General features: G+C 73.8%; 105 protein-coding genes, 1 tRNA gene and 2 pseudogenes (1 of these 108 cut by a window edge). 49 read left to right on the plus strand and 59 right to left on the minus strand.

Translation table 11 applies throughout. From position 1 onward, the window contains the following. Positions 1-494, minus strand: the 5' end (the start) of a protein-coding gene (gene thrS / locus Q3W71_RS06020) for a threonine--tRNA ligase (RefSeq protein ID WP_302918731.1). It extends 820 nt beyond the left edge of the window; the window shows 494 of its 1,314 coding nt (coding positions 1-494); the start codon lies at positions 492-494; the stop codon falls past the left edge of the window. A 409-nt stretch (positions 495-903) separates the two neighbouring features. On the opposite strand from thrS, the gene Q3W71_RS06025 reads away from it, so the two are divergent. From Q3W71_RS06025 to Q3W71_RS06040, 4 genes are all read left to right on the plus strand, one after another. Further along, the gene (locus Q3W71_RS06025; RefSeq protein ID WP_302918269.1) at positions 904-1,521 is read left to right on the plus strand and encodes a DedA family protein; all 618 of its coding nucleotides are present in this window, start codon (positions 904-906) and stop codon (positions 1,519-1,521) included. A gap of 45 nt (positions 1,522-1,566) precedes the next feature. After that, the gene (locus Q3W71_RS06030; protein WP_302918270.1) at positions 1,567-1,935 is read left to right on the plus strand and encodes a type II toxin-antitoxin system RelE/ParE family toxin; all 369 of its coding nucleotides are present in this window, start codon (positions 1,567-1,569) and stop codon (positions 1,933-1,935) included. Continuing rightward, the gene (locus Q3W71_RS06035) at positions 1,932-2,264 is read left to right on the plus strand and encodes a helix-turn-helix transcriptional regulator (RefSeq protein ID WP_302918271.1); all 333 of its coding nucleotides are present in this window, start codon (positions 1,932-1,934) and stop codon (positions 2,262-2,264) included. The genes Q3W71_RS06030 and Q3W71_RS06035 overlap by 4 nt, the downstream gene beginning before the upstream one ends. Positions 2,265-2,343: 79 nt before the next feature. Then, complete coding sequence (locus tag Q3W71_RS06040) at positions 2,344-3,051, plus strand: DUF998 domain-containing protein (RefSeq protein WP_302918272.1); 708 nt, start codon at positions 2,344-2,346, stop codon at positions 3,049-3,051. Positions 3,052-3,058: 7 nt separating this feature from the next. Here the strand turns inward: Q3W71_RS06040 and Q3W71_RS06045 are convergent, their stop codons facing one another. Next, complete coding sequence (locus tag Q3W71_RS06045; protein WP_302918273.1) at positions 3,059-4,462, minus strand: NAD(P)H-quinone dehydrogenase; 1,404 nt, start codon at positions 4,460-4,462, stop codon at positions 3,059-3,061. A 106-nt stretch (positions 4,463-4,568) separates the two neighbouring features. Here Q3W71_RS06045 and Q3W71_RS06050 point away from each other — a divergent pair, with 106 nt between their 5' ends. Beyond that, positions 4,569-5,024 (plus strand): gamma-glutamylcyclotransferase, encoded by a 456-nt coding sequence (locus Q3W71_RS06050; RefSeq protein ID WP_302918274.1) that lies wholly within the window; start codon positions 4,569-4,571, stop codon positions 5,022-5,024. Positions 5,025-5,100: 76 nt separating this feature from the next. Here the strand turns inward: Q3W71_RS06050 and Q3W71_RS06055 are convergent, their stop codons facing one another. The 4 genes from Q3W71_RS06055 to Q3W71_RS06070 all read right to left on the minus strand — a co-directional run bounded on the left by Q3W71_RS06055 (position 5,101) and on the right by Q3W71_RS06070 (position 8,477). Further along, complete coding sequence (locus Q3W71_RS06055; protein ID WP_302918275.1) at positions 5,101-6,063, minus strand: GNAT family N-acetyltransferase; 963 nt, start codon at positions 6,061-6,063, stop codon at positions 5,101-5,103. Between the two features lie 68 nt (positions 6,064-6,131). Next, a complete protein-coding gene (locus Q3W71_RS06060; protein WP_302918276.1) occupies positions 6,132-6,872 on the minus strand; it encodes a hypothetical protein in 741 nt (246 codons plus the stop codon). A 59-nt stretch (positions 6,873-6,931) separates the two neighbouring features. After that, a complete protein-coding gene (locus Q3W71_RS06065) occupies positions 6,932-7,843 on the minus strand; it encodes a hypothetical protein (RefSeq protein ID WP_302918277.1) in 912 nt (303 codons plus the stop codon). 4 nt (positions 7,844-7,847) lie between these two features. Continuing rightward, positions 7,848-8,477 carry an MBL fold metallo-hydrolase gene (locus Q3W71_RS06070; RefSeq protein ID WP_302918278.1) on the minus strand — a complete coding sequence of 210 codons (630 nt, stop codon included), beginning with the start codon at positions 8,475-8,477 and terminating at the stop codon, positions 7,848-7,850. A 117-nt stretch (positions 8,478-8,594) separates the two neighbouring features. On the opposite strand from Q3W71_RS06070, the gene Q3W71_RS06075 reads away from it, so the two are divergent. Next, the gene (locus Q3W71_RS06075; protein WP_302918279.1) at positions 8,595-9,536 is read left to right on the plus strand and encodes a DUF4349 domain-containing protein; all 942 of its coding nucleotides are present in this window, start codon (positions 8,595-8,597) and stop codon (positions 9,534-9,536) included. Here the strand turns inward: Q3W71_RS06075 and Q3W71_RS06080 are convergent. Both Q3W71_RS06080 and Q3W71_RS06085 read right to left on the minus strand, forming a co-directional pair. Continuing rightward, on the minus strand, positions 9,493-10,752 hold the full coding sequence (locus Q3W71_RS06080; protein WP_302918280.1) for an amidohydrolase: 1,260 nt from the start codon (positions 10,750-10,752) through the stop codon (positions 9,493-9,495). The genes Q3W71_RS06075 and Q3W71_RS06080 overlap by 44 nt on opposite strands. A 604-nt stretch (positions 10,753-11,356) precedes the next feature. After that, positions 11,357-12,940 (minus strand): methylmalonyl-CoA mutase, encoded by a 1,584-nt coding sequence (locus Q3W71_RS06085; protein WP_302918281.1) that lies wholly within the window; start codon positions 12,938-12,940, stop codon positions 11,357-11,359. Positions 12,941-13,145: 205 nt separating this feature from the next. Here Q3W71_RS06085 and Q3W71_RS06090 point away from each other — a divergent pair, with 205 nt between their 5' ends. Both Q3W71_RS06090 and Q3W71_RS06095 read left to right on the plus strand, forming a co-directional pair. Then, the gene (locus Q3W71_RS06090) at positions 13,146-15,209 is read left to right on the plus strand and encodes a protein kinase (protein WP_302918282.1); all 2,064 of its coding nucleotides are present in this window, start codon (positions 13,146-13,148) and stop codon (positions 15,207-15,209) included. A gap of 47 nt (positions 15,210-15,256) precedes the next feature. Then, positions 15,257-16,924: a phospho-sugar mutase gene (locus Q3W71_RS06095; RefSeq protein ID WP_302918283.1), complete on the plus strand. Its 1,668-nt coding sequence runs from the start codon at positions 15,257-15,259 to the stop codon at positions 16,922-16,924. A 134-nt stretch (positions 16,925-17,058) separates the two neighbouring features. Here the strand turns inward: Q3W71_RS06095 and Q3W71_RS06100 are convergent, their stop codons facing one another. Next, entirely contained in the window at positions 17,059-17,736 is a 678-nt protein-coding gene (locus tag Q3W71_RS06100) for a GPP34 family phosphoprotein (protein WP_302918284.1), read from the minus strand. Between the two features lie 66 nt (positions 17,737-17,802). Then, positions 17,803-18,435 (minus strand): uracil phosphoribosyltransferase, encoded by a 633-nt coding sequence (upp, locus tag Q3W71_RS06105; protein ID WP_302918285.1) that lies wholly within the window; start codon positions 18,433-18,435, stop codon positions 17,803-17,805. 122 nt (positions 18,436-18,557) lie between these two features. On the opposite strand from upp, the gene deoC reads away from it, so the two are divergent. The 10 genes and pseudogenes from deoC (at position 18,558) to Q3W71_RS06155 (ending at position 29,983) form a co-directional block, all read left to right on the plus strand. Beyond that, a complete protein-coding gene (gene deoC, locus Q3W71_RS06110; protein ID WP_302918286.1) occupies positions 18,558-19,517 on the plus strand; it encodes a deoxyribose-phosphate aldolase in 960 nt (319 codons plus the stop codon). 5 nt (positions 19,518-19,522) lie between these two features. After that, on the plus strand, positions 19,523-20,953 hold the full coding sequence (locus Q3W71_RS06115; protein ID WP_302918287.1) for an aldehyde dehydrogenase family protein: 1,431 nt from the start codon (positions 19,523-19,525) through the stop codon (positions 20,951-20,953). Further along, on the plus strand, positions 20,946-21,770 hold the full coding sequence (locus Q3W71_RS06120) for an aldehyde dehydrogenase family protein (protein WP_302918288.1): 825 nt from the start codon (positions 20,946-20,948) through the stop codon (positions 21,768-21,770). Before Q3W71_RS06115 ends, Q3W71_RS06120 begins: the two co-directional genes overlap by 8 nt. A gap of 213 nt (positions 21,771-21,983) precedes the next feature. Further along, complete coding sequence (locus Q3W71_RS06125; RefSeq protein ID WP_302918289.1) at positions 21,984-22,445, plus strand: BlaI/MecI/CopY family transcriptional regulator; 462 nt, start codon at positions 21,984-21,986, stop codon at positions 22,443-22,445. Between the two features lie 10 nt (positions 22,446-22,455). Continuing rightward, positions 22,456-23,358 carry a M56 family metallopeptidase gene (locus Q3W71_RS06130; protein WP_302918290.1) on the plus strand — a complete coding sequence of 301 codons (903 nt, stop codon included), beginning with the start codon at positions 22,456-22,458 and terminating at the stop codon, positions 23,356-23,358. A 138-nt stretch (positions 23,359-23,496) separates the two neighbouring features. Then, positions 23,497-24,747, plus strand: coding sequence for a cytochrome ubiquinol oxidase subunit I (locus Q3W71_RS06135; protein ID WP_302918291.1), 1,251 nt, complete (start codon positions 23,497-23,499; stop codon positions 24,745-24,747). 10 nt (positions 24,748-24,757) lie between these two features. Continuing rightward, positions 24,758-25,765, plus strand: a complete 1,008-nt coding sequence (locus tag Q3W71_RS06140) for a cytochrome d ubiquinol oxidase subunit II (protein WP_302918292.1) — start codon at positions 24,758-24,760, stop codon at positions 25,763-25,765. Next, a complete protein-coding gene (gene cydD, locus Q3W71_RS06145) occupies positions 25,762-27,435 on the plus strand; it encodes a thiol reductant ABC exporter subunit CydD (protein ID WP_302918293.1) in 1,674 nt (557 codons plus the stop codon). Before Q3W71_RS06140 ends, cydD begins: the two co-directional genes overlap by 4 nt. A gap of 26 nt (positions 27,436-27,461) precedes the next feature. Next, a pseudogene (gene cydC, locus Q3W71_RS06150) lies at positions 27,462-29,231 on the plus strand (thiol reductant ABC exporter subunit CydC); the annotation flags it as partial. A gap of 68 nt (positions 29,232-29,299) precedes the next feature. Continuing rightward, on the plus strand, positions 29,300-29,983 hold the full coding sequence (locus Q3W71_RS06155; protein WP_302918294.1) for a permease prefix domain 1-containing protein: 684 nt from the start codon (positions 29,300-29,302) through the stop codon (positions 29,981-29,983). 30 nt (positions 29,984-30,013) lie between these two features. Here Q3W71_RS06155 and Q3W71_RS06160 read toward each other — a convergent pair whose 3' ends face one another. Further along, positions 30,014-30,355, minus strand: a complete 342-nt coding sequence (locus Q3W71_RS06160; RefSeq protein WP_109906395.1) for a PadR family transcriptional regulator — start codon at positions 30,353-30,355, stop codon at positions 30,014-30,016. Positions 30,356-30,473: 118 nt separating this feature from the next. Between Q3W71_RS06160 and Q3W71_RS06165 the strand changes: the two genes are divergently transcribed. Beyond that, on the plus strand, positions 30,474-31,448 hold the full coding sequence (locus Q3W71_RS06165; RefSeq protein ID WP_302918295.1) for a DNA primase: 975 nt from the start codon (positions 30,474-30,476) through the stop codon (positions 31,446-31,448). A gap of 40 nt (positions 31,449-31,488) precedes the next feature. Beyond that, complete coding sequence (locus Q3W71_RS06170; protein ID WP_302918296.1) at positions 31,489-33,849, plus strand: transposase; 2,361 nt, start codon at positions 31,489-31,491, stop codon at positions 33,847-33,849. A gap of 600 nt (positions 33,850-34,449) precedes the next feature. Here Q3W71_RS06170 and Q3W71_RS06175 read toward each other — a convergent pair. The 4 genes from Q3W71_RS06175 to Q3W71_RS06190 form a co-directional block, all read right to left on the minus strand. Further along, on the minus strand, positions 34,450-35,043 hold the full coding sequence (locus tag Q3W71_RS06175) for an ATP/GTP-binding protein (protein WP_302918297.1): 594 nt from the start codon (positions 35,041-35,043) through the stop codon (positions 34,450-34,452). Position 35,044: 1 nt separating this feature from the next. Continuing rightward, a complete protein-coding gene (locus tag Q3W71_RS06180) occupies positions 35,045-35,422 on the minus strand; it encodes a DUF742 domain-containing protein (RefSeq protein ID WP_302918732.1) in 378 nt (125 codons plus the stop codon). 98 nt (positions 35,423-35,520) lie between these two features. Next, positions 35,521-35,925 carry a roadblock/LC7 domain-containing protein gene (locus Q3W71_RS06185; protein WP_109901346.1) on the minus strand — a complete coding sequence of 135 codons (405 nt, stop codon included), beginning with the start codon at positions 35,923-35,925 and terminating at the stop codon, positions 35,521-35,523. Beyond that, positions 35,922-39,464 carry a nitrate- and nitrite sensing domain-containing protein gene (locus Q3W71_RS06190; RefSeq protein ID WP_302918298.1) on the minus strand — a complete coding sequence of 1,181 codons (3,543 nt, stop codon included), beginning with the start codon at positions 39,462-39,464 and terminating at the stop codon, positions 35,922-35,924. The genes Q3W71_RS06185 and Q3W71_RS06190 overlap by 4 nt, the downstream gene beginning before the upstream one ends. 342 nt (positions 39,465-39,806) lie before the next feature. On the opposite strand from Q3W71_RS06190, the gene Q3W71_RS06195 reads away from it, so the two are divergent. Continuing rightward, positions 39,807-40,262: an ATP-binding protein gene (locus tag Q3W71_RS06195; RefSeq protein ID WP_302918299.1), complete on the plus strand. Its 456-nt coding sequence runs from the start codon at positions 39,807-39,809 to the stop codon at positions 40,260-40,262. On the opposite strand, the gene Q3W71_RS06200 is transcribed toward Q3W71_RS06195, so the two are convergent. Genes Q3W71_RS06200 through Q3W71_RS06215 form a run of 4 tightly spaced genes read right to left on the minus strand, consistent with a single transcriptional unit; the run spans position 40,263 to position 42,986 of the window. After that, positions 40,263-41,342: an adenosine deaminase gene (locus Q3W71_RS06200; protein ID WP_302918300.1), complete on the minus strand. Its 1,080-nt coding sequence runs from the start codon at positions 41,340-41,342 to the stop codon at positions 40,263-40,265. It lies immediately after the preceding gene. Between the two features lie 47 nt (positions 41,343-41,389). Then, positions 41,390-41,803 (minus strand): PPOX class F420-dependent oxidoreductase, encoded by a 414-nt coding sequence (locus tag Q3W71_RS06205; RefSeq protein ID WP_302918301.1) that lies wholly within the window; start codon positions 41,801-41,803, stop codon positions 41,390-41,392. Continuing rightward, the gene (locus Q3W71_RS06210; protein ID WP_302918302.1) at positions 41,800-42,369 is read right to left on the minus strand and encodes an NADPH-dependent FMN reductase; all 570 of its coding nucleotides are present in this window, start codon (positions 42,367-42,369) and stop codon (positions 41,800-41,802) included. The genes Q3W71_RS06205 and Q3W71_RS06210 overlap by 4 nt, the downstream gene beginning before the upstream one ends. Then, entirely contained in the window at positions 42,357-42,986 is a 630-nt protein-coding gene (locus Q3W71_RS06215) for a YitT family protein (RefSeq protein ID WP_302918303.1), read from the minus strand. Before Q3W71_RS06215 ends, Q3W71_RS06210 begins: the two co-directional genes overlap by 13 nt. 57 nt (positions 42,987-43,043) lie before the next feature. On the opposite strand from Q3W71_RS06215, the gene Q3W71_RS06220 reads away from it, so the two are divergent. The 5 genes from Q3W71_RS06220 (at position 43,044) to Q3W71_RS06240 (ending at position 48,526) form a co-directional block, all read left to right on the plus strand. After that, positions 43,044-43,517 (plus strand): MarR family winged helix-turn-helix transcriptional regulator, encoded by a 474-nt coding sequence (locus Q3W71_RS06220; RefSeq protein ID WP_302918304.1) that lies wholly within the window; start codon positions 43,044-43,046, stop codon positions 43,515-43,517. A gap of 115 nt (positions 43,518-43,632) precedes the next feature. After that, positions 43,633-45,798, plus strand: coding sequence for an MMPL family transporter (locus tag Q3W71_RS06225; RefSeq protein WP_302918305.1), 2,166 nt, complete (start codon positions 43,633-43,635; stop codon positions 45,796-45,798). Beyond that, a complete protein-coding gene (locus Q3W71_RS06230; RefSeq protein ID WP_302918306.1) occupies positions 45,795-47,012 on the plus strand; it encodes a sensor histidine kinase in 1,218 nt (405 codons plus the stop codon). The genes Q3W71_RS06225 and Q3W71_RS06230 overlap by 4 nt, the downstream gene beginning before the upstream one ends. Next, a complete protein-coding gene (locus Q3W71_RS06235; RefSeq protein ID WP_109901355.1) occupies positions 47,000-47,644 on the plus strand; it encodes a response regulator transcription factor in 645 nt (214 codons plus the stop codon). Before Q3W71_RS06230 ends, Q3W71_RS06235 begins: the two co-directional genes overlap by 13 nt. Further along, complete coding sequence (locus Q3W71_RS06240) at positions 47,645-48,526, plus strand: putative RNA methyltransferase (RefSeq protein WP_302918307.1); 882 nt, start codon at positions 47,645-47,647, stop codon at positions 48,524-48,526. 24 nt (positions 48,527-48,550) lie between these two features. On the opposite strand, the gene Q3W71_RS06245 is transcribed toward Q3W71_RS06240, so the two are convergent. The 9 genes from Q3W71_RS06245 to Q3W71_RS06285 all read right to left on the minus strand — a co-directional run bounded on the left by Q3W71_RS06245 (position 48,551) and on the right by Q3W71_RS06285 (position 58,763). Next, on the minus strand, positions 48,551-49,231 hold the full coding sequence (locus Q3W71_RS06245; protein ID WP_302918308.1) for a DUF4272 domain-containing protein: 681 nt from the start codon (positions 49,229-49,231) through the stop codon (positions 48,551-48,553). A 106-nt stretch (positions 49,232-49,337) separates the two neighbouring features. Further along, positions 49,338-50,618, minus strand: a complete 1,281-nt coding sequence (locus Q3W71_RS06250) for a thymidine phosphorylase (protein WP_302918309.1) — start codon at positions 50,616-50,618, stop codon at positions 49,338-49,340. Positions 50,619-50,860: 242 nt separating this feature from the next. Continuing rightward, positions 50,861-51,568, minus strand: a complete 708-nt coding sequence (locus Q3W71_RS06255) for a cytidine deaminase (protein WP_302918310.1) — start codon at positions 51,566-51,568, stop codon at positions 50,861-50,863. Positions 51,569-51,580: 12 nt separating this feature from the next. After that, positions 51,581-52,861, minus strand: coding sequence for an ABC transporter permease (locus tag Q3W71_RS06260; RefSeq protein ID WP_302918311.1), 1,281 nt, complete (start codon positions 52,859-52,861; stop codon positions 51,581-51,583). A 3-nt stretch (positions 52,862-52,864) separates the two neighbouring features. Beyond that, positions 52,865-54,220: an ABC transporter permease gene (locus tag Q3W71_RS06265; RefSeq protein WP_302918312.1), complete on the minus strand. Its 1,356-nt coding sequence runs from the start codon at positions 54,218-54,220 to the stop codon at positions 52,865-52,867. Continuing rightward, the gene (locus tag Q3W71_RS06270) at positions 54,217-55,848 is read right to left on the minus strand and encodes an ABC transporter ATP-binding protein (protein WP_368050384.1); all 1,632 of its coding nucleotides are present in this window, start codon (positions 55,846-55,848) and stop codon (positions 54,217-54,219) included. Before Q3W71_RS06270 ends, Q3W71_RS06265 begins: the two co-directional genes overlap by 4 nt. 168 nt (positions 55,849-56,016) lie before the next feature. After that, positions 56,017-57,081 carry a BMP family protein gene (locus Q3W71_RS06275; protein ID WP_302918733.1) on the minus strand — a complete coding sequence of 355 codons (1,065 nt, stop codon included), beginning with the start codon at positions 57,079-57,081 and terminating at the stop codon, positions 56,017-56,019. Between the two features lie 276 nt (positions 57,082-57,357). Next, a complete protein-coding gene (locus Q3W71_RS06280) occupies positions 57,358-57,699 on the minus strand; it encodes a hypothetical protein (protein ID WP_302918314.1) in 342 nt (113 codons plus the stop codon). A gap of 65 nt (positions 57,700-57,764) precedes the next feature. After that, positions 57,765-58,763, minus strand: coding sequence for a hypothetical protein (locus Q3W71_RS06285; protein WP_302918315.1), 999 nt, complete (start codon positions 58,761-58,763; stop codon positions 57,765-57,767). A gap of 101 nt (positions 58,764-58,864) precedes the next feature. On the opposite strand from Q3W71_RS06285, the gene Q3W71_RS06290 reads away from it, so the two are divergent. Beyond that, positions 58,865-59,467, plus strand: coding sequence for a TetR/AcrR family transcriptional regulator (locus tag Q3W71_RS06290; protein ID WP_302918316.1), 603 nt, complete (start codon positions 58,865-58,867; stop codon positions 59,465-59,467). A 105-nt stretch (positions 59,468-59,572) separates the two neighbouring features. Here the strand turns inward: Q3W71_RS06290 and Q3W71_RS06295 are convergent, their stop codons facing one another. The 4 genes from Q3W71_RS06295 to Q3W71_RS06310 form a co-directional block, all read right to left on the minus strand. Continuing rightward, positions 59,573-61,384: a glycoside hydrolase family 13 protein gene (locus tag Q3W71_RS06295; protein WP_302918317.1), complete on the minus strand. Its 1,812-nt coding sequence runs from the start codon at positions 61,382-61,384 to the stop codon at positions 59,573-59,575. 233 nt (positions 61,385-61,617) lie between these two features. Further along, positions 61,618-62,430, minus strand: coding sequence for a sugar ABC transporter permease (locus Q3W71_RS06300; protein ID WP_302918734.1), 813 nt, complete (start codon positions 62,428-62,430; stop codon positions 61,618-61,620). A 346-nt stretch (positions 62,431-62,776) separates the two neighbouring features. Continuing rightward, a complete protein-coding gene (locus Q3W71_RS06305) occupies positions 62,777-64,417 on the minus strand; it encodes an ABC transporter permease subunit (protein ID WP_302918318.1) in 1,641 nt (546 codons plus the stop codon). After that, a complete protein-coding gene (locus Q3W71_RS06310) occupies positions 64,417-65,664 on the minus strand; it encodes a maltose ABC transporter substrate-binding protein (RefSeq protein ID WP_302918319.1) in 1,248 nt (415 codons plus the stop codon). The genes Q3W71_RS06305 and Q3W71_RS06310 overlap by 1 nt, the downstream gene beginning before the upstream one ends. Before the next feature lie 198 nt (positions 65,665-65,862). Here Q3W71_RS06310 and Q3W71_RS06315 point away from each other — a divergent pair, with 198 nt between their 5' ends. From Q3W71_RS06315 to Q3W71_RS06325, 3 genes are all read left to right on the plus strand, one after another. Further along, positions 65,863-66,951: a LacI family DNA-binding transcriptional regulator gene (locus Q3W71_RS06315; protein WP_302918320.1), complete on the plus strand. Its 1,089-nt coding sequence runs from the start codon at positions 65,863-65,865 to the stop codon at positions 66,949-66,951. Positions 66,952-67,088: 137 nt separating this feature from the next. Continuing rightward, positions 67,089-68,723 (plus strand): glycoside hydrolase family 13 protein, encoded by a 1,635-nt coding sequence (locus tag Q3W71_RS06320; protein WP_302918321.1) that lies wholly within the window; start codon positions 67,089-67,091, stop codon positions 68,721-68,723. Between the two features lie 203 nt (positions 68,724-68,926). Then, a complete protein-coding gene (locus Q3W71_RS06325) occupies positions 68,927-69,295 on the plus strand; it encodes a VOC family protein (RefSeq protein ID WP_302918322.1) in 369 nt (122 codons plus the stop codon). Between the two features lie 34 nt (positions 69,296-69,329). Here Q3W71_RS06325 and Q3W71_RS06330 read toward each other — a convergent pair whose 3' ends face one another. The 6 genes from Q3W71_RS06330 to Q3W71_RS06355 form a co-directional block, all read right to left on the minus strand. Then, complete coding sequence (locus Q3W71_RS06330) at positions 69,330-69,773, minus strand: hypothetical protein (RefSeq protein WP_302918323.1); 444 nt, start codon at positions 69,771-69,773, stop codon at positions 69,330-69,332. Between the two features lie 157 nt (positions 69,774-69,930). Next, positions 69,931-70,320 (minus strand): GntR family transcriptional regulator, encoded by a 390-nt coding sequence (locus Q3W71_RS06335; protein ID WP_302918324.1) that lies wholly within the window; start codon positions 70,318-70,320, stop codon positions 69,931-69,933. Next, the gene (locus Q3W71_RS06340; RefSeq protein ID WP_302918325.1) at positions 70,317-71,243 is read right to left on the minus strand and encodes a YihY/virulence factor BrkB family protein; all 927 of its coding nucleotides are present in this window, start codon (positions 71,241-71,243) and stop codon (positions 70,317-70,319) included. Before Q3W71_RS06340 ends, Q3W71_RS06335 begins: the two co-directional genes overlap by 4 nt. Before the next feature lie 76 nt (positions 71,244-71,319). Then, entirely contained in the window at positions 71,320-71,883 is a 564-nt protein-coding gene (locus Q3W71_RS06345) for a 2'-5' RNA ligase family protein (RefSeq protein WP_088996107.1), read from the minus strand. Between the two features lie 46 nt (positions 71,884-71,929). Further along, positions 71,930-72,955 (minus strand): tryptophan--tRNA ligase, encoded by a 1,026-nt coding sequence (gene trpS, locus Q3W71_RS06350; RefSeq protein ID WP_302918326.1) that lies wholly within the window; start codon positions 72,953-72,955, stop codon positions 71,930-71,932. A gap of 33 nt (positions 72,956-72,988) precedes the next feature. Beyond that, positions 72,989-74,011 carry a hemolysin family protein gene (locus Q3W71_RS06355; protein WP_302918327.1) on the minus strand — a complete coding sequence of 341 codons (1,023 nt, stop codon included), beginning with the start codon at positions 74,009-74,011 and terminating at the stop codon, positions 72,989-72,991. A gap of 142 nt (positions 74,012-74,153) precedes the next feature. Between Q3W71_RS06355 and galE the strand changes: the two genes are divergently transcribed. The 3 genes from galE to Q3W71_RS06370 all read left to right on the plus strand — a co-directional run bounded on the left by galE (position 74,154) and on the right by Q3W71_RS06370 (position 77,555). Beyond that, on the plus strand, positions 74,154-75,176 hold the full coding sequence (gene galE / locus Q3W71_RS06360; protein ID WP_302918328.1) for a UDP-glucose 4-epimerase GalE: 1,023 nt from the start codon (positions 74,154-74,156) through the stop codon (positions 75,174-75,176). Then, positions 75,173-76,333: a galactokinase gene (gene galK, locus Q3W71_RS06365; RefSeq protein ID WP_302918329.1), complete on the plus strand. Its 1,161-nt coding sequence runs from the start codon at positions 75,173-75,175 to the stop codon at positions 76,331-76,333. The genes galE and galK overlap by 4 nt, the downstream gene beginning before the upstream one ends. Before the next feature lie 91 nt (positions 76,334-76,424). Beyond that, positions 76,425-77,555, plus strand: a complete 1,131-nt coding sequence (locus Q3W71_RS06370) for a tetratricopeptide repeat protein (RefSeq protein ID WP_302918330.1) — start codon at positions 76,425-76,427, stop codon at positions 77,553-77,555. A 19-nt stretch (positions 77,556-77,574) separates the two neighbouring features. Here the strand turns inward: Q3W71_RS06370 and Q3W71_RS06375 are convergent, their stop codons facing one another. The 9 genes from Q3W71_RS06375 to Q3W71_RS06415 all read right to left on the minus strand — a co-directional run bounded on the left by Q3W71_RS06375 (position 77,575) and on the right by Q3W71_RS06415 (position 86,248). Next, the gene (locus tag Q3W71_RS06375) at positions 77,575-78,879 is read right to left on the minus strand and encodes a sulfate adenylyltransferase subunit 1 (protein WP_302918331.1); all 1,305 of its coding nucleotides are present in this window, start codon (positions 78,877-78,879) and stop codon (positions 77,575-77,577) included. Beyond that, the gene (gene cysD, locus Q3W71_RS06380) at positions 78,879-79,787 is read right to left on the minus strand and encodes a sulfate adenylyltransferase subunit CysD (RefSeq protein ID WP_302918332.1); all 909 of its coding nucleotides are present in this window, start codon (positions 79,785-79,787) and stop codon (positions 78,879-78,881) included. Before cysD ends, Q3W71_RS06375 begins: the two co-directional genes overlap by 1 nt. 72 nt (positions 79,788-79,859) lie before the next feature. Then, positions 79,860-80,693 carry an inositol monophosphatase family protein gene (locus Q3W71_RS06385; RefSeq protein ID WP_302918333.1) on the minus strand — a complete coding sequence of 278 codons (834 nt, stop codon included), beginning with the start codon at positions 80,691-80,693 and terminating at the stop codon, positions 79,860-79,862. 139 nt (positions 80,694-80,832) lie between these two features. Continuing rightward, positions 80,833-81,423: an aminoacyl-tRNA hydrolase gene (pth, locus tag Q3W71_RS06390; RefSeq protein WP_302918334.1), complete on the minus strand. Its 591-nt coding sequence runs from the start codon at positions 81,421-81,423 to the stop codon at positions 80,833-80,835. 94 nt (positions 81,424-81,517) lie between these two features. Beyond that, on the minus strand, positions 81,518-82,207 hold the full coding sequence (locus Q3W71_RS06395; RefSeq protein WP_302918335.1) for a 50S ribosomal protein L25/general stress protein Ctc: 690 nt from the start codon (positions 82,205-82,207) through the stop codon (positions 81,518-81,520). Positions 82,208-82,633: 426 nt separating this feature from the next. Next, positions 82,634-83,614 (minus strand): ribose-phosphate diphosphokinase, encoded by a 981-nt coding sequence (locus Q3W71_RS06400; RefSeq protein WP_302918336.1) that lies wholly within the window; start codon positions 83,612-83,614, stop codon positions 82,634-82,636. Positions 83,615-83,674: 60 nt separating this feature from the next. Then, a complete protein-coding gene (gene glmU, locus Q3W71_RS06405) occupies positions 83,675-85,210 on the minus strand; it encodes a bifunctional UDP-N-acetylglucosamine diphosphorylase/glucosamine-1-phosphate N-acetyltransferase GlmU (RefSeq protein WP_368050286.1) in 1,536 nt (511 codons plus the stop codon). Positions 85,211-85,302: 92 nt separating this feature from the next. Beyond that, positions 85,303-85,374, minus strand: a tRNA-Gln gene (locus Q3W71_RS06410). A 25-nt stretch (positions 85,375-85,399) separates the two neighbouring features. Further along, complete coding sequence (locus Q3W71_RS06415) at positions 85,400-86,248, minus strand: helix-turn-helix domain-containing protein (RefSeq protein ID WP_302918337.1); 849 nt, start codon at positions 86,246-86,248, stop codon at positions 85,400-85,402. Between the two features lie 136 nt (positions 86,249-86,384). On the opposite strand from Q3W71_RS06415, the gene Q3W71_RS06420 reads away from it, so the two are divergent. Together Q3W71_RS06420 and Q3W71_RS06425 are read left to right on the plus strand one after the other, a co-directional pair. After that, positions 86,385-87,347, plus strand: a complete 963-nt coding sequence (locus Q3W71_RS06420; RefSeq protein WP_302918338.1) for an acyl-CoA desaturase — start codon at positions 86,385-86,387, stop codon at positions 87,345-87,347. A 107-nt stretch (positions 87,348-87,454) separates the two neighbouring features. Beyond that, complete coding sequence (locus tag Q3W71_RS06425; RefSeq protein ID WP_302918339.1) at positions 87,455-88,144, plus strand: TetR/AcrR family transcriptional regulator; 690 nt, start codon at positions 87,455-87,457, stop codon at positions 88,142-88,144. A 7-nt stretch (positions 88,145-88,151) separates the two neighbouring features. Here Q3W71_RS06425 and Q3W71_RS06430 read toward each other — a convergent pair whose 3' ends face one another. The 6 genes from Q3W71_RS06430 to Q3W71_RS06455 all read right to left on the minus strand — a co-directional run bounded on the left by Q3W71_RS06430 (position 88,152) and on the right by Q3W71_RS06455 (position 94,285). Beyond that, positions 88,152-88,634 (minus strand): DUF4383 domain-containing protein, encoded by a 483-nt coding sequence (locus tag Q3W71_RS06430; protein WP_302918340.1) that lies wholly within the window; start codon positions 88,632-88,634, stop codon positions 88,152-88,154. 198 nt (positions 88,635-88,832) lie between these two features. Then, entirely contained in the window at positions 88,833-89,288 is a 456-nt protein-coding gene (locus Q3W71_RS06435) for a DUF4383 domain-containing protein (RefSeq protein WP_302918341.1), read from the minus strand. 114 nt (positions 89,289-89,402) lie between these two features. Next, a complete protein-coding gene (locus Q3W71_RS06440; RefSeq protein ID WP_302918342.1) occupies positions 89,403-91,202 on the minus strand; it encodes an ABC-F family ATP-binding cassette domain-containing protein in 1,800 nt (599 codons plus the stop codon). A 182-nt stretch (positions 91,203-91,384) separates the two neighbouring features. Next, a complete protein-coding gene (locus Q3W71_RS06445) occupies positions 91,385-92,338 on the minus strand; it encodes a 4-(cytidine 5'-diphospho)-2-C-methyl-D-erythritol kinase (RefSeq protein WP_302918343.1) in 954 nt (317 codons plus the stop codon). A 142-nt stretch (positions 92,339-92,480) separates the two neighbouring features. Beyond that, complete coding sequence (rsmA, locus tag Q3W71_RS06450; RefSeq protein WP_302918736.1) at positions 92,481-93,383, minus strand: 16S rRNA (adenine(1518)-N(6)/adenine(1519)-N(6))-dimethyltransferase RsmA; 903 nt, start codon at positions 93,381-93,383, stop codon at positions 92,481-92,483. Beyond that, positions 93,380-94,285: a TatD family hydrolase gene (locus tag Q3W71_RS06455; protein WP_302918344.1), complete on the minus strand. Its 906-nt coding sequence runs from the start codon at positions 94,283-94,285 to the stop codon at positions 93,380-93,382. Before Q3W71_RS06455 ends, rsmA begins: the two co-directional genes overlap by 4 nt. A 201-nt stretch (positions 94,286-94,486) precedes the next feature. Here Q3W71_RS06455 and Q3W71_RS06460 point away from each other — a divergent pair, with 201 nt between their 5' ends. Both Q3W71_RS06460 and Q3W71_RS06465 read left to right on the plus strand, forming a co-directional pair. Beyond that, complete coding sequence (locus Q3W71_RS06460) at positions 94,487-95,728, plus strand: hypothetical protein (protein ID WP_302918345.1); 1,242 nt, start codon at positions 94,487-94,489, stop codon at positions 95,726-95,728. A 70-nt stretch (positions 95,729-95,798) separates the two neighbouring features. Beyond that, the gene (locus Q3W71_RS06465; RefSeq protein WP_302918346.1) at positions 95,799-96,650 is read left to right on the plus strand and encodes an alpha/beta fold hydrolase; all 852 of its coding nucleotides are present in this window, start codon (positions 95,799-95,801) and stop codon (positions 96,648-96,650) included. Between the two features lie 59 nt (positions 96,651-96,709). On the opposite strand, the gene metG is transcribed toward Q3W71_RS06465, so the two are convergent. Continuing rightward, positions 96,710-98,512: a methionine--tRNA ligase gene (metG, locus tag Q3W71_RS06470; protein WP_302918347.1), complete on the minus strand. Its 1,803-nt coding sequence runs from the start codon at positions 98,510-98,512 to the stop codon at positions 96,710-96,712. A 150-nt stretch (positions 98,513-98,662) separates the two neighbouring features. Here metG and Q3W71_RS06475 point away from each other — a divergent pair, with 150 nt between their 5' ends. Beyond that, on the plus strand, positions 98,663-99,589 hold the full coding sequence (locus tag Q3W71_RS06475) for a hypothetical protein (protein ID WP_302918348.1): 927 nt from the start codon (positions 98,663-98,665) through the stop codon (positions 99,587-99,589). A gap of 105 nt (positions 99,590-99,694) precedes the next feature. On the opposite strand, the gene rsmI is transcribed toward Q3W71_RS06475, so the two are convergent. Next, entirely contained in the window at positions 99,695-100,543 is an 849-nt protein-coding gene (rsmI, locus tag Q3W71_RS06480) for a 16S rRNA (cytidine(1402)-2'-O)-methyltransferase (protein ID WP_302918349.1), read from the minus strand. Positions 100,544-100,737: 194 nt separating this feature from the next. Between rsmI and Q3W71_RS06485 the strand changes: the two genes are divergently transcribed. Beyond that, positions 100,738-102,315, plus strand: coding sequence for a dolichyl-phosphate-mannose--protein mannosyltransferase (locus tag Q3W71_RS06485; RefSeq protein ID WP_302918737.1), 1,578 nt, complete (start codon positions 100,738-100,740; stop codon positions 102,313-102,315). Between the two features lie 389 nt (positions 102,316-102,704). On the opposite strand, the gene Q3W71_RS06490 is transcribed toward Q3W71_RS06485, so the two are convergent. After that, positions 102,705-102,965 (minus strand): hypothetical protein, encoded by a 261-nt coding sequence (locus Q3W71_RS06490; RefSeq protein WP_302918350.1) that lies wholly within the window; start codon positions 102,963-102,965, stop codon positions 102,705-102,707. 226 nt (positions 102,966-103,191) lie between these two features. On the opposite strand from Q3W71_RS06490, the gene Q3W71_RS06495 reads away from it, so the two are divergent. The 5 genes from Q3W71_RS06495 to Q3W71_RS06515 all read left to right on the plus strand — a co-directional run bounded on the left by Q3W71_RS06495 (position 103,192) and on the right by Q3W71_RS06515 (position 107,139). Then, the gene (locus tag Q3W71_RS06495) at positions 103,192-103,842 is read left to right on the plus strand and encodes a 4'-phosphopantetheinyl transferase (protein ID WP_302918351.1); all 651 of its coding nucleotides are present in this window, start codon (positions 103,192-103,194) and stop codon (positions 103,840-103,842) included. A gap of 188 nt (positions 103,843-104,030) precedes the next feature. Further along, positions 104,031-105,128: a DUF4352 domain-containing protein gene (locus Q3W71_RS06500; protein ID WP_302918352.1), complete on the plus strand. Its 1,098-nt coding sequence runs from the start codon at positions 104,031-104,033 to the stop codon at positions 105,126-105,128. 178 nt (positions 105,129-105,306) lie between these two features. Then, the gene (locus Q3W71_RS06505) at positions 105,307-105,891 is read left to right on the plus strand and encodes a hypothetical protein (protein ID WP_302918353.1); all 585 of its coding nucleotides are present in this window, start codon (positions 105,307-105,309) and stop codon (positions 105,889-105,891) included. An 86-nt stretch (positions 105,892-105,977) separates the two neighbouring features. After that, the gene (locus Q3W71_RS06510) at positions 105,978-106,823 is read left to right on the plus strand and encodes a hypothetical protein (protein ID WP_302918354.1); all 846 of its coding nucleotides are present in this window, start codon (positions 105,978-105,980) and stop codon (positions 106,821-106,823) included. A gap of 124 nt (positions 106,824-106,947) precedes the next feature. Further along, a complete protein-coding gene (locus Q3W71_RS06515) occupies positions 106,948-107,139 on the plus strand; it encodes a general stress protein CsbD (protein ID WP_302918355.1) in 192 nt (63 codons plus the stop codon). Positions 107,140-107,227: 88 nt separating this feature from the next. On the opposite strand, the gene Q3W71_RS06520 is transcribed toward Q3W71_RS06515, so the two are convergent. After that, positions 107,228-108,088, minus strand: a complete 861-nt coding sequence (locus tag Q3W71_RS06520; RefSeq protein ID WP_302918356.1) for a sigma-70 family RNA polymerase sigma factor — start codon at positions 108,086-108,088, stop codon at positions 107,228-107,230. A 148-nt stretch (positions 108,089-108,236) separates the two neighbouring features. Here Q3W71_RS06520 and Q3W71_RS06525 point away from each other — a divergent pair, with 148 nt between their 5' ends. Both Q3W71_RS06525 and Q3W71_RS06530 read left to right on the plus strand, forming a co-directional pair. Continuing rightward, complete coding sequence (locus tag Q3W71_RS06525) at positions 108,237-108,701, plus strand: carboxymuconolactone decarboxylase family protein (RefSeq protein ID WP_302918357.1); 465 nt, start codon at positions 108,237-108,239, stop codon at positions 108,699-108,701. A 141-nt stretch (positions 108,702-108,842) separates the two neighbouring features. Further along, positions 108,843-110,042 carry a low temperature requirement protein A gene (locus tag Q3W71_RS06530; protein WP_302918358.1) on the plus strand — a complete coding sequence of 400 codons (1,200 nt, stop codon included), beginning with the start codon at positions 108,843-108,845 and terminating at the stop codon, positions 110,040-110,042. Positions 110,043-110,159: 117 nt separating this feature from the next. Here the strand turns inward: Q3W71_RS06530 and Q3W71_RS06535 are convergent, their stop codons facing one another. After that, on the minus strand, positions 110,160-110,546 hold the full coding sequence (locus Q3W71_RS06535; RefSeq protein WP_302918359.1) for a nuclear transport factor 2 family protein: 387 nt from the start codon (positions 110,544-110,546) through the stop codon (positions 110,160-110,162). A gap of 160 nt (positions 110,547-110,706) precedes the next feature. Between Q3W71_RS06535 and Q3W71_RS06540 the strand changes: the two genes are divergently transcribed. The 3 genes and pseudogenes from Q3W71_RS06540 to Q3W71_RS06550 all read left to right on the plus strand — a co-directional run. Further along, a complete protein-coding gene (locus tag Q3W71_RS06540) occupies positions 110,707-111,078 on the plus strand; it encodes a hypothetical protein (protein WP_302918360.1) in 372 nt (123 codons plus the stop codon). A 39-nt stretch (positions 111,079-111,117) separates the two neighbouring features. After that, the gene (locus Q3W71_RS06545; RefSeq protein ID WP_302918361.1) at positions 111,118-111,693 is read left to right on the plus strand and encodes a DinB family protein; all 576 of its coding nucleotides are present in this window, start codon (positions 111,118-111,120) and stop codon (positions 111,691-111,693) included. Positions 111,694-111,968: 275 nt separating this feature from the next. Next, positions 111,969-112,431: pseudogene (locus Q3W71_RS06550) on the plus strand (transposase); the annotation flags it as partial. 40 nt (positions 112,432-112,471) lie between these two features. Here Q3W71_RS06550 and Q3W71_RS06555 read toward each other — a convergent pair. Beyond that, positions 112,472-113,134, minus strand: a complete 663-nt coding sequence (locus Q3W71_RS06555; protein WP_302918362.1) for an HAD family phosphatase — start codon at positions 113,132-113,134, stop codon at positions 112,472-112,474.

Consider the following 113,134-nt stretch of genomic DNA (forward strand, 5'->3'; position numbering starts at 1 on the left):
AGCACCCCCGAGCGCTCGGCCCGGTACATCCCGCCCAGTTCGGCGATGCGCAGCGGCAGTTCCCGGTAGGAGCGGCCCCGGGCCCGGTAGACCAGGGCGTGGTGCGGGCAGAGCGCCGGCCGGAGCACGAACTCGTCGTCGGCGCTGAGCCGCATCGGCGGGAACATGTCGTCGGCGAAGTAGTCGAGGTGGCCGGAGATCTCGAAGAGCTGCCGTTTGCCCAGCGGCGGGGAGTAGACGTGCCGGTAGCCGGCCCGGCGCTCCAGCTCCCGCACGTACTCCTCGACGGCGTGCCGGGCGGCGGCGCCGGCCGGCAGCCAGATCGGCAGCCCGGCGCCGGCCAGCGGGTCGGAGACGAACAGGTCCAGCTCCCGGCCGAGCCTGCGGTGATCGATCATGTCGCGCTCCTGGTTCGGGTACGCCCCACGGGCGAGCCGGTCCGGAACGCCACGAGGCCCCGGGGCGGATCGCCCCGGGGCCTCGTCGACGGTCAGGTCAGTACGGCGCGCCGGGGTCTCCCGGCGTCGTGGTCAGCACCGCACTGCGCATGCGGCGACGGTACGCCGGCCGCGGCGCGGAGCGCACCCGCATTTCCCGGAGCGCGGCCGGGCGGACGGGAGGCGGTGGTGGGCCGCCCGCACGGGACCTGCCGGCGGCCCACGGCGACCCGCCGTCGGAAACGGGGGACCCGACGGTCCTGGGCCGCGCGCCGACAACGGTACGCCGACGGCGGCCGATCCGCCGACCGCCGGCGCACGCGTCACGGCCCGGGCGTCCGGTCGTTGAACCCGGGGTGGCGCAGCCGTGTCGGCGGTCACCACCGGCCAGGGCCGTTCCCGACGACGCCGGCGGAGGCGTCAGGCTCGGTACACCCATTCGGCCCCGTCCGGCGAGGTGGCAGTCGTGCCCGAACTACTCACTGAGGTCGCGTCACCGACCTGGGCGTACCTCGTGCTGCTCGGGCTGCTGGTCGCGGACGCCTTCGTGCCGGTGATCCCCACCCAGGTCGTCATGATCACCAGCGGCGCGCTGACCGTGTACGGCGGGCTGAACCTGCCGCTGACCATCGCCGTCGGCGCGCTCGGCGTCTTCGCCGGCGACCTGGTCTGCTACCTGCTCGGCCGGAGCGCGCCCGACCACCGACCGCCCCGTCCCGGCCGACCGGGCCGGGCCCGGCGGGTCGCCGGCCGGGTCACCCGGGGACTGCGCCGCCCCGGCCCGCTGGTGATCCTGCTCTGCCGGTTCGTGCCCGGCGGGCGGATGGCGGCCTGCTTCTCCGCCGGGCGCAGCCGGTACCCGTACCGCCTCTTCCTGCTCTACGAGACGCTGGCCGCACTGGCCTGGGCGTCGTACGGGGCGCTGGTCGGGCACCTGGGCGGCACCGCGCTGACCGGGTCGGCCTGGCGGCTGGCCGTGGTCGCCGGGGTGGCGGCGCTCGGGTTCGCCGCCGCCGGTTGGGCGATGACCCTGCTCAGCGCCCGCCAGCAGTCCCCCACCCCGGCTGAGGCGACCGCCGACTGAGCGTGTCTCGGGCCGCACCGGTATAAGCTGGGCTTATATTGCCGGGTGTGGGACGTCAGGCTGCATCCCGAGGTGGAAGCGTGGTTCCTTGAGCCGTGCAGGAACGATCCGGCCAGCGCCGACCTCATCAGCGAGGCCATCGATCTCCCCGCCGAGCACGGGCCGGCTCTGGGGCGGCCCCTGGTCGACCGGCTGAAAGGGAGTTCGTTCCACCACATGAAGGAACTGCGGCCGGGCTCGGCCGGCTCGACGGAGGTTCGGATGATCTTCGCTTTCGACCCGCTGCGGGAGGCGGTGTTCCTGGTCGCCGGCGACAAGTCGGGACAATGGCAGAGCTGGTACCGCGTCGCCGTGCCACTGGCGGACGCGCGGTTCCAGGAGCACCTGATCGCACTGAAGGAAGCGGAGCGATGACCAGCGGATCGGACTGGCGGGACGTCAAGGCCCGGGCACGCGAGCTGGACCCGACCTGGGAGCAGCCCGACCGGGTGGCCCGGCGCGGCCGGATGCGCGAGCAGATGCTGGCCTCGGTGAGCGGCGCCCAGCTGGCAGAGATCCGCCGCCAACTGGGCATGACCCAGAGCCAGTTGGCCGAGGCGGCAGGTCTCTCCCAGGCACGGATCAGCCAGATCGAGAACGGGGAACACACCAACCTCGACACGTTGCGGGCGTACGTCACGGGCCTCGGTGGTCACCTCGACGTGGTCGCCAGGATCGGGAACATCCACCTCAACGTGGCGTGACCTCTAGGGGTCGCCCCCGGGATCGATCTCGGTGGTCGTCCCGGATCCGCCTGAGGCGCCCACGGCGGCAGGCTGAGGCATGCCTGGAACCCGGAACAGCGGCCTGCTGGCCCTCGGCGGCATCGCCCTGGCGGCGCTGCTCGCCGTGATCGGTCATCTCGAGGTCAACGAGGACCTGGATCCCTGGTCGCTGACCGTCAGCGACTACGCCGTCTCCGACCGGGGCGGCGTGATCGACGTGGCCATGGTGGTGCTGGCGGCGGCCACCGCCGCACTCCTGCCCGCCCTGCGACGCGCCGTCACACCCGCCGACAACCGCCGGCCCCGGCCGGGTCGGATCGCGGGCGGGCGGCTGGGAGAGATCCTGCTGGCCGCCTGGGTCGGCGGGCTGCTGCTCGCGGCGATCGTCCCGACCAACGAGCCCGGGCTCCCCATGGACACCGCCGCCTACGTGCACCGGTACGCCTCGGTGGTCGCCTTCCTGGCGCTGCCGGTCGGCGGCTGGCTGCTCGCCCGGCGGCTGCCGGCGGCCACCGGCCGCTGGGTACGCGGGTTCGCCCTGGCCAGCCTGGCCCTGGCGGCGGTGATGGTCTGGTCGGCCTACCCCGGCGACCGGGTCCTGCTCGGCCTGATCGAGCGCCTGCTCATCCTCGCCGAGGTGGCCCTGCTCGCCACCGTGGCGCTCTGGTTCGGCACGCGGCGGCAGCGCCCTGCCCGACCCGAGCGGCTGCCGCTGCGGCCCGCGTCGCACGATCGCGGCCTCGTCGGCCTGGAGTGCCGGGACTGACCGCCGGTCACTCCAGCTCGTGCAGCATGAGCTGGCGGGCCGCCTCGGTGATCGAGCCGGACAGCGACGGGTAGATCGTGATGGTCTGGGCCAGCTCGTTGACGGTGAGGTTGTTCTCCACCGCCATGGTGATCGGCAGGATCAGCTCGCTGGCCTTCGGGGCGACCACCACGCCGCCGATCACCTGGCCGCTGGCCGGCCGGCAGAAGAGCTTCACGAAGCCGTCGGCCAGGTCGGCCATCTTCGCCCGCGCGTTGCCGGAGAGCGGCAGCATCACCTGCCGGGCCGGGATCTTGCCGGCGTCCACCTCGTCCTGGGAGACGCCGACGGTGGCCAGCTCCGGGTCGGTGAAGACGTTCGCCGCGACGGTACGCAGCCGCAGCGGCCGGACCGCCTCGCCGAGCGCGTGCCACATCGCGATCCGGCCCTGCATGGCCGCGACGCTGGCCAGCGGCAGCACGCCGGTGCAGTCGCCCGCGGCGTAGATGCCGGGGACGTTGGTGCGGGAGACCCGGTCGACCGTGACGTAGCCGCCCTTGGCCAGCTCGACGCCGTACTCGGCCAGGCCCAGGTTGGCGGTGTTCGGGATGGAACCGACGGCGATCAGCGCGTGCGAGCCGTACACCTTGCGGCCGTCGGAGAGCTCGACCTCGACGCCGTCGTCGGTCCGGCGGACCGCGTCGGCGCGGGAGTTGTTCAGGATGCTCATGCCCCGGTTGCGGAAGACCCGCTCGATGGCCATCGCCGCGTCGGCGTCTTCGTGCGGCATCACCCGGTCGCGGCTGGAGACCAGGGTCACCTCGACGCCCATCGCCAGGTAGGCGCTGGCGAACTCGGCGCCGGTGACGCCGGAGCCGACCACGATCAGGTGCTCGGGCAGCTCGGGCAGGTCGTAGACCTGGCGCCAGGTCAGGATGCGCTCGCCGTCCGGTACGGCGGTGGGCAGCTGGCGCGGCGTGGCGCCGGTGGCGACCAGCACCGTGGACGCGTCGATCGAGTACTCGGCGCCGCCCCCGGCCGGCGTGACGACCACCCGGTGGGTGTGACCGAGCGTGTCCTCGCCGAGCCGGGCACTGCCGGCGACGAAGGTCACCCCGGCCTTGAGCAGCTTGGCGTGGATGTCGGCGGACTGGGCCAGGGCGAGCCGCTTGACGCGCTCGTGCACCGCCCGGGCGTCGACGGTGACCGCCTCCAGCCCGTCGGAGTGCACGCCGAACTCCTCGGTGTCCCGGTAGCCGGTCACCACCTCGGAGCTGGCGATGAAGGTCTTCGACGGGACGCAGTCGGACAGCACGCACGCCCCGCCGGCGCCCTCGGCCTCCACCACGGTGACATCAGCGTCCAGCTGGGCGGCGACCAGCGCCGCCTCGTACCCGGCCGGCCCACCGCCGATGATCACGATCCGGCTCACAGCGCTCGCCCTTCGTCGATGCTCACAGTGACTTTCTTCTCCCGAACGCGCTCGACACGCACCGTCGTATTCTCCCCCACCCGCCGGCCGGGCTATCGTCATCGCCGTGCGTCATTACGCCGCCTACGGCTCAAACCTCGACCCCGCCCGGATGCGCGCCTACTGTCCGCATTCGCCGATGGTGGGCACCGGCTGGCTGGAGGGCTGGCGGCTCACCTTCGCGGGCGAGGACGTGATCGGCTGGGAGGGCGCGGTCAGCACCGTCGTCGAGTCCCCCGGCGACCGGGTGTTCGTGGCGCTCTACGACATCCACCCGTACGACGCCGCCCAGCTCGACGAGATCGAGGGGGTGACCGCCGGCACGTACCGCAAGCTGCACGTGCGGGTCTCCACCCTCGACGGGGACGTCACCGCGTGGATCTACGTCTTCGACGGCTACGAGGGCGGCCTGCCCACCTCGTGGTACCTCTCGGAGATCGCGAACGCCGCCGAGAAGGCGGGCGCCCCGGACGACTACGTCACCGAGCTGCGGTCCCGCCCCACCGGCACCGCTTCGGCCTAGCCGCGCGTATCCCACGACCCACAGTCTGCTCCCAGCCGGGACCGCCCGGCCAGGCGGCCCCGGCCAGGGTCGTCAATCACACACCGGTGGCGGGTACGACCCGCTGGTACATGTCCGTCCAGCGCACCTCGCGCAGCCCGACCGACCGGTAGAGCGTCACCGGGGCGGTCGGGTTGGTCAGGTCCACGCCCAGCCCGGCGTACTTGCGCCCCTTCTCGGCGTACGTCGTGAAGGCCCGCCACAGCAGCGCCGCGCCCACCCCGCGCCGCCGGTACGCGGGCAGCACCGACAGCGTCCGCACGAAGCCCTCGTCCTGCTCCAGCGCCTGGTCGGAGGACTGCAACGCCCCCGCAGGCACCCCGTCGACCTCGGCGAAGAACCACTCGTCCCAGAGCGTCCCGTGCGCGCGGAGCGCCTCGCGCCAGCGGTCGAAGCCGGCCGGTTCGTAGTCCAGGGTGTCCCGGAACGCGGTGTCGTAGATCTGGTGGAACAGCCGCAGGTCGGCCTCGTCGCCGGCGCGCAGCGGCCGGACCGTCACGCCCGGCGGCAGCGGCGGCTCGGCGGGCAGGTCGGCCAGCTCCCGGCGCATCCGCACGTACCGCTTGGCGCGACGGAACCCGGCCTCGGCCAGCTCGGCCGCCCAGCGCGTCTCCGGCGCGAACACCGCGGTGCGCACGGTCAGCTCCGGCCGGCCCCGCTCGGCGGCCCGTTCGGCGATCCGGTCGAGCTGCCGGGCGAGCAGCGGGGCGCGCACCTCCTCGCCGCGCTCCGGGTCGACGTAGACCTCGACGAACTCGCGGCCCACGCCGGTCGGGTTCGACAGGATCGCCCAGCCGACCACCGCGCCCTCGGGGTCGGTGACCAGCCAGGAGTCGCGCTGCGGGTCGACGAAGGGTGCGGTGAGCGCGTCCCGCACGTCGTCGGCGTCGAAGTCGGGGTAGCCGACGGCGAAGGTGTCGGCGGCGTGCACCACGGCCAGGATCGCGGGGATGTCGTCGAGGGTGGGTCGGCGGGCGGTCCATCCGGCGGGGAGATTCACGGGGGTGATCCTGGCAGGCCGGCCGGGGGAGCGCCGCCGAATTACCGGGGGCCCGGCCGGGCCCGGTCTCACCGGGGGCTCAGGTGGGCCCGGGTGGCGGTGAGCAGTTCCAGCAGCTCGGTGCCGTCGGCCGGGCCGAGCGCCGCGAACGCGGCGGTGGTCAGCCGGTCGGTCACCGCCTCGGCCCAGAGCCGCCGCCGCACCAGCGGCCCCACCGGCGGGTACGGCGGCGGCCAGCCGCAGGCCACCGCGCCGGCCTCCCCCTCCGGCCCGGCCAGCACCGCCTCCAGCGGGCTCATCCCGCTGGCCCGTACGGCGAGCAGGTGCGCACCGGCGAAGTGCTCCCGGAGCAGGCGCAGCCCGGCGGCGGCGCGGGCGCCCGGGGTCCCCCCGGGCATGGTCACCGCGCGCCAGGCGGCGAAGAGCGGCATGCCGCTGGCGTCGGCGGCGAGGACGGCCCGTTCGAGCAGGTCGGCGAGACGCTCCACGCCGGGGGACGTGGCCAGCCGCTCGTCGCCCCAGCGGCAGCACTCGACCAGGCTGGCGAGGGCCACCTCGAAGGGCCGGATGGTCCGGGCCGCACCGTCCCAGCCGTCGGCCACCGCGCCGGGCTCGATGAAACCGAGCGCGGCGGCCACCGTCTCGGCCCGGACGTCGCCGAGCGCGCCGGCCCGACCGGTGATGTAGAACGCCCAGCCGGAGATGCCGAGCAGCCGGGCCCGGCGCAGCGTGGTCGGGCACCGGGTGTACGCGTCGCCGAGTTCGAGCACGATCGGCTTGCTGGCCGCGGCGACCTGTTCCGGCGTCATCCGCCCGCTCCCCGCCGTCCGCTCATCGGGGACCAGTCTGCCGTGCCCCGTCCGCGTCGTCAGCCCCCCTCTTCGGCGTCCAGCGCCTCCACCGCCGCCTCCACCTCGCCGGTGCGGCGGCGGGCGGCGGTGAGCGACCGTTCGGCCGCGCGGCGGGCCAGCTTGGACCGGCTCAGCTCCTGCTCGACCACCGCCCGCCGGCGTTCCAGCTCGGCCAGTTCCGCCTCCACGGCGTCCAGGGCGGCGGCGCCGTCGCGCTCGGCCGCCGCCGCGTCGGCCAGCTCCGCCTCCGCCCGCTCCTGCTCGGTACGCGCCTTCGCCAGCTCCTTCTCCAGCGCCCGGCGCTGCCGCGCCCGCTCCGCCCGGGCGGCCCGCTCGGCCTGCTCCGCCCGGAGGGCGGCCCGGTCCGGACGGCCGCGTTCCGGGCGCGGCGGCTCCGGTTCCGCCTCCTCCCCGCCGGTGACCAGGCGCAGTTGCGGGCGGGGCACCTCGCCGAAGCCGGCGTAGCTGGCCGCCCGCAGCAGCCGGCCGGCGCGGACCTGCTCGGCCACCTCGGTGTCGGAGAGCGCGGCGTTCAACGTCGCCTCCACCTCGGCCAGCGGCAGCTTCCCGGCCGGCGGCGCCCCGTCGGTCTGTGCCGCCAGCTTGCGGACCTCGCCGACCAGCGCGCCGACCACCGCCCGGCGCTGGGCGGAGAGTTCGCGCAGCCGGGAGCCGCGCAGCTCCCGCTGGGCGGAACGGAGCGCCTCGGCCAGCTGGGCCAGGTCGGCGACCAGTTCGGGACGGCGGTGGGCGAGCAGGTTGACCAGCCAGGCGGCCACGGTGGGGCGGCGCAGCTTGGCGATCTCCCGGGCGGTCTTCGGGTCGCCGGCCTGACGCGCCTCGGCGGCGGCCGCGTCGCGGGCCGCGACGAACCGGTCGGGCGGCGTGCTGTAGAGCTGCTGGACGAGGTCGCGGGAGGGGCCGGCCATCGCCTCAGCCGTCGATCTTGGTACCCGGCTCCAACCGCTGGTACTCGCAGTTGGACAGCGCGGTGTACTGCCGGTCGAGTACGCCGTAGCCGTTGTCGTTGAGCAGCGCGTCGTGCAGGGCGAAGGCGCGTCGCGGGGCGACCGCCCGGATGAAGTCGACCACTTCGGAGAACTTCGACCAGGGCGCGTGGATCGGCGCGAAGAGCGTGTCGACCTGCACGTCGTCGGGGACGACCAGCGAGTCGCCGGGATGGTAGACCACGTCGTTGACCAGGTACCCCAGGTTGTCCACCACCGGGATGTCGGGGTGGATCACGGCGTGCCGCCCACCGTAGGCGCGGACCGCCACGCCGGCGGCGGTGAACGACTGGCCCGCCTCGACCGGTTCGAGCGCCTCGGCCGCCTCGCCGAGGGTGCGGGCCAGCGAGGACGGCCCGTACACGGGCACCGGCCGCCGGTCGAGCTGGCGGACCAGCGCCTCCACGTTGACGTGGTCGGGGTGCTCGTGGGTGATCAGCACCGCGTCCGCCCCGTCCAGCGCCACCGGCTCGCTGAACCCGCCCGGGTCGATGACCAGCACTCCCCCGTCGTGCTCGAGCCGTACGCAGGAGTGGGCGTACTTGGTGAGCTGCATCGTGACTCCTCGATTATCGAATCGTGACGTCCTGAGCGCAGTCTGCCGGAACCGACGTGCCGACGCGTCGCGTCTGAGGTATCGCCCCGGAGCGGGGCGGTGACGGAAGGGACGGGGATGGACGGACGAGAAGCACGTCGCCGCGGGACGGCGCTGGTCGCGGCGGGTCTCGTCGCGCTGCTGGCGCTCGCGGGTTGCGGGAGCGGCGATTCGGGCAGCGCCCGGGACTCGGCGGCCGGCGCGCCGGCCGGCCAGGAGGGGGGTGCCCCGGCGGACCAGAAGCAGGCCGGTCCGGGGGCGCCGGAGCAGGCCGGCGCCGGCGCGCCGGACCTGCGGATCGACCAGCGGGCGATCATCTACACCGGAACGATGCGGGTGCAGGTGGACGATGTGGACGCCGCCGCGCGGGAGGCGGTGGCCGCGGCCACCCGGGCCGGCGGTTTCGTCGGCGGTGACGAGCGGCGCAGCTCGGCGGCCGACGCGGTGGCGGAGCTGGAGCTGCGGGTGCCGGCGGCGAAGTTCACCGAGGTCGTCGACGAGATCGCGAAGCTGGGCCGCCAGCAGCGCCGGGACATCAAGACCGAGGACGTCACCGAGGAGACGATCGACCTCGACGCCCGGATCACCAGCCAGCGCGCCCGGGTGGAGAACGCCCGCCGCCTGCTCGCCCGGGCCACCTCGATCACCGACCTGGTGTCGCTGGAGAACGAGCTGGCCCGCCGGGAGGCCGATCTCGCCTCGCTGGAGGCGAAGAAGCGCCGGCTCGCCGACCTCACCGCGCTGTCCACCATCACCGTGTCGCTGGTCGGCCCGGACGCGACCACCGCGGAGGAGGAGCCGGAGGCCGGTTTCCTGGTCGGGCTGGAGGGCGGCTGGAAGGTCTTCCTCGTCTCGATGACGCTGCTGCTGACCGTGCTGGGCGCGCTGCTGCCCTGGCTGATCGCGCTCGGCGTACCGCTGACGGTGCTGCTGGTGGTGCTGCGCCGGCGGCGCCGTCGCAAGCCGGCGCCGCCGATCAGCGCGCCGCCGCCAGTGCCCGCAGCGCGGTCTGCACCATGACGCGTACGCCGACCGGGATGGCCCGCTCGTCCACGTCGAACGAGGCGCGGTGCAGGTCCACGTTCGGGCCGGAGCGGCCGACGCCGAGCCGGGCCAGCGCGCCCGGCACGTACTCCAGGTACCAGGAGAAGTCCTCGCCGCCCATGCTCTGCGGGGTCTCGGCGACGCCCTCCGGGCCGAGCGCGGCGGCGGTGGCGGCGGTCAGCACTCCGATGGCCCGGGAGTCGTTGCTCACCGGCGGGCGTCCGCGCAGGTACTCCAGGTCGACGGTGGCGCCGGTCGGCGCGATGACGTCCCGGATCACCTGACCCACGATCTTGGGGGCGAGTTCCCAGGTGTCGCGGTCCATCACCCGCAGGGTGCCGGCCGCGCACGCCTCGGACGGGATGACGTTGTACCGGGTGCCGGCCGAGGCGTGGCCGAACACCAGCAGCAACCCGCTGTTGGCCGGCACCCGGCGGCTCACCAGCGCGGGCACCTCGGTGATCAGCCGGCCGAGCGCGTCGACCAGGTCGACGGTCAGGTGCGGCCGCGCGGTGTGGCCGCCCGGCCCGGTCAGCCGGACGGTGACGTTGTCGGCGGCCGCGGTGATCGGGCCGACCCGCAGGCCGATCTGCCCGACCGGCAGGTTCGGGTCGCAGTGCAGCGCGAAGATCTGCACCACGTCGTCCAGGCCGCCGGCCTCGATGACCTCGAGCGAGCCGCAGGGCAGGATCTCCTCGGCCGGCTGGAAGATCAGCCGGACCCGCCCGGGCAGCTCGCCGAGGTCGGCGAGCTGGGCCAGCAGCATGCCCACGCCGAGCATGATCGAGGTGTGCACGTCGTGCCCGCAGGCGTGGCAGACCCCGTCCACGGTGGAGCGGTACGGCACGTCCTTGACGTCGGTCAGCGGCAGCGCGTCGATGTCGGCGCGCAGCGCGACCACCGGACCGTCCGGGCGGCCGTCGATGTCGCAGATGACCCCGTTGCCCTTGGGCAGCAGCCGCGGGTTCAGCCCGGCCAGGGAGAGTTCCCGGGCGATCAGCGCGGCGGTCTCGAACTCCTCGCCGGAGAGCTCGGGGTGCGAGTGGATGTGACGGCGGGTGGCGATCAGCCCGGGTACCCGGAGGGCGAGAAGGTGGTCCAGCTCGAACGGCAGGGGTTGGGACCCGGTGGGCGCCTCCGGCCAGGACGACGCCAGCTGGCCGCCCGTGGGCAGCGTCAACGCACTCGTCACGTCGAATTCTCGATCACTAGAAATGGATGGATCATCGGGAACAGCAGACAGCCTAGACCTCCGGCGGTGACGCTGCGCAACCTCGTTACGGTAGTGATCGGACCGCACAGCGTCACGAATGCCCTGCTGAGAGCGCTCGTAGATCTGCGGGACAGCAGGTAGATCGCGGTTGAACGCCGTCATCTGCCCCACACCTCCTACAACGCGTAACCGTTTCGCGGGTCACGAAGTCGAGCGCCGACCTCGGGCCGTTGTTCCGAATTGTCGCATTAGTCGGTTCGATGAACTGACACTCCGACAATTACCTGACCACTCTCCGCAACGAGGCATCCGCCGACGTTCACACGTCCGGGCGCCATCCGACCGCACAGGGTGTGCGTTCCCGATCACCCGGCCGGGTTACCCGTAAACCTCCCCGGCACACGCCGCGGCCGGTGGGCCGCGCCGCCCCGGGGGACGCGGGGATCCCGGCGGCGTCGCCGGGCCCGCTCCACGCCTGCGCCGCCGATCGGCGGCGGGGTACCTGCACAAACTGTAGCGCCGCGCGGACCGGCACCGAGGTCCACCGGCGAGGGACCCGGCCGGGACACGCCGGCGGTCGGGTTCAGAACCGGTCGGAGGGGCGGTACAGCCCCCAGACCTCCCGCAGCGTCCCGCAGACCTCGCCGACGGTGGCGCGCGCCCGCAGCGCCTCCTTCATCGGGTAGAGCACGTTCTCGGTGCCGGAGGCGGCGGCCCGCAGGTCGGCGAGCGCCCGCTCCACGGCTGCCCCGTCCCGCGAGCGGCGCAGCTCGGCGAGCCGCTCGGCCTGCGCCTTCTCGATCGCCGGGTCGACCCGCAGCGGCTCGTATGGCTCCTCCTCGTCGATCGCGAACCGGTTGAGCCCGACCACCACCCGCTCGCCCGAGTCGATCTCCTGGGCGATCCGGTACGCGGACTGCTCGATCTCCCGCTTCTGGAAGCCGGCCTCGATGGCGTCCACCGCCGAACCGTGGTCGAAGACCCGGTCCATCAGCTCGTTCGCCGCCGCCTCCAGCTCGGCGGTCATCGCCTCCACCACGTACGAACCGGCGAACGGGTCGACGGTGGCGGTCAGGTCCGTCTCGTACGCCAGCACCTGCTGGGTCCGCAGCGCCAGCCGGGCGGCCTTCTCGGTGGGCAGCGCGATCGCCTCGTCGAAGCTGTTGGTGTGCAGCGACTGGGTGCCGCCGAGCACCGCGGCCAGCCCCTGCACCGCCACCCGGACCAGGTTCACCTCGGGCTGCTGGGCGGTGAGCTGCACGCCGGCGGTCTGGGTGTGGAAGCGCAGCATCATCGACTTCGGGTCCTTGGCGCCGAAGTCGTCGCGCATCAGCCGGGCCCAGATCCGCCGGGCGGCCCGGAACTTGGCCACCTCCTCCAGCAGCGTGGTGCGGGCCACGAAGAAGAACGACAGCCGGGGCGCGAAGTCGTCCACCGCCAGCCCGGCCGCCAGCGCGGCCCGGACGTACTCGACGCCGTTGGCCAGGGTGAACGCGATCTCCTGCGCGGGCGTCGCGCCGGCCTCGGCCATGTGGTAGCCGGAGATGGAGATGGTGTTCCACTTCGGCACCTCCTTACGGCAGTAGCCGAACGTGTCGGCGACCAGCCGCAGCGAGGGCTTCGGCGGGAAGATGTACGTCCCGCGGGCGATGTACTCCTTGAGGATGTCGTTCTGGATGGTGCCGTTGAGCGCCGAGCCGGGCACCCCGTTCTCCTCGGCGACCAGCTGGTAGAGCAGCAGCAGCACCGAGCCGGGCGCGTTGATGGTCATCGAGGTGGAGACCTTGTCCAGCGGGATGCCGTCGAAGAGCAGCCGCATGTCCTCGATGGAGTCGATGGCCACCCCGACCTTGCCCACCTCGCCGTGCGCGATCGGGTCGTCGGAGTCGTAGCCCATCTGGGTCGGCAGGTCGAAGGCGACCGAGAGGCCCATCGTGCCGGCGCGCAACAACTGGTGGTAGCGCGCGTTGGACTCGGTGGCGGTGCCGAAGCCGGCGTACTGGCGCATGGTCCACGGGCGGGAGGTGTACATCGTGGGATAGACGCCACGGGTGTACGGGTACTCGCCGGGGCCGCCCAGCCGGGAGTCGAGGTCCCCGGGGAGGTCGGCCGCCGTGTAGACGCCCTTGATCGGGAAACCGGACTCGCTTGACCGCCGTTCGCTCATTACCGGATGGTAGGACGCGGGGCGGTCCCGGTGGGTGAGGGATACCGCACACCGGGTCGGCACGCATCGACGAAAGGTGAACGTCCGGGCACGTACTGTCGAGTTAGGTAAACGTCCGTCGCGTCGGCTTTCGCATCGGGCGTCGGAACCAGCAAGATAGGGGGGTTGTGTCCCAGCCCCCTCGATTTCCCCCGGTGGCTTTTCTGTGACTCAGATCCCGACGTGGAGCGGCGGACCAGTCAGTCCCCCGACCGGACGCGCGGCACCCGGCACCACCATCGGTGGGCGCTACTCGCTGCGGTCGGCGGTGGGCAACGGCGGCATGGGCACGGTCTGGCGTGCCACAGACACACTCCTGCGCCGGGACGTGGCGGTGAAGGAGGTCGTGCTCCCGCCGGGGCTGGCGCCCAGCGACCGCGACGCCATGTACGAGCGCACCCTGCGCGAGGCCCGGGCCGCCGCGGCCATCCAGCACCCCGCCGTGGTGCAGGTCTACGACGTGGTCACCGAGGGCGGCCGGCCGTGGATCGTGATGGAGCTGCTGGACGCGCGCAGCCTCGCCGACATGGTGATCGAGGACGGGCCGGTCGCGCCCCGGGTGGTCGCCAAGATCGGTATCGCGCTGCTCGGCGCGCTCGAGGTGGCCCACGCGATCGGCGTGCTGCACCGTGACGTGAAGCCGGCCAACGTGCTGATCTGCTCCGACGGGCGGTGCGTGCTGACCGACTTCGGGGTGGCCCGGATGCCCACCGACGTGCAGCTCACCACACCCGGGATGGTGCTCGGCTCGCCGCACTTCATCTCCCCCGAGCGCGCCATGGGCCAGGAGTTCGGCCCGCCGAGCGACCTCTTCTCGCTGGGCGTGACGCTCTACACGGCGGTGGAGGGGCGGCCCCCGTTCGACAAGGGCGACCCGATCGAGACCATGCACGCGGTGGTCGAGGACCCGCCCGCCACCCCGCAGCGCAGCGGGCCGCTGACCCGGGTGCTGATGGGCCTGCTGGAGAAGGACCCGAGCCGCCGGCTGGACGTGCACACCGCCCGGGCCATGCTGCGCGAGCTGCTCGCCGGCCCGCTGACCAGCACCGCGGCCGCGGTGAACTCGGTGACCGACCCGTACTCGGTGGTGCCGGTCCAGCGGCCGGTGCCGACCCCGCCGCCGGCCCAGCCGGAGCCGAAGCCCACCGGGCAGATCGGCGGCCGGGCGATGCTCGCGCCCGGCGAGTCGCTGACCGACCGGCTGGCCGCGCTGCGCCGGGGCGAGCGCCCCGGCCAGGCCGCCACGCCGAGCGCCGCCGCGTTGGACGAGACCAGCGCCGACGCGCTGGCCGGTCCGCTGCACACGCCGACCGGCGCGATGTCGCCGCCGGCCGCGCCGCGTACCGGGCGCACCTACGGCGGCGCCGACACCACCCAGCGGGTGGGCGGCCCGGAGCAGCCCGACGCGACCCAGCGGGTCGTCTGGGGCGCCCGACCGGACGCCACCCAGGCGGTTCCCTACGCCGCCGCGCCGGACGCCACCCAGCGGGTGGGCGGCACCTACGGCGGCGGCCAGTGGTCGGTGCCGGGCACCGGCCAGCCGTGGACCACGCCGGCCGCCGCGCCCGCCGCCGCCGGCAGCCCGGTCGACCGCGCCCGGCGGGTCGGCGGTGAACTCGTCAGCACCGTCAAGGGCTGGCCCCGCAAGGTGCAGCTGGCCGCAGCCGGCGGGTTGGCCGTGGTGCTGCTGATCGGGGCGGTCGTCCTGTTCAGCGGCGGCGACGACCCCGCGCCGCCGCCGACCCAGGCCCAGCCCACCACCGCTACCCCGGCCGGGCCCGGCATGGAGATGCAGGAGCACTCCGGCAAGGGCGTCCGGGTGATGGTGCCGAAGGGCTGGGAGAAGGCGACCGGCGGCGTGTACATCGACTACCTGGACCCGGAGGACGACGGCCGCAAGGTCCGGGTGCTGAGCGAGAAGTTCGGCGGCAGCAGCTCGATGCGCTGGGCCGAGGTGGCCGAAGGCGTCCTGAAGGGCTCGAAGAGCTCCTGCGTCAAGCCGTACAACCAGATCGCGATGACCGAGCAGACGCTGGCCGGCAAGCCGGCGGCCGAGCTGGAGTACACCTGCGGCGAGGGCGACACCATGCGGCACGGCGTGTGGCGCGGCGTGGTGCACGACGGCCGGGTCTACTCGTTCTATCTGACCTCCACGGACGCCAAGTTCGAGGAGAGCAAGCCGATCTTCGACGAGATGGTGCGGACCTTCCAGCTCACCGACGCCGGCTGAGGCAGGGGAAGCGGACGGGGTGATCCGCCGGCGTGCTATCAAGAGGCATGCCGGCGGACACCACTGACATCGACGACATTCGCGAGCAAGCCCGGCGCTGGCTCGACGACGACCCGGACCCGGCCAGCCGGGCGGAACTCCAGGCGGTGCTCGACCGGCTGCCGACCAGCGCCCCGGAGCTGGCCGACCGGTTCGCCGGGCCGCTCACCTTCGGCACCGCCGGGCTGCGCGGGCCGCTGCGCGCCGGCCCGAACGGGATGAACCTCGCGGTGGTCACCCAGGCCGCCGCGGGGTTGGTCAACTGGCTCGCCGCCCAGGGCAGCACCGGCCCGCTGGTGATCGGGTACGACGCCCGGCACGGCTCCCGCCAGTTCGCCGAGCGGACCGCGCAGGTGGCCACCGGCGCCGGCCGGCCCGCGCTGCTGCTGCCCCGACCGCTGCCCACTCCGGTGCTGGCGTACGCGGTGCGCCACCTGGGGGCGGTCGCCGGGGTGATGGTCACCGCCAGCCACAATCCGCCGCAGGACAACGGCTACAAGGTCTACCTCGGTGCCGACCTGGGCGGCGAACTGGGCGCCGGGGCGCAGATCGTGCCCCCGGCCGACGCCGGGATCGAGGCGGCGATCCGGGCCGTCGGCCCGCTGGCCGAGGTGCCGCTCGGCCCGCCCGGCCAGGTGCTCGGCGACGACCTGGTGGCGTCCTACGTGGAGCGGGCCGCCGCGGTGATCGCACCGGAGGGGCCGCGGGACCTCGCCGTGGCGTACACCCCGCTGCACGGGGTGGGGGCGGCGGTGCTCACCGCGGCCTTCGCGCGGGCCGGCTTCCCGGTGCCCGGGGTGGTGCCCGAGCAGGCCGAGCCGGACCCGGCGTTCCCGACCGTCTCCTTCCCCAACCCGGAGGAGCCGGGGGCGGTGGACCGGCTGGTCGCGCTCGCCGAGTCGACCGGCGCCGACCTCGCCATCGCCAACGACCCGGACGCGGACCGCTGCGCGGTGGCCGTCCGGGACGCGGCGACCGGGTGGCGGATGCTGCGCGGCGACGAGGTGGGCGTGCTCCTCGCCGACCACCTGATGCGGCGCGGGGTGACCGGCCTCTACGCCACCACCATCGTGTCGTCGTCGCTGCTGCGGGCGATGTGCGCCGCCCGGGACGTGCCCTACGACGAGACGCTGACCGGGTTCAAGTGGATCGTCCGGGCCGGCGGCGGGAGCGCCCCGCTGGTCTTCGGCTACGAGGAGGCGCTGGGCTACTGCGTGGCCCCGGAACACGTACGCGACAAGGACGGGATCACCGCCGCGCTGACCGTGGCCGAACTGGCCGCCGGGCTCAAGGCGGAGGGCCGGACGCTGACCGACCGGCTGGACGAGCTGGCCGCCGAGTTCGGTGTGCACCACACCGACCAGCTCTCGGTGCGGGTGGCGGACCTGCGGGAGATCACCGCCGCGATGACCCGGATCCGGGCCGCCACCCCGACCGAACTGCTCGGCCACCCAGTCACCTCGGCGCAGGACCTGCTCCCCGAGGCCGACGTGGTGATCCTGCGCACCGGGGCCGCGCGGGTGGTGATCCGGCCGTCGGGCACGGAGCCGAAGCTCAAGGCGTACCTCGAGGTGGTCGAACCGGTCGCGGACGGCGACGTGGCCGCGGCCCGGACCCGCGCGACCGACTCCGTCGCCGCCCTCCGCGCCGAGATCGCCGCCGCGCTCGGGCTCTAGCGAGGTACACCGGCGGCGCGGTCACCGTCGCGGGCGCACCTCGGGGGCCGGGCGACGGCGCACGACGGGACCGGGTGACGGCACGCGGCACCGGGGTCGGGTGGCCGCGGCGCCGGGCGGGCGCGCCGGGAGGGTCAGCGGCGGGGGCCGAGGGCGGCGTCGACGGCCTGGCCGAGAGCGGCGACGACCAGCCCGACGGACGGGCGGACCACCGAGTCCTCCAGGCTGACCTCGCCGGAGAAGCCGGCGCCGCTGGCGATCTCCGCCAGCCGGCGGCGGGCGTCCGCTGTCGCCTCCGCGCTGATCCCGAGCGCTGGTTCCATCCGGAGCACGGCGACCAGGGTGGCCAGCGCGGCGGTCCGCTCGTCGGGTACGGCCGCCCCGGTGAGCGCCGCGGCGAGCCGGCGCCGGGTGTCCGCCTCCACCGAGGGATCCACCACCGGGTACCGGTGCACGTGGATGAAGCCCAGCTCGGTCTCGTCCACGTCCCGCACCACGCCCTGGCGGCACAGGTCGCCGAGGATGCGGTCGCGCAGGCCGTGACGCAGCCGCTGCACCCAGGACGACGGGGAGTGCGGGGTGTCCGCGACCATCCGCTCGAGGACGGCGTCGGTGACCGGCTCGCCGGTGGGCGTCGGGTCGACCACCGTCAGGGCACCCTCGGAGTACGCGATCCGGCTGGCGAGGGCCAGTTCGATCAGCACGGCCGCGGCCATCCCCAGGTCGAGGCTGATCCGCGGCATGGTCGCCTTGCCGGTCTCGTCGTCGTAGGCGAGGAGGAGCAGCTCTTCGGCGAGCGCAACACCAGTCATGGCCCGTGACGCTAGCCGCTGCGCGCACCCCACGCACGAACTCGGCGTGGGGCGCGCCCGGCGGGTTCAGAAGCGGGGCATGCCGCCGAACTGGCGGTCCCCGGCGTCACCGAGGCCCGGCACGATGAACATCCGGTCGTTGAGACCCTCGTCGATCGAGGCGGTGACCAGCCGCAGCGGCAGGCCGGAGCGCTCCAGCCGTGCGATGCCGACGGGGGCGGCGAGCACGCAGAGCACGGTGATGTCGGTGCAGCCCCGGTCGGCCAGCAGCCGGCAGCAGTGCTCCAGCGAGCCGCCGGTGGCCAGCATCGGGTCGAGCACCAGCACCGGCAGCCCGGCCAGGTCCCGGGGCAGCGACTCCATGTAGGCGCGGGGCTCGTAGGTCTCCTCGTCGCGGGCCAGCCCGACGAAGCCCATCGAGGACTCCGGCAGCAGCCCGAGCGCCGCGTCGGCCATGCCGAGGCCGGCCCGCAGCACCGGCACCAGCAGCGGCGGGTTGGCCAGCCGGGTGCCCTCGGTGCCGGTGACCGGGGTCTGCACCGGGTACCGCTCGACCGGGAAGGACCGGGCCGCCTCGTACACCAGCATGGTGGTGAGTTCGTGCAGCGCCGCCCGGAAGTTGGCGGAATCGGTGCGTGCGTCCCGCATGGCGGTCAGCCGCGACTGGGCGAGCGGGTGGTCAATGACGAGTACGTCCACGGTCGCTCAACCTACCGAACCGGTGGCCCGGGCACTGCCGGTGCGGGCGGACCAGCGACGCCGCTCACCGACCGGCGCCGTGACCAAGATCACTGAGTGGCCGGATGCGTAGACTTCCAGGCATGACGGCGACAGCGACGTCGGCCCGGTCGGATCTCTCCGAGCTGGGACGATCCGAGACCGCTCTGCGGACCTTCCTGCACGGCCTGCCGGGCGTGGACCAGGTCGGCGCGGAGCAGCGGGCGGCACAGCTCGGCACCCGCTCCATCAAGACCACCGCCAAGGCCCAGGCGATCGACCTGGCGATCCGGATGGTCGACCTGACCACCCTCGAGGGCGCGGACACCCCGGGCAAGGTGCGGGCGCTGGCCGCCAAGGCGCTGCGCCCCGACCCGGCCGACCCGTCCTGCCCGCACGTCGGCGCCGTCTGCGTCTACCCGGCGATGGTCCCGCACGTAGCCGAGGTGCTCCGCGGCTCCGGCGTGCACCTGGCCAGCGTGGCGACCGCCTTCCCGTCCGGGCAGGCGCCGCTGGAGGTCAAGCTCGCCGACACCCGGGCCGCCGTCGAGGCGGGCGCCGACGAGATCGACATGGTGATCAACCGGGGCGCGTTCCTGGCCGGCCGCTACAAGGAGGTCTACGACGAGATCGTGGCCACCAAGGAGGCCTGCGGTGACGCCCACCTCAAGGTGATCCTGGAGACCGGCGAGCTGGCCACCTACGACAACGTCCGGCGCGCCTCGTGGCTGGCCATGCTGGCCGGCGGTGACTTCATCAAGACCTCCACCGGCAAGGTCCCGGTGGCGGCCACGCCCCCGGTGACCCTGGTGATGCTGGAGGCGGTGCGCGACTTCCGGGCGGCCACCGGACGCCAGGTCGGCGTGAAGCCGGCCGGCGGCATCCGGACCACCAAGGACGCGATCAAGTACCTGGTGATGGTCAACGAGACCGTCGGCCCGGACTGGCTGGACCCGGACTGGTTCCGCTTCGGCGCCTCCAGCCTCCTCAACGACCTGCTGATGCAGCGCACCAAGCTGACGACCGGCGTCTACGCCGGTCCCGACTACTTCACCCTGGACTGAGCGCCATGTTCGAATACGCCCCCGCCCCCGAGTCCCGCTCGGTGGTGGACATCAAGCCCTCGTACGGGCTCTTCATCGACGGGAAGTTCGTCGACCCCACCGACGGCGGCTCGTTCAAGTCGATCAACCCGGCCTCGGAGGAGGTGCTGGCCGAGGTCGCCGAGGGCGGCGCCGGCGACGTCGACCGCGCGGTCCGCGCCGCCCGGGCGGCGTACGAGAAGGTCTGGGGTCCGATGCCGGGCCGGGACCGGGCCAAGTACCTGTTCCGGATCGCCCGGATCATCCAGGAGCGCTCCCGCGAGCTGGCGGTGCTGGAGTCGCTGGACAACGGCAAGCCGATCAAGGAGTCCAGGGACGTCGACCTCCCCCTGGTCGCCGCCCACTTCTTCTACTACGCCGGTTGGGCCGACAAGCTGGAGCACGCCGGCTTCGGCCCCAACCCCCGGCCGCTCGGGGTGGCCGCGCAGGTCATCCCGTGGAACTTCCCGCTGCTGATGCTGGCCTGGAAGATCGCCCCGGCGCTGGCGGCCGGCAACACGGTGGTGCTGAAGCCGGCCGAGACCACCCCGCTGACCGCGCTGCTCTTCGCCGAGATCTGCCAGCAGGCCGACCTGCCGGCCGGCGTGGTCAACATCGTCACCGGCGCCGGCGAGACCGGCCGGGCCCTGGTCGAGCACCCGGGCGTGGACAAGGTCGCCTTCACCGGCTCGACCGAGGTGGGCCGGGCGATCGCCCGCGCGGTGGCCGGCACCCGCAAGAAGCTCACCCTGGAGCTGGGCGGCAAGGCCGCCAACATCGTCTTCGACGACGCGCCCATCGACCAGGCGGTCGAGGGCATCGTCAACGGCATCTTCTTCAACCAGGGCCACGTCTGCTGCGCCGGTTCCCGGCTGCTGATCCAGGAGTCGGTCGCCGACCGGGTGCTGGAGTCGCTGAAGCGGCGGATGGCCCAGCTGCGGGTCGGCGACCCGCTGGACAAGAACACCGACATCGGCGCGATCAACTCGGCCGCCCAGCTGGCCCGGATCCGGGAACTCTCCGAGGCCGGGTCCGCCGAGGGCGCCGAGCGCTGGTCGCCGCCGTGCGAGCTGCCCGAGCGGGGCTTCTGGTTCGCGCCGACCATCTTCACCGGGGTCACCCAGGCGCACCGGATCGCCCGCGAGGAGATCTTCGGCCCGGTGCTGTCCGTGCTGACCTTCCGCACCCCGGCGGAGGCGGTCGAGAAGGCCAACAACACGCCGTACGGGCTGTCGGCCGGGATCTGGACCGACAAGGGCTCCCGGATCCTGTGGATGGCCGACCGGCTGCGCGCCGGCGTGGTCTGGGCCAACACGTTCAACAAGTTCGACCCCACCTCGCCGTTCGGCGGCTACAAGGAGTCGGGCTACGGTCGCGAGGGCGGCCGGCACGGGCTGGAGGGCTACCTCAATGTCTGAGCGGGTCGCGGTACGCAAGACGTACAAGCTCTTCATCGGCGGGAAGTTCCCACGCAGCGAGTCGGGGCGGTCGTATCTCGTGCAGGACGCGAATGTCTCCCTGGCCTCCCGCAAGGACGCGCGGGACGCCGTCGTCGCCGCCCGCGCCGCGGTCAAGGGCTGGGCCGGCGCCACGGCGTACAACCGGGGGCAGATCCTCTACCGGGCGGCCGAGATGCTGGAGGGCCGGCGCGAGCAGTTCGTCGCGCTCGGCGTGCCCGGCGACGAGGTGGACGCGGCGGTCGACCGCTGGGTCTGGTACGCCGGCTGGTCGGACAAGCTCCCCCAGGTGTACGGGGGCGCCAACCCGGTCGCCGGGCCGTACTTCAACCTCTCCTCGCCGGAACCGACCGGCGTGGTGGCCGTGGTCGCCCCCGCGGCGCCGGCGCTGCTCGGCCTGGTCAGCGTGATCGCCCCGGCGATCGTCACCGGCAACACCGTCGTGGTGGCCGCCTCGCCGGCGGCACCCCTGGCGGCGGTGACCCTGGCCGAGGTGCTCGCCACCTCCGACCTGCCCGGCGGCGTGGTGAACATCCTCACCGGCCGGCTGTCGGAGACCGTGCCGACGCTGGCCAGCCACATGGACGTCAACGCGATCGACCTGACCGGGGTGGCCGACGCCGACCTGGCGGCCGACCTGGAGGTCAAGGCGGCGGAGAACCTCAAGCGGGTGCTCCGGCCGGCGCCGGTCGACCACGACTGGTTCGCCGACCCCGGCATCACCCGGATGACCGCCCTCCTGGAGACCAAGACCGTCTGGCACCCCAAGGGGGTGTGAGCCGGCTCGGGCGCACGGTTTCCGGGGAGCCCCGCCGGCTCCGGGCGGTCAGGCTTGATCCCTCCGCGGCGGGGCTCCCCGGAAACCTCGTCGTGAGCACGGTCCGTCCGGGGGTTCCGGCTTGCGGCCGCTGCCCACCGTTGGCGGACCGTCGGCGGGGGGCGGTTCCGTACCGCCCTGGGAGGGATCTACTACCGGGAGTAGGATTGCCCTGTGACTCGGCTTGGTGATCTCGAACGTGCGGTGATGGACGTGCTGTGGGACTCGGTCCCCGCCACGTCGGACGGCGTCACCGTGCGGGAGGTCGCGGACGCACTGCCCGGGCGCGAGCTGGCCTACACCACGGTGATGACAGTGCTGGACCGGCTGGCCGGCAAGGGCATGGTGCAGCGCGAGCGGGAGGGCCGGGCCTGGCGCTACCGGGCCGCGGCCAGCCGCGAGGCGTACATCGCCCAGCTCATGCTCGACGCGCTGGACCTCGGCGGCAGCCGGGACGCCGCGCTGGTGCGCTTCGCCCGCTCGGTGACCGGCACCGAGGCCGAGGTGCTGCGCGCCGCGCTGGCCGCCGACGCCAGCGGCCTGCCGGCCGCCGCGGGTGAGCTGACCGACCGGGTCGAGGCGCCGACCGACCGGGTGGTCCGGCCGCCCGTCGCCGACGAGGCCGTGGACCGGTAGGGCGGCGGCCGTGGCGTACGCTCTGCACTTCGCCGCGTCGATGGCGGCCTGCCTGCTGACCGCGCAGGTGCTGGCCCGCTCCACCTGGACGTGGCGCAGCCCCCGGGTGGCGATCATCTGCTGGCAGGCGGTCGGGCTGGCGCTCGGCCTCTCCGAGATGGGCCTGCCGATCGCGGTGGGGCTGGCGCCGTACAACAAGCCGACCGGCAGCGCGCTGCTCGCCCTGGCTGACGACCTGGTGCACGGCACCCTGCCGCCCGGCCTGGGGGCCGTCCAGCTGAGCCTGGTCGCCCTCGGCTTCGGCATCGGCGGGGTGCTGCTCACCACGACCGTACGCACCCTGCTGCACACCGTGCGGGCCCAGCGCCGGCACCGGGAGCTGCTCGCCCTGGTGGCCCGGAACGACCCGGCGGCGCCCGGCGCGCTGGTGCTCGACCACCCGAGCGCGGCGGCGTACTGCCTGCCGGGGGTGAAGCCGCAGGTGGTGGTGAGCGCCGGGACGCTCAGCCTGCTGGACCGCGCCGAGCTGGCGGCGGTGCTCAGCCACGAGCGGGCGCACGCCCAGGAGCGGCACGACCTGGTGCTGCTGCCGTTCACCGCGCTCTGCCGGGCGCTGCCCTGGTTCGGCTGGGTCCGCGGGATCCACGAGCGGGTCGCCCTGCTGGTCGAGATGCGCGCGGACGACAAGGCCCGGGAGGCGCACCCCGAGGCGCTGGGCCGTGCGCTGCGCCGGTTCGCCGCGGCCGGCGACCGGATCACCCCGGCCGGCGCCCTCGGCCTCGGCGACCGTGACCTGGACGTCCGGGTGCGGCGGCTGCAGGTGCCCGACCGGCCGCCGCGGGTGCTCGGCGCGCTCGCCCTGTCGGTGGCCACCACGCTGGCCGCCCTGCCGATCTCCCTTTTCCTCAGCTGATTCCGGCGCGCCGGATGCGCCCCCCGAACTACTACGCTTTGTCGTACGCTCTCCTACGACGTAGCGTAGTAGTTATAAGTAGGGAATCTACGTGTAGGCTCACTACGACAAGTGAGCCGACAGTACGGAGAGCCGGCCATGGACACCCTCCTCCTCGCCCGACTGCAGTTCGCCACCACCACCTCGATCCACTTCCTGTTCGTGGTGGTCACCCTCGGCCTGGTCACCCTGCTGGTGGGGTTGCAGACCACCGCGGTGCTGACCGGCAAACCGGTCTACTGGCGGCTGACCCGGTTCTGGGGTCAGCTCTACGTGATCAACTACGTGCTGGGCATCGCCACCGGCATCGTGATGGAGTTCCAGTTCGGGCTGAACTGGAGCGGGCTGTCGCGCTACGTGGGCAACGTCTTCGGCGCCCCGCTGGCGATCGAGACGCTGGTGGCGTTCTTCCTCGAGTCGACCTTCCTGGGCATGTGGATCTTCGGCTGGCACCGGCTGCGCAAGGGCCTCCACCTCGCGCTGCTCTGGGGGGTCGCGCTCACCGCGTACGCCTCGGCGTTCTGGATCATGGTGGCCAACTCCTGGCTGCAGAACCCGGTCGGCTACGAAGTGCGCGACGGGATCGCCCACCTCACCGACTTCACCGCCCTGCTCACCAACCCCAGCCTCGGCATGGCCTTCGGGCACGTGGTCTTCGCGGCGCTGCTGGTCGGCGGGATGCTGATGGCCGCGGTCAGTGCCTGGCACCTGATCCGGCGCACCCCGGACTTCGTGCTGTTCCGCACCTCGCTGCGGATCGGCCTGGTCACCGCGGCACTGTCGATCACCATGGTGCAGGGCTTCGGCTTCGCCCAGTTCGGGCCGGTCGGGCAGGTGCAGCCCACCAAGTTCGGCGGCGGCCCGGAGGCGGACGCCCTGGTGGCCGAGTGGACCGCCCGGTTCGGCCAGGGCGACTACACCCCGCCCGTGCTGGCCAGCGTCGGGCTCGGCTTCATGATCCTGATCGGCTTCGCCCTCGGCACCCTCTGGCTGCTGCTCCCCCTGCTCTGGCGGGACTGGGCCATCCGGCTGCGCTTCCCGCTCTGGCTGATCCTGCTCGCCCTGCCGCTGCCGTTCGTCGCGGTGATCCTCGGCTGGATCGCCCGCGAGGTCGGCCGGCAGCCCTGGGTGGCGTACGGCCTGCTCCCCACCGACCAGGCCGTCTCCGGCGTCGCCCCCGGCGTGATGCTGGCCTCGCTGATCGGCTTCAGCCTGCTGCTCGGCGCCCTGGCGGTGGCCAACTGGGTGCTGCTGGCCCGGCACGCCGCCCGGGGCGCCGCCGATCCGGCGCTGGGCCGGCCGCCCACCCAGCCGCCCGCCGACACCCGTCCCGTGCCCGCCTTCGCCTGAGGGAGACACCGTGGAACTCGCCTGGTACGCCCTGCTCGGCCTCTTCTTCGCCGCCTACCTGGTGCTCGGCGGCTACGACTACGGCGTGGGCCTGCTGCTCGCCCGGGGCACCGACCCGGCCCGCCGCCGGGCGGCGCTCAACGCCGTCGGCCCGTTCTTCCTCGGCAACGAGGTGTGGCTGGTCGCCGCCGTCGGCATCCTGTTCGGCGCCTTCCCGATGCTGGAGGGGGAACTGCTCTCCGGCTTCTACCCGGCCGTGGTCGGCGCGCTGGTCGGGGTGATCCTGGTGACCGCCGGGGTGCAGCTGCGCAGCCGCCCGGCCGGCGAGCGGTCCCGGGCCGGATGGGACCGGGTGGTGGTGATCGGCAGCCTGCTCGCCGCGCTCGGCTGGGGCGCCCTGCTCGCCGGCCTGCTCCAGGGCGTACCGCTGCGCGCCGGTGGGCACGTCGCCGGGGTCACCCACCTGTTCACGCCGTTCGTGGCCGCCGCCGGGCTCGCCGTGCTGGCGCTGGTCGCGGCGCACGGTGCGACCTTCCTCACCCTGCGGCTGCCGGCCGCCGACGCCGAGGCGACCGGCCGGCTGGCCCGCCGGCTGGTCCCGGTCGCGCTCGCCGCGGTCGGCGTGGCCACCGTCCTCGGCCTGCTCTCCGAGCGGGTCCGCGACACCGTGCAGCAGCCGGTCGCCGGCCTGCTCGCGCCGGTGCTGCTGGCCGGGGCGTTGCTGCTGGCCAGGGCGGCGCTCGCCCGCCGGCGGCCGGGGCTGGCCTTCGCCGCCACCGGCACCGCCCTGGCCGCGCTGGTGGCGCTGGTCGGCGCGGCCCTCTGGCCGTACGCGCTGGTCTCCACGATCGACCCCGGCGCGTCGCTGACCGTTGCCGACGCGGCGGCGAGCGGCCCCACGCTGCGGCTGCTGGGCTGGCTGACGGTGCCGCTCCTGCCGGCCCTACTAGGCTTTCAGCTGATGTGCTGGTGGGTTTTCCGGGGACGGACTGACGGCAGGGCACCGGTGTACTGGTGAACCGCCGTCCCTTCGACCCGCGTCTGCTGCGCCGGGTCCCCGCGGCCCGGCGCGACCTCGCCGTGCTCGCCCTGCTCGGCGTGGTCGCCGCAGGGCTGGTCGTGGCCCAGGCCACCGCGCTGGCGGCGCTGCTGGCGACCGCGTTCGACGGGCGGCTGGACCGGCCGGCGCTGGCCGGCCTGGTCGCCGCGGTCGCCGCGCGGTCGCTGCTGGTCTGGGCGCAGGGCACGGTGTCGGCGCGGGTCGCCGCGACGGTCAAGGCGGCGCTGCGGGTGGAACTGCTCGGCGCGGTCGGTCGGCACGGCCCCGGCTGGGTCGCCGGCCAGCGCGCCGGGCAGTTGGCCACCCTGGCCGGGCGCGGACTGGACGCGCTGGACGCCTACTTCACCGGCTACCTGCCCCAGCTCGTGCTCAGCGTCACCGTGCCGGTGGCGGTGCTGGGCCGGATCTTCCTCGCGGACTGGAGCTCCGCGCTGATCATCGCGGTCACCCTGCCGCTGATCCCGATCTTCGGAGCGCTGCTCGGCTGGCAGGCCCAGGCCGCCACCGAACGCCAGTGGCGGCGGTTGTCGCTGCTCGGCGGGCACTTCCTCGACATGGTCGCCGGGCTGCCCACGCTGCGCGCCTTCGGCCGGGCCCGGGCACAGGTGGACGTGGTCCGCCGGATGGCCGACGGGCACCGGGTGGCGACCATGAAGACGCTGCGCATCGCCTTCCTCTCCGCCCTGGTGCTGGAACTGGTGGCCACCCTCTCGGTGGCGCTGGTCGCGGTGCCGGTGGGCCTGCGGCTGCTCGGCGGCGGGCTGACCCTGCAGACCGCGCTGCTGGTGCTGCTGCTCACCCCCGAGGCGTACCTGCCGCTGCGGGCGGCCGGGGCCCGGTTCCACGCCAGCATGGAGGGGCTCACCGCGCTGGACGAGGCGCTCACCGTCTCGGCCACGCCACCGGCGCCGGCCGAGCGGGGCGGTCCCGCCCCGGACGGGCGGGCGGAGATCCGGTTCGAGTCGGTGACCGTCGAGTACGAGCGCACCACCGCGCTGCGGGACGTCACGTTGACCATCCGGCCGGGCGAGCGGATCGCCATCGTCGGGCCCAGCGGCGCCGGCAAGAGCACCCTGCTCGGGCTGCTGCTGGGCTTCGTCACGCCGACCAGCGGCCGGGTCACCGTCGGCGGGGTCGACCTGGCCGGCGCGGATCCGCAGGTGTGGCGCCGGCAACTGGCCTGGGTGCCGCAGCGCGCCCACCTCTTCGCCGCCTCGCTGGCCGACAACATCCGGCTCGGCGCCCCCGACACCCCCGACGCCGCGCTCGCCGCCGCGGTGCGCGACGCCGCGCTGGACGACGTGGTCGCCGGGCTGCCGGACGGGCTGGCCACCGTGCTCGGTGAGCGCGGGCACGGCCTCTCCAGCGGCCAGCGGCAGCGGGTCGCGCTGGCCCGCGCGTTCCTGCGGGACGCCCCGCTGGTGCTGCTCGACGAACCGACCGCCCGGCTGGACAGCGCCTCCGAGGCGGTCGTGCTGGCCGCCACCCGCCGGCTGGTCGCCGGCCGCACGGCGCTGCTGGTGGCGCACCGCCCCGCGTTGCTCTCCGACGCCGACCGGGTGCTGCGGATCGAGGAGGGCCGGGTCACCGAGCTGACCCCGGTGCCGACCGCGGAGGTGATCCGGTGATCGCGGCGACCCGTCCCGAGCGGGCGGTGCTGCGCCTGGCCCGGCCGTACCTGAACCGGCTGCTCGGCGCCGGGCTGCTCGCCGCGGTGACCGAGTTCGCCGGGCTGGCCCTGATGGCCACCGCCACCTGGCTGCTGATGAGCGCGGCCGGGCGGCCGCCGCTGGACCGGCTCACGGTGGCGATCGTCGCGGTCCGGGCCCTGGCCGTCAGCCGCGGCGTGTTCCGCTACACCGAGCGGCTCGCCGGGCACGACGCGGTGCTCCGGCTGGTCACCGACGTCCGGACCCGGGTGTTCGCCGCCCTCGCCGCCCGCCGGGCCCCCGAGCAGCGCACCGGCGACGCGCTGAGCCGGCTGGTCTCCGACGTGGAGGCGGTGCAGGACCTGCTCCTGCGGGTGCTCGTGCCGGCCTCGGCGGCGGCGCTGGTCAGCGTCGTGGCGGTGGGCGCGGCGGCGCTGATCTCCCCGGCCGCCGCCGGCACGCTCGCCGTGGGGCTGCTGGTCGCCGGCGTGGCGCTGCCCGCGCTGGCCACCGCGCTGACCCGGCGGGCCGCCGCCGAGGTGGCACCGCTGCGCGGGGCGCTGGCCGCCGACGCGGTCGACCTCACCCACGGCGCCGCCGACCTGGCCGCGTTCGGCGCCACCGGGTCCGCGCTGGCGGCCGCCGGCCAGCGCACCGCACGGCTGGCCCGGCTGGAACGGCGGCTCGCCGCCACCGGGTTCGCGGTGGACGCGGCCGGCGTGCTGGTCGCCGGGCTGAGCGCCGCCGCCGTGGTGTTCGTCGCGCTGGCCCGGGACGTGGACGGGGTGCTGGTCGGGGTGCTCGCGGTGGGCACGCTCGCCGCCGTGGAGGTGGCGCTGGCGCTGGTCGGCGCCGCCCGGCAGCGGACCCAGCTGAGCGCCGGCCTGACCCGGGTCGCCGCCCTGCTCGACGCCGCCCCGACCGACACCACACCGACCGCCGGCCCGACCGAAGCCACGGCCGCCGGCGCTGCCCCGGGAGGCGAGGAGACGCCGGCCGCGGTGAGCACGGCGCCGCATCACGTGCGGTTCAGCGACGTGACGGTGCGCTACCGGGAAGGCGCCGCGCCCGCCCTGGTCGGGTTCGACCTCGACCTGCCGGCCGGGCGCCGGGTGGCCGTGGTCGGGCCGAGCGGGGCTGGCAAGAGCACCATCGCCGCCGTCCTCACCGGGTCGGTACGGCCCGAGGCGGGCCGGGTCACGCTGGACGGGCGGGACCTGTCGGCGTACTCCGCACAGGAGCTGCCGCGGGCGGTCGGCGGCCTGCTCGCCGAGGCGTACGTCTTCCACGCCTCGGTCCGGGACAACCTGCTGCTCGGCAGGGCCGGGGCGAGCGACGACGAGGTGGCCGCGGCCACCGCCGCCGCCGGCCTGCTGGACTGGGTACGCGAGCAGCCGGACGGCTGGGACACGGTGGTCGGCGAGGAGGGCGGGCAGCTCTCCGGCGGCCAACGGCAGCGGCTCGCGCTGGCCCGGGCGCTGCTCGCCGCCCCGGGCGTGCTGGTGCTCGACGAGCCGACCGAGGGGCTCGATCCGGCCGCCGCCGACGCGGTGCTCGCCTCGACGCTGGCCGCCACCCCGCCCGGGCACTCGGTGCTGCTGATCAGCCACCGGCTCAGCGGGCTGGCCGGGCTGGACGAGATAGTGGTGCTCGACGCCGGGCGGGTGGTGCAGCGCGGCCGGCACGCCGACCTGGTCGCGACTCCGGGCTGGTACCGGGACCAGTGGCGGCTCCAGGAGGCGGCCGAACGCGGGTACTTCGCGCTGACCCCCTGACCTGGCCTCCGGGTCGGCCCAGGGATGTCCCCGACGACGCCCGGCCGCGATCGTGGCAGGGTGGTGCCATGGCCGGCGGTGACGAGGTGATGGTGGAGGAGCGCCTGCGCGAGCTGGGTGACCGGCTGCGCGGGCCGGTACGGCTCAAGTCCGACCTGCTGACCGAGGCCCGGCACGGGCTGTTGGACGCCGTGGAGGCGTACCGGGAGGGCGGGCTGTCGGCGGCGGAGGCGCAGCGCCGCGCGGTGACCGAGTTCGGCAGCCCGGCGCAGCTGGCCCCGGCGTACCAGGCCGAGCTGGCGGTCGGCGCGCTGCGTGGGCTGTCGCTGCGGGTCGTCCTGGTGGCCGCCGTCGCGATCGTCGCCGGCGACCTGACCTGGCAGGGGGCGAGCTGGAGCGAGGGGCCCCGGCCGCCGGCCGGCTACCTGCTGCTCTCCGCCTCGATGGACTGGCTGTGGATCAGCGCGTTCGTCCTGGCGGCGGCCGGACTGCTGGTCGCCACCGGCGCGGGCCGGTGGGGCGTGCCGGGCGGGGCCGTGCTCAACCGGGCGGTCGGCGCCAGCCTGACCGGCGTCCTCGTCCTCGCCGCGGCCGCCGGCGGCGGGCTGTTCGCCTGGTCGATGGGGCTCTGGGAGGCGGCCCTCACCTGGCCGCCGATGATCATCGGCGCGGTCCTGGTCGGCGCCGCCCTGTTCTGGATCGGCCGCGCGGCCCGCTACTGGCTGTCCGCCGCCCTGACCCCGGCCCGCTGACGCCCGTCCGGCGCGGCCGGTCGCGGCGGGTCAGGTCGGGGTGACCGGCGGGGCCGCGGGGTCGAGGAAGCGTCCGACGGTCGAGCTGAACTCGCGCCAGCCGGAACGTTCCCCGGCCAGCGCCCGCCGGCCGGCGTCGGTGAGCTCGTACGTCCGGCGCTCCCGCCCGTTGACGGTGCTCCAGCTACTGGCCACGTGCCCGGCCCGCTCGAGCCGGCGCAGCGCCGGATAGATGGTGCCGGTGGGCAGGTCCAGGTGGCCGTCGCTGCGGATGCGCAGCGCCTCGATGATCGCGTAACCGTGCAGGGCGCCCCGCTCCAGCACCGCCAGCAGCAGCGCGTCGAGGTGGCCGTGCAGCGCCTGGGCCTTCATGTGTAGCTACGCTACTTGTCTGCGGGCCGGATCGCCACCGGGGTGCGGGCACCGGCCTCCCGGAGCCGCCCACTAGGGTATGTGCCCAGAGTCACTCGCCGGCACGGGACGCCGACGGGTGGGCAACCCGAAGCACACGGAGGTCAGCGTGGCCCGTCAGTCGCCCCAACGGCCCGACGCCGACGAGCCGGAACTCGACGAGACCGAGGGCAGCGTCGAGTCCGACAACGCGTCCGCGTCGGCCGAGGCCGCCCGCGCGCTCTGGGACGAGCTGCGGATCGACCCGGTGGAGATCGCCCTGCCCGCCGGCACCGGCTACACGCTGCGGGCGTACCGGCCGGCCCGGGAGCTGACCCCCACCGACGTCGCCGAGCGCGACCAGGACGACCCGTTCCTGGCCCGTCGCCAGGTCGTCGAGGAGGACGAGGACGACGAGACCGTCGTGATCCTCGACGAGGAGGTCGCCCAGGAGTTCGCCGAGAGCGACGAGGAGGAGGCCAAGGCCCGGCGCCGCGCCAAGGGCGCGAAGGACGCCGACGACGCCGACGACGCCGAGGCGGACGAGGCGGCCGAGGCCGAGGCCGAGGCCGAGGACGAGGCGGGCGACGAGGAGGTCCCGGTCTTCCTCAGCCACCGGGGCCGGCTGCTGCTCTTCAAGACCCCGGAGTCGCTGGTCAGCTTCGTCCGCTCGGGCGCACCCAACGATCTGTCCCAACTGGACAGTTGGAATGAATTGTCCGAACGGGTGGAGCCGGCCGACATCGCTCCGCTGGACGAGGACATCTACGAGCTGGACCTGGTGGTCGAGAACCTGCGCGGCGGGCACGACGCCTGGGACACCACGCTGCTGATCGAGGCCGGCGAGATCGCCCGCGACCTGGCGTACGCGCTGCGCCTGCCGGCCGTGCTCGACATGCTCTCCGCCGGCTCCAGCCTCGACGACCTGGACGAGGCGCTGCGGGCCACGGTCAGCGGCGGCATCGGCGGTTTCCTCGGCCGGCGCCGGCTCAAGAAAATCGGGGCACAAACCGCAAGTCTGGGTTGGCGCACCATTGTCGGCAAGATCTCTGCGGTCGTGGACTGGCGCGACTGACCCTTAACGGGGAGCATCAGTCTCTGGCAGAGAAAGACCTGTGTCCCGGGAGGAGGACGACGCCGTGGCGCTCGTGCGCGTGTACTGCGGTCTGGCCTCGGCGGATCCGGCCGACCGACCGGCTTCGGCCGGTTCGACGCTGACGTCCGCTGTGGTCGACGACGCAGGCCGTCTGCTGCATGTCTGCGAGATCGGCGACGACGCGGCGGGCTACGCCCGGCTGGTCGCGCTGCTCGTGGAGCGGTCGGGCGGGCCGAGCGGTGCGGCGATCGCCGCCGACAGCGACGACCACACGGTCACCTCGCTGCTCAGCGCCGCGGGTCGTCCCCTGGCGATCGCCGACGACGACTCGGTCGACGACTTCGCCGAGCGGTTCGCCGACGACGACTCGCTGGAGGAGATGCAGTCCCCGCCCGCCGAGCGGCGCGCGGTCGGCCTGGCCCGCGCACTCCAGGCCGGCGCGCTCTCCGCGATCACCCTGCCGGCGCACCGCGACCTCGCCGGCTACAAGCAGGTGCTCGCCGCGCACGCCGCGCTGGCCAGTGGCCGGCACTCGGCCGCCGTGGCGCTGCGCGAGGTGCTCCGCGAGCTCTACCCGGCGGCGCTGCGCGCCTACCCGGACCCGGCCGAGCCAATCCCGCTGGCCGTCCTCGACGCCCTGCCGGAGCCCGGCATGCTGGCCGGCACCGTCGCCCGGGGGCGGGAGGTCTCGGTCGCCGCCGACGCGGTCGCGGCCCACCTGGCCGCCGACGGGGTTGCCGAGGCCGAGGAGATCGAGGAGGCGGTCACCGCGCTGCGCGTGGCCATCTCCGAGACGCCCCGGCGGGCGACGGTGAACCGCGCCCTCACCGCCGCCGTCGCCGAGACCGTACGCCAGGCCGTCGCCTCGGTCCGGGCCTGCGACGCCGGCTGCGAGGCGCTGGTCGGCGCGCTCAGCGCCCGGGTCAGCACGCCCGCGCCGGCGGCACCCGGCCGCCGCGCCGCCGGCCGCCGGGCCGAGCCGGTCGGCGACCGGCCCGGCCTGAACACCAGCACCGCCGGGCTGCGCACCATCCGGCCGGCCGAGCAGCCGACCCCGTCCGGCGGGCGGCGCAGCCGTCCGGAGCCGGTCTCCGGCACCACCGCGCCGCCGTCGCCCCGCCCGCTCGCCCCGCCGCCGGTAGCGCCGGCCCCGGTCACCCCGCCGCCGGTCGCGCCGCCGCCGGTCGCGCCGGCCGCGTCGGCCGGCACCCCGGTCTCCGGCGGGCCGAGCCACCCCGAGCCCACCCCGCGCCGGGTGGACGGCCCGACCAACCGGCCGATCTCGGCACCGCCACCGCCGCCGCCGGGGATCACGCCGATCGCACCGGCGCAGCGCGGCACGGTGCCTCCGGCGGAGGCCGGGGAGCCGTTCCGGCCCACGCTGACCACCGCGGCGATCAACAGCGCCCGGGCCGAGCGGCAGCGCACGGTCATCCCGCCGCGGCCGAAGACCAACGGCGAGGCGCCCACCGGCGGGTTCAGCGCCACCGACCTGAGCATCCCGGTGCCCACGCCCCGACCGGGCAAGGAGTCCGCCCCACCGGGCTCCCGGGCCAACTGGCCGCTGGTCAACAACCCGGACGACCCGGCCGACAGCTCCGCCAAGAACCCGGTGGTCGGCTCGTACGGCGATCGGGGCGGGCGGGGCGTGGACGCGCCAACCGATCCCGGTGCGGAGCGTCGGGTCACCCCGCCGTGGCTCGCCGACGACCTGCCCCAGGAGCCGCCGATGCTGCGGCTCGTGGAGCCCCCGCCGATGGCCGACCGGGCGCTGCGCGACGGGCCGAACCCGCCGGCCGACCCGCAACTGGAGAACCCGCCGCTGCGGCTGGTCGACCGGGAGAACGCCCCCCGCAACGGCCGACCTGTCCCCCCGCGTGCCGAGCACCCGGCGCCCGAGCACCGGCCGGCGCCGCCGGTGGAGCGGCGTCCCCCGCCCGTCTCCGACGAGGGCGACGGTGACCTGCTGATCTTCGCCCAGGCGAAGTCCGCCTGGTTCGTCGGGCACGGCGAGTCGGCCGACCTGGACTGGTCCACCACCGCCGACACCGGCTGGCAGGCGGCCGAGCAGGCCGCGCGGCCGTCGGTGGGCGCCGAGACCAAGGCCGGGCTGCCCAAGCGGGTGCCGCAGGCCAACCTCGTCCCCGGTTCCCCGCTGCGCGAGGAGCGTCCACTGCGGATCGTCCGCGACGCGGCGAGCCTTGCCGAGAACACCACCGGCTACTTCCGGGGCTGGCGTCGCGGCCAGGAGATCGGCGGGTTCGCGGTCGGCGGCCGGCCGGGCCGCGAGGCCGCCGGCGGCTGGGACTTCACCCGCGACACCGGCGACCGCGACGACGACCGGGAATACGAGTACCGCTCCGCCGGCTACCGCTCCTGACCGGCGGTACGCCGCACCGGACAGCGCGCCCCCGGTCACTGTGGACGTCCACAGTGACCGGGGGCGCTGCCGTGCGGCGACCGGACCGGCGTGGGCACCCGCGCGGCGGTTCCTCCAGCACCCCCACGGCCGGCGGCACCGGCACTACCGCGCCGGCAGTAGCCAACGTCCTCACGCCCTCGCCAGTGGCGGCCCCGCGCCGCCGTCGGTGCCGCCCTCACGCCGCCGTCGGTAACGCCCGCACGTCGTCGGCCGCAGCGCCCTCACGCCGCCGTCAGTGGCGCCGGGACGAGTCGGGCACCCTGAGGGCGCCGCCATGGCACGTCCGCGCGCCAGCGGGCACCACACGGGGCTGGACGGCCCAGCCGGGCGGGAGCCGTCGCCACCGCCACGGGAACCGGCCACAGTGGCCGACGACTGCGCGACGCGCGGCAGGACCGCACTCCGCCCGCCGAGGCCGGGTACGCCCGCCCCCGACCCGGACGGCAGAGCGTGCCCGACGGCGGCGTGGCGGTCGGGCGCTGGACGGCGACGGCGCCGGACCCCGGGCAGCACGCAGCGCCCGCTGGCGGAAGAGCCACCGGGCGCTGGGCGGGACGATCAGGCCGGCGCGACCGCGCGCGAGCGGCGCATGGTGAGCACGTACTCGACCAGCGAGATCAGCACGTGCTTCGTCGACTCCCGGTTACGGGCGTCGCAGGCCACCACCGGCACGTCGTTCGAGATCGCCAGCGCGTCCCGGACGTCCTGCGGGTCGTGGTACTGCATCCCGTCGAAGCAGTTGATGGCCACCAGGTACGGCAGCCGCCGGTGCTCGAAGAAGTCGATCGCCGCGAAGCAGTCGGCCAGTCGGCGGGTGTCCACCAGCACGACCGCGCCGATCGCCCCGCGCACCAGTTCGTCCCACATGAACCAGAAGCGGGTCTGACCCGGCGTACCGAACAGGTACAGGATCAGGTCACGGTCGATCGAGATACGGCCGAAGTCCATCGCCACCGTGGTCGTCGTCTTGCCCGGCACCTGCCGGTTGTCGTCGACGCCCACGCCGGCGGAGGTCATGATGGCCTCGGTGGTCAGCGGCGTGATCTCCGAGACCGAGCCGACCAGCGTCGTCTTGCCGACGCCGAAGCCACCGGCGATAACGATCTTCGCCGACGTCACGCGCCCGCTCGGGGTCGGCGGCCGGTGCGACATGTCAGAGCCTGCGAAGTCCACTCAGCACCCTCTCCAGCAGTTCAGTGCCCACCGCGTCGTCCGAGTCGTCCAGGATGGTCGGCTCGTGGACCGCGACCAGGCCGTCCGTCGCCATGTCGGCGATGAGCACCCGGGCCACACCGAGCGGGAGCTGCATTCGCGCCGCGATCTCGGCTAGCGACTGCACGCGTCCGTCACACAGCGCGGCGATGTACTGGTGCTCGCGGCCCTGCCCGCCACTGCCGTTGGCAGTGGCCCGGCCGCGCACCGTCGTCTCGACGAGCGCCTCCAGCGCGATGTCGAGTCGGGGGCGGGTACGACCACGGGTCACGGCGTACGGACGGACCAATGCTCCGGTCGGTTCGTCACGATCGACCATGTCGCCGCTCACCTCCTTCGTACCCGGCACCGGCTCCATCCGTTGGAGCCCGTCTCTCTCGTCGTTGCTGCGCCGCCGACCTCGGGGTCAGCAGGACGTCAGCCCAACATGCCCGCGGCCGCGCGCGGCTGCGGGGTCAACGCGTCGCCCACCCGGTCGACCAGCAACGCCATCTCGTAACCGACCTGCCCGACGTCACAGCTGCGGGCGGCGAGCACGGCGAACGACGAGCCGTCGGAGATGGACATCAGGAACAGGAAGCCATTGTCCATCTCCACCACCGTCTGCAGCACCGCGCCTCCCTCGAAGCAGCGGGCCGCACCCTGGGTCAGGCTGACCAGGCCGGACGCGATGGCGGCCAGCTGGTCGGCCCGGTCACGCGGGAGATCCCGTGACGCAGCGAGGAGCAGGCCGTCCGCGGAGACGGCGACCGCGTGCGCGACACCGGGAACCCGATCGGCGAAGTTGGCCAGCAGCCAACCGAGATCCTGCGTAGTAGTCATCCTTCTTGCTCCTTCTGCCCGCTCCCGGCCACCGGGCCTGAGCCAGACTGCGAGGATTGCTGCCCTCCCGGAGTCGCCTCCGGGCTGGTCGGGTTGCTGTCGGACGGGTTGCTACGCCCTCGCTGGACGCCGCGGTGGTAGGCGGAGAGCAGACCGCGTACGGACTCCGGCGTCCGCCGCTGCACCGAGGTGGTCGGCTTCTCCACCGCGCCGGGCACCAACTGCGCCATTGGGGTGCGCTTCGGCAGACCCGTGGGCGTGGTGGCCGCCACCGGCACCGCGCTGGCGGCCGACGCCGCCCGCCAGCCCTCGTCGGCCGCGGTCGCCCAGCCGTTGCCCTCGCTGGGCTGCGGGCGACGGTTGGGCAGGCTCTCGGCGGACGCGGGGCGGGGACCGCCGTTCGCTGTGGCCCCGTTCTCGCGCGGCGCTCCTCCGGCCGTCGGTGTCTGTGCCATCGGTGCGTTACCTGTCGTTGCGGGTGGTGTCTGCTGCACGGCGCGACCCGCCGCGTCGACCTTGCTGAACTGCTGGGTCGCGGCGGAGCCGTTGCTCGCCGGCTGGCGGGTGCCGGCCGCCTCCTCCGGCCCCGGTCGCCGGGTACGGAACCAGGCGGACTCGAGCTCCCGGAAGATCGGCAGCTCCATCGTCTCGTCCGCGTACCGCTGCCGGTTCTGCGGCTGCGGCGTCGTCGGCCGGGCCGGTGCGGGCGGAGCGGCCGGCGTGGGGGCCGGGCGGGCCGCCGGGGCCGGGTTAGCGGGCGCAGCCGGGTTCGGGGTCGGCGCGGCCGGCTGGTCCGTACGCGGCATCCGCGGCAGCTCGGTGGTCATGTCCAGCGCGGCGGCCAGCCGCTCGGGTACCGGCGGGGTGGCCGGGTCCACCCCGGCGACCGGCGGCCAGGCCGGCGGCGCCGAGGTGTGCGGCGGCGTCACCGGGCGCTGCGGCAGCGGGCCACCGGGCGGCGACGAGATCGGCTGGCCGGAGACCGGCATGCCCGACACCGGCGACGCGGAGACCGGCATCCCGGAGACCGGGGACGACGAGACCGGCATCCCGGAGACCGGCGGGGAGGAGACCGGCGGCCCGGAGTACGGCGGCGCCGAGTGCGGCGGCACCGGCGGAGCCGACACCGGCGGCGGGAAGTACGGCTGCGCCTCCGGGCTGCTCGGCAGCTGCCGCGGGATGCCGGGCTGCTGGCCGGTGCCGGCCGGGTCGCCGTCGGCCGACCGGCGCTGCGGCAGCGGGTCGATCGGCTGGCCGTTGGACGTGCGCGGGGTGAACGCGTCGCCGCCGCTGTTGGCCGCGGTCGCGCCGGTGAGATCCGACCAGGCCGGCATACCCCGGCCGGCGCCGGCCGGGGTCGGGCCGCCGGTGCCGTTGCGGGGCGGCGCCGGCTCGAACGGGCGGCCGCCCAGGGTGACCTGGTTGCCGGAGCCGCTCGGGCGCGGGCTGTTGGGCAGGTTGCCGAGGGCCGGCAGCGCGCCGAAGGCGGGCGCCGGGCCGGACGACGGGGCGTTGCCGGCGGGCAGCGCCGGGGCCGGCTGGGCCCGGCCGGCGAGCGCCCGGGGCACCAGCACCGACGGCGGCAGCGTGACGTCGGCGACGGTGCCCCGGTCGGCGCCGGGACGCAGCTCGACCTTCACGCCGTGCCGGGACGCCAGGCGGGCGACCACGACCAGACCCATCATCCGGGAGACGGCCACGTCCACCTGCGGCGGCGTGGCGAGCCGCTCGTTGAGCTCGTGCAGCTGGTCGGGGCTGATGCCGATGCCGCGGTCCTCGACGTAGAGCGAGGCGCGGTCGCCGACCCGGCGGGCCTCGATCAGCACCTGCGAATCCGGCGGCGAGAACGCGGTGGCGTTGTCGAACAGCTCGGCGACCAGGTGGACCAGGTCGTTGACCGCGTGCGCGGCGACCTCGATGTCCCGGTCGATGACCCCGAACTCGATCCGGGTGTAGTGCTCGACCTCGGACTGCGCGGCCCGGAGCACGTCGATCAGCGCGGCCGGTTCCCGCTGCACACGGGTCGAGTCGGCGCCGGCGAGGACCAGCAGGTTCTCGTCGTTACGGCGCATCCGGGTGGCCAGGTGGTCCAGCTGGAACAGCTCGGCCAGCCGGTCCGGGTCCTCCTCGCCGCGCTCCAGCCGGTCGAGGTGACCGATCAGCCGGTCGACCAGGATCTGCGACCGGCGGGCCAGGTTGACGAACATCGTCGCGACGGAGGCGCGCAGCGCGGCCTGCTCGGCGGCGGTCCGGACGGCCTCCAGGTGGACGGCGTTGAACGCCTCGGTCACCTGGCCGAACTCGTCCTTGCTGCGCACCGGCAGCGGCTCGGCGATCTGGTTGGCCAGCTGGGTCGGGGTGAGCTGCCCGGTGACCTGCGGGTCGCGCAGCCGGGCCACCGCCTGCGGCAGGCCGTACTGGGCGACCGAGAGGGCGCCCTGGCGCAGGTCGCGCAGCGAGCGGGCCATCGAGCGGGCGACCAGGTAGGCGAAGAGGATGGCCAGCAGCAGCATGCTCAGCAGCAGGCCGGACTCGAGGAAGACCTGACGCTGCACGTCCGAGCGGAGGTCGTCGGCCAGGACGACCACGTCGCGGTCGAACTTCGACTCCGCGGTGCGGTGCAGGTCGGAGTAGGCGACCATGGCCGCGTCCCACTGGTTGGCGTCGAACGGCGCGCCGGTCAGCGTGTTGCTGGTGTTGATGCCGGTCACCCAGCTGCTGTACTGGAGCGCCTCGCGGCGGTCGGGACCGGCGATGGTGCGCGAGTAGAAGTCGGTCTCGGCCTGGTTGGCGACCACGTCGAAGCTCTGCTTCGCCTGGGTCTGGCCGGTGACGCTAGCGATGTAGTCGTTACGCAGGGTCGGCGTGAGTTCCTTGCGGATCAACGCCAGGTGCACCACGTTCCGCTGCTGGGAGAGGAACTCCTTGGCGCGGGCGGTGGCGGTGGCGGCACGCATCCGGTCGCTGAGGTTGTTGTCACCGGCGAGCTGGGTGGCCGAGTCGCGGATGGCGAGGATGTTGCCGATCAGCTCGTCGTAGCTCCGCTGCGCGTCGACGATGCCCTGCTTGCCGTTGAGTACCTGGCTGCGGGTGGCGGGCAGGTCCCTGAGGAGCTGGTCGATCTCGTCCAGGTGCCCGTCGAGGCTCGACGGCAGGTCGTCGAGCTCGCTCCGCTGCGAGGAGTAGGGCGCCCGGGCCTGGTCCACCCGGCCGTTCGCCTGGTTGTACGCGTCCTTGAACGGGTCGGCCTGGGCCGGCGGCGCGCCGAGCAGCCGCAGCGCGGCCGTCCGCTCGTCCTGGAGGGTGTCGACCAGCTCTCCCGAGTAGCCGACCAGGCTGGCCAGCTCGCCGGCCCGGTTGGCGTTGTTGAGCGTCTGCAGGTGGTCGACGAGACCACTGGTACCCACGACGACAGTGGCGATGGTCGGCACGATCATGATGAGACCGAGCTTGGACCAGATCGGCATGTCGCGGAGCCGACCGGCCGGCCGGCGCAGCCGCGACAGGAAGGAGCCCGCCGTCTTTGGCCGTTTGCTCACGTCACCGCCCTCGCGATTCAGCGTCCGCGTTGCCCTTGGGCAACGCCCAGCGGCCGACCCGGCGGGTCGGACCATCCGAGATTCCATCACGCCGCCCGGCAAAGAGAAAGCCCAGGTTGGCCGTCGCCGACGGTGTGATGAGATGTTGATGCGATTTGATAGCAATCCGTCTGGCCGGAGTCACTGAAGGTAATGGATCACCCCCACCGCGTCGTGCTGCTCGCGGGCCCCTCCGGGTCCGGAAAGTCGTACATAGCACAGCGAACCGGGCTTCCGGTGCTGTGCCTGGACGACTTCTACAAGGACGGTGATGACCCTACGTTGCCGCGACGAAACGGCCAGGTGGACTGGGAGTCCCCGCTGTCGTGGGACGCCGAGGCCGCCGTGGAGGCCATTTCCCGGCTGGCCCGGGAGGGCCGGGCCGAGGTACCGGTCTATGCCATCGAGGCGGATCGACGGGTGGCCACCCGGTCATTTGATGTGGCCGGTTCGCCACTTTTCATCGCCGAAGGGATTTTCGCCGCCGACATCGTCGAGGAGTGCCGCCGGCGGGGGCTGCTCGCCGGGGCGTACGCCCTGCGGCGCCCGCGCGGCGCGACCTTCGTCCGGCGGCTGGCCCGCGACCTCGCCGAGCAGCGCAAGGCCCCGCGGGTGCTGATCCGGCGCGGGGTGGCGCTGCTGCGGGCCGAGCCGGCGGTGCTGCGCCGGCAGACCGGCCTGGGGGCGGAGGCGGCCCGGGCCCGCCAGGTGCTGCGCGGGGTGGCCGGCCTGCTCGCCGGCCACCCGCACCGCCGGTGATCAGGTCAGCAGCTTGGCGTACGCCGGCTTGATCACCTCGTCGATGATCCGCAGCCGCTGGTCGAACGGGATGAACGCGCTCTTCATCGCGTTGATGGTGAACCACTGCAGTTCGCGCCAGCCGTAGCCGAACGCCTCCACCAGCAGGGCCATCTCGCGGGACATCGAGGTGCCGCTCATCAGCCGGTTGTCGGTGTTCACGGTGACCCGGAAGCGCAGGTCCCGCAGCAGCCCGATGGGGTGCTCGGCGATCGACGGGGCGGCCCCGGTCTGCACGTTCGAGGACGGGCACAGCTCCAGCGGGATCCGCTTGTCCCGCACGTACGCGGCCAGCCGGCCTAGCGTGGGCTCCGGCCCCGGGGTGATGTCGTCCACGATCCGCACCCCGTGGCCGAGCCGGTCCGCACCGCACCACTGGATCGCCTGCCAGATCGACGGCAGCCCGAACGCCTCCCCGGCATGGATGGTGAAGTGGAAGTTCTCCCGCTGGAGGTACTCGAAGGCGTCCAGGTGCCGGGTGGGCGGGAAGCCCGCCTCGGCGCCGGCGATGTCGAAGCCGACCACCCCGGCGTCCCGGTGCCGCACGGAGAGCTCGGCGATCTCCTGCGAGCGGGCGGCGTGCCGCATCGCGGTGAGCAGCGTGCCGACCCGGATCGGGGTGCCCGCCTCGGCGGCCAGCGCGCTGCCCTCGGCGAAGCCGGCCAGCACCGCCTCGACCACCTCGTCCAGGGTCAGGTCCCGCTCCAGGTGCTGCTCCGGGGCGAACCGCACCTCGGCGTAGACCACCCCGTCGGCCGCCAGGTCGAGCGCGCACTCCCGGGCCACCCGGCGCAGCGCCGGGGCGGTCTGCATCACGGCGACGGTGTGCGCGAACGTCTCCAGGTAGCGCTCCAGCGAGCCCGAGTCGGCCGCCTCGACGAACCAGCGGCCGAGCGCCGCCGGATCGGTGGTGGGCAGCTCGTGGCCGACCTCGGCGGCCAGCTCGACGACCGTCGCCGGACGCAGGCCGCCGTCGAGGTGGTCGTGCAGCAGCGCCTTGGGAACCTTGACGATGTCCTCGTAGCGGATCGTTGCGACCATGCTCAGACCCTAGTCGGCGGCGGGCCGGCCGCCGAGCCGACCGGCCCTCACGGACGCCAGCCGTAGACCCGGTCGACCGTGAGCCGGAGCACCAGGCGGCCGTCGGCGACCATCGCCGCGCGGTAGTCGGCCCAGTCCGGGTGCTCGCCACGGATCTCCCGGTAGACCTCGACCAGTTCCTCGACGGTGGCGTCGTCCTCGGCGGCGGCCGGTGGGCTGAAGGTGACCGTCCCCTCGGCCACGGCGTACGCCCCGCCGTCGGGGGTGGTGACATGGAAGCTGGCCCGCGGATCGCGCAGCAGGTTGCGCACCTTGGCCCGGCCGGCGGTGGTCGAAGATCGGATCAGGCCGGGTTCGGCGAGGTAGTCCACGTTGGAGAGCTGGGGTCGGCCGTCCCGGCGCAGGGTGACCAGGACGCCCCGGCCGCGCCGCCCGAACAGCTCCCAGAGCCGGGCGCTCACGCGGGCACCCGCAGCGGCGCCAGGGCGTCGGCCAGCCGGGCCACCTCGGCGAGCATGACCTCGGCGGCGGCGTCCCGCCCGGCGTCCGGCACCAGCGCGCCGGTCTCGTCCAGCGCCTCCCGCAGGAACACGACGACCGCCTCGTTCGCCGGCACCATCTTGAGCGTGGTCACCACCTGCTTGATCATCTGGACCGCGCGCAGGCCGCCGGAGGTCATGCCGTAGCTGACGAAGCCGACCGGCTTGTACTGCCACTCGGTGTAGAGGTAGTCGATGGCGTTCTTCAACGGAGCGCTGAAGCCGTAGTTGTACTCCGGCATGACGAAGACGAAGGCGTCGCCGGCGTCGACGGTGGCGCTCCACTCGCGGGTGTGCTGGTGCAGGTAGCGCCCCTCGGACGGGTGGTGCGGCTCGTCGTGGAAGGGAAGGGCGATCTCGGCGAGGTCGACCAGGCGCACCTCGTCGAAGGCGCCGTGGCGGGTGGCGAGCTCGGTGAACCAGTCGCCGATCCGGCGGCCCACCCGGCCGGGCCGGGTGCTGGCGACGATGACGTTCAGGCGGGGCATGGCGGGGTCACTCCAGTGGGGACGGGCCGGCCGGCGGCCGGGACGGTGAACTTCGGGATGAGGCTCTGCGCGAGCGGGCCGATGCTGACCGCGTAGAGCAGGGTGCCGGGCCCGACGGTGCCGCCGAGCGCCCAGCCGAGGGCGAGCACGCCCAGTTCGATGGCGGTGCGCACCCGGCCGATCGGCAGGCCCCGGGCGGCCAGCCCGGTCATCAGGCCGTCGCGCGGCCCGGGCCCGAGGCGGGCACCGAGGTAGAGGGCGGTGGCCAGCGCGTTGAGCAGGATGCCGGCGACCAGCAGGCCCGAGCGGGCGACGACCGGCCCGACCGGCGGCAGGACGGCGAGCACGACGTCGGCGGTCACGCCCACCACCACCGCGTTCGCCACCGTGCCGAAGCCGGGACGCTGCCGCAGCGGGATCCAGAGCAGCAGCACGGCGACCGCGACCAGGTTGACCACCTGGCCGAGCGGCAGCCCGGTCCGCTCGGCCAGGCCCTGGTGCAGCACGTCCCACGACGCGAGGCCGAGGTCGGCCCGGACCATCAGGGCCACGCTGACGCCGAAGAGCGCGAGACCGGCGAAGAGCCGGACCAGTCGCCCCGGAAGTTTGGTTGACATGTCATACACCCTAGGAGCTTGTTGATGACATGTCAACCAGATGGCTACCATTGCCGCATGGAGCAACCACGCTGGCTCACCGAGCAGGAACAGCGCGCCTGGCGGGGCTACAACCGGATGCGCCGCCTGCTCACCCTCGAACTGGCCCGCGAGCTGATGCGCGACGCGGGGCTCTCCGAGCCCGACTACGACGTCCTCTCCGACCTCTCCGAGACGCCCGACCAGCGCCTGCGGCTCAGCGAGCTGGCCGACCGGATGCTCTGGTCGCGCAGCCGGCTCTCCCACCACCTGTCCCGGATGCAGCAGCGCGGCCTGGTCACCCGCGAGGAGTGCGCGACGGACGGGCGGGGGGCGGTCGTCGTCCTCACCGCCGAGGGCCGGCGGGCGATCGAGGCCGCCGCGCCCGGCCACGTGGCGGCCGTCCGGCGGCACCTGGTGGATCTGCTGACCCCCGACGAGATCGCCGCGTTGGACGCGCTCACCCACCGCGTCGTCGACCACCTGACCAGCCTCGACCGGCCACGCGGCTGAGCCGGTGGTGGTGCGTGCACCACCACCGGACCGGCATGCGCACACCATCGAACCGGCCCGTCCGGCTGCCTAGCGTCGGCAGTGGAACCCAACAGCCGACGCGGGGAGTGTGCAGGTGTTCACGACATTGGCCACGGCGGTGGTCCGGCGCCCCGGGCGGGTGATCGCGGGCTGGCTGCTCGCCATCGCGGCGCTCAGCGCCGCCACCTTCGCCGTCTACGGGCTCGACGGACCGCGGGGCGGCAGCACCCAGGCCGACTTCCTGCCCGACCGGTACGAGTCGGCGCAGGCCGCCCGGATCGAGGCGCGGGTCTTCCCCGCGCCCGCGGGCAGCAGCGCGGTGCTGGTCGTCCGCCGCACCGACCGGGCACCGCTGACCGCCGCGGACAACGCCCGGATCGACCGGCTGCCGCGGGAGCTGCGGGTGGCCGGCGTCAGCGCGGTGACCGCCGGCCCGCTCGCACCCGACGGCCGGGTACGACTGGCCGACGCCCGCTTCCCCGGCGACCCGGACGCGGAGGCGACCATCCAGGCGGTCGAGCGGCTGCGGCAGGCCACGGACGCCGCGCTGGCCGGCACCGGACTGGTGGCCGGCTGGACCGGCGAGGCCGCCGGGGCGGCCGACGCCTTCCTGCTCGACCTGATCGTCAACGGCGGCATGATGCTGGTGATCCTGCTCCTGCTGCTGGTCATCTTCCGCAGCCCGGCCATCGCGCTGCTGAACCTGTTCCTGGTGCTGCTGGTCGCCCAGGCCGCCACCGCCCTGCTCGCGCTGGGCGGGAAGGTCTTCGGGTACGCCCTGGACGCCTCCACCACCGGCCTGCTCCCGGTCGTGCTGCTCGGCATCGGCACCGACTACGCGGTCTTCCTGCTCTTCCGCTACCGGGAACGGCTGCGGACCGGCGACGACCGGCGGGCCGCGATGGTGCACGCGGTCGGCCGGATCGGCGGGGCGATCACCGTTTCCGCGCTGGTCGTGGCGGTGGCGTTCGGCGCCCTGGTGCTCTCCCGGCTCGCCTCGTTCCGGGTGCTCGGCCCGGCCCTGGCGGTCGCCGTGCTGCTCATGGTGGCGGCCGCGCTGACCCTCTTCCCCGCTGTCTACTCGCTGCTCGGCCGGCGGGCCTACTGGCCGGCCAAGCTGCTCGCACCGCCCACCATCTCAGCGCCGGCCACCAGCGCAGCGCCGGCGGTGGAGCGTGCCGGGGCGGCCGGGCTGCCCGACCGGGCCGGGCGGCTGGTCGCCCGCCGGCCGGGCCGGGTCGTGCTGGCCACGGTCACCGCGCTGGTGCTGCTCGGCCTCGGCGCGCTGCTCCACCGGCCGAGCTACGACGTCGACGTGCTGCCGCCGGGCTCCGAGTCGGCCCGCGCCCTGGCGACGCTCCGCTCGGGCTTCCCGGCCGGGACGCTCACCCCGACCGTGGTCTACCTGACCGGCGCCGGGGTGGACGCGGCCGCCGCCCAGCGGTTCGCCGACCGGCTCGCCGAGGTGCCCGTCGTGGCGGCCCCGGCCGGGGTGGAGGTCGAGCGGGACGTGGCCCGGGTGCGGCTGCTGCTCGCCGAGCCGCCGTACTCGCAGCGGGCGATCGACGGGGTGGCGGCGCAACTGCGACCGGCCGCGCGCGCCGCCGCGCCGCCGGGCACCCGGGCGTACGTCGGCGGTGAGACCGCCACCTTCGCCGACATCCGCAGCGTGCTCGACCGGGACCTCCGGCTGGTCTTCCCGGTGGCCGCCGGCCTGATCGGGCTGCTCCTGCTGCTGATGCTGCGCGGCCTGCTCGCCGCGCTGGGGTTGCTCGCCGCCGTCGCCCTCGGCTTCGCCGCCACCCTCGGCACGAGCGTGCTGGCGTTCCAGGTCGTCGGGGGTCAGCCCGGGCTGAACTTCCAGTTGCCGCTGGTCGTGTTCCTCTTCGTCACCGCGATCGGGACCGACTACAACATCCTGATGATCGCCCGGCTCCGCGAGGAGCTGCGCGCGGGACGGTCCCCCCGCCAGGCCGCGCGGGAGGCGGTACGCCGCGCCGGCCCGGCGGTGGCCGCGGCCGGTGTCATCCTGGCCGGCAGCTTCGGGGTGCTCGTGGCGTCCCCGGTGCTGGCGCAGGTCGGTCTCGCCGTCGCGGTGGGCATCCTGATCGCCACGTTCGGGCTCTCCTGGCTGCTGGTGCCGGCGCTGGCCGCACTCGCCGGGCGGGCCACGTTCTGGCCGGCCCGCCCCCGCCCGGTACGCACACCCGCTGCCGAGCGGCCGGCCACCGCCCCGACGGCTGGAACAATGGTCCGATGAGCTGGGCGCGGCGGGCGGTGCGGGAGCTGGGCCAGCTGGCCGTCGGGCTGGGCATGGCCGTCGCGGGCGTGGCGCTCGCGATGGCCACGCTGACCGCCGCCGCCCTCGGCCTGATCGGCGTCGGCCTGCCGTTGCTGGACCGCGCCCTCGGCGGCACCCGGGCGCTGCTCGACCGGCAGCGCCGGCGGGTGCCCGGGCCGCCGGTGCGGTCCCCGTACCAGCCGGTGCGCGGTGGGTTGACCGCCCGGCTGATGGCCATGGCCGGCGACCCGGCCACCTACCGGGACCTCGCGTTCCAGTTCGTCCACTTCGCCTACGCCCCCTCGGCCGCGCTGTTCGCCGTCGCGATCTGGCTCGGCGCCGCGCAGGGCCTGGCCATGCCGCTGATCCACGCGGTACGGCCGAGCGCGATCGGCAACTACCTCGGCCTCCCGATCGACTCCCCCGGCAACGCCGGGCTGGCCACCGTGGCCGGACTGCTGGTGGCGGTCGGCGCGTACTGGCTGCCCCGGGGGTTGCTGCACCTGGAGGGGCGGTTGACCCGGGCGCTGCTCGGGCCGACCGCCCGGGCGACGCTGACCGAGCGGGTCGAGGAGCTGACCGACACCCGCGCGCAGACCGTCGACGCCCAGGCCGCCGAGCTGCGCCGGATCGAGCGGGACCTGCACGACGGCGCCCAGGCGCGGCTGGTGGCGATGGCGATGAACCTGGGCCTGGCCGAGGAACTGCTGGCCCGCGACCCGGAGGCGGCGCGCGGGCTGGTCACCGAGGCCCGGTCGGCCGCCGGCACCGCGCTGGCCGAGCTGCGCGACGTGGTCCGCGGCATCCACCCGCCGGTGCTCGCCGACCGGGGGCTGGCCGGGGGCCTCGCCGCGCTCGCCCTCGGCGCCGCCCTCCCGGTCGACCTGGACGTCGACCTGCCCGACCGGCTGGCGCCACCGCTGGAGTCGGCGCTCTACTTCACCGCCGCCGAACTGGTCACCAACGCCGCCCGGCACAGCGGGGCCGGCCGGGTGGCGGTGCGGCTGTGGCGGACCGAGGACCGGGTCCGGCTGACCGTCTCCGACGACGGGCGCGGCGGCGCCGACCCGGAGCGGGGCAGCGGGCTGGCCGGGATCCGGCGGCGGCTCGCCGCCTTCGACGGGCGGGTCCGGATCGACTCGCCGTCCGGAGGGCCTACCGTGATCGACGTGGAGCTGCCGTGCGCATCGTGATCGCCGAAGACCTCGTGCTGCTGCGCGACGGGCTGATCCGGCTGCTCACCGCGTACGGCGACGAGGTGGTGGCCGCCGTGGAGACCGGCGACGAACTGCTCGCCGCGCTGCTGGAGCACCGCCCCGACGTGGCGGTGGTGGACGTACGCCTGCCGCCCACCCACACCGACGAGGGGCTGCGCGCCGCGCTCGCCGCCCGGGCCCGGGTGCCCGGCCTGCCGGTGCTGGTGCTGTCCCAGTACGTCGAGCAGCTCTACGCCCGGGAGCTGCTCTCCGACGGCGCCGGCGCGGTGGGCTACCTGCTCAAGGACCGGGTCGCCGACGTGGCGCAGTTCGTCGCCGCGGTGCACCGGGTGGCCGGTGGCGGGATGGCCATGGACCCCGAGGTGATCTCGCAGCTGCTGGCCCGGCCGGCCCGGGCGGAGCCGCTGCGCCGGCTCACCCCGCGCGAGCACGAGGTGCTGGCGCTGATGGCCGAGGGGCGTTCGAACGGCGCGATCGCCCAGCGGCTGGTGGTCACCGAGAAGGCGGTCAGCAAGCACATCAACTCGATCTTCGCCAAGCTCGACCTGCGCGAGTGCGACGACGACCACCGCCGGGTCCGCGCGGTGCTGACCTACCTGGACGCCTGAGTGGACGCCCGCATCGTCGACCGGTTGCGCTGCCCGGTCTGCGGCCAACCGCTGGCCGAGGCGACCGCCGGCACCACCCGCGCGCTGCGCTGCCCGCGCCGGCACAGCTTCGACGTCGCCCGCCAGGGCTACGTGAACCTGCTCGCCGGGCGCGCCCCGCACGCCGGGGACACCGCCGAGATGGTGGCCGCCCGGGCCGACTTCCTGGCCGCCGGGCACTACGACGTCATCGCCGCCGCCCTCACCGGGGCGGCGACCGAGGCGGTGGCCCAGGTCGCGGCGGCGGCGCCGGCCGCCGGGGCGTACCCCCTGGTGGTGGACGCGGGGGCGGGCACCGGCAGCTACCTCGCCGCGGTGCTGGCGGCGCTGCCGGACGCCGTCGGCCTGGCCCTGGACGTCTCGAAACCGGCGCTGCGCCGGGCGGCCCGGACCCACCCGCGCGCCGCCGCGGCGCTCGCCGACACCTGGCAGCGGCTGCCGCTGGCCGACGCCTCGACCGCGGTGCTGCTCAACGTCTTCGCGCCACGCAACGGCGCGGAGTTCCACCGGGTCCTCGACCCGGCCGGGGCACTGCTGGTGGTCACCCCGGCCGCCGACCACCTCGCCGAACTGGTCGGCGCGCTCGACCTGCTCCGGGTCGACCCGGCCAAGGCGGACCGGGTCGCGGAGAGCCTCGGCGGCCGGTTCACCCCGGACGGCGAGATTCCGCTGCGCCGGGAGCTGGCGCTGACCGGCCCGGAGGTGGCCACGCTGGTCGGCATGGGGCCGAGCGCCTGGCACACCGACCCGGCCGGGCTCGCCGCCCGGGTGACCGCCCTGGCCGAGCCGGTCCGGGTGACCGTGTCGGTCCGGCTCACCACCTGGCGTCCGATCCCAGGGTGACCCCGCCCCGGGCGGGCGGACCGGTCAGGTGGAGAGGTCGACCTCTTCCCAGCCCGGGGGCTCGTCGTGGTAGGGCCCGCGCAGGATCACCGCCCACTCCAGCGCCCAGCGCCGCTGCCCGATCGCGTTGGCGTCCACCAGTCCCGGCGGTTTCCGGCCGGCCCGCTGCACGTCCAGGTACGCCCAGTCCAGGCAGTAGTGCAGGTCGAGCAGGGCCGCCGCGTCGGCGGGGTGCTGCGGCGCGGCCAGGATCCGCGAGCGCCACTGCCCGAAGGTCTCCCCACCGGCGATGTACGGCATCCGCTCCACCAGCCGCTCGTCCACCGGCACTGTCGGGTCGAGCTGCTTGGTCAGCCCGAGCACCCAGGCCAGCGCGAAGAGCGCGTCGTGGTGCAGCACGAAGGACCGGTGGTCACCCCGACCGCCGGTGACGAACTGCCACTCCGGCGGAGTGACCATCTCGACCAGGTGCGAGGTGAGCAGCCAGCTCATCGCCGCCTGCGGCGGCATCCCGAAGCAGCGGGCCAGGATCAGGTGCAGCACCGCGATGCGCGCCTCGATCTCGGCCGTCGGGCGTAGCTCGATCTGGTCGCCCGGCTCCCAGACCAGCGGGAACTGCGGCGGAGGCAGCGGCAGGCGCAGCCGGGACAGCTCGTCCAGGCTGGCTTCGCGCACCTCTCGGGGGTCGGGGGCAGCAACGATCACGGCCGAAATTCCTGTCTGCTCGCGACGGCTCAGCGCCGGTCTTCCCCCCTGGCCTGGGAGAATAACGCTCCCAGGTAACCAGCACCATGCCGACCGGCGCGCCCGCTCAGCCGATCCGTTCGAGCACCAGCGGAGTCGCTGCCGGGGCGGTCGGCGAGATGGCCACCGCCCGCTCCGCCTCGGCCAGCGCCGCCGGGATCCGCCCGGCGTGCTCGGCGCGCAGCTCGTAGAGCGGCTCGCCGGCCCGCACCGGGTCACCCGGGCGCTTGTGCAGCAGCACCCCGGCCGGCACGCTGACCGGGTCCTCCTTGCGGGCCCGGCCGGCGCCGAGCCGCCAGGCGGCCACCCCCATGGCGTACGCGTCGACCGCCGCGACGAAGCCGTCCGCGTCCGCGCGGACCACCTCGACCTCGTTGGCGGTCGGCAGCGGTGCGTCCGGGTCGCCGCCCTGGGCGCGGATCATCGCCCGCCAGGCGTCCATCGCCCGGCCGTCGCGCAGCGCGGCCGCCGGGTCGGCGTCGGGCAGGCCGGCCGCGTCGAGCATCTCCCGGGCCAGCGCCAGGGTCAGCTCCACCACGTCGGCGGGACCGCCACCGGCCAGCACCTCGACCGACTCGGTCACCTCCAGCGCGTTGCCGATGGCCAGGCCGAGCGGGGTGGACATGTCGGTGAGCAGGGCGACGGTCCGCACCCCGTGCGCGCCGCCCAGCTCCACCATGGTCCGGGCCAGCTCGCGCGCGTCGTCGACCGACTTCATGAACGCGCCGGAGCCGACCTTGACGTCGAGCACCAGCGCGCCGGTGCCCTCGGCGATCTTCTTGCTCATGATCGAGCTGGCGATCAGCGGGATCGCCTCGACGGTGCCGGTGACGTCGCGCAGCGCGTACAGCTTGCGGTCGGCCGGGGCGAGCCCATCGCCCGCCGCGCAGATCACCGCGCCGACGTCGCGCAACTGGGCGATGAACTCGTCGTTGCTCAGCGCGGCCCGCCAGCCCGGGATCGACTCCAGCTTGTCCAGCGTGCCGCCGGTGTGCCCGAGGCCGCGCCCGCTGAGCTGCGGCACGGCCGCGCCGCACGCCGCGACCAGCGGGGTGAGCGGAAGGGTGATCTTGTCACCGACGCCGCCGGTGGAGTGCTTGTCGACGGTGGGGCGCCGCACCGCGGAGAGGTCCAGCCGCTCCCCGCTGGCGATCATCGCGGCCGTCCACCGGGCGATCTCCGCCGGGGTCATGCCGCGCAGCAGGATCGCCATGGCCAGCGCCGACATCTGCTCGTCGGCGACCAGCCCCCGGGTGTACGCGTCCACCACCCAGTCGATCTGCCCGTCCGACAGCACCCCGCCATCCCGCTTGGCCCGAATGACGTCAACCGCCGTGAAAGCACTCACCTTGAAGTTCCTATCAGTCGTTACGCGACCGGCCGGCGTACCCCAGCCGATGAGGGCGGACGTTCCACCGCGCGCGGTCCGCAGCGGATGAGCACGACGGGCCGGGGTCGACCGCGCCCGGCGGAGGGATCAAGCCTGACCGCCCGGAGCCGGGCGTGGTCGGCCCCGGCCCTGAAGCCCGGCCGGCCCCGAGAGCCGGCCCGATCCCCTAGCGCGACCACCCCGGACCGCAAGGCCCAGGCTCAGGCACCGGACCAACGAACCGGGATCTCCATCGGCGGCTCCCCCTCGCCCGCCCAGAAGATGGTGCCCGACGCGTCGACCACCACCACCCGCGGCGTACGGGCCAGCCCCCAGGTGATCGCCTCGGCCGGGTCGTCCCAGCTCGGGCCCTCCTCCAGCACCCCGGTCTCGGCGCCCGCGTCGTCCCCGGCGGACCGCTCCCAGTACGCCGTCCAGACCTGCTGGCCGGCGGAGAGATCCGGGTGGACGAAGACGGTGCCCCGACCGCGCCAGGCGGCCAGCCGCTCCGGCACCACCGGCACCGGCGTCTCGCCGGTGACGGCCTCCAGGTCCTCAACGCCGAAGGCGTGCGGCAGCAGCTCGGCCATCCGCAGCGGCCGGTCCTTCGCCTCGATCAGGCACTCCGGGCCGCCGTTCTCCCAGAGCAGCTGCCGGCACCGGCCGCACGGCATGAGCGGCTCGCCGGTGGCGTCGACGCAGGACAGCGCGACGATCCGGCCGCCGCCGGTGGCGTGCAGGGAGGAGACCACCCCGCACTCGGCGCAGAGCACCACCCCGTACGCGGCGTTCTCCACGTTGCAGCCGACCACCACCCGGCCGTCGTCGACCAGGGCGGCCGCCCCGACCGGGAACTTCGAGTACGGGACGTACGCGTGCCGCATCACCTCGGTGGCGGCGGTCCGCAGCCGTTCCCAGTCGATCTCCATGGTGTGCTCCCGTCAGCCCTTGATGTACGGCTTGCCGTCCGCGGCCGGCGCCCGGACCCGGCCGACCAGGCCGGCCACCGCCAGGATCGTCGCCAGGTAGGGCAGCATGGCCAGGAACTGGCTCGGGATCACGCTGTTGATCGCGCCGAGATAGGTGCCGAGCTGGTCGGCGAAGCCGAAGAAGAGCGCCGCGAGCAGCGCACCGGTCGGGCTCCACCGGCCGAAGATCAGCGCGGCCAGGGCGATGAAGCCCTTACCACCGATCATGTTCTTGGTGAACGAGTAGAGCGCCAGCGTGTAGGAGGCGCCACCGATGCCGGCCACCACCCCGGCGAGCAGCACGTTGCGGTAGCGCAGCCCGAGCACCCGGACGCCCAACGTGTCGGCGGCGGTGGGGTGCTCGCCGACCGCGCGGGTACGCAGCCCCCAGCGGGTGCGGAACAGCGCGATGTGGATCACCAGCACCAGCAGCAGCCCGAGGTAGAGGAAGATGTTGCCGCGGAACAGCGCCGGGCCGAGCACCGGGATGTCCTTGAGCAGCGGGATCTCCCAGTTGCTGAACCGCGGCGCGCTGTTGTACTGCTGCGCGTCGGTCTGCATCAGCCGCTCGTAGAGGAAGCCGGTGACGCCGACCGCGAGCAGGTTGAGCACGATGCCCATGACGACCTGGTCGACCAGGTAGCGGATGGCGAAGACGGCCAGCAGCAGGGAGATGAAGGCGCCGCCGATCGCCGCCGCGACCAGACCCACCCAGACGCTGCCGGAGATGCTGCCGAACAGCGCGCCGCTGAACGCGCCCATCAGCAGCTGGCCCTCGATCGCAACGTTGACCACGCCGGAGCGCTCGCAGAGCACGCCGGCGAGCGCGCCGAAGATCAGCGGCAGGGCCAGCACGAACGTGCCGCGCACCATGTTCACCAGCGGCATGAAGTTCTGCCCGGCGGGGGCCGCCGAGACCTGCCAGCAGAGGAAGGAGAGCACGAAGCTGACCAGCCCGACGCCGAGCACCAGGGTGAACCAGCGCTTCGGCAGCCCGGCGAGCATCGCCGCGCCGGCGGCGATGGCGACCACGCCGAACCCGATCGCGCCGACCGTGCCGTTGATCTTCAGGGCGGCGCCGGCGGCGTCCTCGCTCAACGTGAAGCGGGCCGGCTGGTCGGTGGCGAGCGCGCCGAAGAGCACCGCGCCGACGAGGCCGAGGCCGAGCAGGGTCAGGCCGATCTTGCGGGTACGGGTCCAGAAGCCCTCGTCGACCGGGGCGACCGCGATGTCGGGGACAGCCATGGTGGACATGAGTTACCAGCCCTTCGCCAGGCTCGTCTGCAACCGGGCGGCCCGTGCGGCCCGGAGCTGGAAGATCGCCTTCACCAGGGCCGGCGCGGCGATGAAGATGACGATCAACGCCTGGAGCACGGTGACCAGCTCCAGCGAGATCCCCGAGTACGACTGCATCCGGTTGCCGCCGGCCTGGAGCGCACCGAAGAGCAGCGCGGCCAGCGCCACGCCCCACGGCTTCACCCGGCCGAGCAGCGCCACCAGGATGCCGTCGAAGCCGATCTGCGCCACCACCAGCGGAGTCAGCGCGCTGGCGGTGGAGCCGAGCACCATGTTCGAGCCGCCGAGGCCGGCCAGGATCCCGGCGAAGACCATGATCAGCACGTACGTCCGGGTGACGCTGATGCCGGCGGTGCGCGCGGCGTCCGGGTTGGCGCCCACCGCGCGCAGCTCGAAGCCGAGCGTGGAGCGGTTGAGCAGCCAGGCGACCGCCCAGGTGGCCAGCACCGCGAGCAGGATGCCGGCGTGCACCCGCAGGTTGTCGCCGAGCAGCCGGGGCAGCTGGGCCGAGGCGTCCACCGGCCGGCTGATCGCGTCGGTCCGGTTCGGGTCCTGGATGCCGTTCTGCACGATCAGCCAGGTCAGGAAGTACGTGGCGATGTAGTTGAGCATGATCGTGTTGATCACCTCGTGGGCACCGGCCTTGGCCTTGAGGATGCCCGGGATGAAGCCCCAGATCGCCCCGCCGAGGGCACCGGCGAGCACCGCGACCAGCAGGTGCAGGCCGGGCGGCAGCGGCAGCAGGAAGCCGGCCAGCGCGGCCAGGATGACGCCGATGGTGGCCTGGCCCTGGGCGCCGATGTTGAACAGGCCGCCCCGGAAGGCCAGCGCGACCGAGAGCCCGGTGAAGACCAGCGGCGCGGTGTAGGTGAGCGTCTCGGAGATCGGCGCGAGGACCGCCTCCCAGCCGTTGCTGCCGTTCAGCCAGCCGGAGAACGCCTCCGGGTCGAAGACCGCGCCCTTGAACAGGTTGGCGTACGCCTCGCTGACCAACGTCCAGCTGGAGTTGATGGCGTCGGACGGCCGGGCGGTGATGTAGCTGTAGGTGGCCAGCACGTCCGGGTCCGAGACGATGATCAGCACCGCGCCGACGATCATCGCGAGCACCAGCGACAGCAGGGTCACCGTGAAGGTGTTGGCGGCCCAGAGGTTGTCCAGGAACAGCCGGCCCAGCGACGGCCGGCCCCCGTCGCCCGGCTGCTTCGGCGTGGTCGCCGTCTCGGCGCGCTCGGTGTTGCCGAGCGCGGTCTGCGCGGCCTGCGCCTCGGTCGCCGGCTCCTTGTCCGGGGAGCCCGGCTGGGGGTCTGGGTTCGTCATGCCTTGTCCTCGCTACCTGGGACCTCGGGCGCCGGAGCCGCGCCGTCCGGGGCCGGGGCGCCGCCGGGGGTGCCGGAAGCGCCGGTCGCGTCGGGGGTGATGCCGGCCATCAGCAGGCCGATCTCCTCGCGCGGGGTGTCCGGGCCGACCACGCCGATGATCCGGCCGCGGTACATCACGGCGATCCGGTCGGCCAGACCGATCACCTCGTCGAGTTCGCTGGAGACCACCATGACGGCGGTGCCGATGTCCCGCTCGCGGACCACCCGGCTGTGGATGAACTCGATGGATCCGACGTCCACGCCGCGGGTCGGCTGCGCGGCGATGAAGAGCTTCAGCGGCCGGGACAGCTCCCGGGCCACGATCACCTTCTGCTGGTTGCCGCCGGAGAGCGTGCCGACCGGCGCCTCGGCCGAGGAGGTACGGACGTCGAACTGCTCGATCCGCTCCTTGGCCGACCGGGCGATCTCGTCCGGCTTCAGCGCGAGCCCGGCGCCGAACGGCGGCTGGTCGTAGATGTCCAGCACCAGGTTCTCGGCGACGCTGAACTCCTTGACCAGGCCGTCGACGCTGCGGTCCTCGGGCACGTAGCCGACGCCGGCGCGGAGCACCTTCTTGGTCGACCAACCGTGCACCGGCTGCCCGTCGAGGGTGACCGTCCCGGCCAGCAGCGGACGCAGACCCATGATCGCCTCGATCAGCTCGGTCTGGCCGTTGCCCTGCACGCCGGCGACGCCGAGCACCTCGCCCGCGTGCACGGTGAGGTCCACCCCGTCCACCGCGCGTACCTGCCGGTCGTCGTCGACGACCAGGCCGGCGACCTCCAGGACCGGCCGGCCCGGCTTGGCCGGGGTCTTGTCGACGGTGAGCCGGACGCTGCGGCCGACCATCAGCGCGGCCAGCTCGTCCCGGCTCGCCTCCGGCGAGGCGGTGCCGACGGTCCTGCCGCGCCGGATCACGGTGATCCGGTCGGCGATCGCCTTGACCTCGCCGAGCTTGTGGGTGATGAAGACGATCGACTTGCCGGCGGCCTTGAGCGACCGCATCACGGCGAGCAGTTCCTCGGTCTCCTGCGGGGTGAGCACCGCGGTGGGCTCGTCCAGGATCAGCAGGTCGACGTCGCGGGTGAGCGCCTTGACGATCTCCACCCGCTGCTGGATGCCGACCGGCAGGTCCTCGATCACCGCGTCCGGGTCGACCCGCAGGTTGTACCGCTCGGAGACCTCGGCGACCTCGCGCCGGGCCCGGCGCCGGTCCAGCAGGCCGGCGATGCCGCCGCGCACCTGCTCGGCGCCGAGCATGATGTTCTCCGCCACGGTGAAGACCGGCACCAGCATGAAGTGCTGGTGCACCATGCCGATCCCGGCCGCGATCGCGTCCGACGGGCCCTTCAGCTTCAGCGGCCGGCCGTCGACCAGGATCTCGCCCTCGTCCGGCTGGTACAGCCCGTAGAGCACGTTCATCAGGGTCGACTTGCCGGCGCCGTTCTCGCCGAGCAGGGCGTGGATCTCTCCAGGCTCCACCGTCAGGTCGATGTGGTCGTTGGCGACCAGATCACCGAACCGCTTGGTGATGCCGCGCAGTTCGAGTCTCAGCGCAACCTCCTGGAGTGCGAAGCGATGGTGCAGCGTAGCTGCCGGCCGGTCACCACGCGTGGCCGGTCGTCGGGTGGAGCGGATCGGCCGCCCCGGCGCCGCGGACGAGGTCCCGCGGCGCCCGGGGCGGCCGGATCGTCGTGCTGTACCGCTCGCCGGCCTATCCCGGTGATCGTCTCACCGCGGCTGGCCGGCCGAGCGTCACTTCGGCTGGGCCTTAGAGGTGACCGTGACGGTGCCGGCGGCGATGTCCGCCTTCAGCTTGTCGACCTCGGCCTTCAGCTCGGCCGGAACCTTGCTGTCGAACTCGTGGTACGGGGCCAGCGAGACACCGTTGTTGGCCAGGGTGCCCAGGAAGCCCGGGTTGGCGCTGAGCTTCTCGCCACCGGCGGCCTTGAGCACGGCCTCCTTGACGGCGTCCGGGATGTTCTTCACCACGGTGGTGATGATCGCCGGGCAGTCCGGGGTGCTCTCGCAGCCGTCGACGTCCACCCAGATGGTGTTGTACTTGCCGCCCGAGGCCTTCGCCGCACCGGTGGTGCCGAGGCCGGCGCCGCCGGCGACCGGCATGATGATGTCGGCGCCCTGCGCGACCAGCGCGTCGCTGACCTTCTTGCCCTCGTCCTGCTTGACGAAGTCGTTGGTGAAGGAGCCGTTCTGGGTGGCCTTGTCCCAGCCCAGGACCTTGACGGTCTTGTTCTTGGTCTTGTTGTAGTGGGCCACGCCGTCGACGTACCCGTCCATGAAGATGGTCACCGGCGGGATCTTCATGCCGCCGTAGGTGCCGACGGTGCCGGACTTGCTCATCCCGGCGGCCAGGTAACCGGCGAGGAAGCCGGCCTGGGCGGTGTCGAACTGCATCGGGTAGACGTTGCTCTCCGGCAGCTTCGCGTCGACGATGCCGAATTGCTGGTTCGGGTTCGCCTTGGCGATCTTCGAGGTGGCGTCACCCATCAGGCCGCCGACCGCGAGGATGAAGTCGCACTTCTGGTTGACGTACTGGGTCAGGTTCGGCTCGTAGTCGGCCTCGGCCTTGGACGCCACGTACTTGATGTCGATGTTGCTGTTCTCGGACTTGGCGGCCTCCAGGCCCTGCCAGGCCGAGGTGTTGAACGACTTGTCGTCGATGCCGCCGACGTCGGTCACCATGCAGGCGCTGTACTTCTTGCCGCCGTCACCGGCGCCGTTGTTCTCCTCGGGGGCCTCGCCACACGCGGCGGCGCTCAGCACGAGCCCACCCACCGCGAGGACCGAGGCGATCCGCATCCCACGCACCGAGCGCAAGACGTCTCCCTTCCATTGCACACCGCGGGTCGCGCGGTGGCAGCCCATTAGCCGGCCTGGCGACTTGCCGCCGGCGTCCCACGTTACGGACGGGAGCGTACGCCCGCGCCCACCCAACGGCCGACAATCGTGCACGACTGTTGAGTGCCTGTTACCCCTACGTAACCCTTGGGTGGGCAAGGTCACTCTCGGCACCGACGGGTGGGCGTCCCGGCGTCGCGAACGTCCGTTTTCCGGGGCCGTCCCCTGTCCGGGACGTTACCGCCAGAAGACCGCCACCGCCGCGTTGACCAGGGTCAGGCCGACGATGGCGAGGAAATGGCCACGGTTGACCACGTCCCGCTTGCGGGAGAAGAAGACCATGACGAAGATCAGCAGGGCGAGCACCAGCTTGGTAACAAGTTTCGCCGGGTCGGGCTCGTCGCCGTCGCGCAGCGGGGCGGAGAGGCCGATACCGGTGAGCAACATGATCACCGAGCCCCAGAGCATGGCCGGATTGATCCGCAGCCGCCCGCTGACGTACTGGACGATCGCCCCGCCCAGCAGCAGCGCGAACCCGATCAGGTGAATGTAGCGAAGGATCAGTCTCAGAGCTTCCACGGCGACCATCTTCCCCTATCAACGACAGTTTGTAGTAGGGGGCGTGGCGGAGACCCGGCCGTGGGTCAGGCCGCCGCGGCTCGGGCCGGCCGCGGAGCGGCGACCGGCGCACCGGCCGGCACCGGCGCCCGCCGGGCCAGCAGCACCAGGGCGAGGCCGACCACGGCGTACCCGGCGAGCACCGCCAGCGGGGTGCCGGCCCCGGCGCCGTCGAAGAAGGCCACCGAGCGCAGCAGCGTGCCGCCGGCGCCCACCGGCAGCCACTGACCCACCGTGCCCCACGGCTGCGGCAGCAGTTCGGGGGCCGCGCCGACCGCCGAGAGCGGGTTGCCGACCAGGAAGACCAGCAGCGCGCCCAGCCCGATCCCCGGACGGCCGAGCAGCGCGCCGAGGCCGGCGACGACGCCCGCGGTGGCCAGCCCGAAGAGCCCGATCGCGGCCGCCTCGGCGAGCCAGTCGCCGCCGAGCAGGCCGAGCCAGCCGTGCAGCACGGCCACCCCAACCCCGCCGGCCAGCACGGCGTACGCCGCCAGACCGGCCAGCCGGGCCGCCCGGCCGCTGACCAGCAGGACGAGCAGCACCCCGGCGAGCATGCTGGTCAGCGCCAGCGGCAGGAAGCCGGCGGCGAACCCGGCGCCGCGGAGGTCGTCCGGGTCGGCGGGCACCACCTCGACCACCGGCACCGGCCGACCGGCGGCGAGCTGGCCGGCCGCCTCGGTGAGCAGCGCCGCGACCGTCGGGCTGGCGGCCGCGGCGGTGTGCAGGGCGACCCCGTCCGGGCCGGCGACGAGGGCGGCGTAGACCTCGCGGTCGCGCAGCGCCCGGTCGGCGGCGGCCGCGTCCGGCAGGGTGGTCACCTCGAACGCGCCGGGCCGGGCCGCGGCGAGCCGGCCGGCCAACTCGGCGGTGGCCGGCGCCGGGCCGGCGACGGCGACCGGCAGGTCGCGCGGCGCGAGGTTGGCCGCCGGGGCCGCGAACAGCGGTACGAGCAGTGCCTGGACGCCCACCACCAGGGCGGCGGCCAGGACGGCGAGCAGCAGGGGCGAGCGGGTACGGGTCGACATGTCCCCATCTCCTAAAACGAACGCTCGTTCTCTATCAGGTTTCAGGCTCCTCCCACGCCACCCCGCTGTCAAGAACGAACGTTCGCTTTACGATGTATCCCGTGCCACGTGTCTCGGCCGAACACCTCGCCGCCCGCCGCCGCCAGATCGTCGACGCGGCCCGGCGCTGCTTCCTGCGCGAGGGCTTCCACCGCACCTCGATGCAGGACGTGATCGCCGAGGCCGGCCTCTCCGTCGGCGCGGTCTACCGCTACTTCCCGAGCAAGACCGACCTGATCAACGCCATCGCCGAGGAGGCGGTCAGCGGAGCCGGCGACGTGCTCGCCGGGTTGGCCCGGCACGACCCGCCGCTGCCGCTGGTCGAGGCGCTCGACCGCATCCTGGCGTACGTGGAGACCCAGCTCGGCGCGGACGGCGTGCTGCGCATCGCCATCCAGGTCTGGGGCGAGGCGCAGCGCGACCCGGCGCTGGCCGCCTTCGTCGCAGAGAAGTACACCGGCTTCCGCACCCAGTTCGGGCTGCTGGTGCGGCGCGCCCAGCAGGCCGGTGAGCTGCCCGCCGACACCGACCCGGACGCCATCGCCGCGGCGCTCTTCGCCCTCGTCCCGGGCTGGTTCACCCAGCGCATCCTGACCGGCGGCCCGGACCGCGCGACCTACCTAGCCGGCGTCCGCGCCCTCCTGTCCGCTACCCCCGCCCGCTGACCCCGCGCGGCCGCTCGTTCAGTGAATGAGTGGCCATTGCGCCGAGAATGCCCACTCGTTCACTGAACGAGCGGCCCGAAGCGGGCGAGGGCGGGGCGTGGGTGGTCAGGGCAGGCGCCACACCTGGAAGGTCGGGCCGTCGCCGGGCAGCAGCACCGCGCCGGTTCCGTCCGGGCGCAGTGCGGGGGCGCCGCCGTAGACGTTCTCGCCGGCCGGCAGGCCGGTCAACCGGACCGGCGCGCCGGCCGCCCGCCGGGCCAGCACCAGCACCGCCCCGGCCGGCGCCTCCCGCAGGAACACCAGCGTGTCGGCGTCGACGTGCAGCCAGCGCAGGCCGCCCCGGCGCAGCGCGGGTTCGGCGTGCCGCAGCGCGATCAGGGCCCGGTAGGCGGCGAACGTGCCGGCGTCCCAGCTCTGCGGCCGGTGCCACGGCATCGGCGTGCGCGAGCCCTCGCCGTTGTCGCCGGTCAGCCCCAGCTCGTCGCCGGCGAAGATCATCGGAATGCCCGGCATGGTGGCGAGCAGGCCGGCGGCGACCTCCTGCCGGGCCGCGTCGCCGACCACCGTCCGGATCCGCGCCGAGTCGTGCGAGCCGAGCAGCTGCCACGAGTGCACGTACGAGCGCCAGGAGATCAGCGACCGGTAGGAGTTCATCGTGGCGAGCACCGCGTCGGCGTCCCGGCGGGCCACCCCGCCCGGGGTGCCGAGGAAGTTCGGCACCGGCTGGTCGCCGTGGCGGAGCCAGGACCAGACCGGGTCGGTGAACCCGACGTAGTTCATCGTGCCGTGCCAGCCGTCCCGGTCCAGGTCGCCGGTGTGGTCGTGGCCGTGCTCGGCCATCAGCAGCCCGTCGGCGCGGGTCTGCGCGACCACCCGGCGCAGCAGCGCCGCCACCTCGTGGGTGTACGCGTCGGCGCCGCGCCGGCCGGTCATGTTGGCCACGTCCACCCGCCAGCCGTCCAGCCCGTACGGCGGGCGCAGCCAGCGGCGCAGCAGCGCGTCGTCGGCGGTGGCGAAGCGCCGGCGCAGCTCGGCGCTGCCCCAGTTCAGCTTCGGCAGCGACTTGACCCCGTTCCAGGACTCGTAGTCACCGGTCATCTCGTCGAAGTAGTACAGCTCGCGCTCCGGTGCACGCACGTCCGAGCTGGCGGCGGTGAACCACTGGTGGGCGTCGCCGGTGTGGTTGCTGGTGATGTCGCCGAGCAGCCGCCAGCCCCGGGCGTGCACCGCGTCGGCCAGCCGCGCGAGCGCCGCGTCGCCGCCGAGCAGCGGGTCCACCGTGTCGAAGCTGGCCGCGTCGTAACGGTGGTTGGAGCGGGCCGGGAAGATCGGGGTCAGGTAGACGGTGTTGACGCCGAGCCGGTCCAGGTGGTCCAGGTGCTCGGTGACGCCGTCCAGGTCGCCGCCGTAGAACTGGCGCGGGGTCTCCGGGCCGCGCCCGATGACCGGGGTGTCCCAGTCGCAGGGGATCGCCCAGTCGGGCAGCGGCCGGCCGTCGGCGACGGCCGAGCGGGCGAACCGGTCCGGGAAGATCTGGTAGATCACCGCGTCCCGGGCCCAGGCCGGCGGCGGGTCGTACGAGACCAGCCGGAAGTCGCCGTGGTCCGGCACGTCGTGGTCGACCAGCCCGGCGGCGTTCAGCCAGCGGTGGCCGCGCGCGCCGGTGAGCAGGAACCGGTAGTTGCTGACCGGGTTGCGGACCTGCACCGCGGCCCGCCACCAGACCTCGTCGCCGACGGTGCGGGCGACGACCGCCTCGGCGAACCGGGGCTCACCGTCCCCGGTGGTGCGCACGTGCACCTGGCGCACGTCGGCGCCGGCGGGCACCCGGACGAACACGTCGACGGTGTCGCCGAGCGACGGCTGCTGGTCGGGGACGTACAGCTCGGACCCGTCGTGGTGCGGCTGGATCGGCATGGTCGGACCTTTCGGGTTGGTCGGCCGGGGAGAGGAGGGGGCGCCCGCCGCGGCCGGTCTCCCGGTCGCGGCGTTCGGCCCGTGACTGCTCCGGTGTACGTCGACACGACGCCCTTGCCGCGCAGCTCGCACCGCCGCCGGTGGCGCGGTGCGGGGGTGGCCGCCGCCCGTCCGGGCGGCGGCCACTCAGTGCGGTGGCGCCGCCCGCGACGGCGAGCGGTCACCCCCGCGGGTCATCCCTTGACGGCTCCGGCGGTGAGCCCGGAGACGATGTAGCGCTGGAGGAGCTGGAACACCAGCACGGTGGGGATCGCGGTGAGCAGGGTGCCCGCCGCGAACATCCCGAAGTTGTTGTTCCGCTCGCCGGCCACCAGGCCGAACATGCCGACCGCCAGGGTCTTCGACTCGGTGTCGGTAAGGAACACGTTGGCGATCATGAACTCGTTGATGGTGCCGATGAAGGAGAGCAGCGCGGTCACCGCCAGGATCGGCGCCACCAGCGGCAGCATGATCCGGAAGAACACCTGGGCGTGGGTGGCGCCGTCCATGGTGGCCGACTCGTCCAGTTCCCGGGGCAGGGTGTCGAAGAAGCCCTTCATCAGCCAGGTGTTCACGCCCAGCGCGCCGCCCATGTAGAGCAGGAAGAGCCCCCAGGGCGTGTTGAACCCGATGCCCGGCCACAGGTCGGTGACCGTCGTGAAGATCAGGAAGATCGCCACGATCGCCAGGAACTGCGGGAACATCTGGATCAGCAGCAGGGTGAGCAGCCCGATCCGCCGGCCGGCGAAGCGCATCCGGGAGAAGGCGTACGCGGCGAGCGCGGAGAGGAAGATCGACACGAAGCTCGCCGTGCCGGCGATCAGCAGGCTGTTGAGGAACCAGTGGCCGAAGGCGGTCCGGTCGAACAGGTTGCCGAAGTTCTCGAACGACACGCCCTCGGTCGGCACCAGCTCGGTCGAGGAGAGCGTGCCGCGCGGGTTCAGCGCCGCGGAGAGCACGAACAGGATCGGGAAGAGGCTGAACGCCACCGCCAGCACCCCGACCAGGTGCCGCCAGCCGACCTGGCGGAACCAACGGCCGCGCTGCCCGCCCCGGGCGTTGCGGTTGGCGACCGGCGCGCCGCCGCCCGTGTCGCCGGCGGCCCGGACAGCGCTGCTGCTGAGGGTGCTCACCGGAGCCACCTTCCGTTCGCGACTGCGGGGCTCGCAAGCTCACTCCTCGCGCTCACCGGAGCCACCTTCCGTTCGCGACTGCGGGGCTCGCAAGCTCACTCCTCGCGCTCACCGGAGCCACCTTCCGTTCGCGACTGCGGGGCTCGCAAGCTCACTCCTCGCGCTCACCGGAGCCACCTTCCGTTCGCGACTGCGGGGCTCGCAAGCTCACTCCTCGCGCTCACGAGTACACCTCCTCCTGCTTGCGGGTGCGCCGGAAGCTGATCGCCGAGACCGTGGCGACGATCGCGAAGATGAAGATCGACACCGCCGCGGCCATGCCGAACTCCGCACCCTGGGCGCCGAACGCCAACCGGTAGGTGTAGGTGATCAGCAGGTCGGTGGCCCCGTTGGTCGGGTTGTCGGCCGGGAACGGCCCGCCCTCGGTGGTCAGCCAGATCGCGTTGATGTTGTTGAAGTTGTACGCGAACGACGCGATCAGCAGCGGGGAGAGCGCGACCAGCAGCAGCGGCAGGGTGACCGACCGGAACGACTGCCAGGGCGACGCGCCGTCGACCGAGGTGGCCTCGGTCAGCTCGCGCGGGATCGCCTGCAACGCGCCGGTGGCCACCAGGAACATGTACGGGTAGCCGAGCCAGAGCTGCACCAGCAGCACCGCCGCGCGGGCCGTCCAGTCCTGGCCGAACCAGTCCACGCCGAGCCCGAACAGGTTGTTGACCAGGCCGAAGTCGGTGTTGAACATGTCCCGCCAGACCAGCAGCATGGCGAACGACGGCATGGCGTACGGCAGGATCAGCAGCACCCGGTAGAGGTTGGTGCCGCGCAGCCGGGGCGAGTGCAGCGTCAGCGCGATGGCCAAGCCGAGCAGGAAGGTGAGCCCGGTCGACCCGATCGCGAAGGCGAAGTTCCAGACCAGCGTGCCGAAGAACGGGCCGGAAATGGCGGGCTCGGTGAGCACCCGGGCGAAGTTGTCGAACCCGACGTTGACCTTCCAGCCCTGCGCCAGCCGTTCCCCGTCGGCGGCCACGAAGGCGCCGCTGGACTCGTCAGCGGTCCACGTCTTCCCGCTCTCGGCGTCCCGGACGCAGTCGCAGCCGGCGTCGTACGCCCGCATGGCCTTGCCCTCGTAGGCGCGGGTGAGGCCGGTGGACCGGATGGCGCCCCCGGCGGTCGGCACGACCAGGTCGGTGATCTCCTGGCTGCGGGCGCCGGCCTGGCCGAAGTTCAGCACGGTGTAGCCGTCGGCGGCGGTGACCTTGCCACCCGGGGCGACGGTCACGTCGGCCGGGTCGAGCCGGCGCAGCCCCTCGGCGTCGCCGACCGAGACGGTGCCGGTGGCCGGGTCGGTGACCAGGAAGACCAGCGGGCCGGTGGCGGGATCGCCGGTGGTGGCCACGGAGAGCGCGTACTCGGTGGAGCCGGGGACCTGCTGCACCGAGGCGGTCTGGATGGCGACGATCGCGTCGTCCTTGCTGCCGCGGTGCCCGTCGCCGAAGTTCGTGAACGCGGTGCTCGCCGTGTAGAGCACCGGGAAGACCTGGAAGGCGATCAGGAAGAGCGTGCCGGGGACCAGGTACTTGGCCGGGACGTGCCGGCGGGTGAGGTAGAGGTAGAACAGTCCGGCGGTGGTGACCGCCAGCAGGGCCAGCCCGGCCCACTTCTCGGCCTCGATGAGCGGGAAGGCCGCCCAGACCGCGATCCCGGCCACCAGGCCGAGCAGGACCACCTTGACCAGCAGGCCGGTCACGGTGATCGGCGCGTGGTTCCGCGCGGTACGGGACGAGCGCGGGAGCCCGGAGCCGACGGGCTCCCGGCCCGGGACCTGCTGGGCAGGTCCCGGGCCGGACAGCGGCGTGCTCATTACTTGATCTGGCCGGAGATGGTCTTGCCGGCCGCGGTGATCGTCTTGGCCGGGTCGGCGCCGCCGATGATGGCGGCCTGCGCCTTGCCGAACGGGTCCCAGATCGCGGCCATCGCCGGGATCGCCGGGAGCACCTGGCCGTTCTTGCCGGCCTCCTGGAACTTGGCCAGGTCCGGGTCGGTGCCCTTGACCTGGTCCAGCGCGGCGGTCAGCGCCGGCGGGCGGGGCTCGGCGTTGTACAGCGCCACGGCCAGCTCGGGGGTGGTGACGTAGTTGGCCACGAACTCCTGGGCCAGCGCCTTGTTCTTGCCCTTGGCCGCCACGTAGAACGCCTGGACGCCGACGAAGGGCTGGGCCTCCTTGCCACCGGCGAAGCCGGGGACCGGGGAGATGTCGTACTTGATGTTCGCCTTCTTGGCGTCCGCGATGGCCCACGGGCCGGAGACCAGGAAGGCGCACTTCTTGGCGCCGAAGGTGGCGATCGAGTTCTCGGCGGTGATGGAGCGCTTCAACGCACCCTCACCCTTCTCACCGAGGGCGGCGATCTTCTTGAACGCCTCGATCGACTCCGGCTTGCCCACGCCCAGGTCCTTCGGGTCGTAGTCGCCGTTGGCGGCGGTGCCGAACAGGTAGCCGCCGGCCGAGGTGTACAGCGGGTAGATGTGGTACGCGTCGCCGTTCTGGCCGGACTGCAGGCAGAGGATCTCGCTGGCCTTCTTCTCCGCCTTGAGCTTCTTGCCGGTGGCGACCAGTTCCTCGATGGTCTTCGGCGCCTCGGGGGCCAGCTCGGTGTTGCGGATCAGCGCGAGGTTCTCCATCGCGTACGGCACGCCGTAGAGCTGGCCGTTGAAGGTGACGGCCTTGACCGCCGTGGCGTTGAAGCCGCTCTTCTGCTCGGCGGTGAGCTGCACCGGGTCGATGGCGCCGTTCTGCACCAGGTTGCCGATCCAGTCGTGCGCGCCGACCACCACGTCCGGGCCGCTGCCCTGCTGGTGGGCGGTGACGAAGTTGGTCTGCAGGTCCTTGGAGACGGCCTGCACCTCGACGGTGACGCCGTTCTCCTGGCCGAACTTCTCGGCGAACGGCTTGAGGGCCGCGGTCCGCTTGTCGTCGGCCCAGATCACCAGCTTGCCACCGGCGGCCTTGGGGGATTCGTTGGCGGCCGGCTCGTCGCTGCCGCCGCCACAGCCGGACGCGGCGAGCGCCAGGGCGAAGGCGGCGACCACACCCGCGGTACGGATGCGCATCGGTACTCCTGTCGTCATGGCGGCCCGCCGGGGGAAGGGCGGCCCGCCAGTGGAAACCTCTGTAAGTTCTTGCCAACCGGCGCTAGGGTGCTGCGCCGCTGCTCTCGCATGTTGCGGGGACGTTAGCAAGGCGTTGCAGAGAATGGAAGGGTTTGCAAGAGTGTACGCAAGAACTTGCCCGTGAGCTAAAGTGCCGCCATGCGCGCTCGACTGTCCGACATCGCCCAACAGGCCGAAGTCAGCGAGGCCACGGTGTCGCGGGTGCTCAACGACCGCCCGGGAGTGGCCCCGGAGACCCGGCAGGCCGTCCTGACCGCCCTCGACGTGCTCGGCTACGAGCGCCCGGCCCGGCTGCGCAAGCGCAGCGCCGGGCTGGTCGGCCTGGTCGTCCCGGAGCTGGACAACCCGATCTTCCCCGCCTTCGCCCAGGTCATCGAGTCGACGCTGGCGCAGAGCGGGTTCACCCCCGTGCTGTGTACCCAGACCGCCGGCGGGGTCACCGAGGACGAGTACGTGGAGATGCTGCTGGACCGGCAGGTCTCCGGGATCGTCTTCGTCTCCGGCCTGCACGCCGACACCGCCGCCAACCACGACCGCTACCGGGCGCTGATCGCCCGCCCGCTGCCGGTCGTCATGATCAACGGCTACGTGCCCGGCATCGCCGCGCCCTTCGTCTCCTGCGACGACGGCGAGGCCGCGGAGCTGGCGGTGGCCCACCTGGTCGCCCTCGGGCACCGCCGGATCGGCCTGATCACCGGGCCGGACCGGTTCGTGCCGGTGCGGCGGAAGGTGGCCGGCTGGCGCAGCGCGATGGGCCGGCTGGCCGGGCTGCCCGCCGCCGACCTCGACGAGCTGGCCGAGCTGTCGCTGTTCGGTGTGGAGGGTGGCGAGGCCGCCGCCGGCCGGCTGCTCGACCGCGGCGTCACCGGGATCGTCTGCGGCTCGGACCTGATGGCGCTCGGCGCCATCCGGGCGGCCCGGCAGCGCGGCCTGTCGGTGCCGGCCGACCTCTCCGTGGTCGGCTACGACGACTCGCCACTGATGGCGTTCACCGACCCGCCGTTGACCACCATGCGCCAGCCGGTGGCGGCGATGGCGGTGGCCGCGGTGCGGGCGCTGGTCGACGAGATCAACGGGCACGCCGCGCCGCACTCGGAGTACCTGTTCCGCCCGGAGCTGGTGGTGCGCGGCTCGACAGCGGTCGCCCGGGCGGCCGGCGACCGGCCGGTCAGCGGCGGGGTGGGCGGGCAGCGGCCGGCCCCACCGGCGCTCGCCGTGCCGGCCTGATCCGATGACCGGCGTCATTTCTTGCGCAAAGACTGCTTGACTCTTGCAACGCCGGAGCGGCATTCTGCTCAGGCACCCTTGCGCCCAGCACCGCGCGGGATGCCGCCGTCCCGCGCCACAGAACGGGGAACGCCTCGATGACCGCAAGCCACCCCACCCCGCAGACCTCCGACGCCGACTGGTGGCGCTCCGCCGTCGTCTACCAGGTCTACGTCCGCAGCTTCGCCGACAGTGACGGCGACGGCATCGGCGACCTGCGCGGCATCCGCGAGCGCCTGCCGTACCTGCGCGACCTCGGGGTGGACGCGCTCTGGCTGACCCCCTTCTACACCTCGCCGATGGTCGACGGCGGCTACGACGTCGCCGACTACCGCGACGTCGACCCGATGTTCGGCACCCTCACCGACTTCGACGCCATGATCACCGACGCGCACGCGCTCGGCCTGCGGATCATCGTCGACCTGGTGCCCAACCACACCTCCAGCGCGCACCCCTGGTTCTCCGCCGCCCTGGCCGCCGGCCCCGGTTCCGCCGAGCGGGCGCGCTACCTCTTCGCCGACGGCAAGGGCGAGCAGGGCGAACTGCCCCCGAACGACTGGGAGAGCATCTTCGGCGGCCCGGCCTGGACCCGGGTGCCCGACGGCCAGTGGTACCTGCACCTGTTCGACCCGGCCCAGCCGGACCTGAACTGGCGGCACCCCGAGGTGCGCGCCGAGTTCGAGGACATCCTGCGGTTCTGGCTCGACCGGGGGGTGGACGGCTTCCGGATCGACGTGGCGCACGGCATGATCAAGGCCGAGGGCCTGCCGGACGTCGGCTTCAGCACGATGACCACCGGCCAGCGCCAGGTGGAGTTGCTCGGCAAGGGCCGGCTGCCCTACTTCGACCAGGACGAGGTGCACGACATCTACCGCGCCTGGCGGCCGATCCTGGACAGCTACCCCGGCGGCCGGATGGCGGTCGCGGAGGCGTGGGCCGAGACGCCGCAGCGGCTGGCCCGCTACATCGGCCCGGACGAGCTGCACCAGGCGTTCAGCTTCGACTTCCTCGACGCGACCTGGTCGGCCGAGTCGTTCCGCAAGGTGATCGACACCGCGCTGGCCGAGGCCACCATCGTCGGCGCGCCCACCACCTGGGTGCTCTCCAACCACGACAAGCAGCGGCACGTCACCCGTTACGGTGACGGCCCGGAGGGGCTGCGCCGGGCCCGCGCGGCCACCCTGCTGATGCTCGCCCTGCCCGGCTGCGCGTACCTCTACCAGGGCGAGGAGCTGGGCCTGCCGGAGGTGCTCGACCTTCCCGACGAGCTGCGCCAGGACCCGGCGTTCCTGCGCACCGGGGAGAGCCGGGACGGCTGCCGGGTGCCGATCCCGTGGAGCGGCGAGCTTGCCCCGTACGGCTTCGGGCCGGCCGGCAGCGAGCTGAGCTGGCTGCCGGCGCCGGCCACCTGGCAGGCCCTCTCGGTCGCCGCCCAGACCGGCGTGCCGGGCTCGACCCTGGAGCTCTACCGCACGGCGCTGCGGATCCGCCGGGAGCACCCGGCGCTGGCGGCCGACGCCGGCCCGGTGACCTGGCTGGAGACCGCTCCGGGCGTGCTGGCCTTCAGCCGCGCCGCCGCTGACGCCGTGCTGACCTGCGTGGTCAACATCAGCGGCGCCCCGGCCCTGATCGACGGTTACGGCGAGCCGATCGCCGCCAGCGAGGCGCTCACCGGGCAGGGCTCCGGCCACCTGCTCGGAGTCGACGCGGCTGCCTGGTTCGAACGGCGCTGAGCGGGTAACCCGTCATCGACCTGGTCGTCCGTTGTGCCCCGCGCCGACGGGCGGCTGGGCCACCGACCCCTTGTGGTGGGGGGTGAGGTGGCGCCGGCGCCTCGTGGAGTCCGCTCCGCGGGGCGCCGGCGTCCATTCCGGACGTGTCGCCGCCGCCCGCCGGGGTAGGAGGTGCCTCGACGGTCCCCCGGAGGTGGTCTGCGATGGCACGTGTGGCTCAGTACACCCTCGACGTGACGGACGTCGACCGGATGGCGGCGTTCTGGTCCGCGGCGCTCGGCTACCGGGTCGAGCAGGGCGGCGACGGCAGCGCCAAGCTGTACCCGCCGCCGGACGCGATCGGCGCGCCCACCGTCTGGTTGCAGGGTTGCGGCACCCCGAAACGGGACAAGAACCGGCTGCACCTGGACCTGGTCGCCGACGGTGACCCGGCGGCCGAGGTGCGCCGGCTGGTGGAGCTGGGCGCCCGGCACGCCGACGTGGGGCAGACCGGCGAGGAGGGCTTCGTCGTCCTCGCCGACCCGGAGGACAACGAGTTCTGCGTGCTGGACGGCCCGCCCCGGCGCGGCTGACCGGCCGCGCCGCCGGCACCGGCCGCCGCCGGGCTCAGGACCCGGTGCCGGTGAGTTTCGCCGCGATCCGGCGGAAGCCCTCCCGCAGCTCGGCCTCGCTCGGCGCGCGGGTCGGCTCGGTGCGCTGGTCCGCCGCGGCGGCCGCCTCCAGCTCCTCGTCGATGGTGTCCTCGAAGTCGCCGTAGAGGTCGGCCTCCTCGACCTGCGCGATCTCGTCCTCGGCGGCGATCTGCGCGGCCGCGATCTCGCCCCGGATCTGGTCCGCGGAGACCGCCGGCAGCAGCGGCTCGACCACCGCCATCAGCTGCTCCTCGGCCACCACCGCCTCGGCCAGCGCCAGCGCGTGCGCCCGCTCGTACGGGCCGCAGACCACCGGCTCCCACTCGTCGGCGTCGCCGAGCGGGCCGAAGGTGATGATCCAGGGCAGGCCGAGCATCGGCGAGTCGTCCGGCAGGTCCAACGTCACGAGTGCGCCCACCGGCCCATCATGGTCCGTCCCGCCGGACTCCCGGGCGGCAATCTCCCATTCCCGTCCGGCCGCCGGAGAGCGCGGGACGCGGGGCCGGTCCGCGCATCGGCCACCCGTCGCCCTCGGCCCCGCCGTTGTGGCGCGGCCCGGGGCGAGGGTGTCCCGGTCAGCCCGGCCGGGCCGCGTCCAGCGCGGCGCGGACCAGCGCGAGCGCCGCCGCGGGTGGCACCCCGAGCCGGCCCGCCTGCGCCGCGTACTCGGCCGCCGCCCGCTGCAACCGGTCCATCGCGTCGTCCCGCCCGGGCGCGACGAACGTGCCGTGCCGGCCCCGGGTGCGCAGCAGGCCGGCCGCCTCCAGTTCCCGGTAGGCCCGGGCCACCGTGTTCGCGGCCAGGTTCAGGTCCGCCGCGAGCTGCCGGACGGTGGGCAGCCGGGTGCCCACCGGCAGCCGGCCGTCGCCGACCATCTCCGCGAGCTGCCCGCGCACCTGCTCGTACGGCGGCACCGACGAGTCCTGGTCGACGACGATCAGCACCGGCTCCTCCCGCTCGCTCATCCGGCCCCGCCCGGGGTGCCGGGATCGGTGTCCACGTCGAGGTCGCCCGGCGGCGGGTCGCCCGCCGCGAGGTCCACCACCCGCCCGCGCGAGCTGGTCGCGGCCAGCGCCGCGCCGAAGAGCAGCAACTGGTTGAGCAGGTAGAGGTAGAGCAGCAGACCCACCGCCCCGGCCACCACGGTGTACGCCGGGTTCCGCTCGGTGCGCACCACGTAGTAGCGCCCGACGGTGTTGAGCAGCGTGATGCCGACCGCGACCAGCAGCACCACCGGGCGCAGCCGGGCCCGGCTCATCCGCAGCCGGGGCACGGCGACCAGCAGCAGGGTGGCCAGCACCGCGTTGACCAGCACGCTCAGCAGCGCGCTGATCGTGGTGAGGCCGACCGAGCCGGTGCTGCGCAGCAGAAAGCGCAGCAGTGACTCCAGCGCGTCGACCGCGGCCACCGAGACACCGAGCAGCACGAAGACGACGATCAGCACGCCGAGGTCGACCAGCCGGCGGACCACCAGGTTGCCCGGCTGCTGGTTGAACCCGTACATCAGCCGCTGCGACGAGCGGATCGCCTCCACCCAGCCGATCCCGGTGAAGACCAGGATGACCAGGCCGACCACGCCGACCGTGCCGCTGCTCTCGGCGATCTGCACCGGGTCGAGGAACGGCAGGTTCTCCCGGAGGAAGTCGGCGGCCGCGAGGCTGACCTCGTCGTTGTCCTCCAGGATCGCGCCGAAGATCGAGTACGCCACCAGCGCGAGCGCGAACACCGCGAAGAAGCCGTAGTAGGCGATCGCCGCGGCCAGCCGCCCGCCCAGCAGGTCGGCGTAGAGTGCGCCGGCCCGCCAGAGGTGGTCGAACGCGCCGGAACGGTGGCGGGCGGCGTCCAACCGGCGACCGATGCCCGCCTCCAGGCGGCCGAACACGTTCACGCGGTCATCCTCGCCGATCCCCGGCCGCCGCGCGGGCAACCCGCCCGCCGCGTGCCCGTCCCGGCCGCCGGCGGAGTCAGCCGCCCAGCCGGAAGTCCCGGCGTGGTTGCCACCGGGCCTGCCCGCTGTGCGAGAAGAGGGTGAACGCCTCCACCTCGAACATCGCGGAGAAGTCGGCCAGGTCCTCGTACGCCTTGTCCAGCGCCTCCGGCGCGACGTCCTGCGCCACCGTGACGTGCGGGTGGTACGGGAAGCGGGCCTCCCTCCGCAGCTCGGGGGCGGCGCTGATCGCGGCGGCCAGCAGCTCGCACTCGCTGATCCCGGCGGCGACCGCGACGAAGACCACCTGGGTCACCGGCCGGAACGTGCCGGTGCCGCGCAGGTGCAGGGTGAACGGCAGGTGGGCGGCGGCCACCGCGCCCAGGTGCCGCTCCACGGCGGGCAGCGTCGCCACCGGGATCTCGGTCGGCCCGAGCAGCGTCACGTGCGCGGGGATGTCCGCGGCCTGCGGGTCGCCGGCCTCGGCCCGGCGTCGGGTCAGCATCGCCCCCCACGGCTCGGGGATGTCCACCGCGACCCCGATCTGGATGGTGTCGTCCACCCCCGGCGCCCCGTTGCTGCCGTCCACGCTTCGCGCCACCCCTCCGACCGCCGACCCGTCACCCGTACCGTCGCGCCGCGCGGCGCTACTCGCCGCGCACCGGCGGAAAGAAGCCCACCCGCTCGTACGCGGTGCGCAGGGTCGCGGCGGCGACCGCGCGGGCCTTCTCCGCGCCGGCGGCGAGCAGCTTGTCCAGCTGCGCCGGGTCGTCGAGGTAGCCGCGGGTGCGCTCCTGGATCGGCCGGACGAAGTCGCCCACCACCTCGGCCAGGTCCTTCTTCAGGTCGCCGTAGCCCTTGCCGGCGTAGGCGGCCACCAGGTCGTCGATGCTCCGCCCGCTCAGCGCGGAGTAGATGGTGAGCAGGTTGGCGATGCCGGGCTTGGTCTCGGCGTCGAAGACGATCTCCCGACCGGTGTCGGTGACCGCGGAGCGGATCTTCTTGGCCGACCGGGCCGGGTCCTCCAGCAGGTCGATGATGCCGGCCGGGGAGGAGCTGGACTTCGACATCTTGGCGGTCGGGTCCTGCAGGTCGGTGATCTTCGCGGTGTCCTTCACGATGTGCGGCGCGGGCACGGTGAAGGTCGGGCCGAACAGCGAGTTGAACCGCTGGGCCAGGTCGCGGGAGAGCTCCAGGTGCTGGCGCTGGTCCTCGCCGACCGGCACCGCGTGGGCCTGGTAGAGCAGGATGTCGGCGGCCTGCAGGATCGGGTAGGTGAACAGGCCGACGCTGGCCCGCTCGCCGCCCTGCTTCTGCGACTTGTCCTTGAACTGGGTCATCCGGCTGGCCTCGCCGAAGCCGGTGATGCAGCCCAGCACCCAGGCCAGCATCGGGTGCTCGGGCACCTGCGACTGCACGAAGAGCGTGCTGCGCTCCGGGTCCAGCCCGACCGCGAACAGCTGCGCGGCGGCCAGCCGGGAGCGCTGCCGCAGCACCTTCGGGTCGTGCCCGGCGGTGATCGCGTGCAGGTCGACCACGCAGTAGAAGGCGTCGTGGGTGTCCTGCAACGCCACCCAGTGCCGCACCGCACCCAGATAGTTGCCGAGGTGGAACGAGTCGGCCGTCGGCTGGATGCCGGAGAAGACACGGGGGCGGGCGGGAACGTCGGACATGCCGGCAATTCTGTCAGCAACGCCCGGCGGCCGTCATGACGGCCCCACGGGTCGGTTGGGGCCGGTAGCGGTGGGCGCGTCGACCTCGCGGCGCTGCTCGGGCAGGCGCATCGCGGAGACGGCGAGCCGGGCCACCCGGCGCCCCTCCAGGGCCAGCACCCGCAGCAGCCACCCGCCGGGCGGCTCCCCCGCCCCGGCCGGGCCGCCCTCCGGCCCGACGGCCACCGGCACCTCGTCGCCGGCCACCGGCAGCCGGCCCAGCGCCGCCATCACGTACCCGCCGACCGTCTCGTACGGGCCGGCGGGCAGCCGCACCCCGGTGCGCTCGGCGAAGTCGGCGAGGTTGAGCCGGCCGTCCACCACCGCGGGCAGGCCGGCGCGCACCGGCTCGGGCGGGCCGTCGTACTCGCCGTGGATCTCCCCGACCAGCTCCTCGATCAGGTCCTCGCAGGTGACGATGCCGGCGGTGCCCCCGTACTCGTCGACCACCACGGCCAGGTGGTGCCCCTCCCGGCGCATCTCGGTCAGCGCGGCGAGCACCCGCTTGCTGCCCGGCAGCCGCTTCACCTCCCGGGTCAACTCGCCGACCGTGGCGCACGGGTCGCCCTCGGGGCGCAGCAGCACGTCGCGCAGGTGCACGAAGCCGACCACGTCGTCGTGGGTGCCGTCGACCACCGGGTAGCGGGTGTGCGGCTCGGCGCGGACCAGCCGGGCCGCCTCGGCGATGGACAGCCGGGCGGAGAGGAAGACCACCTCGGTGCGGGGCATCATCACCTCGCGGACCAGGCTCGCGCCGGCGACCAGCACCTCGTCGATGATCCGGCGTTCCTCCGGGTCCAGCAGCGTGTTGGCGGCGACCAGGTCGCGCAGGTCAGCCTCGCTGATCCGCTCCCGGCCGGCGGCCGGGCTGGCACCGAGCAGGTCGGTCACCAGCCGGGTGGCGCCGTCCGCGGCGCGGACCACGACCCGGGCGACCGCCCGGGCGAGCGGGCCCGGTTCGCGGCGCGGCCGCTCCCGCGTCCGCCGCCGGAGCCCGGGACGACCCGCTTCCCGCATGCCTTGGATGGTAGACAGCGGAGGCCGTCGCCACCCGCAACCGCATATGTTCGGCTCTGTTTAATCGTGAGAGTTTATGATGGAATGGCGAGCGAGCGGACGCGGAGCACGCCCCGACCGGCGGCCGTAGGGTGATCACCACATGGTCGCGGCCGGAGCGGCCAGGCAGGAGGGGACCGACGTGAAACTGCTCGTCACCGGCGGCGCCGGCTTCATCGGCAGCGTGGTGACCCGGATGCTGCTGGACGCCGGGCACCAGGTGGTCGTCCTCGACGACCTGCGCACCGGGCACCGGGCCGCGCTCGCCCCCGAGGCGACCCACGTCGAGGCGTCCATCCACGAGGCGGCCCGGGTGGTCACCCCCGAGGCCGGCTTCGACGGGGTGCTGCACTTCGCCGCCCTGATCGCCGCCGGCGAGTCGATGGTCAAGCCCGAGCTCTACTGGCACACCAACACCGTCGGCACGCTCGCGCTGCTCGACGCGGTCCGCGCCGCCGGGGTGCCCCGGCTGGTCTTCTCCTCCACCGCCGCCGTCTACGGCAATCCCACCGAGCTGCCGATCCCGGAGACCGCCGTCAAGGCCCCCACCAACACGTACGGGGCCACCAAGCTCGCCGTCGACATGGCGCTCACCTCCGAGGCGATCGCGCACGGCCTGGCCGCCGTCTCGCTGCGCTACTTCAACGTGGCCGGCGCGCACCTCGACGGCGACGTCGCGCTCGGCGAGCGGCACGACCCGGAGACCCACCTGATCCCGATCGCGCTCGAGGTGGCCGCCGGCCGCCGGGAGAAGCTCCAGCTCTTCGGCGACGACTACCCCACCGTCGACGGCACCTGCGTGCGCGACTACATCCACGTCGCCGACCTGGCCCGGGCCCACCTGCTCGCGCTGGACACCGCGACCGGCGGCCAGCACCGGATCTACAACCTCGGCAACGGCAGCGGCTTCACCAACCGGCAGGTCGTGGACGTGGTCCGCGAGGTCACCGGGCACCCGGTGCCGGTCGAGGTCGCGCCGCGCCGCGAGGGCGACCCGGCCGAGCTGGTCGCCTCGTCCGCGCTGGCCCGCAACGAACTCGGCTGGGTGCCGCGGAAGCCGACCCTGCACGACATGGTCGGCGACGCCTGGGCCTTCTACCGCGCCCACGTGCTGGAGCAGCGGTGACCGACGACGTCGCGGCCCGCGCCACCGCCGGCTTCCGCAAGGCGTACGGGGCGGAGCCGGCGGGCCGCTGGGCGGCTCCCGGGCGGGCCAACCTGATCGGCGAGCACACCGACTACAACGACGGCTTCGTGCTCCCCTTCGCGCTCTCCCTGCGCACCGTGGCGGCGGCCGCCACCCAGTCCGGCGAGACCTGGACCGTCTGGTCGGAGCTGACCGGCGAGACGGTCACCTTCGGTGCCGCCGAGGTCGCCGCGCCGGGCCGGGTCACCGGCTGGGCCGCGTACGTGGCCGGGGTGGTGTGGGCGCTGCGCGAGGCCGGCCACAGCGTGCCCGGCGCCCGGCTGGCGATCGCCTCCGACGTGCCGCTCGGCTCCGGGCTCTCCTCCTCGGCCGCGCTGGAGTCGGCCGTGCTGGCCGCCCTGGTCGACCTGGCCGGGCTGGACCTGCCCGCCGAGCGGCGGCCCCGGCTGGCCCAGCGGGCCGAGAACGCCTACGTCGGCGCGCCGACCGGGATCATGGACCAGTCCGCCGCCATCCGCTGCCGGGCCGGGCACGCGCTCTTCCTCGACTGCCGCGACGAGTCGGTCGAGCACATCCCGTTCGACCTGGAGGCCGCCGGGCTCGCCATGCTGGTGGTCGACAGCCGGGCCCCGCACCGGCACGCCGACGGCGAGTACGCGGCCCGCCGCAAGTCCTGCGAGCACGCCGCCGAGCTGCTCGGCGTACCGGCGCTGCGCGACGTCACGGTGGCCGGGCTGGACGACGCGCTCGCCCGCCTCGACGACGACGAGACCCGCCGGCGGGTCCGGCACGTGGTCACCGAGGACCAGCGGGTGCTGGACACCGTCGCGCTGCTGCGGGCCGGCCGGATCCGCGAGATCGGCCCGCTGCTGACCGCCTCGCACGCCTCGATGCGGGACGACTTCGAGATCACCGTGCCGGAGATCGACACCGCCGTCGAGGCGGCGCTGGCGGCTGGGGCGCTCGGTGCGCGGATGACCGGCGGCGGGTTCGGTGGCTGCGTCCTCGCCCTGGTCGACGCCGACGCCGCCGAGCCGGTGGCCGCCGCCGTCACGGCCGCGTACGCCGAGCGCGGTTTCACCGCCCCCGGGCACGTCACCGTGCTGCCCGGTCCGGGCGCCACCCGCCTGGACTGAGCCGCCGCCCCGGCCCGCCGCCAGGCGACGGTCCGAAGGCGACGGTCGGTAGGGTGTCCCGGCGGGCGACGCGACGGACTGGGGAGGCGACGTGGGCGACGCCGGTGTGACCGCGCAGGAACGGGCGCTGGCGCTGATCCGGGTCGGGCGGCACGCCGACGCGGCACGGGTGCTGACCGACCAGCTCGCCGAGCAGCCCGAGCACGTCGGCGTGCTGCTCATGCTGGCCCGCTGCCGCCGGGAGCTGGGCCAGCTCGCGGAGGCCATGCGCGTGGTCGACCGGGCGCTGGGCTTCGCCACCGCCAAGGAGCACCTGCTCGCCGAGAAGGCCCGGATCCTGCTGGCCGCCGGCCACGCCGGGTACGCGGCGGCCGCCGCGCAGCGGGCGCTGGACCTGGCGCCGGGGTCGTGGGAGGCGAACGCGCTGCTGGCCGAGGCGCTGCTCACCCTCGGCAACCCGACCCGGGTGGTGGTCGCCCGCCGGTACGCCGACACCGCGCTGGATCTCGCCCGGCACATCCCGGACGTACACCTGCTCGACGCCCGCCTGCACGCCCGGATGGGCCGGCCGCGGGCCGCGCGGGCGGCCTGCCGGCAGGCCCTCGCCCTGGACCCGGCGTACGAACCGGCGCTGCGCCAACTCGCGCTGCTGGACGCCGCGCGGGACCGGGCGGGGCGGGCCGCCCGGGGCTTCACCGCCGCGCTGGCCGCCGACCCGCAGAACCCGGGGGCCGCCGCCGCGCACGAGGCGGTCGCCGCCGCGCTGTGCTGGCGGCTGTTCGACCTGCTGGTGCTGGCCGCCCTCGGGCACTGGGCGCTGTTCGCGACGATCGCCGGCGCGCTCGGCGACGCGGGCCGGCCCGCCCGGCTGGCCGCCGCGGTGGCGGTGCCGCCGCTGGTCGCCGCGGCGGGCGTGCTGGCCTGGCGCCGGCAGCCGGCGGCGGTGCGGTGGCAGCTGCGCCGGCAGCTCGGCTCGACCTCGGTGCTGCTCTGCCTGCTGCTCAGCCTGACCGTGGCCGCCGGTCTGGTGGTCGGCAGCCTCGCGCCGGTGCCGGGCGCGCTGCTGCTGGTCCCCGGTTGCGCGATCTTCGCGTTCCGCGCCTGGCGCCAGCTCGGCCGCCGCGCCGCGCCGGCCGTCCGCTGGCTCGGCTACCGGATCTGGACCCGGCTCGCCGCCCGCACCACCCTGTCGACCCCGGGCGCCCCGACCGGAGGTTCCTGACCGGCGCGCCGGGGCCGGGTCAGGAGGCTTCGATGATCATGCCGGCGCCGACCGTACGGTTGGTGGTCTCGTCGATGATGACGAAGCCGCCGGTGGTGCGGTTGCGCCGGTACTCGTCGGCGAGCAGCGGGATGGTGGTCCGCAGCCGCACCCGGCCGATCTCGTTGAGCCGCAGTTCGCCGGCCGCCTCGTCGCGGTGCAGCGAGTTGATGTCCAGCCGGTAGTTCAGCCCGCGCACGATCGCCCGGGCCGAGCGGGTGGTGTGCTTGATGGCGTACTTGCCACCGACCTGGAGCGGCCGGGTCTCGTCCATCCAGCAGACCATCGCCTCGATGTCCTGGGCCACCGCCGGGGCGTTGTTCGGCCGGCAGATCAGGTCGCCCCGGGAGATGTCGAGCTCGTCTTCCAGGCGTACGGTCACCGACATGGGCGGGAACGCCTCCGCCACCGGCCCGTCGGCGGTCTCCACCGCGGCGATCCGGCTGGTGAACCCGGACGGCAGCACCATCACCTCGTCACCCGGCTTGAGCACGCCCGAGGCCACCTGACCGGCGTAGCCCCGGTAGTCGGTCACGGTGGTGGACTGCGGGCGGATCACGTACTGCACCGGGAACCGGACGTCGACCAGGTTGCGGTCGCTGGCGATGTGCACCCGCTCCAGGTGGTGCAGCAGCGACGGCCCCTCGTACCAGGGCATGTTCTCCGACCGGCTGACGATGTTGTCGCCCCTGAGCGCGGAGACCGGCACCACGGTCAGGTCCGGCACCTCCAGCTTCGCGGCGAACGCGGTGAACTCGTCGGCGATCCGCTCGAAGACCTCCTGCGAGAAGTCGACCAGGTCCATCTTGTTGACGCAGAGCACCAGGTGCGGGACCCGCAGCAGCGAGCAGAGGAAGGCGTGCCGGCGGGACTGCTCGACCAGGCCCTTTCGGGCGTCGACCAGGATCAGCGCCAGGTCGGCGGTGGACGCCCCGGTGACCATGTTCCGGGTGTACTGGATGTGCCCGGGGGTGTCGGCGATGATGAACTTCCGCCGCGGGGTGGCGAAGTAGCGGTACGCCACGTCGATGGTGATGCCCTGCTCCCGCTCCGCCCGCAGGCCGTCGGTGAGCAGCGCCAGGTTGGTGTACTCGTCGCCGCGCGCCGCGCTGACCGCCTCGACGGCGGCGAGCTGGTCGGTGAAGAGCGACTTGGTGTCGTACAGCAGCCGGCCGATCAGGGTCGACTTGCCGTCGTCCACGCTGCCCGCGGTGGCGAAACGCAGCAGGTCCATGGGGCGGCCGGAGGTCTCGGTGGCCGCCGGCGCCACGGTCTCGGTGGTCATCAGAAGTAGCCCTCCCGCTTGCGGTCCTCCATGGCGGCCTCGCTGACCCGGTCGTCGCCCCGGGTCGCACCGCGCTCGGTGATCCGGGTGGCGGCGACCTCCTCGATGACCTTCTCCACCGTGTCGGCGTCCGAGCGGACGGCGGCGGTGCAGGACGCGTCGCCGACCGTGCGGTAGCGCACCCGCGCCTTGAACCGCTCCTCACCCGCGCGCGGCCGGAAGAACTCGTTGACCGCGTAGAGCATCCCGTCCCGCTCGACCACCTCGCGCTCGTGCGCGTAGTAGATCGACGGCAGCGCGATCCGCTCCCGGGCGATGTAGTGCCAGACGTCCAGCTCGGTCCAGTTGGACAGCGGGAAGACCCGGATCGACTCGCCCGGGTGGTGCCGGCCGTTGTAGAGCGCCCACAGTTCGGGACGCTGGTTCTTCGGGTCCCACTGGCCGAACTCGTCCCGGAAGCTGAACACCCGTTCCTTGGCCCGGGCCTTCTCCTCGTCCCGGCGGGCGCCGCCGAAGAGCGCGTCGAAGCGGTGCTTCTCCACCGCGTCCAGCAGCACCGGGGTCTGGATCCGGTTGCGCATGCCGTCGGCCGACTCGCGCACCAACCCGCTGGCCAGCGCCTCCGGCACGCTCGCCACCACCAGTTGCAACCCCAGCTCGGCGACCCGCCGGTCCCGGTATTCGAGAACCTCGGGGAAGTTGTGCCCGGTGTCCACGTGCATCACCGGGAACGGGATGTTGGCCGGCGCGAACGCCTTCTGGGCCAACCGCAGCATCACGATCGAGTCCTTGCCGCCGGAGAAGAGCAGCACCGGCCGCTCCATCTCGGCGACCACCTCGCGCATCACGAAGATGCTCTCGGCCTCCAGCGCGTCGAGGTGCGAGACCTGGTAGGCGGGGCGGGTCACGGGCGGGGCTCGATTCGCTCGCTCATCCGATTCCAGACCTTTCCGGTCGGGTACGTCAGGAAGACGCTCAGGCTACCCCGAATGTCTCTGCAACGCCGCAAGCAACCGGGGGGCGAGATCCGCACGGCAGACCAGCAGGTCGGGCAGGCGCGGATCCGCCTCGTTGTATTTCAGCGCAGAACCATCGATCCGGGAAGCGTGCAGCCCGGTGGCCGTCGCCACAGCCACCGGCGCCGCGGAGTCCCACTCGTACTGGCCGCCGGCGTGGATGTAGGCGTCCACCTCGCCGGTCACCACCGCCGCGATCTTGGCACCGGCCGAGCCCATCGGCACCAGGTGCGCCCCGACGTCCTCCGCCAGGTCGGTGAGGAAGACCGGCGGCCGGCTCCGGCTGGCCGCCAGCCGGAGGGTCCGCCGCCCACCCGCGGCCGCCGCCTCCAGGGTCAGCGGGGGGTACGCCGGCGGATAGTCGGTGGCCAGCACCCGCTGCTGCGCCGGCAACCCGACGGCCCCGGCGACCAGCCCGTGCGGCGTCGGCGCGGTACGCGACCAGAGCGCCACGTGCACCGCCCAGTCCGAGCGGCCCTCCTCGCCGAACTCCCGGGTGCCGTCCAGCGGGTCGACGATCCACACCCGGTCGGCGGTCAGCCGGGACACCGCCCCGGTGTTCACCTCCGCCGCCCAGGCCAGCCGCGACCCCTCGTCCTCCTCGGAGAGGACCGCGTCACCCGGCCGCCAGCGCGCCAGCTCGGTCCGGATCAGGTCGTGCGAGACCTTGTCCCCGGCCGACTTCAGCGCTCCCGCGTCGGCGAACCCCAGCTCGGCCCGCAGCGCCAGCAGCGCCTGACCGGCCCGGGCCGCCAGCCAGCGGGCGAACGCGCCGTCGATCATCGGAGGACTGCCCATGACTTCCGCTCCCGTCGCCTCGTCCCATCCCGCGCCACCCGACGCGCCTGGCGACGACCCGCGCCGCCGGTCGGCATCACTCGGGCGAAAGGCGCAGACTACCCGCCGGCGACGCCCGGTCCCGGACGCCCCGCCCGGCTCACGAGCCGTGGTAGAGGTTCTGCGTCGGCTCCACGCCGCGGGTGACGACCGACTCCACCACGTCCGCGGCCCGGTCCACCAGGAACTCCAGCTCCTTGCGCTCCACCGCGCCGAAATCCGACAGTACGTAGTCCGCCGGGTCCTGCCGGCCCGGCGGCCGACCGATGCCGAACCGCACCCGCACGTAGTCCTTGGTGCCCAGCGACTTCGACATCGACCGCAGGCCGTTGTGCCCGCCCTCGCCGCCGCCGCACTTCACCCGCAACTGCCCGTAGCCGATGTCCAGCTCGTCGTGCACAGCGATCACCTGACCCGGCGCGACCTTGTAGAACTGCGCCAGCGCCGCCACCGGCCCGCCGGAGAGGTTCATGTAGGTCAGCGGCTTCACCAGCACCAGCTTCGGCCCGCCGAAACCGAGCCGGCCCTCGGCGACCTCCGCCACCGCGCGCTTGTGCCGGCCGAACTTCGCGCCCAGCCGCCCGGCCAGCAGGTCGGCCACCATGAACCCGACGTTGTGCCGGTTACCCGCGTACTCCCGGCCCGGGTTGCCCAGGCCGACCACCAGCCACGGCCCCGCCTCGTCCGTCACGACCCGCCCCTCCCGCTGTCGCTGCCACCAGATCCGAATACGCCGACAGGCGCCCCCAACCGCTCGGGGACGCCTGTCGCACGAAGCGAACCGATCAGGCCTCGGTACGCGCCTCGGCGTTCTCCTCGCCCTCGGCGGCCGGAGCTTCCTCGGCGCCCTCGGTGACCTCGCCGACCTCGGCCTCGGCCTCCTCGGCGGCCTCCTCGACCTCGGGCAGGGTGGCCTCGAGCTGCTCGGCCGTCGGGGCGGCGGTCACCGTGGCGACCGGCAGCTCCGGGTCGATGGCGAGCTCGACGCCGGCCGGCAGCGCCACGTCACCGGCGGTGACCTGGACACCGGCCTCGGCGCCCTCGATCGACGCCTCCAGGTGGTCCGGCACCTTGGTGGCGTCGGCGGTCACCGAGAGGGTGTCGTGGTCGTGCACGATCAGGGTGTCCTTGGCGGCCTCACCGGTCAGCTGGACCGGGACGTCGACGGTGACCTTCTCGCCGCGCCGGACCAGCAGCAGGTCGACGTGCTCGAAGGTGTCCTTGATCGGGTCACGCTGGATCGCCTTCGGCAGCGCCAGCGCCTGGGTGCCGTCGCTCACCTCGATCGCGAAGAGCTGGTTGGCGCCACCCTTACGGATCGCCGCGGCGAACTCCCGGGCGGGAAGCGCGATGTGCTTGGGCTTCTCGCCGTGGCCGTACAGCACGGCGGGCACCTTGCCGGCCCGGCGGGTACGACGGGCACCACCCTTGCCGAACTCGGTACGGGGCTCGGCGCTGATCTTTACCTCGGACACGGGGAAACTCCTGATGCTTCGCTGCGGCGGCTTGTCGTCTGGCGGTGCTGGGGCGAGGGGCTCGCTGGGGCTCATGCGTCATGAACGACTGCCCGGAGCACCGCGTCGATCACGGTGCCTCCGTGCGGCGCTTGTCAGCGGCCCGCCGGGCACCCTCGCCGTGGCAACCGCACCAGTCTACCCGAGCTGATTCCGCGCTCTCCGGCAGTCCCCAGGTCTGCGCGCCGCGGCCGGCCCCGACGCCCCCAGCCGGCCGGCCAGGACTCCCCCGCCGGGGGCGAATCTCCACGGCCGCACCCGGCGCGCACCCGGCCGTGCCGATCGCGACGGGCCGGGCCCTGGCGTTGTGCACCGCGCTCGGGGCGAATCCGGGCCGGTGCCCGCCGGGCGGCGGGGATCAGGCGTCGCCCGACCCCCGCCGGCCGGTCAGCTCAGGCCGCCGAACAGGGTGGTCACCGACCCGTCGTCGAACACCTCACGGATCGCCCGGGCCAGCAGCGGCGCGATCGACAGCACGGTGAGCTTGTCGAGCTGCTTCTCCGGCGGCAGCGGCAGCGTGTTGGTCACCACGACCTCGCTGATCGGGCTGTTCTTCAGCCGCTCGGTCGCCGGGTCCGAGAGCAGGGCATGGGTGGAGGCGACCACCACGTCCGCCGCGCCGGACTCCCGGAGGATGTCCGCCGCCCGGCAGATCGTCCCACCGGTGTCGATCATGTCGTCGACGATCAGGCAGACCCGCCCCTCGACCTCGCCGACCACCCGGTTCGCCACCACCTGGTTCGGCTTCAACGGGTCCCGGGTCTTGTGGATGAAGGCCAGCGGGCAGCCGCCCAGCCGGTCCGTCCAGCGCTCGGCCACCCGCACCCGGCCCGAGTCCGGCGCGACCACGGTCATCGGCCGGCCGGCGTACTTGTGCTGGACGTACTCGGCGAGCACGTCCATCGCGAAGAGGTGGTCCACCGGGCCGTCGAAGAAGCCCTGGATCTGCGCGGTGTGCAGGTCCACGGTGAGGATCCGGTTGGCGCCCGCGGTCTTGAGCAGGTCGGCGATCAGCCGGGCCGAGATCGGCTCCCGACCCCGGTGCTTCTTGTCCTGCCGCGAGTACGGGTAGAACGGCAGGACCACGGTGATCCGCTTCGCCGAACCCCGCTTCAGCGCGTCGATCATGATCAGGGTCTCCATGACCCAGGTGTTGACCCCGTGCGTGACGGACTGCACCACGAAGGCGTCCGAACCACGCACCGAGTCCTTGAACCGTACGAAGATCTCACCGTTGGCGAAGTCGTACGCGTCGGCCGGCGTCGGCGCGACGCCGAGCACCTCGCCGATCTCCCTGGCCAGTTCCGGAAAGGCCCGTCCGGAGAAGAGCATCAGGCTCTTGCGGTTTTCGGCGACGATGCTGCCCATGGCCCGTCTGCTCCCGTTGTGGTCGGTGGTGCCCGGCGCGCGGTGGTGGTGGGCCGGGGACTATTCGGTTGCAGTATCTCCCCTGCCAGACGCCGGGCCCACCGCGTCGGCATCCCCGTGGATTGCCTCACCTTCGCTTGCGGCACCCGCCCCGGCCGACGCACCCTCGGCCGCCCGCTGCGCCCGCTCGGCCGCCGCCGCGGAGACCGTGCCGGGCCGCTTGCGCGCCACCCAGCCCTCGATGTTGCGGTGCGGCGCCCGGGTGACCCCGAGCGCGCCGGGCGGCACGTCCTGGGCGATCGCGCTGCCCGCCGCCACGTACGCCCCGGCGCCCACCTCGACCGGGGCGATCAGGCTGGTGTCGCAGCCGACGAAGGCCCCCTCGCCGACGACAGTGCGGTGCTTGTTCACCCCGTCGTAGTTCACGAAGATCGTCGCCGCGCCGATGTTGGCCTTCGCGCCGATCGTCGCGTCACCCACGTACGACAGGTGCGGCACCTTGGCGCCCTCGCCGACCTCGGAGTTCTTCACCTCGACGAACGTGCCGACCTTCGACTTCTCGGCCAGCCGCGCGGCCGGCCGCAGGTACGCGTACGGCCCGACGCTGGCCCCCGGGCCGATCTCGGCGCCCACCGCGTGGCTGCGCAGCACCGTCGCGCCGGCGCCGACCACCGTGTCGATCAGGGTGACGTCCGGCCCGACCACCGCGCCGGTGCCGACCACCGTGCCGCCGCGCAGCTGGGTGTTCTGGTCCACCACCGCGTCCCGGTCCAGCGCGACGGTCACGTCGATCCAGGTGGTGTCCGGGTCCAGCAGGGTCACACCGGTCCGCATCCAGGCCTCGTTCACCCGGTCGCGCAGCAGCCGGCGCAGCGCGGCCAGCTCGACCCGGTCGTTGCAGCCCAGCGTCTCGACGTGGTCGGCCGCGACGTGCACCGCCACCGGCTCGCCGGCCGAGACCAGCAGGCCGAAGACGTCGGTCAGGTACTCCTCGCCCTGGTCGTTGTCGGTGGAGAGCTTGCCCAGCGCGTCCCGCAGCCGGGCCGCGTCGAACGCGTAGATCCCGGCGTTGATCTCGCGGATCGCGCGCTGCGCGGCGGTGGCGTCGCGCTCCTCGACGATCCGCTCCAGCCGGCCGTCGGCGTTGCGGACGATCCGGCCCAGGCCGGTCGGGTCGGGCACCTCGGCGGCGAGCACTGTCGCCGCGGCGCGCTCGCCCTCGTGCGCGGCCACCAGCGCGGCGACCGTCTCCGGGCGGAGCAGCGGCACGTCACCGTTGATCACCACGACGGTCCCGGTGGCGTCCGGCGCGGCGTCCAGCGCGATCCGGACCGCGTGGCCGGTGCCGAGCTGCTCGGCCTGGAGCACCGGAGTGGCCTCGGGCGCGATCTCGGTCAGGTGGCCGCGCACCTGGTCGGCGCCGTGGCCGACCACCACCACCGTGCGGTCCGCGCCGAGCGGCGCGGCGGCGGCCAGCACGTGGCCGAGCAGCGTACGGCCGAGCAGCGGGTGCAGCACCTTGGGCAGCGCCGACTTCATCCGCTTGCCCTCACCGGCGGCGAGCACGACGACGGTGCGGGTGTGGGGCTGGGACACGACGCGGCTCCAGTCGGGACGACGGACAGTCTCGCGGCCATGCTAACCAGACGGCGGGTCGCCGTTGGCGCGGCCACAACGAATGCGTTGAGCTGGGGTGCCTGGATTCGAACCAGGAGCTCAAGGCTCCAAAGGCCTGCGGGTTGCCGTTACCCCACACCCCAATAGCGTGTCAATCTCGGCGACCCGTCAATTCACGTCCGTGCCGCCGGAGATCTGGAACAGCTCGGTGATCATACCTTCGATCCGCCAGTAGAGCTCGCGGCTGCGCGGCACCGTGATCACCAGACAGCCACGATAGCCGTCGCCGGTGTTTCGGCGCACGGTGGCCGGATTGTGTTTCTTCAGGGTGGCGCGCCGGAAGCGGCCGGTCGGCAGCCCGAGCCTCCCGGCCCACCACCGCGCCGCGGCGTCGGCGTCGGCCGTCTCGTGGATGCTGACCCGGTAGGTCGGCACGCTCCGCTCGACGCCGCACGCGTCGAGGAAGCGCAGGAACAGCGCCAGCAGGCCGGGGTCGCTGTTGACGAACTGCACGCGGTCGTCGCGCCGCCAGGGCTTCGACTTGGTGCCCTCGCACCAGTAGATCGCCGCGCCCAGCAGCAGGAGATCGCGTTCGCCGAGCGGGCCCACCGTCTCGGCCGCACGCTGCCGGACAACCGCCCGCGCGGCGTCGCGCGCCTGCCGGTGAGCCGCCCAGCGCGCCTCGGTCATCCGCGCCACGTAGCCGCGACGGCGCTCGGCAGCCTCGTCGTCCGGGTCGAGCGGCAGGTGCTTCACCCATTGGTAGGCGGTGGACTTGGCGACCCCGAGCTGCCGGGCGATGTCGTTCACCGACCGGCCGAGCGCGCGCAGCTCGACCGCCTCGGCCCGCAGGTCGTCCTTGGCGTTGGGGCGGCGGACCCGCTCGGGCGCCGGCACCCCGCGCAGCAACTCGTAGACCTTGGTTCGGCTGAGGCCGGTGCGGGCCCGGATCTCGCGGACGGAGAGCTGCTCGGCGGAGCGCAGGCGGCGCACCTCGGCGGCGATCGGATCGACCATGAGCAGCAGGTTAGAACACCCGTACGACGTTCTCAGGCATTCATTCCCGGAACTCTCCCGTGCGAAGCGCGGTGCCACAAGTTACGGTGACGTAGGCGTAACTTTGCGATCTTGTCCGACCCCTCTGCGAGGTGCCATGTCGACCTCTCTGCTCGACCCGAACAACGCCGCCGGCCCCAAGCCACTTACCCAGGGGGCGCAGTCCCCAGGCATCCTGGTCGCCCTCTGGGCGTTCGTCGTGATCCCCTTCGTAGCCCTGATCGCGGCCGTCCCGGTCGCCTGGGGTGGCTGGTTGAGCTGGACCGACGTGTCCATCGCCCTGCTCTGGTACGTGGTGTCCGGGCTCGGCATCACGGTCGGCTACCACCGCTACTTCACGCACGGCTCGTTCAAGGCCAAGCGGTGGCTGCGGATCGCGCTGGCCGTCTCCGGTTCGCTGGCGGTGCAGGGCGAGATCATCCAGTGGGTCGCCGACCATCGCCGCCACCACGCCTTCTCCGACCAGGAGGGCGACCCGCACTCGCCGTGGCGGTTCGGCGAGAGCCTCGGCGGGCTGACCCGCGGGATGTTCCACGCCCACGTCGGCTGGCTCTTCGGCCGCGAGCTGTCCAACCGGGAGCGGTTCGCGCCGGACCTGCTCGCCGACCGGGACATCCGCCGGGTGGACCGGCTCTTCCCGCTGCTGGTCACCGTCTCGGTGCTCGGCCCGGCGCTGATGGGCGGCCTGCTCACCTGGTCCTGGCAGGGCGCGCTCACCGCGCTCTTCTGGGGCGGGCTGGTGCGGATCGCGCTGCTGCACCACGTGACCTGGTCGATCAACTCGGTCTGCCACGTCTACGGCGAGCGCCCGTTCGCGGTGCGCCAGGGCGACCGGGCGTCCAACTTCTGGCCGCTGGCGATCCTGTCCTTCGGTGAGAGCTGGCACAACCTGCACCACGCCGACCCGACCAGCGCCCGGCACGGTGTGCTGCGCGGGCAGGTGGACATCTCGGCCCGGGTGATCTGGCTGCTCGAGAAGGTCGGCGCGGCCTACAACGTGCGGTGGCCGAAGCCCGAGCGGATCGCCGCGAAACTCGTGAAGCCGGTCGCCGAGCCGTAAACCGGGCAGTGCCGGCGGGGGTTACCTGGCAGTATTGCCGGGTGACCGAGCGAAGCGCTGGCCCCATCCCACGACAGGGCGTCACCGAACGCCGGCGAGGTGACGACATGGCGGACGCCGCGGGCAAGGACGCGGGCACCGGCCGGCGGCGGGTGGTCCCGGCGGCGGCGGGCAAGGCCACCTCGCGGGTGCGGATGTCGGCGGCGCAGCGCCGGGAGCAGCTGATCTCGATCGGCCGGCAGATCTTCGCCGAGCGCGGTTTCGACGCCACCTCGATAGAGGAGGTGGCGGCCCGCGCCAAGGTCTCCAAGCCGGTGGTCTACGAGCACTTCGGCGGCAAGGAGGGGCTGTACGCGGTGGTGGTGGACCGGGAGGTCCGGTCCCTGCTGGACCGGATCACCACGGCGCTGACCGCCGGTCACCCGCGGGAGCTGTTGGAGCAGGCGGCGTTGGCCCTGCTCGGCTACATCGAGGAGGAGACCAGCGGGTTCCGGGTGCTGGTGCGGGAGTCGCCGGTGATGTCGGCGACCGGCAACTTCAGCAGTGTGATGAACGACGTGGCGCACCAGGTGGAGCACATCCTGGGCGCGGAGTTCTCCAGCCGGGGCTACGACCCGAAGCTGGCCGAGCTCTACTCGCAGGCGCTGGTGGGCATGGTGGCGCTGACCGGCCGCTGGTGGCTGGAGGTGCGCAAGCCGCGCAAGGAGACGGTGGCCGCGCACCTGGTGAACCTGGCCTGGAACGGGTTGTCGCACCTGGAGGCCAAGCCGGGCCTGATCACCGTGCGGAGGCGCTGACCGGCGCTCAGGACCGGCGCAGGTGGGACTCGTGCACCGGGTGGTTGCGGTGGGTCCGCAGCTCCTCCGCGTGCTCGTCGGTGCCGACCTTGCCGTACAGGCCGGTGCCGAGCAGGATGAGGCCGAAGATCATCGAGACCACGACGGTGGACATCGAGAAGTTGAGGAAGTTGGCCTCGGTCTGCAGTACGGACATCATGAGGATGCTGGTGACCAGGAAGACGATCCCGGCGGTCAGGTTCATGTAGTGGCCGAGGTTGCCGCGCCGCGAGGCCCCGATGATCAGCACGATCCCGAACACCACGGAGGCCAGGGCGAAGGCGAGGTTGGTGCGGAGCCCGAGCACCCAGTGGCCGTCGCGTTCGAAGAGCGGGTCACCCCAGGTCTGTGCGACGCCCCAGACGCCGAAGACCAGGATGTAGAGGCCGACCAGCCCGGCCAGGGCCCGGTAGATCGGCCGTGCCGGATGGTTCACCGGGAAGTGCACCATCGCCCGTCCTCCGTCCGAATGGCTGCGATTCACCAGGATTGTCACCCGGGCCACCCGCACCTGTCTGTTGAACCGCCAGCCGGGTCCTCGGCGAACGACGATCAGGCCCGGACGGGCCGGGCCCGGATACGACTTCGCCGGAGCCGGACCTGCGCGGGGCAGGTCGGGCTCCGGCGAATCCGGAGGCGCAACCCTGGATCAGAGGACGAGGCGGGCCTTCTCGAACGCCTCGCGCTCCTCGTCGGTGCCGACCTTGCCGTACATGCCGACCATCAGCAGCACCAGGCTGAGCACCATCAGCACGATGACGGTGGCGATGCTGAAGTTGAAGATGTTGGCCTCGGTCTGGATGAACGCGAGCCCGGCGAGGCTGACCACCATCAGCAGGTACGCCAGCCACTGGTTGACCACCACGTCGACGTTGCGGCCGATCGCGGTGCCGGCCAGCACGGCGAGCCCGATCAGGATGCTGATCAGCGAGAAGCCGAGGTTGGTGCCCTGCCCGAGGGCCCGGGTGTCGTCCTGGGCGAGGACCTCGTTGCCGGCGCTCGCGATGATGCCGAGCACCCCGAAGACGACCAGGTACAGACCGGTGAGCCCGCCGATCGCCCGGTAGACCGGCCGCGCGGGGTGGTTGACGGGGGTGTGGGCCATCTCTGAGTCTCCAACGCCGTTCGGGTGAGGGTTCGCCGACGATTGTCCCGCACGTCGAGGTGTGACGCCGCACACGGGTCCCGGTGTGGCGGGACCCGGGTGCGGCGGGGCCGGTCAGCTCGCCGGGATCTCGTCGGCGAGGGTCAGCCACGCCTCCTCGGTCCGCTCCCGCTCGCCCCGCAGCTCCTTGAGCTGGGCGTCGAGTTCGGCGACCTTGGCGTAGTCGGTGGCGTGCGCGGCGAGCTGGTCGAGCAGCGCCGTCTCCTTCTGCTCCAGCTTGGCGACCTGCCGTTCCAGCCGGGCCAGTTCCTTGCGGGCCTGCCGCGCCTCGGCGGCGGACATGCCGGCGGCCGCGGGGGCCTTCGGCTGGGTGGGCGTCAGGGCTTCGGCCGGGGCGGCCCGGCCGGCGGCGCGGGCCAGGTACTCGTCGACGCCGCCGGGCAGGTGCACCAGCCGGCCGTCGCCGAACATCCCGTACGCGGTGTCGGTGACCCGTTCGATGAGGTAGCGGTCGTGGCTGGCCACCACGATGGTGCCGGGCCAGGAGTCGAGCAGGTCCTCCAGCGCGGCCAGGGTGTCGGTGTCCAGGTCGTTGGTGGGCTCGTCGAAGAGCAGCACGTTCGGCTCTCCGGCGAGCAGCCGGAGCATCTGCAGCCGGCGCCGCTCGCCGCCGGAGAGGTCGCTGACCGGGGTCCAGAGCCGCCGGTCGTCGAAGCCGAAGATCTCGGCGAGCTGGGCGGCGGAGATCTCCCGGTCGCCGAGCTGGACCCGCCGGGCGACCTCCTCGACCGCTTCGAGCACGCGCAGCTGGCCGGGGAGTTCGGCGAGTTCCTGGGAGAGGAACGCCGCCCGCACCGTGGAGCCGGTGGCGAAGCGGCCGTCGTCGGGGCGGGTGACGCCGGCGAGCATCCGGAGCAGGGTGGTCTTGCCGGCCCCGTTGGCGCCGAGGACGGCGATCCGGTCGCCGGGCCCGACCTGCCAGGTGACGCCGTCCAGGATGGTCTTCGGCCCGGCGTGCAGGGTGACCTGCTCCAGGTCGTACACCTGCTTGCCGAGCCGGGCGGTGGCGAGCTTCTGCAGCGACATGGTGTCGCGCGGCGGTGGCACGTCGGCGATCAGCGCGTTGGCCGCCTCGATCCGGAAGCGCGGCTTGGAGGTGCGGGCCGGCGCGCCGCGGCGCAGCCAGGCGATCTCCTTGCGGAGCAGGTTCTGCCGGCGGGCCTCGGTGGCGGCGGCGACCCGCTCGCGCTCCGCCCGGGCCAGGGTCCAGGCGGCGAAGCCGCCGTCGTAGGACCGGACGGTCTGGTCGGCGACCTCCCAGGTGGTGGTGCAGACGGCGTCGAGGAACCAGCGGTCGTGGGTGACCACGACGAGGGCGCCCTTGCGGCCGAGCAGGTGCCGGGCCAGCCAGTCCACGCCGCCGACGTCGAGGTGGTTGGTGGGCTCGTCGAGGATGAGCAGGTCGCAGTCGCGCACCAGCAGCGCGGCCAGGGCGACCCGGCGGCGCTCGCCACCGGACATCGGGCCGACCGGCTGCTCCAGGCCGAGGTGCGGCATGCCGAGCCCGTCCAGGATGGCGCGCACACCGGCGTCGCCGGCCCACTCGTGTTCGGCGCCCATGCTCTCGCCGAGCCAGGCGGTGCCGAGCACGACGTCCCGCACGGTGGCGTCGGGGGCGAGCTGGAGGCTCTGCGGCAGCCAGGCGACCCGCAGGTCGCGGCGGTGGGTGACCCGGCCGTCGTCCGGTTCCTCCTGCTTGGTGAGCAGCCGCAGCAGGGTTGACTTGCCGGCGCCGTTGAGCCCGACGACGCCGATCCGGTCGGCGTCGTCCAGGCCGAGCGAGACGTCGGTGAGCAGCGGCCCGGCGGCGCCGTAGCCCTTGGACACCCGGTCCAGGTTGACGATGTTGGCCACTACCCACCTCCCATGATCAAGGCGTCCCGGGTGCGGGACGCCTGTGACAGTCGAGGGTACGCGGGCGCCGTGCCCGTCCGGCCGGGCGCCGGGCCCCTGTCGGTCAACCGCCCCGCGCACCCGCTTGTTCCGTCCCCGCCCCGAGGGCCCGACAGGCCGGCGGGCGGCGGGTGATGACCGGCTCAGACGATGCGTGCCCCGGCGACCGGTCCGTGCGCCACCCGGGCCTCCCGGCACACCCCGGCCGCCGTCAGCTCGGCGGCGATCCGCCCGGCGTGCGCCTCGTCGGTGGCGAGGAAGACGCAGGTCGGCCCGGAGCCGGAGACGAGGCCGGCGAGCGCGCCGGCCGCCTCGCCGGCCTTCAGGGTGGCGGCCAGCGACGGGCGCATGGCCAGCGCGGCGTCCTGGAGGTCGTTGCCGAGCGCGGCGGCGAGCACCCGCGGGTCGCGCTGGCGCAGGGCGGCGAGGAGCGCGTCGGTGCTGCCCAGCGGGGGGCGGGCGGTGCCGGCCGCGCGGAGCCGGTCGAGTTCGGCGTAGGCGGCCGGGGTGGAGAGCCCGCCGTCGGCGATGGCCACCACCCAGTGCCAGGAGGTGGGGCGGGCCAGCACCGGGCTGACCGCCTCGCCCCGGCCGGTGCCCAGCGCGGTGCCGCCGTGGATCAGGAAGGGCACGTCGGAGCCGAGGTCGGCGGCGATGCCGGCGAGTTCGTCGCGGGACAGCCCGGTGCCCCAGAGCGCGTCGCAGGCGACCAGCGCGGCGGCGGCGTCGGCGCTGCCGCCGGCCAGCCCGCCGGCGAGCGGGATCTGCTTGCGCAGGTGCAGCCGGGCGTGCGGGAGGACGCCGGCGTACCCGGCGAGCGCGTGGGCCGCCCGGATCACCAGGTTGGAGTCGTCCAGGGCCAGCTCACCGGTGCCCTCACCGGCCATGGTGAGGGTGAGCGTGTCGCCGCGGCGGGCGGTCAGCTCGTCGTAGATCGAGATGGCGTGGTAGACGGTGTTCAGTTCGTGGTAGCCGTCCCGGCGCAGCGGGCCCACCCCGAGGTGCAGGTTGACCTTGGCGGGCACCCGTACCCGGACCGGCCCGCTGGCGCCCCGCCGCCGCTCGTCCTCGTCGTCCGGTCGCCACGCCTCGGTCACGGGACGTCCCGCGGGCACGGGCGGACCTCGAACGGCTTCTCCACGATCTGCTCCTCGGCGCAGTGGCGGCCGGGCTCGCACCGGCCGCCGACCAGGGGGTACGGGTACACGTGCAGCGGCCCTCGGCGGACCCGGCGCCAGCCTACTGGGCGGCGGAGGCGGCGGCCGGAGCCGACGCGGCGATGGCGGCGAACTGCTCCACGGTGAGTGACTCACCGCGCGCGCCGGGGTCGACACCGGCGGCGGTGAGCGCCGCGGCGGCCCGGTCGGCGCCGCCGGCCCAGCCGGCCAGCGCGGCGCGCAGGGTCTTGCGGCGCTGCGCGAAGGCCGCGTCCACCACGGCGAAGACCCGTTCCCGGGGTACGTCCGGCCGGGGCGGTTCGCGGCGGGTGAAGGCGACCAGCCCGGAGTCGACGTTCGGCACCGGCCAGAACACGTTCGGCGGCACCCGACCGGCGGCCCGGGACCGGGCGTACCAGGCGAGCTTGACCGACGGCACGCCGTACACCTTGGAGCCGGGGCCGGCGACCAGCCGGTCGGCCACCTCCTTCTGCACCATCACCAGGCCGTGCCGCAGGCTGGGCAACTCGGCGAGCAGGTGCAGCACCACCGGCACGGCCACGTTGTAGGGCAGGTTCGCCACCAGCGCGGTCGGCGCCGGCTCGGCGAGGTCGGCGGCGCCGACGCGCAGCGCGTCGGCCCGGTGCACGGTGAGCCGGCCGGCGTCCGGGCCGGCGTGCCGCGCGGCGGTCTCCGGCAGCGCCCCGGCCAGCACCGGGTCGATCTCGACGGCGTGCACGTGCGCGGCGACCGGGAGCAGGGCCAGGGTGAGCGAGCCGAGGCCGGGGCCGACCTCCAGCGCCACGTCCTCGGGGGTCAGCCCGGCGGCGGTGACGATCCGGCGGACGGTGTTCGGGTCGTGCACGAAGTTCTGGCCCAGCTTCTTGGTGGGCGCGACGCCCAGCCGGGCGGCGAGGTCCCGGATCTCCGCCGGGCCGAGCAGGCCGCCCGGCCCGCGCGGCGGCTCGGCGCCGGCCGGGCTCACCACGGCCCGAAGACCCGGTCGCCGGTGGCGGAGATCGCCGCGCAGAGCTCGTCCAGGTCGGCGCCGGTGGTGGCGGCCAGCGACCGGACGGTCAGCGGGATCAGGTACGAGGCGTTGGGCCGGCCCCGGTGCGGCATCGGGGTGAGGTAGGGGGCGTCGGTCTCCACCAGGATCTGGTCCAGCGGGGTGAGCGCGGCGGCCTCGCGCAGCGGGCCGGCGCTGCCGAAGGTGACGGTGCCGGCGAAGCTGAGCAGGTAGCCGCGGCGCACGCACTCGGCGGCGAAGTCGGCGTCGCCGGAGAAGCAGTGCAGCACCACGGTGTCCGGCGCGCCCTCGTCGTCGAGGATCCGCAGCACGTCGGCGTGCGCGTCGCGGTCGTGGATGACCAGGGCCTTGCCGTATCGCTTGGCGATCGCGATGTGCGCCCGGAAGCTCTCCTCCTGGGCGGCGCGGCCCTCGTCGCCGGTGCGGTAGAAGTCCATCCCGGTCTCGCCGACGCCGCGGACCCGGTCCCGGGCGGCCAGCGCCTCGATCTCGCGCAGCGCCTCGTCCAGGTCGGCCAGCCGGGGCGCCTCGTTGGGGTGCAGCGCCACGGTGGCCAGCACCGCCGGGTGGCGCTCGGCGGTCTCCGCGCCCCAGCGGGAGGAGTCGACGTCCACCCCGACCTGCACCAGCCGGTCGACGCCGACCGCGGCGGCGAGGGCGACGGCCGCGGCGACCGGGTCGTCGGCCGGCCCGCCGCCGGGTACGCCGGCCTCGCTGACGGTGATGTCGAGGTGGGTGTGGCTGTCCAGCACCGGGCCGGGCAGCGGCTCGGGCGCGGGCGGGAACTCCCCGGCGCGGCGGGCGGCCCGGGCGCGCCGGGACTCGCGCCCGGTCGTCTCTTCGGTTGGCTCGGTCATCACCCAAAGGATCACACACCGGCCGGGTCCACCCGAGCGCCACCTGACGTTCACCTCGGCTACCCAGGGCGACTCTACGGTCGCGGGATGGGTGAGCGGACCGTGGTGGGGAGGTGACGACATGAGCGAGCGACAGCGAGCGAATCATCGACTCAGCGCGGACATGCCTCATGACGGCACGCAGCAAAGCGGAGTGCCGGCATGAGTGTCCTGCCCCGGGCCGGCGGGGACGCCGGTCAGCGGACCGGGCTGCGGGTGGCGTACGGCGGCGCGGTGTATCCGGCCGAGGAGATCGCCCGGGGTGCGGCGTACGAGGTGTTCAGCGCCGACGAGGTGGCCGGCTTCGAGCGGTCACCGCGGCCGGGCAGCGCGCTGCCGTGGCGCCGGTTCGTGCACGTCACCGAGGTGAGCGCGGTGTACGGGGCGCCGGCGCCGGCCGAGGAGCCGGAGGCGCCGCTGATGCTGCCGGCGCACCGGGAACGCGGCTTCGCCCAGGTGCAACAGTTGAGCCAGCAGCCGGCCGCCGCCGGCGACCCGGTGCTGGCCGCGGTGCGCGGCTCGGCGCTGATCCGGCGGGGCACCCGGATGGTCAAGGTGCTCTCCCCCGGCCAGCTCGCCGGTTACCTGCGCGGCTGGCTGCCGCACGGCTTCTGCTACCGGGAGCACGACGTGGCGCACCTGCGCGGTGCGGCGGCCACCGCGGTGCTGCGTACCGACTCCGACAGCGGGCCGGGCGACGTGACGTACGTGCTGCGCTGGCGGGCGGCCGACCCGGGCGACTACGAGGCGCCGGTCGGCGCGGCGCACCGGGGGCTGACCGCCCTGCCGCCCCGGGACCGGCTGGGCCCGCCGGTGCTGGGCACCGGGTTCGTGCCCAGCGGCAGCCAGCTCGTCCCGGAGTTCGTCACCCGGGACTTCGCCGACCTGCCGATGCCGGCCAACGCCACCCTGCTCGCCTATCCGGCGGAGGGGGTGGAGGTGGTGCTCTACAGCTACCAGGCGGAGCAGCGGGGCTGGCTGCGGATGGTCGGCCCGCAGTGGCGGCACCTGCTCGCCGCGGTGCCGGGGCTCTCCCCCGACCAGGAGTACCTGCCGACCGGCGAGGTGCCCCGCTCGACCCAGCTGGTCGGCGCGTACGGCGGCGGCGAGTACGAGGCGGTGGCCGACCTGCCCGGCGGGTTCCGGGTGCTGGCGATGACCCGGGCCGCCCGCTACCCGGTCGAGGCGGTGGCCCGGCGGCTGCGCCACGCCCGCTGGCGGGGGGTGGACTGCCTGGTGCTCCGGGAGGAGGCCGGCTGGCTGCGGATCCGCCTGCGCCGGCCGGATCCGGACGCCGTGGCCGCTACCGGGGCGCAGTGCCAGGAACGGGGCGTCTACGAGACCTGGGCGCCGGCCGCGGAGGTCACCGACGACCGGGTGGTGGATCTGCCCTACCACCTCTGACCGGAATACCGGACCGGGGTGCGGGAATGCGCCGGGCGAGTTGACCACGAGCCCGATTTCAGGAGTGAGCATGCCCTTCATCACCGTGGGTACGGAGAATTCCGCCCCGATCGACCTGTACTACGAGGACCACGGCAGCGGCCAGCCGGTCGTCCTGATCCACGGTTTCCCGTTCAGCGGGGCGACCTGGGAGAAGATGAGCGGTCCGCTGCTCGCGGCCGGCTACCGGGTGATCACCTACGACCGGCGGGGCTTCGGCAACTCGGCGCAGCCCAGCGTGGGCTACGACTACGACACCTTCGCCGCCGACCTCGACGTGCTGATGACCGAGCTGGACCTGCGCAACACCATCCTGGTCGGGCACTCGATGGGCACCGGTGAGGTGACCCGCTACCTCGGCGCGTACGGCTCGAACCGGGTGGACCGGGCGGTGCTGTTGGCCCCGCTGGCACCGTTCCTGCTGAAGACGGCGGACGACCCGGAGGGCGTGGAGAAGAGCCTCTTCGAGGGCTTCAAGCAGGCGATCATCGACGACCGCTTCGCCTTCCTCACCCAGTTCTGCAACAACTTCTTCAACTGGGACGAGAACAAGGGCAAGGTGGTCAGCGAGGAGGCGTACCGGGCGCACTGGGAGATCGGCGCGCGGGCCTCGGCGAAGGGCAGCCACGACTCGGTGGACGCCTGGTTGACCGACTTCCGCAACGACGTGCCGAACATCGACGTCCCGGTGTTGATCATCCAGGGCGACAAGGACAAGGTGCTGCCCTTCCCGGCGACCGGCCAGCGTCTGGCGCCGATGCTGCGCGACGCCAAGCTGGTCACCCTGAACGGGGCACCGCACGGCATCCCGTGGACGCACCCGACCGAGGTGAACAACGCGATCATGGAGTTCATCGGCGCGCCGGCGATGGCCCGCGCCTGACCGCGTACGCGACGCGGCCCCGGGGGAGTCCCCCGGGGCCGCGTTCCGCGTACGCCGGCTCAGCCGCCGAGCCGGGCCAGTTCCTCGTCCACGATCGACGGGTCGAGCTTGCGGAAGACCGGCTTCGGGGCGGCCAGCGGCCGGCCCACCGCCAGCGGCACCGACTCCCAGCGCGCGCCGACCGTGTAGTCCCCGGTCAGCACCGGGTACGCCGGCCCGCCGTCGAGGTCCTCGACCTCCTCGATGACCGGCATCGGGGCGTGCACCCCGGTGCCGCCGAGCAGCTCGTGCACCTTCTGCGCGGAGTGCGGCAGGAACGGGGTGAGCAGCGTGTTGGCGTCGCTGACCACCTGGAGGGCGACGTGCAGGATGGTGCCCATCCGCGGCTTGTCGGCGGCGTCCTTGAGCTTCCACGGCGCCTGCTCGGAGAGGTACCGGTTCGCCTCGGCGACCACCCGCATCGCCTCGCCGATGGCCTGCTTCTGCCGGTGCCGGGCGATCAGGTCGCCGACCGTGGCGAAGCCGGCCCGGGCCACCGCGAGCAGCGCCTCGTCGGCCTCGGTGAGCCCGGCCGGATCGACCGGCGGGATCTCGCCGAAGTTCTTCGCCGCCATCGAGATGGACCGGTTGACCAGGTTTCCCCAGCCGGCGACCAGCTCGTCGTTGTTGCGGCGGAGGAACTCGGCCCAGGTGAAGTCGGTGTCGTTGCTCTCCGGGCCGGCGGCGGCGATGAAGTAGCGCAGCGCGTCGGCGTCGTAACGCGCCAGGAAGTCCCGGACGTAGATGACCACCCGGCGGGACGAGGAGAACTTGCGCCCCTCCATGGTCAGGTACTCGCTGGAGACCACCTCGGTGGGCAGGTTGAGCCGCCCCAGCTGGCCCGGCTCGCCGTCCCGCGACCCCTCGCCGGAGTAGCCGGCGAGCAGCGCCGGCCAGATCACCGAGTGGAAGACGATGTTGTCCTTGCCCATGAAGTAGTAGGCGCGGGCGTCCTTGCCCTCGGCGTCGGCGGACCACCACTTCCGCCAGGCCTCGGGGTCGCCGGAGCGGCGGGCCCACTCGATGGAGGCGGAGAGGTAGCCGATCACCGCGTCGAACCAGACGTAGATCCGCTTGTCCGCGCGGTCCCGCCAGCCCTCCAGCGGGATCGGTACGCCCCACTCCAGGTCCCGGGTGATCGCCCGGGGCTGGAGGTCGTCGAGCAGGTTCCGGGAGAACCGCAGCACGTTCGGCCGCCACCCCTCGCGGGTGTCCAGCCACTGCCGCAGCACGTCGGCCAGGGCCGGCAGGTCGAGGAAGAAGTGCTCGGTCTCCACGAACTCCGGCGTCTCGCCGTTGATCTTCGAGCGGGGGTTGATCAGGTCGATCGGGTCGAGCTGGTTGCCGCAGTTGTCGCACTGGTCGCCGCGGGCGCTGGCGTAGCCGCAGATCGGGCAGGTGCCCTCGATGTAGCGGTCGGGCAGGGTCCGCCCGGTGGACGGGGAGATCGCCCCCATGGTGGTCTTCGGCACGATGTAGCCGTTGCGGTACATCCCCTCGAACAGTTCCTGCACCACCGCGTAGTGGTTGCCGGTGGTGGTGCGCGTGAACAGGTCGTAGGAGAGGCCGAGGCCGTGCAGGTCCTCCACGATCACCCGGTTGTAGCGGTCGGCCAGCTCGCGCGGGGTGACCCCCTCGGCGTCGGCCTGCACCTGGATCGGGGTGCCGTGCTCGTCCGTGCCGGAGACCATGAGCACGTCGTGGCCGGCCATCCGCATGTACCGGCTGAAGACGTCGGAGGGAACGCCGAAACCGGAGACGTGGCCGATGTGGCGCGGGCCGTTGGCGTACGGCCAGGCTACCGCCGCGAGAACGTGACTCATGACCAGCAAGCCTAGTGACCCGGGCGGCGCGGTCGCGAACCAATAGGGCTCCGCGGGTCGGCGGTCCGGCCGGGCCGCCTCGACCATTGGTCCGATTTGTCACCGACACGCGCCGTGAACTGCCAATCCGCCTTCCAACGGCGGTGTCCAATGAACATCGTGACTGGCAGACGAGCGACCCACGACCACGACGAGCGTCCGTCCGGACCGGCCGTCGGGGACGCCCGCCGGGACTCGGTCGGGCCACCACGGGCCGGCGCCGTCGCGCCGCATCCCCGGCCGGAGGCCACCCCGTCGGCCCCCGCCGCCGACGACCCGGCGGCCGGGCCACCGGTCGAGGTCGAGCCCACCACCGGGGCGCCGGTGGACGCCGTCCCGCGCCGGGTCCCGGTCCGGCAGCCGAACCGGGGGCGCCGCCGCCGCGGGTCGCCCTCCGACGGGGGTACGCCGGGCGGCGACGAGGAGTTCTGGGCGCCGATCGAGGAGGTGCACTGGGACGGCACCCCGATCCGGCCGGACCGGCCCGCCGACCGGCCGGCGGGGGACGGCGCGACCCGGACCCGGCGCGCCGACCGGACGCCGCGCCCGCCCGACCCGCCGCGCGGGTTGGCCGTGCTGCTGGGCCTGAGCCTGGCGGCGGCGTTCTTCGCCTGGGTCAGCGCCGGCCCGTTCTGGGTCGCGTTGGGGCACGCCACGCGGGGCACCGTGGTGGTGGTCGACTGCACCGGCGGCGGGCTGGGCCAGCGCTGCCGGGGCATCTTCACCGCCGCCGAGGGGCGGTACGTCGCGCACGGCGTCCGGGTCAGCGGGGTGCCGGCCGGGCGCACCGCGCCGGGCTCCACCCTCGCCGCCCGGATGACCGGCCCGGACGGCGGCACCGCGTACGCGGACCACGGCGTCGGCGCCCACCTGCGCTGGCTGCTCGGGCTGCTGGGGGTGGCCGGCTGCGCGGCCGGGACCGCCCGGTGGACCGGGGCCACCCGGCTCGCCGACCCCCGGCACCGCCGCTGGGCGGTGGCCGCCGCCGCGGCCGGCCCGGCGCTGATCACCGCGGGTTTCCTGGTCGCCGCCTGGTAGCCGGACCGGCCCGGCCGCGGGCGGCGCTGCCGGCAACGCGGCGCGGAACCGCCCCGACTGCTCCCGGCCGGCCGGGCCGACGCGGCCGGGCCGCGACGCGGCGCCCTACGCGTGCACGACCGTGTAGACCTCGCGGCGGCGCAGGCCGAACTCGGCGGCCACCTCGGTGATCGCGTCCCGGCGGGTCAGGCCCGCGGCCTCCCGGGCGGCCACCGCCGCGCGCAGCGTGTCGTCGTCCGGGCGTTCCGCGGCCACCTCGGGCGCGCCCCCCACCACCAGGGTGATCTCGCCCCGGGGCTCCTCCTCGGCGGCCCACCGGGCCAGCTCGCCGAGCGGGCGGCGGACCACCTCCTCGTAGGTCTTGGTCAGCTCGCGGCAGAGCGCGGCCGGCCGGTCCGGGCCGAACGCCGCGGCCAGGTCGGCCAGCGCCGCGCCGATCCGGTGCGGCGCCTCGAACAGCACCAGCGTGCGCGCCTCGGCGGCCAGCGCGCGCAGCCGGGACCGGCGGGCGGCCGGCGTGCGGGGCAGGAACCCCTCGAAGCAGAACCGGTCGCTGGGCAGCCCGGACAGCGCCAGGGCGGTGGTCACCGCGCTGGGCCCGGGTGCGGCGGTGACCGGGACGCCGGCGTCCAGCGCGGCCCGGACCAGCCGGTAGCCGGGGTCGGAGACGCTCGGCATGCCCCCATCGGTGACCAGGGCGACCAGGTAGCCGGCGGCCAGCACGTCGACCAGTTCCGGGGTACGCCGCTCCTCGTTGCCCTCGAAGTAGGAGATGATCCGCCCGGGGACGGTGACGTCGAGGTCGCGGGCCAGCCGGGTGAGCCGGCGGGTGTCCTCGGCGGCGACCACGTCGGCGGTGGCGAGCACCTCGCGGAACCGGGCGGAGGCGTCGGCGGAGTTGCCCAGCGGCGCGCCGAGCAGGACCAGGCGCCCGGTGTCGGACATTTCACCCACGATTGGTGCTCCTTCATCGACGGTCGTACCGGTATCGGAGACGACGGGCGCCACCGGGCACCTTCGGAGCCTACGATCGCCGGGTGACGAGTGCGTCGACAGCACAGAGCGCGGGTCAGACGGAGGCGGAGCGCACGCCGGCCGGCGGCGACCCCGGGCGGGCGTCGCAGGAGGCCGGCGGCGGCGTCCCCGGCGTGGTGCGCCGGCGGTTGGCCACCGTCGACGCCCGGCTGGACGGGCGCTCCTGGCTGGCCACGGCCGTGGTCGTGGCGATCGCGGCGATCCTCCGCTTCGTCGGGCTGAGCGGCCCGAACGGCAAGATCTTCGACGAGATCTACTACGCCCGGGACGGCTGGGGGCTGGTCGACAAGGGCGTCGAGTGGAACTACAAGGACGGCGGCCCGTCGTACGTGGTCCACCCGCCGCTGGGCAAGTGGCTGATCGGGCTCGGCGAGTGGGCCTTCGGCTACTCCGACGCCGAGCACAACATCTCGGTGCCCGGGCACCTGGTCACCACCGCGCCGGAGTTCGGCTGGCGCTTCTCCGCGGCGCTGATCGGCACCCTGTCGGTGCTGCTGCTGGTGCGGATCGGCCGGCGGCTGTTCCGGTCCACCGCGCTGGGCTGCGCCGCCGGGCTGCTGCTCGCCCTCGACGGCTTCCACCTGGTGCTGTCCCGCACCGCGCTGCTCGACATCTTCCTGCTCTTCTTCGTGCTGGCGGCGTTCGGCGCCCTGGTGCTCGACCGGGACGCGCGGCGGCGCCGCTGGGCCCGCGCGCTCGACGCCGGGCTGGACCCGTCCCGACCGGGCCGGGCCGGGCGGCCGGACACCGGCTGGCGGGACTGGCCCTGGTGGCGGCTGGCCGCCGGGGTGCTGTTCGGCTGTGCCTGCGCGGTGAAGTGGAGCGCGCTGTACTTCCTGCCGGCGTTCGCGCTGCTGGTGCTGTTCTGGGAGGTCGGCGTGCGCCGCTCCGCCGGGGTACGCCGGCCGTGGCGGGACACCCTGCTCGACGAGCTGCCCTGGCTGGTGCTGGCCGGGGTGCTGATGGTGGCCACCTATCTGGCCACCTGGACGGGCTGGTTCCTCAGCGACGACGGCTACTACCGGCTCGCCGAGAACTACCCGAACGCCCCGCTGAGCGACACCCCGGTCATCGGGGCGCTGAACAACCTGTTCCAGTACCACAAGGCCGCGTACGGCTTCCACACCGGCCTGGACGACCCGCACAAGTACCAGTCGTGGCCGTGGCAGTGGCTGCTGCTGGGCCGGCCGGTGGCCTTCTACTGGTCGGGCGACGGGGCCTGCGGGGCGCCGAGCTGCGCCTCGGAGATCCTGCTGCTCGGCACGCCGCTGCTCTGGTGGTCGTTCCTGCCCGCCCTGGTGGCGCTGGCCTGGCTGGGTGCGGCCCGGCGGGACTGGCGGGCCGGGGCGATCCTGCTCTGCGTGGCGGCCGGGCTGCTGCCCTGGTTCTGGTTCGCCCTCGACGGCCGGACGATGTTCTCCTTCTACACCGCCCCGGCGCTGCCGTTCCTGGTGCTGGCCGTGGTCTACGTGCTCGGCGCGATCGTCTCGCCGGCCGGCCCGCCCGATGACCAGGTGGCCGCCGACCCGGAGGCCGGCCGGGACCGCCGGTTGGTGGGGGGCGTGATAGCCGGCGGCTACGTGCTGCTGGTCGCGCTCTGCTTCGCCTACTTCTACCCGATCTTCGTCGGGAAGCTGATGACGTACGCGGAGTGGTCGGCGCGGATGTGGCTGGACGGTCGCTGGATCTGAGTGCCGGCGCCGATACCGACGGTGACCACCGGAAACGCCCTCCGCACATAGATGCGCGCCCCGATCGCCTGCCACGGGGGAAGCGGGCGATTGGGGCGCGCATGAAGAGCTTAACCACCCCGCACCACCGGCACAACGGGTCGACTTGGGTCAGATTTCCGACGGATGCGCCGCCGGACACATGGTTTACATCCGACAATCGCCGATCCACAGCTTTCGTGCCCGCTTCCCCACATTTGCGCCCTTCGATCGGCGTGCATCAGCCGATGTCGAGCCGTCTCCGGCGGGCGCCGGGGCCGGCGGCGGGTGACGGCGGTGGCGCGCGGCCACGCCGGACCGGGTCGCCGTGGACGGGGTCCGGCGCGGGGCGGGCTTCGGCCCGCCCGGCGTCACCAGGATCTGGACTGGCGCGGCAGCCAGCCGGTGAACCTCAGCTGGAGGACGCGCTCCGGGATGCCCCGCAGATCCTGCGTCGCGGCGGCGAGGCAGGACCCGAGGTAGACGGCGAGGGCGGGGCGCTCGCCCCGGTACTCGTCCAGCAGGCGGCGCTGCTTCGCGGCACACGGCCACTCGCCGCCGCAGGTCTCACAGGTCCAGGCGGGCACCACCGGTAGGTGGTCGTTGCCCAGCTCGGATGCACCACCGCTCATGGGGGCACGGCCCTTTCCGGTCCGAGGACGACGACGCGCGGATCGCCGACCTCCGTACAGTGTGGACGGCACCCGGTGCTCCCCAGTCGGCACTGCGTGAAGCGCCGGTGGCTCCCGCCGCGTTACACGGTTGCGGTAGGTTGCCGAGTCGTGGCGAGGGTGGGGCACAGCGCCGACCGGGTACCGGCCCGGCCGGCACGCCGGGAGCGTACCGCGGACGGCCCCGATGCGTGACCTGCTGCCGGCGGCGGTGGCCGTGGCGGTGGCCGGGCCGGACGACTGGACCGGGCAGTTGCTGCCCGCCGAGCGGGACTGCCTCGCCGAGCGGGCGGTGGAGACCCGCCGCCGCGACTTCACCGCCGGGCGGGTCTGCGCCCGGCGGGCGATGGCCGCGCTCGGCCTCTCCCCCGCCGCCGTACCCTCGGCCGCCGACCGGTCGCCGGTCTGGCCGGCCGGGGTGGTCGGCAGCATCACGCACACCCGCGGCTACTGCGCCGCGGCGGCCGCGCGGGCCACCGAGGTCCGCTCCGTGGGCATGGACGCCGAGCAGCACCGCGACCTCAATCCGGGCGTACGCCGGCTGATCTGCCTGCCCGAGGAGGACGAGCGCTGCGCCCGGCTGCCCGCCGGGATCTCCTGGCCGGCGGTGCTGTTCAGTGCGAAGGAGACCGTCTACAAGGTCTGGCACCCGGTCGTCGGCACCTGGCTGGACTTCCACGACGCCCTGGTCACGGTCGACCCGGAGGCGGGGACGTTCACCGCCCGCATCGCGCCGGCCCGCCTCGACGCCGCCCCGGTGGCCGCGCCGCCCCGGATCACCGGCCGGTTCACCGTGGACGCCGGGCTGGTCCGCACCGCCGCGGTCCTGCTGCCCTGACCCGCTCCGCGACGCTGGCCCGGGGCGGCGCCCCGAACCGGCCCGCCGTGACCCCGCCTGGCCGGCAGGGCGGATCATCGACCCGAACAGGGGACCACCAACTCGCACCCGGCACGGAATGATGCAGGGTTGTTTGCGCACGGTAGCGTCAGGCAGTTCTCGATCGTCATCAGGTGCCTAGGAGTACGGTGAGCCACCCCCAGCCCCCTTACGGGCCGCAGGATCCCCACCAGCAGAACCCGGAGCAGCAGCAGCCGTACCCGCCGACGGCCCCGATGCCGCAGTTCCCCGCCGACCAGGGCGGTTACCCGCCGCCCCCGCCGGCGGCGCAGCCACCCGGCGACCCGTGGGCCCCGTTGCCCCCGGTCTCCGGCGCCCCGCAGCCGCCGGCCTCCGGCGGGGGCGACCCGTGGGCCGCGCCGCAGCCCCCGGTCTCCGGCGCTCCCCAGCCGCCGGTCTCCGGCGCCCCGCAGGCCCCGGTCTCCGGCGAGCCGTGGGGGGCGCCGCAGGCACCCGTCTCCGGTACGCCCCAGCCGCCGGTCCCCGGGCAGCCGTGGGCGCCGCCGGTCTCCGGCGCACCGCAGCCGCCCACCTCGGGCGTCCCCGGCGCCTACGGGGCGCCGGCGCCCGGTGCGCCCGGCTACCCGCTCGGCGCCCCGCAGCCGGTCGCCCCGAACGGCGGCAAGAAGAAGACGGTCCTGATCATCGCGATCGCGGCGGTCGTGCTGACCCTGCTCTGCTGCGTCGGCGGCATCGTGGCGATCGTCGCGAGCGCGGACAAGGCCGCCGACGAGGTGGCCGAGGCGCTGCCCACCCCGATCACCACCGGTGCGCCGGGCCTGCCCAGCGGCGCGCCGAGCGCCTCCGCCGGTGGCGAGACCGACGGCGAGACCTTCAACATGAAGCCGGGTGACACGCTGGTGCTCTCCGACGACGAGGGCACCGTCGAGATCACCGTCACCAAGTTCACCACCGCCACCAAGGGCTGCCGCTCGTACGCCCCGAAGCCCGACAAGGGCCTCTACCTGATCGCGCACGTGACGGCCAGCGTCACCAAGGGCAAGGGCTCGATCAACCCGTTCTACTTCGAGTGGGTGGCCGCCGACGGCACCACCGTCAACGGCCTGGCCAGCGCCCTGTCGGGCTGCGGCGACACGCTCAGCTCGGGGAACAACCTGCGGGCCGGCAGCAAGCGGACGGGCACCGTGGTGTTCGACGTGGCCGACAAGAACGGCGCGCTGGAGTACCAGCACCGGTTCGAGGCCGCGGGCTCCTGGAAGCCGTAGTCCGAGCGTCCCTCCTGGAGGGCCGGTCCCGGTCGGGGCCGGCCCTCGCCGTTCCCGCCCGGCTCCCCGGCCCGAGGCGGGCCGGGGAACCCGCGGCACGTCCCGCCCGACGTGGCAGCTCGGAGGGCCATCGTCGTGGCCCCCCGCGACCGGCGCGCACTGGCTAGGATCCCCGGCCATGCACCCACAGCCGCCGGCCGGGGAGGCCGCCCTCCGCGACGGCCCCGGGCAGGACCGGCCGCCGCCCTCGGCGCGCCGCCCTCGCCGGCGGGCGCTGCTCGTCGCGGCCGTCCTCGTCCCCGTCCTGCTCGCCGCGGCCGTGGTCACCTACCTGGCCGGCGGCTTCCACGACGAGGGCCGGTTCCGCGCCGAGCCGCCGGCCTGCGCCACGGTCGCGCCGAGCGTACGGCTGCTCGGCCCCGCGTACGCCCTGGAGCAGGACGACACCAACAACTGCGACCTGCTGCTGCCCCCGGAGCATCCGAGCTACGTCCCGGCGCCCACGATCACCGTCTCCTACTACGTCGCCACCCCGCGCCGCAGCGACGCGCCGGACGCCGCCGCCGAGCAGTTGCGCCGGCTGGCGGCCGGCTTCGTGCGGCTGCCGGATGTGGGCGACGAGGCGTACCTCCGGGACCGGAGCATCTTCCTGCGGGTGAACAACCTGGTGGTGGGGATCGTGGTGTTCCCCCGGGTGGTCAGCACCGAGGAGCAGGTGCTGGCCTTCGCCACCGATCTGGCCGACCGCCTGGGGGACGGCTGAAGCCGTACCGCCGCGCCGCCGGGACGGGACGGGACGGAGCGGGCCACGGTCACCCGATCCCGTCCGGACAGGAGGCGAGAGCGGCGATGGGAAGCGACGACGAGGACCCGTACCGGCACCTCGGCCGTCCGGCGGCCGGGCAGCGGTCGGCCCCACCGGCGGGTGGACGCGCGCGCCGCGGCCGAGGCGTGCTGGCCGCGGCGGTCGCCGTCGTGCTCGGGCTCACCGCTGGTTGCGGCCAGCCCGCCACCGTCGAGGGGACGCCCGGGCAGCCGACCACGGCGGCGGCCACCTCCGACGGGGCGGGCCCGGTGCCGTGGGTGTCGGCGCTGGTCGCCCGGGACGGCACCAGGGTCACCGTCTACACCGGGCCCGGCGAGGCGAGGTGCAAGGAGTTGTACGAACCGAGCGCCACCGTCACCGAGCAGGACGCCACCCAGGTCGTCGTCGCGGTGCGCGGCCGGGTCATCGACTCGGTCGACTGCGCGGCCAGCGGCACCGCCGTACCCCTCGTGGTGTCGCTGCCGGAGCCCCTCGGCGACCGCGTGCTGCGCGATCCCGCGACCGACGCGACCCATCCCACCTACCACGAACGCGAACTGCCCGACCTGGACGCGGACCAGCGGTGGAGCCCGTACGAGTCGCACTGGATGTCCACCGACGAGGGCTGGCACCGCGGCTACAACGGCCCCGACGGCTCCGGGCTGCTGCTGAGCGCGCAGCCGACGATCGCGGCGTCCCGGTCCGAGGCCGTCGCCACGGTACGGATCGGCTCGCGCGACGGGGACGTCACCGGCCAGCGGGGACGGTGGTGGACGGTGTGGTGGGAGGCCGGTGGGGTGACCTATTCACTGCGGCTGATGCCCCGTGAGGGCGGCTCGTTCACGCTCCAGGAGTTCGAGCGCGAGCTGGCCCGGCTGAAGTGGCGCTGATCCCCTGATCCGCGTTCGCCCGCAGCGGGATTCCCGCACACCCCGGGTTTCCCGTACCGACGGGCGGGGACGCGGGTCGCAGGGGCGGAGACCGCGCATCCGCCCGGAGCGACAGGGAGGCGACATGAGCTTCGAACGGGCGAACGACCGGGTCGAGCAGGTGGCCGGCCCCGCCAAGGCACAGCTGGGCAACATGAACCAGGACGAACGGGCACAGGCGGAACGGGTGATGCAGCGGGACCGGATCCGGGGCGAACAGCCCGGCGAGCACGTGCAGGAGGACGCCCGGGACGTACGGGAGGATTTCTCCGGCTGACCCGGCGTGCGGGCGCCGGGAAGGGCCGTTTCTCCGGGGGAAACGGCCCTTCCCGTATCGCCGGCGGTGGGCGGCGGACCGCCGGCGGTCAGTCGAGGACCAGGTCCACGGCCGCGAGCTGGTCCGGGTCGGCCACCACCTCGATGCCGATGATCCGGTCGGTGACCACGAAGCTGAGCACGAGGCGGACCCGGCCGCCGACGACCACCGCCGCTCCCGGCGCGCCGTCGACGAACGCCGGCACGGCGCCCTGCGCCCGCCCGGAGAAGAACGCGGCCACGACGGCGGAGCCGTGCGCGGCTCCGGCCCCGCCCATCCCCGCGGCGGTCGCGTCGGAGCGTAGGACGACGTGCGGGTCGAGCAGGGTGAGCAGGTCGTCGAAGCGCCCCTCCCGGGACGCGGCGAGGAACGCCTCGACCACGCCGCGCTGCCGGGCCGGATCCGTCTCCGGCGCCGACGGTCCGCTCTGCACCCGGCGGCGGGCCCGGCTGGCGATCTGCCGTACGGCGGCCGGGCTGCGGTCGACCACGGGCGCGAGTTCGTCGAACGAGACGGCGAACATGTCGTGCAGCACGAAGACCAGCCGCTCGGTGGGGCCGAGGGTCCGCAGCACCACGTCCAGCGCCCGGCCGACCGACTCGGTCAGCAGCGCCTCCCGCTCCGGATCGACCTCGTCGGCGGTGCCGGGCTCGTCGGCGGCGGTGTCCGCGGGCTGTTCGTGCCGGGTGGCGCTCGCCCCCAGCCGGTCGAGGCAGACCCGGCCGACCGTGGTGGTGAGCCAGCCCGGCAGGTTGTCGATGCCCTCGACGTCGGCCCGGCTGAGCCGCAGCCAGGTGTCCTGGACCGCGTCCTCCGCCTCGGCCGTGGAGCCAAGCATCCGCCGGGCCACCGCGCGCAGGCGCGGACGCTGCTCCTCGAAACGCTGCGCCAACAGTTCGGTGTCAGTCATCGCCCCCGCAATTCCGGCCGGCACCCCGGCCTGCGCGTGACGGGCGTCACATCTGTCACGCCGTCCGTCCCGCTGTCGACATCTCGGTGACGGACGAGAACGCCACGGCGAGGGACGCCGGCGAGCGTAACAGGAAGGACCGGACGAGATGACTGTGCAGGCCCGTATGCCCAACCCCGCCGGACTGCTCCCGGACTCGGTGCAGGCGATCAACCTGCTCTACAAGGCGGCGCACTCCGCCGGCGTACCCAACAGCACGCTGGAACTCGTGCACCTGCGCGCCAGCCAGATCAACGGGTGCAGCGCCTGCGTCGATTCCGGCGCCCGCGGCGCCCGGAAGGCGGGCGAGACGGAGGAGCGGCTGTTCGCGGTGGCCGCCTGGCGGGAGACGCCGTACTTCACCGATGCCGAGCGGGCGGCGCTGGCGCTCGCCGAGGCCGCGACCCGGCTCGCCGACCGGGCCGACCCGGTCTCCGACGAGGTCTGGGCCGAGGCCGCGCGCCACTTCGACGAGAAGCAACTGGCCGCGGTGGTGCTCTGGGTGGCCACCACCAACTTCTTCAACCGGTTGAACGCCACGACCCGCCAGCCCGCACCGCAGAACTGGGGCTGAACGGACGCCGGCAGCGGCGTGGGCGGCGGTCGCCGGACCGCCGCCCGCGTACGGTCGCGGCCTTCACCGGGTCCGGCCCGAGCGGGACGGGGCCGTGCTACAACTGACCCCGATGAACGCGCAAATCATCATAAGTCGGACATGGTGACGCGGGCCGGCGCGGGACGCCTCGGAGACACCGCGATCCCCCGCTCGGCGACCGTCCTGGAACTGCTGTTCGACATCGTCTACGTGTTCGCGCTCGCCCGGCTCGCCGGGCGGGTCGCGGACGACCTCACCTTCCTGCGGCACGCGCTCCTCTCCGAGGCGGGCCAGACGGTGCTGTTCTTCACGGCGATGTGGATGGTCTGGTCCCTCAACGCGCTGATGACCAGCGCCTACGATCCCCGCCGGGCGGACATCCAGATCCTCTTGCTGGCCTCGATGTTCGGCACGCTGGTGCTGGCGGTCTCGTTGCCGCAGGCGTTCGGCGAGCGTGGCGTGATCTTCTCCGTCACGTACGTCCTCATCCAGGTGGGCCGCCCGCTCTACCTGACCCTGGCCTGGCGCGGCGACCCGGCGTGGCGGGCGCCGGCCCGGGTGCTGAGCTGGCACGTGCTATCCGGCGTGTTCTGGATCGCCGGCGGCATCAGCGGCGGTCTCGGCCGCGGCGTCTTCTGGACCATCGCCCTCGGCATCGAGATCCTCGGCTTCGCGCTGAGCTGGCCCGCGCCCCGGCTCGGCGCCACCCGGCCGAACTACCGGACGATCTCCTTCGACCACCTCGCCGAGCGGTACAACCAGTTCTTCATGATCGCCCTCGCCGAGGTGGTGCTGGAAACCGGCGCCGCCATCGGTTTCCCGGGCTTCTCCACCAAACGGACCGCCGTGCTCGTCGCCGCCTTCCTGGCCGTCGTGGCCTTCTGGCGGATCTACTTCTACCACGGCGGGCCCCGCGATCCGGCGACTGCCGGCCGGCCGACCGAGGCGGCCATGCGGCTCTCCGAGTGGTCCAGCTTCGGCCTGCTGCTCATCGTCGGCGGGGTCATCTGCACGGCTGTCGGCTTCGGCCAGGTCGTCGAGGACCCGGCCCCGCCGGTCGACTGGGCGCTGGTGGTCGTCATCTTCGGCGGGCCGGCACTCTTCCTGATCGGGCGGGCCTCCCTCGACCGGCCGTCCCGGGGCGAGCCGCGCTGCCGGGTGCTCTCCCTCGGCGTACTGGCGCTGGCCGTGGTGGCTCCGGTCACGCTGCTGCTCCCGCCGATCGCGGCGGCCCTCGCCGTCGCGTTGATCCTGACCGGGATCGCCGTCTACGACGGGCTCGTCCACCGGCCCGGGCCGGAGACGAACCCGGCGTTCTAGCCGCCTCGCGGTCCGCCCGCGCCACCAGCGCCGACCTGCTCGGCCCTGCCGCCGTCGACCGGCTCACCCGGAGCGAACCGCCGTCCGGCGGAGATTCGGGGGTACGGAATCGCTGGGTCAGCTCTCCGGGGAGGCGGTCTGCTGGGCCGGCCAGAACGGCCACTCCTCGAACGACCGGCAGCGCCCGTCCTCGGCGAAGCGCATGATCCACAGGTCGCGGTACTCCTGGTGGACCGGGTCGCCGTACCGGACCTCCAGCCGCGCCACCGCCGTGTCGCCGTCGACCGCCACGATCTCGCTCGTCATGTCGAACACCTCGTCCGGGCCGGCGCGCTCGGCCTCCCACATCCGGGCGATCGCCGGCAGGCCGACGACCGGCGTCCGGTACGGGCCCTGTAGGTAGCTCGCGTCCTCGGTGAAGATCGTGGCGAGCGGCTCCGTCCCCGGCGTCCGCCACGCGCGCTCGTAGGCCCGAAGCCAGTCGACCACCCGCCCCCTGTCCACGCGTCTCAGCCTGCCACCTGATCGAGCGCCGGATGCGGGGATCGCGCCACGCCGTCGCGAGGATCGCATCCCGACCCACCCGAGCCGGCCCGGGCTCGGTGGCGCGCGGGCGGACGCTGACTCGTTGACAGGATCGTTCGGCTCGGCTGTACTGCGGCCCGTGCCGGAGATCCAGATAACGAGATCTGAACGACGCACGATCGAGAAGGCGTGGCGCCGGATCCCGTTCGCCACCCGCCTGGAAGTCCTGCGGCTGGCGAAGCGCGGAGAGCGCCACCCCGATCCCGACGTGGACACGTGCGCCCAGCAATACGCCCGCATGGTCCTGGGACAGAAGGCGGTGGGGCTCGCCCCCGGTGTCCTGCTGGCAGCGGGGGCGGTGTCGATCGCCGTCGCGGTGGTGCTCGGCGGCTCCCGGATCCTGACCGTGAACGCGGTCCTCGCCCTCCTGCTGGCCGCCTACTTCTGGGACCTGAGGCGGGACGCGAGGATAGTCGCGGCAGCGCGCCGGAACGACCCGCCGGAGGCGTGAGGGCAGCGCCGACACCGAACCGGATGGCATAGTGCCGCCATGAAGGCAGACCTGCACAGCTACTTGAAGGGCGGCCGCGGCTCGCTGCTGTGGAAGCTCGACGGGCTGAGCGAATACGATATCCGGCGCCCGCTGACCCGGACCGCCACCAACCTGCTCGGTCTGGTGAAGCACGCGGCGGCCATGGAGGCCCTCTACTTCGGTCTCGTGTTCGGCCGGCCGTTCGAGCAGGAACTGCCGTACCTCGACGACGGAGCGGAACCCAACGCCGACATGTGGGCGACCGCGGACGAGACCCGCGAGGAGCTCGTCGCCCGGTACCGTCGCACGATCGCCCACGCCGACACCACCATCGAGGCCCTCGCGCTGGACGATGTCGGCCGCGTGCCGTGGTGGGGCGATGAAGAGGTCACTTTGCACCGCGTCATGGTCCACGTCATCGCGGAAACGCAACGGCACGCCGGCCACGCTGACATCGTGCGGGAACTCATCGACGGCGCGGCCGGGCTGCTGCCCAGGAACGACAACCTGCCCCAGGCCGACGAGGCATGGTGGCTGGACTACCGCCAGCGGGTGGAGCAGGCCGCCCTCGACGCCAGCAAACGCGGCAACTAGGGCCTGTTTCAGAAGTGGATCAAGAGAGCGCGATGATCATGCTTCGTGGCTCGGGGAGATCTGACAGATGTTCAGTGGACAGTTCTGGAGCCGTTGCCGCCGAGGGGCGTTAAGCCCGGTCGGCCGCCGGTGTGCAGCAAGCGGCAGCTGATCAACGGGATACGGTCAGGCCGGGGCCGATGCGAAGGGTCTGATCACCTGGGACATCTCGGTGGACTCCACGATCTCCCGCGCCCACCAGCACGCGGCCGGTGCCCGTAAAAGGGGGATCTGCAGGTCGAGCCGCCCGGCGGCCTCTTCACCGAGCCCGACGATCACGGGCTCGGGCGCTCCCGCGGTGGACTGACCACCAAGATCCACCTGGCTGTCGAGCAGGCCCAGAAGCCGATGTCACTCGTGATCACTGCCGGGCAGCGCGGGGACTCCCCGCAGTTCCAGGTCGTCCTGGGTCGCATTCGCGTGCCCCGGCTCAGCCCGGGACGCCCGCGTACTCGGCCGGACAAGGTCCGCGCGGACAAGGCGTACGGTTCCCGCGCGAACCGCGGCTACCTGCGGCGACGTGACATCCGGTGCACGATCCCGGAGAAGCGCGACCAGATCGCCAACCGCAAGAAGCGCGGCTCCCACGGGGGCCGGCCGCCGAAGTTCGACAAGGACGACTACAAGGAGCGCCACGCGGTGGAGTGCGGAATCAACCGTCTCAAGCGTCACCGCGCGGTGGCCATGAGGTACGACAAGCTTTCCGTCCGGTACGAGGCCACCGTGCTGGTCGCGGCCATCAACGAGTGGCCGTGACCAACCGGCTCAGGATCGGAAGCACTCCGCGAAGGTCATCGTCGTCCACCGTGGCCGTCGCGGCCGCCCGGGCCGTCTCCGAGGCGTTGAACGCCACGCTCAATCCGATGGATGCGAACAGCGGCAGGTCGGACCGGCTGTCTCCGACCGCCGCACAAGCGCGGGAGTCCACCCCCAGGCTCCGCGCCTGCGCGAGGGCGAAGTCCCGCTTGTCGTACTCATCGAAGTGGCGGGCCACTCGTCCCGTGAACCGACCGTCGGTGCTCTCCAGCCGGGGGCCGCTGAACGAATGGAACCCGAAGCGGCCGGCCAAGTAGCTACCGACCGGGGACCAGGCCAAGGTTGCAAGCACGGGCACCAGGCCATTCCTCCGGCACCAGGCCACGGTCTCCGCGATGCCCGGGACCAGGGGAAGCCCATCGAGCCAGCCGAGGACCTGCTTCTCGGACACCCCGGCCCAGCCCCCCGCATCCAGCTCCGAGACCTGCCGGTTGTCCAAGACACCGGCGGCATACGCATCCTCAGCCTTGGCCACCTCGTCGCGATGCCCGAGGAAGTCGGCCAAGAAGGTGGACGAACTCGTCCCTGGAACGAGCGTGCCATCGACATCGAAGAAGACGGCGCCTACATGATCAGATAAGAGCAC

The organism is Micromonospora sp. C28SCA-DRY-2 (genome assembly GCF_030519475.1).
In the GTDB taxonomy this organism is placed as follows: domain Bacteria; phylum Actinomycetota; class Actinomycetes; order Mycobacteriales; family Micromonosporaceae; genus Micromonospora.

Bases quoted from the DNA above. Each gene is read 5' to 3' on its own strand.
- Q3W71_RS06035 (WP_302918271.1), top strand. From the start codon at position 1,932: ATGACCAGCGGATCGGACTGGCGGGACGTCAAGGCCCGGGCACGCGAG.
- Q3W71_RS06040 (WP_302918272.1), top strand. From the start codon at position 2,344: ATGCCTGGAACCCGGAACAGCGGCCTGCTGGCCCTCGGCGGCATCGCC.
- Q3W71_RS06060 (WP_302918276.1), bottom strand. From the start codon at position 6,872: ATGACGCCGGAACAGGTCGCCGCGGCCAGCAAGCCGATCGTGCTCGAA.
- Q3W71_RS06065 (WP_302918277.1), bottom strand. From the start codon at position 7,843: ATGGCCGGCCCCTCCCGCGACCTCGTCCAGCAGCTCTACAGCACGCCG.
- Q3W71_RS06070 (WP_302918278.1), bottom strand. From the start codon at position 8,477: ATGCAGCTCACCAAGTACGCCCACTCCTGCGTACGGCTCGAGCACGAC.
- Q3W71_RS06075 (WP_302918279.1), top strand. From the start codon at position 8,595: ATGGACGGACGAGAAGCACGTCGCCGCGGGACGGCGCTGGTCGCGGCG.
- Q3W71_RS06085 (WP_302918281.1), bottom strand. From the start codon at position 12,940: ATGAGCGAACGGCGGTCAAGCGAGTCCGGTTTCCCGATCAAGGGCGTC.
- Q3W71_RS06095 (WP_302918283.1), top strand. From the start codon at position 15,257: ATGCCGGCGGACACCACTGACATCGACGACATTCGCGAGCAAGCCCGG.
- Q3W71_RS06100 (WP_302918284.1), bottom strand. From the start codon at position 17,736: ATGACTGGTGTTGCGCTCGCCGAAGAGCTGCTCCTCCTCGCCTACGAC.
- deoC (WP_302918286.1), top strand. From the start codon at position 18,558: ATGACGGCGACAGCGACGTCGGCCCGGTCGGATCTCTCCGAGCTGGGA.
- Q3W71_RS06115 (WP_302918287.1), top strand. From the start codon at position 19,523: ATGTTCGAATACGCCCCCGCCCCCGAGTCCCGCTCGGTGGTGGACATC.
- Q3W71_RS06120 (WP_302918288.1), top strand. From the start codon at position 20,946: ATGTCTGAGCGGGTCGCGGTACGCAAGACGTACAAGCTCTTCATCGGC.
- Q3W71_RS06135 (WP_302918291.1), top strand. From the start codon at position 23,497: ATGGACACCCTCCTCCTCGCCCGACTGCAGTTCGCCACCACCACCTCG.
- Q3W71_RS06155 (WP_302918294.1), top strand. From the start codon at position 29,300: ATGGCCGGCGGTGACGAGGTGATGGTGGAGGAGCGCCTGCGCGAGCTG.
- Q3W71_RS06160 (WP_109906395.1), bottom strand. From the start codon at position 30,355: ATGAAGGCCCAGGCGCTGCACGGCCACCTCGACGCGCTGCTGCTGGCG.
- Q3W71_RS06175 (WP_302918297.1), bottom strand. From the start codon at position 35,043: ATGTCGCACCGGCCGCCGACCCCGAGCGGGCGCGTGACGTCGGCGAAG.
- Q3W71_RS06180 (WP_302918732.1), bottom strand. From the start codon at position 35,422: ATGGTCGATCGTGACGAACCGACCGGAGCATTGGTCCGTCCGTACGCC.
- Q3W71_RS06185 (WP_109901346.1), bottom strand. From the start codon at position 35,925: ATGACTACTACGCAGGATCTCGGTTGGCTGCTGGCCAACTTCGCCGAT.
- Q3W71_RS06200 (WP_302918300.1), bottom strand. From the start codon at position 41,342: ATGGTCGCAACGATCCGCTACGAGGACATCGTCAAGGTTCCCAAGGCG.
- Q3W71_RS06210 (WP_302918302.1), bottom strand. From the start codon at position 42,369: ATGCCCCGCCTGAACGTCATCGTCGCCAGCACCCGGCCCGGCCGGGTG.
- Q3W71_RS06215 (WP_302918303.1), bottom strand. From the start codon at position 42,986: ATGTCAACCAAACTTCCGGGGCGACTGGTCCGGCTCTTCGCCGGTCTC.
- Q3W71_RS06220 (WP_302918304.1), top strand. From the start codon at position 43,044: ATGGAGCAACCACGCTGGCTCACCGAGCAGGAACAGCGCGCCTGGCGG.
- Q3W71_RS06230 (WP_302918306.1), top strand. From the start codon at position 45,795: ATGAGCTGGGCGCGGCGGGCGGTGCGGGAGCTGGGCCAGCTGGCCGTC.
- Q3W71_RS06255 (WP_302918310.1), bottom strand. From the start codon at position 51,568: ATGGAGATCGACTGGGAACGGCTGCGGACCGCCGCCACCGAGGTGATG.
- Q3W71_RS06260 (WP_302918311.1), bottom strand. From the start codon at position 52,861: ATGTCCACCATGGCTGTCCCCGACATCGCGGTCGCCCCGGTCGACGAG.
- Q3W71_RS06265 (WP_302918312.1), bottom strand. From the start codon at position 54,220: ATGACGAACCCAGACCCCCAGCCGGGCTCCCCGGACAAGGAGCCGGCG.
- Q3W71_RS06275 (WP_302918733.1), bottom strand. From the start codon at position 57,081: ATGCGGATCGCCTCGGTCCTCGCGGTGGGTGGGCTCGTGCTGAGCGCC.
- Q3W71_RS06285 (WP_302918315.1), bottom strand. From the start codon at position 58,763: ATGTCGACCCGTACCCGCTCGCCCCTGCTGCTCGCCGTCCTGGCCGCC.
- Q3W71_RS06295 (WP_302918317.1), bottom strand. From the start codon at position 61,384: ATGCCGATCCAGCCGCACCACGACGGGTCCGAGCTGTACGTCCCCGAC.
- Q3W71_RS06305 (WP_302918318.1), bottom strand. From the start codon at position 64,417: ATGAGCACGCCGCTGTCCGGCCCGGGACCTGCCCAGCAGGTCCCGGGC.
- Q3W71_RS06310 (WP_302918319.1), bottom strand. From the start codon at position 65,664: ATGCGCATCCGTACCGCGGGTGTGGTCGCCGCCTTCGCCCTGGCGCTC.
- Q3W71_RS06315 (WP_302918320.1), top strand. From the start codon at position 65,863: ATGCGCGCTCGACTGTCCGACATCGCCCAACAGGCCGAAGTCAGCGAG.
- Q3W71_RS06320 (WP_302918321.1), top strand. From the start codon at position 67,089: ATGACCGCAAGCCACCCCACCCCGCAGACCTCCGACGCCGACTGGTGG.
- Q3W71_RS06325 (WP_302918322.1), top strand. From the start codon at position 68,927: ATGGCACGTGTGGCTCAGTACACCCTCGACGTGACGGACGTCGACCGG.
- Q3W71_RS06335 (WP_302918324.1), bottom strand. From the start codon at position 70,320: ATGAGCGAGCGGGAGGAGCCGGTGCTGATCGTCGTCGACCAGGACTCG.
- trpS (WP_302918326.1), bottom strand. From the start codon at position 72,955: ATGTCCGACGTTCCCGCCCGCCCCCGTGTCTTCTCCGGCATCCAGCCG.
- Q3W71_RS06355 (WP_302918327.1), bottom strand. From the start codon at position 74,011: ATGCGGGAAGCGGGTCGTCCCGGGCTCCGGCGGCGGACGCGGGAGCGG.
- galE (WP_302918328.1), top strand. From the start codon at position 74,154: ATGGTCGCGGCCGGAGCGGCCAGGCAGGAGGGGACCGACGTGAAACTG.
- Q3W71_RS06375 (WP_302918331.1), bottom strand. From the start codon at position 78,879: ATGACCACCGAGACCGTGGCGCCGGCGGCCACCGAGACCTCCGGCCGC.
- Q3W71_RS06385 (WP_302918333.1), bottom strand. From the start codon at position 80,693: ATGGGCAGTCCTCCGATGATCGACGGCGCGTTCGCCCGCTGGCTGGCG.
- Q3W71_RS06400 (WP_302918336.1), bottom strand. From the start codon at position 83,614: ATGGGCAGCATCGTCGCCGAAAACCGCAAGAGCCTGATGCTCTTCTCC.
- Q3W71_RS06415 (WP_302918337.1), bottom strand. From the start codon at position 86,248: ATGGTCGATCCGATCGCCGCCGAGGTGCGCCGCCTGCGCTCCGCCGAG.
- Q3W71_RS06420 (WP_302918338.1), top strand. From the start codon at position 86,385: ATGTCGACCTCTCTGCTCGACCCGAACAACGCCGCCGGCCCCAAGCCA.
- Q3W71_RS06425 (WP_302918339.1), top strand. From the start codon at position 87,455: ATGGCGGACGCCGCGGGCAAGGACGCGGGCACCGGCCGGCGGCGGGTG.
- Q3W71_RS06430 (WP_302918340.1), bottom strand. From the start codon at position 88,634: ATGGTGCACTTCCCGGTGAACCATCCGGCACGGCCGATCTACCGGGCC.
- Q3W71_RS06435 (WP_302918341.1), bottom strand. From the start codon at position 89,288: ATGGCCCACACCCCCGTCAACCACCCCGCGCGGCCGGTCTACCGGGCG.
- Q3W71_RS06455 (WP_302918344.1), bottom strand. From the start codon at position 94,285: ATGACCGAGCCAACCGAAGAGACGACCGGGCGCGAGTCCCGGCGCGCC.
- Q3W71_RS06460 (WP_302918345.1), top strand. From the start codon at position 94,487: ATGAGTGTCCTGCCCCGGGCCGGCGGGGACGCCGGTCAGCGGACCGGG.
- Q3W71_RS06465 (WP_302918346.1), top strand. From the start codon at position 95,799: ATGCCCTTCATCACCGTGGGTACGGAGAATTCCGCCCCGATCGACCTG.
- metG (WP_302918347.1), bottom strand. From the start codon at position 98,512: ATGAGTCACGTTCTCGCGGCGGTAGCCTGGCCGTACGCCAACGGCCCG.
- Q3W71_RS06475 (WP_302918348.1), top strand. From the start codon at position 98,663: ATGAACATCGTGACTGGCAGACGAGCGACCCACGACCACGACGAGCGT.
- Q3W71_RS06490 (WP_302918350.1), bottom strand. From the start codon at position 102,965: ATGAGCGGTGGTGCATCCGAGCTGGGCAACGACCACCTACCGGTGGTG.
- Q3W71_RS06495 (WP_302918351.1), top strand. From the start codon at position 103,192: ATGCGTGACCTGCTGCCGGCGGCGGTGGCCGTGGCGGTGGCCGGGCCG.
- Q3W71_RS06505 (WP_302918353.1), top strand. From the start codon at position 105,307: ATGCACCCACAGCCGCCGGCCGGGGAGGCCGCCCTCCGCGACGGCCCC.
- Q3W71_RS06510 (WP_302918354.1), top strand. From the start codon at position 105,978: ATGGGAAGCGACGACGAGGACCCGTACCGGCACCTCGGCCGTCCGGCG.
- Q3W71_RS06515 (WP_302918355.1), top strand. From the start codon at position 106,948: ATGAGCTTCGAACGGGCGAACGACCGGGTCGAGCAGGTGGCCGGCCCC.
- Q3W71_RS06520 (WP_302918356.1), bottom strand. From the start codon at position 108,088: ATGACTGACACCGAACTGTTGGCGCAGCGTTTCGAGGAGCAGCGTCCG.
- Q3W71_RS06525 (WP_302918357.1), top strand. From the start codon at position 108,237: ATGACTGTGCAGGCCCGTATGCCCAACCCCGCCGGACTGCTCCCGGAC.
- Q3W71_RS06530 (WP_302918358.1), top strand. From the start codon at position 108,843: ATGGTGACGCGGGCCGGCGCGGGACGCCTCGGAGACACCGCGATCCCC.
- Q3W71_RS06545 (WP_302918361.1), top strand. From the start codon at position 111,118: ATGAAGGCAGACCTGCACAGCTACTTGAAGGGCGGCCGCGGCTCGCTG.